At 45.1% G+C, this 115343-nt stretch carries 107 protein-coding genes, 4 tRNA genes, 1 pseudogene and 1 riboswitch (1 of these 113 running past the window's edge); of the genes and pseudogenes, 60 read left to right on the top strand and 52 right to left on the bottom strand.

Going from position 1 to position 115343, the window contains the following annotated elements; translation table 11 throughout:
- Both rho and trxA read right to left on the bottom strand, forming a co-directional pair.
- Nucleotides 1-474, bottom strand: partial view of a transcription termination factor Rho gene (gene rho, locus UXZ23_RS09635; RefSeq protein ID WP_025266528.1) — the start only. The gene continues 789 nt to the left of window position 1, outside the view; only the first 474 of its 1263 coding nucleotides appear in the window; the start codon lies at nt 472-474; the stop codon falls past the left edge of the window.
- Between the two features lie 213 nt (nt 475-687).
- Nucleotides 688-1014, bottom strand: coding sequence for a thioredoxin TrxA (gene trxA / locus UXZ23_RS09630; RefSeq protein ID WP_015488647.1), 327 nt, complete (start codon nt 1012-1014; stop codon nt 688-690).
- A 153-nt stretch (nt 1015-1167) separates the two neighbouring features.
- Between trxA and ppx the strand changes: the two genes are divergently transcribed.
- On the top strand, nt 1168-2676 hold the full coding sequence (ppx, locus tag UXZ23_RS09625) for an exopolyphosphatase (protein ID WP_320820370.1): 1509 nt from the start codon (nt 1168-1170) through the stop codon (nt 2674-2676).
- Nucleotides 2677-2750: 74 nt separating this feature from the next.
- Here the strand turns inward: ppx and ppk1 are convergent, their stop codons facing one another.
- From ppk1 to rpiA, 4 genes are all read right to left on the bottom strand, one after another.
- The gene (gene ppk1, locus UXZ23_RS09620; RefSeq protein WP_320820369.1) at nt 2751-4850 is read right to left on the bottom strand and encodes a polyphosphate kinase 1; all 2100 of its coding nucleotides are present in this window, start codon (nt 4848-4850) and stop codon (nt 2751-2753) included.
- A gap of 9 nt (nt 4851-4859) precedes the next feature.
- Nucleotides 4860-5870: a porphobilinogen synthase gene (gene hemB, locus UXZ23_RS09615; protein WP_025266526.1), complete on the bottom strand. Its 1011-nt coding sequence runs from the start codon at nt 5868-5870 to the stop codon at nt 4860-4862.
- 427 nt (nt 5871-6297) lie between these two features.
- Entirely contained in the window at nt 6298-9009 is a 2712-nt protein-coding gene (locus UXZ23_RS09610) for a YdbH domain-containing protein (RefSeq protein WP_320820368.1), read from the bottom strand.
- 9 nt (nt 9010-9018) lie between these two features.
- Nucleotides 9019-9693 carry a ribose-5-phosphate isomerase RpiA gene (rpiA, locus tag UXZ23_RS09605; protein ID WP_320820367.1) on the bottom strand — a complete coding sequence of 225 codons (675 nt, stop codon included), beginning with the start codon at nt 9691-9693 and terminating at the stop codon, nt 9019-9021.
- A gap of 56 nt (nt 9694-9749) precedes the next feature.
- On the opposite strand from rpiA, the gene ilvA reads away from it, so the two are divergent.
- Both ilvA and UXZ23_RS09595 read left to right on the top strand, forming a co-directional pair.
- On the top strand, nt 9750-11318 hold the full coding sequence (ilvA, locus tag UXZ23_RS09600) for a threonine ammonia-lyase, biosynthetic (RefSeq protein ID WP_320820366.1): 1569 nt from the start codon (nt 9750-9752) through the stop codon (nt 11316-11318).
- A 57-nt stretch (nt 11319-11375) separates the two neighbouring features.
- Complete coding sequence (locus UXZ23_RS09595) at nt 11376-12185, top strand: 1-acylglycerol-3-phosphate O-acyltransferase (protein WP_320820365.1); 810 nt, start codon at nt 11376-11378, stop codon at nt 12183-12185.
- 11 nt (nt 12186-12196) lie between these two features.
- On the opposite strand, the gene smrA is transcribed toward UXZ23_RS09595, so the two are convergent.
- Nucleotides 12197-12784, bottom strand: a complete 588-nt coding sequence (gene smrA, locus UXZ23_RS09590; protein WP_320820364.1) for a DNA endonuclease SmrA — start codon at nt 12782-12784, stop codon at nt 12197-12199.
- A gap of 134 nt (nt 12785-12918) precedes the next feature.
- Between smrA and UXZ23_RS09585 the strand changes: the two genes are divergently transcribed.
- Complete coding sequence (locus UXZ23_RS09585) at nt 12919-13551, top strand: Spy/CpxP family protein refolding chaperone (protein WP_320820363.1); 633 nt, start codon at nt 12919-12921, stop codon at nt 13549-13551.
- A gap of 117 nt (nt 13552-13668) precedes the next feature.
- Here UXZ23_RS09585 and UXZ23_RS09580 read toward each other — a convergent pair whose 3' ends face one another.
- Both UXZ23_RS09580 and UXZ23_RS09575 read right to left on the bottom strand, forming a co-directional pair.
- A complete protein-coding gene (locus tag UXZ23_RS09580; protein ID WP_320820362.1) occupies nt 13669-14382 on the bottom strand; it encodes a DUF481 domain-containing protein in 714 nt (237 codons plus the stop codon).
- A 150-nt stretch (nt 14383-14532) separates the two neighbouring features.
- On the bottom strand, nt 14533-15312 hold the full coding sequence (locus UXZ23_RS09575) for a substrate-binding periplasmic protein (protein ID WP_320820361.1): 780 nt from the start codon (nt 15310-15312) through the stop codon (nt 14533-14535).
- A gap of 260 nt (nt 15313-15572) precedes the next feature.
- Here UXZ23_RS09575 and UXZ23_RS09570 point away from each other — a divergent pair, with 260 nt between their 5' ends.
- Complete coding sequence (locus UXZ23_RS09570; protein WP_320820360.1) at nt 15573-16889, top strand: MATE family efflux transporter; 1317 nt, start codon at nt 15573-15575, stop codon at nt 16887-16889.
- A 66-nt stretch (nt 16890-16955) separates the two neighbouring features.
- Here the strand turns inward: UXZ23_RS09570 and UXZ23_RS09565 are convergent, their stop codons facing one another.
- A complete protein-coding gene (locus tag UXZ23_RS09565; protein WP_320820359.1) occupies nt 16956-17315 on the bottom strand; it encodes a DUF962 domain-containing protein in 360 nt (119 codons plus the stop codon).
- Nucleotides 17316-17595: 280 nt separating this feature from the next.
- Here UXZ23_RS09565 and UXZ23_RS09560 point away from each other — a divergent pair, with 280 nt between their 5' ends.
- Together UXZ23_RS09560 and UXZ23_RS09555 are read left to right on the top strand one after the other, a co-directional pair.
- Nucleotides 17596-18816 carry a polyhydroxyalkanoate depolymerase gene (locus tag UXZ23_RS09560; protein ID WP_320820358.1) on the top strand — a complete coding sequence of 407 codons (1221 nt, stop codon included), beginning with the start codon at nt 17596-17598 and terminating at the stop codon, nt 18814-18816.
- Nucleotides 18817-18923: 107 nt separating this feature from the next.
- Complete coding sequence (locus UXZ23_RS09555; RefSeq protein WP_320820357.1) at nt 18924-20234, top strand: MFS transporter; 1311 nt, start codon at nt 18924-18926, stop codon at nt 20232-20234.
- 31 nt (nt 20235-20265) lie between these two features.
- Here the strand turns inward: UXZ23_RS09555 and UXZ23_RS09550 are convergent, their stop codons facing one another.
- Together UXZ23_RS09550 and UXZ23_RS09545 are read right to left on the bottom strand one after the other, a co-directional pair.
- Complete coding sequence (locus tag UXZ23_RS09550) at nt 20266-21921, bottom strand: long-chain-fatty-acid--CoA ligase (RefSeq protein WP_320820356.1); 1656 nt, start codon at nt 21919-21921, stop codon at nt 20266-20268.
- Between the two features lie 158 nt (nt 21922-22079).
- On the bottom strand, nt 22080-23258 hold the full coding sequence (locus tag UXZ23_RS09545; protein WP_320820355.1) for an acetyl-CoA C-acetyltransferase: 1179 nt from the start codon (nt 23256-23258) through the stop codon (nt 22080-22082).
- A gap of 196 nt (nt 23259-23454) precedes the next feature.
- Between UXZ23_RS09545 and UXZ23_RS09540 the strand changes: the two genes are divergently transcribed.
- Complete coding sequence (locus UXZ23_RS09540) at nt 23455-25839, top strand: hypothetical protein (RefSeq protein ID WP_320820354.1); 2385 nt, start codon at nt 23455-23457, stop codon at nt 25837-25839.
- 51 nt (nt 25840-25890) lie between these two features.
- Here UXZ23_RS09540 and UXZ23_RS09535 read toward each other — a convergent pair whose 3' ends face one another.
- The gene (locus tag UXZ23_RS09535; protein ID WP_320820353.1) at nt 25891-26460 is read right to left on the bottom strand and encodes a MarR family transcriptional regulator; all 570 of its coding nucleotides are present in this window, start codon (nt 26458-26460) and stop codon (nt 25891-25893) included.
- 258 nt (nt 26461-26718) lie between these two features.
- Between UXZ23_RS09535 and ectA the strand changes: the two genes are divergently transcribed.
- The 6 genes from ectA (at nt 26719) to UXZ23_RS09505 (ending at nt 32598) form a co-directional block, all read left to right on the top strand.
- The gene (gene ectA / locus UXZ23_RS09530; protein ID WP_320820352.1) at nt 26719-27360 is read left to right on the top strand and encodes a diaminobutyrate acetyltransferase; all 642 of its coding nucleotides are present in this window, start codon (nt 26719-26721) and stop codon (nt 27358-27360) included.
- 5 nt (nt 27361-27365) lie between these two features.
- Nucleotides 27366-28631, top strand: a complete 1266-nt coding sequence (ectB, locus tag UXZ23_RS09525; protein WP_320820351.1) for a diaminobutyrate--2-oxoglutarate transaminase — start codon at nt 27366-27368, stop codon at nt 28629-28631.
- Nucleotides 28632-28650: 19 nt separating this feature from the next.
- Nucleotides 28651-29049 (top strand): ectoine synthase, encoded by a 399-nt coding sequence (locus UXZ23_RS09520; RefSeq protein WP_320820350.1) that lies wholly within the window; start codon nt 28651-28653, stop codon nt 29047-29049.
- Between the two features lie 69 nt (nt 29050-29118).
- Nucleotides 29119-30609, top strand: coding sequence for an aspartate kinase (locus UXZ23_RS09515; RefSeq protein WP_320820349.1), 1491 nt, complete (start codon nt 29119-29121; stop codon nt 30607-30609).
- On the top strand, nt 30585-31532 hold the full coding sequence (locus UXZ23_RS09510; RefSeq protein ID WP_320820348.1) for a tetratricopeptide repeat protein: 948 nt from the start codon (nt 30585-30587) through the stop codon (nt 31530-31532). The genes UXZ23_RS09515 and UXZ23_RS09510 overlap by 25 nt, the downstream gene beginning before the upstream one ends.
- A gap of 202 nt (nt 31533-31734) precedes the next feature.
- A complete protein-coding gene (locus tag UXZ23_RS09505; RefSeq protein ID WP_320820347.1) occupies nt 31735-32598 on the top strand; it encodes a patatin family protein in 864 nt (287 codons plus the stop codon).
- 15 nt (nt 32599-32613) lie between these two features.
- Here UXZ23_RS09505 and hemW read toward each other — a convergent pair whose 3' ends face one another.
- The 10 genes from hemW to UXZ23_RS09455 all read right to left on the bottom strand — a co-directional run bounded on the left by hemW (nt 32614) and on the right by UXZ23_RS09455 (nt 39927).
- Complete coding sequence (gene hemW / locus UXZ23_RS09500; RefSeq protein ID WP_320820374.1) at nt 32614-33714, bottom strand: radical SAM family heme chaperone HemW; 1101 nt, start codon at nt 33712-33714, stop codon at nt 32614-32616.
- A gap of 52 nt (nt 33715-33766) precedes the next feature.
- Entirely contained in the window at nt 33767-34093 is a 327-nt protein-coding gene (locus UXZ23_RS09495) for a hypothetical protein (protein WP_320820346.1), read from the bottom strand.
- Between the two features lie 78 nt (nt 34094-34171).
- Nucleotides 34172-34771: an RdgB/HAM1 family non-canonical purine NTP pyrophosphatase gene (gene rdgB / locus UXZ23_RS09490; RefSeq protein ID WP_320820345.1), complete on the bottom strand. Its 600-nt coding sequence runs from the start codon at nt 34769-34771 to the stop codon at nt 34172-34174.
- Nucleotides 34772-34808: 37 nt separating this feature from the next.
- A complete protein-coding gene (locus UXZ23_RS09485; RefSeq protein WP_320820344.1) occupies nt 34809-35276 on the bottom strand; it encodes a DUF4426 domain-containing protein in 468 nt (155 codons plus the stop codon).
- A 4-nt stretch (nt 35277-35280) separates the two neighbouring features.
- Entirely contained in the window at nt 35281-35883 is a 603-nt protein-coding gene (gene metW / locus UXZ23_RS09480) for a methionine biosynthesis protein MetW (protein ID WP_320820343.1), read from the bottom strand.
- Nucleotides 35880-37043, bottom strand: a complete 1164-nt coding sequence (gene metX, locus UXZ23_RS09475; protein ID WP_320820342.1) for a homoserine O-succinyltransferase MetX — start codon at nt 37041-37043, stop codon at nt 35880-35882. The genes metW and metX overlap by 4 nt, the downstream gene beginning before the upstream one ends.
- Nucleotides 37044-37376: 333 nt before the next feature.
- Nucleotides 37377-37670, bottom strand: coding sequence for a DUF167 family protein (locus tag UXZ23_RS09470; RefSeq protein ID WP_320820341.1), 294 nt, complete (start codon nt 37668-37670; stop codon nt 37377-37379).
- 3 nt (nt 37671-37673) lie between these two features.
- Nucleotides 37674-38261, bottom strand: a complete 588-nt coding sequence (locus UXZ23_RS09465; protein ID WP_320820340.1) for a YggT family protein — start codon at nt 38259-38261, stop codon at nt 37674-37676.
- A 96-nt stretch (nt 38262-38357) separates the two neighbouring features.
- A complete protein-coding gene (gene proC, locus UXZ23_RS09460; protein WP_320820339.1) occupies nt 38358-39176 on the bottom strand; it encodes a pyrroline-5-carboxylate reductase in 819 nt (272 codons plus the stop codon).
- Nucleotides 39177-39240: 64 nt separating this feature from the next.
- Nucleotides 39241-39927 carry a YggS family pyridoxal phosphate-dependent enzyme gene (locus UXZ23_RS09455; RefSeq protein WP_320820338.1) on the bottom strand — a complete coding sequence of 229 codons (687 nt, stop codon included), beginning with the start codon at nt 39925-39927 and terminating at the stop codon, nt 39241-39243.
- Nucleotides 39928-40086: 159 nt separating this feature from the next.
- On the opposite strand from UXZ23_RS09455, the gene UXZ23_RS09450 reads away from it, so the two are divergent.
- Both UXZ23_RS09450 and UXZ23_RS09445 read left to right on the top strand, forming a co-directional pair.
- Nucleotides 40087-41121, top strand: coding sequence for a type IV pilus twitching motility protein PilT (locus tag UXZ23_RS09450; protein ID WP_320820337.1), 1035 nt, complete (start codon nt 40087-40089; stop codon nt 41119-41121).
- Nucleotides 41122-41133: 12 nt separating this feature from the next.
- Entirely contained in the window at nt 41134-42249 is a 1116-nt protein-coding gene (locus tag UXZ23_RS09445; RefSeq protein ID WP_015488610.1) for a PilT/PilU family type 4a pilus ATPase, read from the top strand.
- A gap of 66 nt (nt 42250-42315) precedes the next feature.
- Here UXZ23_RS09445 and moaE read toward each other — a convergent pair whose 3' ends face one another.
- From moaE to UXZ23_RS09410, 7 genes are all read right to left on the bottom strand, one after another.
- Entirely contained in the window at nt 42316-42789 is a 474-nt protein-coding gene (gene moaE / locus UXZ23_RS09440) for a molybdopterin synthase catalytic subunit MoaE (RefSeq protein ID WP_320820336.1), read from the bottom strand.
- 1 nt (nt 42790) lies between these two features.
- Nucleotides 42791-43039: a MoaD/ThiS family protein gene (locus tag UXZ23_RS09435; RefSeq protein WP_320820335.1), complete on the bottom strand. Its 249-nt coding sequence runs from the start codon at nt 43037-43039 to the stop codon at nt 42791-42793.
- The gene (moaC, locus tag UXZ23_RS09430; RefSeq protein WP_320820334.1) at nt 43036-43524 is read right to left on the bottom strand and encodes a cyclic pyranopterin monophosphate synthase MoaC; all 489 of its coding nucleotides are present in this window, start codon (nt 43522-43524) and stop codon (nt 43036-43038) included. The genes UXZ23_RS09435 and moaC overlap by 4 nt, the downstream gene beginning before the upstream one ends.
- 6 nt (nt 43525-43530) lie before the next feature.
- Nucleotides 43531-44073 (bottom strand): molybdenum cofactor biosynthesis protein B, encoded by a 543-nt coding sequence (gene moaB, locus UXZ23_RS09425; RefSeq protein WP_320820333.1) that lies wholly within the window; start codon nt 44071-44073, stop codon nt 43531-43533.
- A gap of 1 nt (nt 44074) precedes the next feature.
- Nucleotides 44075-44668, bottom strand: coding sequence for a molybdenum cofactor guanylyltransferase (locus UXZ23_RS09420; protein ID WP_320820332.1), 594 nt, complete (start codon nt 44666-44668; stop codon nt 44075-44077).
- 1 nt (nt 44669) lies between these two features.
- The gene (gene moaA, locus UXZ23_RS09415; RefSeq protein WP_320820331.1) at nt 44670-45644 is read right to left on the bottom strand and encodes a GTP 3',8-cyclase MoaA; all 975 of its coding nucleotides are present in this window, start codon (nt 45642-45644) and stop codon (nt 44670-44672) included.
- Nucleotides 45633-45792: riboswitch (molybdenum cofactor riboswitch) on the bottom strand. It overlaps the preceding gene by 12 nt.
- Nucleotides 45793-45891: 99 nt before the next feature.
- Complete coding sequence (locus UXZ23_RS09410) at nt 45892-46050, bottom strand: hypothetical protein (RefSeq protein ID WP_320820330.1); 159 nt, start codon at nt 46048-46050, stop codon at nt 45892-45894.
- 86 nt (nt 46051-46136) lie between these two features.
- Between UXZ23_RS09410 and UXZ23_RS15640 the strand changes: the two are divergent.
- Nucleotides 46137-46421, top strand: a pseudogene (locus UXZ23_RS15640) (phage tail protein).
- A gap of 148 nt (nt 46422-46569) precedes the next feature.
- Here UXZ23_RS15640 and UXZ23_RS09400 read toward each other — a convergent pair.
- Genes UXZ23_RS09400 through UXZ23_RS09390 form a run of 3 tightly spaced genes read right to left on the bottom strand, consistent with a single transcriptional unit; the run spans nt 46570 to nt 48840 of the window.
- A complete protein-coding gene (locus UXZ23_RS09400; protein WP_320820329.1) occupies nt 46570-47349 on the bottom strand; it encodes a CLCA_X family protein in 780 nt (259 codons plus the stop codon).
- Nucleotides 47350-47380: 31 nt separating this feature from the next.
- Nucleotides 47381-48118: a hypothetical protein gene (locus UXZ23_RS09395; protein ID WP_320820328.1), complete on the bottom strand. Its 738-nt coding sequence runs from the start codon at nt 48116-48118 to the stop codon at nt 47381-47383.
- Nucleotides 48115-48840 (bottom strand): hypothetical protein, encoded by a 726-nt coding sequence (locus tag UXZ23_RS09390; protein WP_320820327.1) that lies wholly within the window; start codon nt 48838-48840, stop codon nt 48115-48117. Before UXZ23_RS09390 ends, UXZ23_RS09395 begins: the two co-directional genes overlap by 4 nt.
- A gap of 348 nt (nt 48841-49188) precedes the next feature.
- On the opposite strand from UXZ23_RS09390, the gene katG reads away from it, so the two are divergent.
- Nucleotides 49189-51372 carry a catalase/peroxidase HPI gene (gene katG / locus UXZ23_RS09385; RefSeq protein WP_320820326.1) on the top strand — a complete coding sequence of 728 codons (2184 nt, stop codon included), beginning with the start codon at nt 49189-49191 and terminating at the stop codon, nt 51370-51372.
- Between the two features lie 221 nt (nt 51373-51593).
- Nucleotides 51594-51749, top strand: a complete 156-nt coding sequence (locus UXZ23_RS09380) for a hypothetical protein (RefSeq protein ID WP_225666065.1) — start codon at nt 51594-51596, stop codon at nt 51747-51749.
- Nucleotides 51750-51942: 193 nt separating this feature from the next.
- Here UXZ23_RS09380 and UXZ23_RS09375 read toward each other — a convergent pair whose 3' ends face one another.
- Genes UXZ23_RS09375 through UXZ23_RS09360 form a run of 4 tightly spaced genes read right to left on the bottom strand, consistent with a single transcriptional unit; the run spans nt 51943 to nt 55552 of the window.
- On the bottom strand, nt 51943-52551 hold the full coding sequence (locus tag UXZ23_RS09375; RefSeq protein WP_075274445.1) for a glutathione S-transferase family protein: 609 nt from the start codon (nt 52549-52551) through the stop codon (nt 51943-51945).
- A 57-nt stretch (nt 52552-52608) separates the two neighbouring features.
- Complete coding sequence (locus UXZ23_RS09370; RefSeq protein ID WP_320820325.1) at nt 52609-53652, bottom strand: NADP-dependent oxidoreductase; 1044 nt, start codon at nt 53650-53652, stop codon at nt 52609-52611.
- 16 nt (nt 53653-53668) lie between these two features.
- Entirely contained in the window at nt 53669-54826 is a 1158-nt protein-coding gene (locus tag UXZ23_RS09365) for an iron-containing alcohol dehydrogenase (protein WP_075274443.1), read from the bottom strand.
- A 57-nt stretch (nt 54827-54883) separates the two neighbouring features.
- Nucleotides 54884-55552, bottom strand: coding sequence for a type 1 glutamine amidotransferase domain-containing protein (locus tag UXZ23_RS09360; protein WP_320820324.1), 669 nt, complete (start codon nt 55550-55552; stop codon nt 54884-54886).
- Here UXZ23_RS09360 and UXZ23_RS09355 point away from each other — a divergent pair.
- The 6 genes from UXZ23_RS09355 (at nt 55545) to UXZ23_RS09330 (ending at nt 60545) form a co-directional block, all read left to right on the top strand.
- Complete coding sequence (locus UXZ23_RS09355; RefSeq protein WP_320820323.1) at nt 55545-55709, top strand: hypothetical protein; 165 nt, start codon at nt 55545-55547, stop codon at nt 55707-55709. The two genes, UXZ23_RS09360 and UXZ23_RS09355, sit on opposite strands and share 8 nt — an antisense overlap.
- Before the next feature lie 18 nt (nt 55710-55727).
- Complete coding sequence (locus UXZ23_RS09350) at nt 55728-56639, top strand: LysR family transcriptional regulator (protein ID WP_075274441.1); 912 nt, start codon at nt 55728-55730, stop codon at nt 56637-56639.
- Nucleotides 56640-56855: 216 nt separating this feature from the next.
- Complete coding sequence (locus tag UXZ23_RS09345) at nt 56856-58076, top strand: succinylglutamate desuccinylase/aspartoacylase family protein (RefSeq protein ID WP_320820322.1); 1221 nt, start codon at nt 56856-56858, stop codon at nt 58074-58076.
- A gap of 234 nt (nt 58077-58310) precedes the next feature.
- Nucleotides 58311-59006, top strand: coding sequence for a DUF6933 domain-containing protein (locus UXZ23_RS09340; protein WP_320820321.1), 696 nt, complete (start codon nt 58311-58313; stop codon nt 59004-59006).
- 149 nt (nt 59007-59155) lie between these two features.
- Nucleotides 59156-59461: a hypothetical protein gene (locus tag UXZ23_RS09335; protein WP_320820320.1), complete on the top strand. Its 306-nt coding sequence runs from the start codon at nt 59156-59158 to the stop codon at nt 59459-59461.
- Nucleotides 59454-60545 carry a HigA family addiction module antitoxin gene (locus tag UXZ23_RS09330; RefSeq protein WP_320820319.1) on the top strand — a complete coding sequence of 364 codons (1092 nt, stop codon included), beginning with the start codon at nt 59454-59456 and terminating at the stop codon, nt 60543-60545. Before UXZ23_RS09335 ends, UXZ23_RS09330 begins: the two co-directional genes overlap by 8 nt.
- A 40-nt stretch (nt 60546-60585) precedes the next feature.
- Here the strand turns inward: UXZ23_RS09330 and UXZ23_RS09325 are convergent, their stop codons facing one another.
- Nucleotides 60586-61986, bottom strand: a complete 1401-nt coding sequence (locus tag UXZ23_RS09325; protein ID WP_320820318.1) for a PLP-dependent aminotransferase family protein — start codon at nt 61984-61986, stop codon at nt 60586-60588.
- 374 nt (nt 61987-62360) lie between these two features.
- Here UXZ23_RS09325 and UXZ23_RS09320 point away from each other — a divergent pair, with 374 nt between their 5' ends.
- From UXZ23_RS09320 to UXZ23_RS09285, 8 genes are all read left to right on the top strand, one after another.
- Complete coding sequence (locus tag UXZ23_RS09320; RefSeq protein ID WP_320820317.1) at nt 62361-62843, top strand: MSMEG_0572/Sll0783 family nitrogen starvation response protein; 483 nt, start codon at nt 62361-62363, stop codon at nt 62841-62843.
- 13 nt (nt 62844-62856) lie between these two features.
- Complete coding sequence (locus tag UXZ23_RS09315) at nt 62857-63906, top strand: Nit6803 family nitrilase (RefSeq protein WP_320820316.1); 1050 nt, start codon at nt 62857-62859, stop codon at nt 63904-63906.
- Entirely contained in the window at nt 63866-65047 is a 1182-nt protein-coding gene (locus UXZ23_RS09310; RefSeq protein WP_320820315.1) for an MSMEG_0568 family radical SAM protein, read from the top strand. The genes UXZ23_RS09315 and UXZ23_RS09310 overlap by 41 nt, the downstream gene beginning before the upstream one ends.
- 36 nt (nt 65048-65083) lie before the next feature.
- On the top strand, nt 65084-65695 hold the full coding sequence (locus tag UXZ23_RS09305; protein WP_320820314.1) for an MSMEG_0567/Sll0786 family nitrogen starvation N-acetyltransferase: 612 nt from the start codon (nt 65084-65086) through the stop codon (nt 65693-65695).
- Nucleotides 65692-66717, top strand: coding sequence for a sll0787 family AIR synthase-like protein (locus UXZ23_RS09300; RefSeq protein WP_320820313.1), 1026 nt, complete (start codon nt 65692-65694; stop codon nt 66715-66717). The genes UXZ23_RS09305 and UXZ23_RS09300 overlap by 4 nt, the downstream gene beginning before the upstream one ends.
- A gap of 88 nt (nt 66718-66805) precedes the next feature.
- The gene (locus tag UXZ23_RS09295; protein WP_320820312.1) at nt 66806-67099 is read left to right on the top strand and encodes an MSMEG_0570 family nitrogen starvation response protein; all 294 of its coding nucleotides are present in this window, start codon (nt 66806-66808) and stop codon (nt 67097-67099) included.
- Between the two features lie 81 nt (nt 67100-67180).
- Nucleotides 67181-68470, top strand: coding sequence for an MSMEG_0569 family flavin-dependent oxidoreductase (locus tag UXZ23_RS09290; protein WP_320820311.1), 1290 nt, complete (start codon nt 67181-67183; stop codon nt 68468-68470).
- A 141-nt stretch (nt 68471-68611) separates the two neighbouring features.
- Nucleotides 68612-69499, top strand: coding sequence for a DUF4382 domain-containing protein (locus UXZ23_RS09285; RefSeq protein WP_320820310.1), 888 nt, complete (start codon nt 68612-68614; stop codon nt 69497-69499).
- A 127-nt stretch (nt 69500-69626) separates the two neighbouring features.
- Here the strand turns inward: UXZ23_RS09285 and UXZ23_RS09280 are convergent, their stop codons facing one another.
- Together UXZ23_RS09280 and UXZ23_RS09275 are read right to left on the bottom strand one after the other, a co-directional pair.
- Nucleotides 69627-70325, bottom strand: a complete 699-nt coding sequence (locus UXZ23_RS09280) for an oleate hydratase (RefSeq protein ID WP_320820373.1) — start codon at nt 70323-70325, stop codon at nt 69627-69629.
- Between the two features lie 39 nt (nt 70326-70364).
- Nucleotides 70365-70505 (bottom strand): hypothetical protein, encoded by a 141-nt coding sequence (locus UXZ23_RS09275; RefSeq protein ID WP_320820309.1) that lies wholly within the window; start codon nt 70503-70505, stop codon nt 70365-70367.
- 641 nt (nt 70506-71146) lie between these two features.
- Here UXZ23_RS09275 and UXZ23_RS09270 point away from each other — a divergent pair.
- The 5 genes from UXZ23_RS09270 (at nt 71147) to UXZ23_RS09250 (ending at nt 77982) form a co-directional block, all read left to right on the top strand.
- The gene (locus UXZ23_RS09270) at nt 71147-71437 is read left to right on the top strand and encodes a helix-turn-helix domain-containing protein (RefSeq protein ID WP_320820308.1); all 291 of its coding nucleotides are present in this window, start codon (nt 71147-71149) and stop codon (nt 71435-71437) included.
- 466 nt (nt 71438-71903) lie between these two features.
- Entirely contained in the window at nt 71904-72407 is a 504-nt protein-coding gene (locus UXZ23_RS09265) for a hypothetical protein (RefSeq protein WP_320820307.1), read from the top strand.
- A gap of 4 nt (nt 72408-72411) precedes the next feature.
- Nucleotides 72412-73191, top strand: coding sequence for a hypothetical protein (locus UXZ23_RS09260; protein WP_320820306.1), 780 nt, complete (start codon nt 72412-72414; stop codon nt 73189-73191).
- Nucleotides 73188-74465 (top strand): radical SAM/SPASM domain-containing protein, encoded by a 1278-nt coding sequence (locus UXZ23_RS09255; protein ID WP_320820305.1) that lies wholly within the window; start codon nt 73188-73190, stop codon nt 74463-74465. The genes UXZ23_RS09260 and UXZ23_RS09255 overlap by 4 nt, the downstream gene beginning before the upstream one ends.
- On the top strand, nt 74440-77982 hold the full coding sequence (locus tag UXZ23_RS09250) for an ATP-binding cassette domain-containing protein (protein ID WP_320820304.1): 3543 nt from the start codon (nt 74440-74442) through the stop codon (nt 77980-77982). The genes UXZ23_RS09255 and UXZ23_RS09250 overlap by 26 nt, the downstream gene beginning before the upstream one ends.
- Nucleotides 77983-78050: 68 nt before the next feature.
- On the opposite strand, the gene UXZ23_RS09245 is transcribed toward UXZ23_RS09250, so the two are convergent.
- Nucleotides 78051-78413, bottom strand: coding sequence for a hypothetical protein (locus tag UXZ23_RS09245; RefSeq protein ID WP_320820303.1), 363 nt, complete (start codon nt 78411-78413; stop codon nt 78051-78053).
- 656 nt (nt 78414-79069) lie between these two features.
- Between UXZ23_RS09245 and UXZ23_RS09240 the strand changes: the two genes are divergently transcribed.
- Nucleotides 79070-81262 (top strand): hypothetical protein, encoded by a 2193-nt coding sequence (locus tag UXZ23_RS09240; protein WP_320820302.1) that lies wholly within the window; start codon nt 79070-79072, stop codon nt 81260-81262.
- Nucleotides 81252-83834, top strand: coding sequence for a site-specific integrase (locus tag UXZ23_RS09235; protein WP_320820301.1), 2583 nt, complete (start codon nt 81252-81254; stop codon nt 83832-83834). Before UXZ23_RS09240 ends, UXZ23_RS09235 begins: the two co-directional genes overlap by 11 nt.
- A 276-nt stretch (nt 83835-84110) precedes the next feature.
- Here the strand turns inward: UXZ23_RS09235 and UXZ23_RS09230 are convergent, their stop codons facing one another.
- Nucleotides 84111-84515 carry a hypothetical protein gene (locus UXZ23_RS09230; RefSeq protein WP_320820300.1) on the bottom strand — a complete coding sequence of 135 codons (405 nt, stop codon included), beginning with the start codon at nt 84513-84515 and terminating at the stop codon, nt 84111-84113.
- Nucleotides 84505-85014, bottom strand: coding sequence for a hypothetical protein (locus UXZ23_RS09225; protein WP_320820299.1), 510 nt, complete (start codon nt 85012-85014; stop codon nt 84505-84507). Before UXZ23_RS09225 ends, UXZ23_RS09230 begins: the two co-directional genes overlap by 11 nt.
- Nucleotides 85015-85197: 183 nt before the next feature.
- Here UXZ23_RS09225 and UXZ23_RS15635 point away from each other — a divergent pair, with 183 nt between their 5' ends.
- A complete protein-coding gene (locus UXZ23_RS15635; protein WP_414491466.1) occupies nt 85198-85428 on the top strand; it encodes a helix-turn-helix domain-containing protein in 231 nt (76 codons plus the stop codon).
- A 91-nt stretch (nt 85429-85519) separates the two neighbouring features.
- Here the strand turns inward: UXZ23_RS15635 and UXZ23_RS09220 are convergent, their stop codons facing one another.
- From UXZ23_RS09220 to UXZ23_RS09210, 3 genes are read right to left on the bottom strand one after another with little or no spacing between them, the layout of a single operon-like run.
- A complete protein-coding gene (locus UXZ23_RS09220) occupies nt 85520-85774 on the bottom strand; it encodes a hypothetical protein (RefSeq protein ID WP_320820298.1) in 255 nt (84 codons plus the stop codon).
- Nucleotides 85774-87003 (bottom strand): Arm DNA-binding domain-containing protein, encoded by a 1230-nt coding sequence (locus UXZ23_RS09215; RefSeq protein ID WP_320820297.1) that lies wholly within the window; start codon nt 87001-87003, stop codon nt 85774-85776. Before UXZ23_RS09215 ends, UXZ23_RS09220 begins: the two co-directional genes overlap by 1 nt.
- An 11-nt stretch (nt 87004-87014) precedes the next feature.
- Nucleotides 87015-87230, bottom strand: a complete 216-nt coding sequence (locus UXZ23_RS09210) for a hypothetical protein (RefSeq protein WP_320820296.1) — start codon at nt 87228-87230, stop codon at nt 87015-87017.
- Nucleotides 87231-87306: 76 nt separating this feature from the next.
- On the opposite strand from UXZ23_RS09210, the gene UXZ23_RS09205 reads away from it, so the two are divergent.
- The 8 genes from UXZ23_RS09205 to UXZ23_RS09170 all read left to right on the top strand — a co-directional run bounded on the left by UXZ23_RS09205 (nt 87307) and on the right by UXZ23_RS09170 (nt 102334).
- Complete coding sequence (locus tag UXZ23_RS09205; protein WP_414491465.1) at nt 87307-87561, top strand: helix-turn-helix domain-containing protein; 255 nt, start codon at nt 87307-87309, stop codon at nt 87559-87561.
- 12 nt (nt 87562-87573) lie between these two features.
- Entirely contained in the window at nt 87574-88020 is a 447-nt protein-coding gene (gene brxF / locus UXZ23_RS09200; RefSeq protein ID WP_320820294.1) for a BREX-3 system P-loop-containing protein BrxF, read from the top strand.
- Between the two features lie 33 nt (nt 88021-88053).
- The gene (locus tag UXZ23_RS09195; protein ID WP_320820293.1) at nt 88054-91797 is read left to right on the top strand and encodes a DUF6079 family protein; all 3744 of its coding nucleotides are present in this window, start codon (nt 88054-88056) and stop codon (nt 91795-91797) included.
- 8 nt (nt 91798-91805) lie between these two features.
- Nucleotides 91806-93680, top strand: coding sequence for an RNA-binding domain-containing protein (locus tag UXZ23_RS09190; protein WP_320820292.1), 1875 nt, complete (start codon nt 91806-91808; stop codon nt 93678-93680).
- A gap of 193 nt (nt 93681-93873) precedes the next feature.
- Nucleotides 93874-96684, top strand: a complete 2811-nt coding sequence (locus UXZ23_RS09185; protein WP_320820291.1) for a DNA methyltransferase — start codon at nt 93874-93876, stop codon at nt 96682-96684.
- Nucleotides 96684-99584, top strand: coding sequence for a DEAD/DEAH box helicase (locus UXZ23_RS09180; protein WP_320820290.1), 2901 nt, complete (start codon nt 96684-96686; stop codon nt 99582-99584). The genes UXZ23_RS09185 and UXZ23_RS09180 overlap by 1 nt, the downstream gene beginning before the upstream one ends.
- A gap of 7 nt (nt 99585-99591) precedes the next feature.
- Nucleotides 99592-101610 carry a BREX-3 system phosphatase PglZ gene (pglZ, locus tag UXZ23_RS09175; RefSeq protein ID WP_320820289.1) on the top strand — a complete coding sequence of 673 codons (2019 nt, stop codon included), beginning with the start codon at nt 99592-99594 and terminating at the stop codon, nt 101608-101610.
- Entirely contained in the window at nt 101600-102334 is a 735-nt protein-coding gene (locus UXZ23_RS09170) for a hypothetical protein (RefSeq protein WP_320820288.1), read from the top strand. Before pglZ ends, UXZ23_RS09170 begins: the two co-directional genes overlap by 11 nt.
- On the opposite strand, the gene UXZ23_RS09165 is transcribed toward UXZ23_RS09170, so the two are convergent.
- Nucleotides 102322-102624, bottom strand: a complete 303-nt coding sequence (locus UXZ23_RS09165; protein WP_320820287.1) for a hypothetical protein — start codon at nt 102622-102624, stop codon at nt 102322-102324. The genes UXZ23_RS09170 and UXZ23_RS09165 overlap by 13 nt on opposite strands.
- A gap of 175 nt (nt 102625-102799) precedes the next feature.
- A tRNA-Arg gene (locus UXZ23_RS09160) sits at nt 102800-102876 on the bottom strand.
- Between the two features lie 264 nt (nt 102877-103140).
- On the opposite strand from UXZ23_RS09160, the gene UXZ23_RS09155 reads away from it, so the two are divergent.
- Nucleotides 103141-103674, top strand: coding sequence for a methylated-DNA--[protein]-cysteine S-methyltransferase (locus UXZ23_RS09155; protein ID WP_320820286.1), 534 nt, complete (start codon nt 103141-103143; stop codon nt 103672-103674).
- Here the strand turns inward: UXZ23_RS09155 and UXZ23_RS09150 are convergent.
- The 3 genes from UXZ23_RS09150 to UXZ23_RS09140 all read right to left on the bottom strand — a co-directional run bounded on the left by UXZ23_RS09150 (nt 103671) and on the right by UXZ23_RS09140 (nt 107204).
- On the bottom strand, nt 103671-103925 hold the full coding sequence (locus tag UXZ23_RS09150; RefSeq protein ID WP_320820285.1) for a hypothetical protein: 255 nt from the start codon (nt 103923-103925) through the stop codon (nt 103671-103673). The two genes, UXZ23_RS09155 and UXZ23_RS09150, sit on opposite strands and share 4 nt — an antisense overlap.
- Entirely contained in the window at nt 103915-105771 is a 1857-nt protein-coding gene (locus tag UXZ23_RS09145; protein ID WP_320820284.1) for a Na/Pi symporter, read from the bottom strand. The genes UXZ23_RS09150 and UXZ23_RS09145 overlap by 11 nt, the downstream gene beginning before the upstream one ends.
- Nucleotides 105772-106211: 440 nt before the next feature.
- On the bottom strand, nt 106212-107204 hold the full coding sequence (locus UXZ23_RS09140; RefSeq protein WP_320820283.1) for an adenosine kinase: 993 nt from the start codon (nt 107202-107204) through the stop codon (nt 106212-106214).
- Between the two features lie 147 nt (nt 107205-107351).
- On the opposite strand from UXZ23_RS09140, the gene UXZ23_RS09135 reads away from it, so the two are divergent.
- From UXZ23_RS09135 to UXZ23_RS09125, 3 genes are all read left to right on the top strand, one after another.
- Nucleotides 107352-108482 carry a potassium channel family protein gene (locus UXZ23_RS09135; protein WP_320820282.1) on the top strand — a complete coding sequence of 377 codons (1131 nt, stop codon included), beginning with the start codon at nt 107352-107354 and terminating at the stop codon, nt 108480-108482.
- A 91-nt stretch (nt 108483-108573) separates the two neighbouring features.
- On the top strand, nt 108574-108858 hold the full coding sequence (locus UXZ23_RS09130; RefSeq protein ID WP_320820281.1) for a DUF2946 family protein: 285 nt from the start codon (nt 108574-108576) through the stop codon (nt 108856-108858).
- 52 nt (nt 108859-108910) lie between these two features.
- Nucleotides 108911-111061 carry a TonB-dependent receptor gene (locus UXZ23_RS09125; RefSeq protein WP_320820280.1) on the top strand — a complete coding sequence of 717 codons (2151 nt, stop codon included), beginning with the start codon at nt 108911-108913 and terminating at the stop codon, nt 111059-111061.
- A gap of 57 nt (nt 111062-111118) precedes the next feature.
- On the opposite strand, the gene UXZ23_RS09120 is transcribed toward UXZ23_RS09125, so the two are convergent.
- Nucleotides 111119-111904 (bottom strand): transporter substrate-binding domain-containing protein, encoded by a 786-nt coding sequence (locus UXZ23_RS09120; RefSeq protein WP_320820279.1) that lies wholly within the window; start codon nt 111902-111904, stop codon nt 111119-111121.
- A 362-nt stretch (nt 111905-112266) separates the two neighbouring features.
- Here UXZ23_RS09120 and birA point away from each other — a divergent pair, with 362 nt between their 5' ends.
- From birA to UXZ23_RS09085, 7 genes are all read left to right on the top strand, one after another.
- Nucleotides 112267-113223 (top strand): bifunctional biotin--[acetyl-CoA-carboxylase] ligase/biotin operon repressor BirA, encoded by a 957-nt coding sequence (gene birA / locus UXZ23_RS09115; protein WP_320820278.1) that lies wholly within the window; start codon nt 112267-112269, stop codon nt 113221-113223.
- Nucleotides 113204-113917, top strand: a complete 714-nt coding sequence (locus UXZ23_RS09110; RefSeq protein ID WP_320820277.1) for a type III pantothenate kinase — start codon at nt 113204-113206, stop codon at nt 113915-113917. Before birA ends, UXZ23_RS09110 begins: the two co-directional genes overlap by 20 nt.
- A complete protein-coding gene (locus tag UXZ23_RS09105; RefSeq protein ID WP_320820276.1) occupies nt 113893-114552 on the top strand; it encodes a hypothetical protein in 660 nt (219 codons plus the stop codon). The genes UXZ23_RS09110 and UXZ23_RS09105 overlap by 25 nt, the downstream gene beginning before the upstream one ends.
- A gap of 91 nt (nt 114553-114643) precedes the next feature.
- Nucleotides 114644-114727: transfer RNA gene (locus tag UXZ23_RS09100), tRNA-Tyr, on the top strand.
- An 83-nt stretch (nt 114728-114810) separates the two neighbouring features.
- Nucleotides 114811-114884: transfer RNA gene (locus UXZ23_RS09095), tRNA-Gly, on the top strand.
- Nucleotides 114885-114891: 7 nt separating this feature from the next.
- Nucleotides 114892-114967: transfer RNA gene (locus UXZ23_RS09090), tRNA-Thr, on the top strand.
- Between the two features lie 79 nt (nt 114968-115046).
- The coding region (locus tag UXZ23_RS09085; protein ID WP_320820275.1) for a GTP-binding protein at nt 115047-115343 on the top strand (297 nt) is incomplete at its 3' end.

The raw sequence follows: 115343 nt of genomic DNA, 5'->3' as shown, positions 1-115343 counted from the left end.
AGACAAATCTTCGGTGGAGCCACTACCGGTCTCTAGGATGAAGCGCTCGTTTGGAAATAACGGCGTTAAGTTCTCGAACAGAACTTTGTTTTTAGCGTTTTCTGGCTTGTCGTCGTTGATTTCAGCGACTTTAAGCATGGCAAAATAACGTTCACCTTCTTTTGGCGGACGTATCTTACCGGCAATTTTGTCACCCTTACGCAGGTTAAAGCGACGAATCTGGCTCGGTGATACATAAATATCATCCGGCCCTGCTAAGTAAGAGCTGTTAGCGCTACGTAGAAATCCGAAACCGTCTTGCAGGATTTCTAGGACGCCGTCGCCATAGATGTCTTCACCACTTTTAGCGTGATGTTTCAGTACGGCGAAAATGATGTCTTGTTTACGGGTACGGCTTACGTTCTCTAAATTCATTTCTCGCGCAATGTCGAGAAGTTCGGGAACGGATTTCAGTTTTAGATCAGAAAGATTCATAAGGGATTTTTATTGCAGTGTTATTGGAATTTGATAAGAAATCAAAAGAAGGAGGCACTGGCAGAACCGCCATGCAGACATCTTTGAACGAGATAATAAATGACGATGTCATTCTCAGATGCGTCATTCAATATAGACAGATTAAAATGGCATGTCCACACAAAAAGGCGAAGTATTTTGCCTTTTTGTGTGGTTAATCGACAATCGGCCTATTTAGATCGCTTGTTCGATGAAGGCAACTAGCTCAGATTTGCTCATTGCACCGATTTTAGTCGCTTCAGCAGCGCCGTTCTTAAATAGAATTAAGGTTGGGATGCTGCGAATACCAAACTTAGGCGCAGTCGCTTCGTTTTGATCGATGTTCAGCTTAGCAATCTTAAGTTTGCCAGCATATTCTTCAGCGATTTCTTCCAAAACAGGAGCAATCATTTTGCATGGGCCGCACCACTCTGCCCAGAAGTCCACCAGTACTGGCAAGTCAGAGCCTAGTACGTCGGCGTCAAAAGAATCGTCTGTTACGGTCAGAATGTTGTCGCTCATGAGTGTATTTCCCCTGTGGATATCAAAGATAGCAAACCCGCATTGTACGCCGCAGTGATATGGAATCAATTGGATTCTGTACTGGACGTAGCGCCGATTGGCCTGCATATTCTTCTATAGATATGGGTTATCACGAGAATTTCAAGTCAACGCATGAATATGACATCTTCACCCGATGCGCCACGGGAGTTAATGGCGGCAGTCGATCTCGGCTCTAATAGCTTTCATATGGTTGTTGCGGAGGAGTTTCAGGGAGAACTTCGCACGTTGGAAAAGCGCGGACAAAAAGTCCAGTTAGCAGCGGGTTTGGACAATCAAAGCATTCTTTCGGATGAGGCCATGGAACGTGGTCTTGTTTGCCTGCGTGAATTTGCCCAACGTTTACAGGGCATGGATCCGTCGCGGGTGAGTGTATTAGCTACTAACGCATTGCGTGCAGCTCGTAATCGCCAAGTGTTTATTGAGCAGGCGGAAGCGGTACTGGGTTACCCGATCGAGGTGATTGCTGGACGCGAAGAAGCGCGTCTCATCTACCTTGGGGTTGCGCATACCCTTGCTGATGATGGCGGTAAGCGCTTGGTGGTCGACATTGGTGGTGGCAGTACCGAGTTTATTATTGGCGAGCGTTTTGAGCCGCGTGCCCTAGAAAGTTTGCATATGGGCTGTGTGTCGTTCACGCAGCGCTACTTTCCGGATGGCAAAATCACTAAAAAAGGTTTTAAAGAAGCTGTCGCAGGCGCACGCCGTGAGCTGCTGAATATTGAAGCCAACTATAAAACAATTGGCTGGGAAAGCGCCGTTGGTTCTTCGGGTACTATTCGCGCGGCTGAGCAAGCCATGATTGAGAATGGTTGGAGTGAAGAAGGTATGACGGCTGACGGATTGGCCAAGCTGGTGGAATTCACATTACAGTTTGAGACCATAAATGACGTCAACATTAGCGGTGTTAAACCTGAGCGTCGGCAAGTGTTTATTGGTGGTTTGGCCATATTAACTGCGGTATTTGAAACCTTTGGTTTAAAGCGCATGGTCTATTCCGATGGAGCCTTACGTGAAGGCGCTCTTTGGGATCTGGTTGGGCGCTCTAGTCATGAAAATGTTCGTGAGCGTACGATTGATTCGCTGCAAGAACGCTTTTACGTCGATACCAATCAGGCGACACGCGTTAAGGTCATGGCGGCAGCGCTGTTTAGCCAAGTGAAAGCCGATTGGTCGTTGAATAAAGAGGCTTCTAATTCGTTGGCGTGGGCCGCAGAGTTGCACGAAGTTGGATTGAGCATTGCTCACAGTAGCTTCCATAAGCACGGTGCTTATTTACTGCAACATTCCGATTTATTGGGATTTACTCGCCAAGGGCAAACTATGCTGGCCGTGCTGGTGCGTAACCATCGCCGTAAAATTCAAAAAGAAGAAGTGGCTGTTCTTTCCAAACGTCAGCAAACCACAGCCTTGCAGTTAATTCGCTTACTTCGCATTGCCGTGGTGCTTAACCATAGCCGCGACGCGCATGAAGTCCCGACGCCTGTGTTAACGGTTAACGGTGATGATTTAACCTTAGCCATGCCTGAGGGGTGGCTGGAGGAGCATCCTTTAACCGCGACTGATCTAGCAGCTGAAGTTGACTATCAACACGCGGCAGGCATGAAGCTTAGCGTAGCTTAAATCGTATTTGTATCGGCATAAAAAACGGGCTAACCATGAAAATGGTTAGCCCGTTTTGTTTCAAGCTTGTGCTGTTAAGAAGCGCTAGCGGCGAGTTTTTCTAACAATACCGCCTGCGCTTTTATCATGGGTTCGTTAGCGCCCGGTTGCGCGCGGACATAGGTGCCATCAGGCTGTAAATCCCAAGCTTGGCAGTTATCCAACATATAGATTTCTAGTTCATCCTTCATGCGTTCTTTAAGTTTCGGAAACTCAATCGGGAAAGCTGTTTCTACGCGACGGAGTAAATTGCGCTCCATTAAGTCGGCGCTGGCCGCATATATTTCGTCGTTACCGTCGTTAAGAAAATAGAAAACACGGGTATGTTCTAAGAAACGACCAATAATAGAGCGCACGCGAATATTATCAGAGACGCCCATAACTCCCGGACGTAAACAGCACTGGCCGCGGATAATAAGATCGACTTTTGCCCCTGCTTGAGAAGCACGATATAGCGCACGAATAACTTTAGGTTCGGTTAATCCATTGGCTTTCAAACGAATCAGGGCAGGCTTACCTGCCTGAGCATGAGCGGCTTCACGATCAATCATCTGAATAAGGCGTTTATGCAGCGTAAATGGTGCATGGAATAATTTCTTAATGCGTAACGCTTCGCCCATTCCGGTCAATTGCTGGAATACTTTGTGTACGTCTTCACCAATTGAATCGTCGCAGGTTAGAAAGCTATAGTCGGTATAAGCGCGGGCGTTACCGGCATGGTAGTTGCCCGTGCCTAAATGCACATAACGTTTATATTTAGTGCCTTCTTTACGCACGATTAGCATCATTTTAGCGTGGGTTTTATAACCTACAACGCCATATACCACGACGGCTCCTGCTTCCTGTAGCCGGTTAGCAAGATAGAGGTTTTCCTCTTCGTCAAAACGTGCACGCAGCTCAATAACAACGGTCACTTCTTTACCATTACGAGCCGCATCCACTAACGCGTTAACGATCTCTGATTTGGCGCCGGTGCGGTAAAGTGTTTGCTTAATGGCGCGTACGTTAGCGTCTTTTGCTGCTTCACGCAGTAAATCGACCACTGGTGTAAACGACTCAAAAGGATGCAGTAACAAGGTATCGCGGAAGCGAATGCTCTCGAAAATACTCTTCTTAAAGTTAATATTCTTTGGCAAGCCCGGAGTGAATGGTGGGTATTGCAAATCAGGGCGAGAAATTTGCCCGATCACTTCAATTAAGCGGCCCAAATTAACAGGACCATTTACGCGGTATAAATCAGTCTGTTCTAGATTGAACTGATTTAGTAAGAAGTCGGTGAGTTCTTCTGGGCAGTTATCCGCTACCTCCAAACGCATTTCTTCGCCGAAATTACGTGAATGTAATTCGTCTTCCAGTGCCGTTGCTAAGTCGGCGGTGTCGTCGTGGTCGATATCCAAATCGGCATTACGCGTTACACGGAACTGGTAACAACCTTTAATGGTCATGCCGGGAAATAATTCATCAGCGTATTCGTGAATCATAGACGACAAGAAAATAAAGCAATCACCACCACTGGTCAGTTCATCGGGTAAGCGCACCGTGCGCGGAAGTGAACGTGGGGCAGGAATAATCGCTAAGCCGGTTTCGCGGCCAAAGGCGTCTTTGCCTTCGAGGGCGACAATAAAGTTAAGGCTTTTATTCACTAAGCGCGGGAATGGATGCGACGGATCTAATCCAATCGGGCTGATGAGCGGTTGGATATTGTCGTCGAAATACGAACGCACCCATACGCGTTGCTCATCGTTCCATTCCGCACGGCGTAAAAAATGAATGTCTTGTTCTTTTAATGCCGGTAGTAGCGTGTTGTTGAGAATTTCATACTGACGTTCAACAGTAACGCTACAAAGGTTATGCACTTCGCTTAATACTTGCTGCGGGTGCATACCATCGGCACCCGCTTGTTCGCGGGCAAAGGCTAATTGCTGAGTTAGGTTGGCGACCCGCACCTCATAAAACTCATCGAGGTTTTTGCTAAAAATACATAAAAAGAACAAGCGATCGAGAATCGGATGACTCTCGTCGAGGGCTTGTTCTAATACCCGAATATTGAACTGTAAATGGCTCAATTCGCGGTTGATGTAATATTCGCTGCTCTGTAAATCGATAACAGGTAGGTTGTTATCTTGGTCGCTCATTGCCTTTCCTTAACGGTTAATCCACTCCGCATATTGTTTAGCGTAGTAGGTCAAAATGCCATCGGCACCGGCGCGTTTGATGCAAAGTAACGATTCTTGCATCACCGCATTGTCATCTAACCAACCATTCAAAGCCGCAGCCTTGTGCATGGCGTACTCGCCACTAACTTGATAAACAAAGGTAGGGGCCTGAAATTCATCCTTAACACGACGCACGATATCCAAATACGGCATGCCAGGTTTAATCATCACCATATCGGCGCCTTCGGCCAGATCTAGCCCCACTTCATGCAATGCTTCATTGCTGTTGGCTGGATCCATTTGGTACGTCTTTTTATCCGCTTTGCCTAAGTTCGCCGCTGAGCCAACCGCATCGCGGAACGGGCCGTAATAGGCTGATGCGTACTTGGCGGAATACGCCATGATGCGCGTATTCACAAAACTTTCTTCTTCTAACGCTTCGCGGATATCGCCAATGCGACCATCCATCATATCGGACGGGGCGACGATATCAGCACCGGCTTCGGCATGTGACAGCGCTTGCTGTACTAGTGCTTCTACAGTGCGGTCATTCAACACATAACCGTTTTCATCAATGATGCCGTCTTGACCATGAGTGGTGAACGGATCAAGCGCTACATCGGTAATCACGCCCATTTCTGGTACAGCATCTTTAATCGCACGCACAGCACGTTGTGCTAAGCCGTTCGGGTTAAAGGCTTCTTCCGCCATCAGCGACTTGGCACTGGCGGGTGTTACCGGAAACAGCGCAATCGCTGGTACGCCAAGCTTGTATAAATGTTTAGCTTCTGCGACCAGTAAATCAATCGACACTCGTTCGATTCCAGGCATAGAAGGAATCGGCTCACGTTCTTGGTGGCCTTCGACAACAAACATCGGATAAATCAGGCTATCCACCGTCAGCTGAGTTTCGCGCATTAAACGACGTGAAAAATCATCGCGACGCATACGGCGCAAGCGCGTTTCTGGGAAGAAGCGTTGTGCATCGTTAAAAGCCATGGTGGATCTCCTAGCTGGGCGGGTCGAGTTAACGTAAAAACCCGATTGTAGCCTGCTTTCGACTATAGATTCTGCATAGAAGTGTCGATTGGGGCAGTTTGAAGTTGGAATGTTACGGATTTATGACAGACTGGTGGGTGTTGGCGAGGTTTTGCGGCTGATGCTGCGGTTCTTTTTGTTAATACGAAATGTATGTTTTCCGTAGGAGGTACTCAGGGAGCGCCAGCGAGCAGTGCCGAATTACGATACAAAGCTATCCTCGGGAGTACGAACAAAAAACGTTCGTTGACTCCCTCCTACAGCACGCTTCGAATCCATCCCATCTAAAGCAAAAGGAAAGGGGGCTCTTGGGGAAGCCCCCAGGAAAAGAAAACCCGCGGCTTCAGCCGCATAAAACCTAGCCAGCCTGCGCCAGCAGCTAAAGCCTTTACCGATATTTAGCTTCGACCTTCTCTACCACTTCGTTGGTAATCCGCAAGCTCTCCAATAAATCCAGTAAGTTATAGTCCAAATTAATATTCAGATGCGTTGCTTGGCCGCCGAAGAAGTCAGGATTTTTGCCTTGAAACTGCAGAGCGATATTGAGGCTGCCATCAGGTTGATACTGAATGCCAGATTCGAGCTGATTGTAGAGGAAGTTGTCGAGTAAGTTCATGGCCATGCCGACGGTTTGGTCGCTGCTTTTTAGGGCTTCGCCAGCGCTGCTGCGGTATTGAATAATGCCACCGGGATCACGAGCGAATAAGTTGCCGCCTGGCACCATGGGACCTTCGGGGGTAAGTACGATCGGTAGCATGCCGTCTAAAACACCGGAGGCATTGATGCCAGAGTCTGCTTCGAGTTTGGCCAGTTCACTCAGTTGAATATGATCTAAGCGTATACCGAATGCGTTGATTTCTTTACGACTGTCGTAGCGAATCAATGGGGTGTAAACGCGGCCACCGAGTATGTCGGTGTGCATTTCGTAGATGTCGACCAAGGCGTAGGAGAAGTCGGCAGGAATACGAGTTTGGCTACGAGCGAGTATGTTTTTAAGGGCGATACCGTTATCCAGTTTGCCCCCAGATACTTGAGCGTCCAGCAGGTAGTCGCCCCCCTGTGGTCTGCGCAGGGCGAGCATGGCATTCCATTCTTCAAGCGCCATGCTGTTATCGTACAGGGCATTAAAACCATCGGCGCGGAGCATGGTATCGGGTGTGATATTCCATTCGGCGTCTGGATTTTCGGCATTAGGCCCTTGCCAGTCGATCCAGCCCTGTCCGGACAGCAAACCACCGAGCAGTTGCACTTTGGTTAGATTGGCCATGTCATCTAGACCGAGCTTGCCCCAATCAAGCGGCGCATCGTTTAGGTGCCATTGCATACTGCCAGTACCTTGCAGTAAGTCATGTTCTACGTGAGTACGCAGGTTGAACTGCTTTTTCGCGGCGCTTAGTTTTAGGTCCGCTAGTATGCGTTGGCGAGTTGGATTGTAGGTGATCGCAATCGGTCCATTAATTTGCATATCGGGAATTGGCCATAGATCCCACTTGGATTTGCCTAAACGTAGTTTCATTTCGCAGTTACCTAACAGCTGATCGAGCAACATTAGGCTACTCAGGCGATCAGGTTCACAGCTAATTTCATTGCGTTTAATGTGTAGGACACGGTCTCCTTGGCTTACATCGAAGGCGGCAATTTCTACAATGAGCAGTTCTGCGTCGATCACAGGTAAGCCACGCTCATCGGTGAAACCATGGACGTTCAAATTCGGCAGTAGAGTTAGGCTCAATGGCTGTGTCTGCCAGCCGAGATAAGGCCCTAGAATAAGACGTGGCTGAATGCCGTCTGTGCTGGTGACTTGCCAGTGTCCGTCATTGCTTATGTTAAAATCGAGCCTGCCATCGGCTTGCAGCGCGGCGCTTGGAATGGGCGGTTCGGCGTTTAAATTCTCGGGTTGAGTGCCTTTAATTGATAACGGCAGTGTGCCGCTGATGCCTGTGGCTTGCTGCCATTTCAACTCGGGCAACAAGGATATCTGCATGCTGGCAGGGCCTTTAACGGCAGTGTTAATTTTGCTGTTGAGTTGGCATTCGTTGAGTGCTGCATTGCAGCGTGAGCTTATGTTGAGTGGGCCTGCTGTGAGTGTCCAATCATCATCGGCTACTTTCATTAAAAGACTCAGTTGCGCGGTATCTGCACCAATCAACCAGTCGTCGGCAGCACTTGCCTTATCAATACTGACCGTGAGTTTAGTAGCGGCCATTTTAGTGTCTTCGTTCAGTGCCAAGGCATCGCTTTGAATATCCGCTTTTAATTGAACAATGAGATCATCGGGAATGCGCACTGTGTTCGGGCTGCGAATATCGGCACTTATATGTAGATTGCTCAATGCCAAGGGTAAATCGGCGAGTGCGGGGAGACGCTTGCTTAGGGCGGAAGCATCAGTGCGCTGATCGAGTGTTAGATGACTTTCGCTGTCATTCTGCTCTAAGTGACCATAAAGCTGAGCTAGGAGAGTTTCGCTCTCGGACACCATCAGCAGTAAGTCACCGGATTGTTGGAGCTGCAATTCGATTTGCCAAGGTAAAGGCAGGTCGTTTAGCTGAGTATCACCATTAACTCGCCACAGTTCAGGTGTCAGTGTGGCAGATAATGTAGCGCTGACCTGCGGGTGCTGAATAATGATATTCGGTGCGTCGATGCGTTTAAGTGGTAATGCCATTAGGTCGGCGAGACGAGGCAGTTCAATCGTCTGCGCTTTCGCCAAGGCATCCGTGTTTACACTGGCTGCATCGGGTAGGTCTTTGCTGGATTGATCCGATAAATTAACAAGGATGCGCTCAATGAATAGGCTATCTAGCTGACCGAGTAACAGGTCTTTGGGGTCATAATTTAGCTGAAGATTACTGATATCAATTTGGGTGTTGGCGTCGGGCATTAAGCGCAAATGATCAATATTGATATTGCGCCAGCCAACGTGGTCGACGTGTAACTCGCTATTCGGCCCCACACTGTCGCGCAGCAATAGCGGCAGTATTTGGTTGAGCATGGGCTGTAATAGCGAGGGTAAAAAAAACAGCCCTGCGCCTGCGAGTGCTGCAAGTACCAGCAGGGCAAGAAGAAAACGCCAAAGCCATCCGTAGCATGTTTTCAACATAGAGTCGGGTTATGCGCCACGAATGGTTTTAACGCCATCTTGAGTTCCTAGAAGCAATACATCCGCTGGACGCAGAGCAAACAAACCATTAGTAACAACACCGGTGATTTGGTTAATGCGGGTTTCCAAGTCAGCGGGTGAGCTGATGTGCATGTTGTATACATCTAAAATGACGTTACCGTTGTCGGTAATTACGCCTTCACGCCAGGTTGGATCACCGCCTAGCTTCACCAATTCGCGCGCCACATATGAACGAGCCATTGGAATAACTTCGACCGGCAGTGGAAACGTGCCCATCAAACCAACCAGTTTTGTTTCATCGGCGACGCAGATAAATTGTTTTGCCACTGCGGCAACGATCTTTTCACGCGTCAGTGCTGCACCACCGCCTTTGATCATTTCAAGGCGATCATTGATCTCATCAGCGCCATCGACGTACACATCGAGTGTGTCTACCGCGTTCAAATCGTAGACATGAATACCATGGTCCCGTAGGCGCTGAGCCGAGGCTTCGGAGCTTGCAACCGCGCCATCAAACAGGTGTTTGATGCTGGCTAGCGCATCGATAAAACAGTTGGCCGTGGAGCCAGTACCAACTCCAACAATGCTGTTGTCATCGAGTTGCGGTTTGATCAGGTCGACCGCGGCTTGGCCAACGGCGCGTTTCAGTTCGTCTTGGGTCATGGTGGGTCACTGAGTTAAGTAAGGATACGGCGAATTATATGCATTGATGCGTTACAATGCGCGCCTTGCGTATTACATTTTTGGCTCTCTCCGCTTTGGATACCCGTATGTTGAACGATTACCTCAAAAAAATACTCGCAGCGCGCGTCTATGATGTCGCTATTGAGTCCCCCTTGCATGTCGCTAACTTCTTGAGTGAGCGATTGGGTAATCAAATTTGGGTCAAGCGTGAAGATAAGCAGCCAGTGTACTCGTTTAAGTTGCGCGGCGCTTACAACAAGGTAGTGCAATTGACCGATACAGAAAACGCCGCCGGTGTAATTGCTGCTAGTGCGGGTAACCATGCGCAAGGCTTAGCATTAGCAGCGAAAGAGCTTGGTATTAAGGCGATCATCGTTATGCCGCGTACGACACCCGAAATCAAAGTGATGTCGGTAAAAGCCCGTGGCGCAAAGGTTGTTCTTTTTGGTGATTCGTTCGATGAAGCGTTAGCGCACTCGCAAAAGCTGGTGGAAGAGAAAGGCTACACCTACATCCACCCGTACGATGATCCCGACATCATTGCTGGCCAAGGTACAGTAGGGATGGAGATTCTGCGTCAGTTAAGTACAGCCCCTGATGCCATTTTTATTCCGGTAGGCGGCGGTGGTTTGTGTGCCGGTATCGCCGCTTTTGTAAAAGCACTAGCACCGCAAGTTCGTATCGTTGCTGTAGAAAGCACAGAGTCCGCTTGTTTGGCTGCTGCTATGGCTGCCAATGATCGAGTGGTATTGCCACAAGTCGGTATTTTTGCCGATGGTGTCGCCGTTGCTCAAATTGGCAAGTACACGTGGGAAGTGTGCAAAGACCATGTTGATGAAGTCATCACCTGTACGCCGGATGAAATCTGTGCGGCGATTAAAGATATCTTTGATGATACACGCGCTATCTGCGAGCCTGCAGGCGCTTTGGCCTTGGCTGGATTGAAAAAATACGTTGAACGTGAACAGTGCCGCGATAAAAATTTAGTCACCATCATGAGTGGTGCCAATATGAACTTTGATCGCTTGCGCTATATCTCGGAAGTTGCCGAAATTGGTGAAGGTCGTGAAGTGATTTTAGCGGTCACTATTCCGGAAGAGCCGGGTAGCTTTCAGCGTTTTTGTAGTTTATTGGGCAAACGTCCAATCACAGAATTTAATTACCGTTTTGCCGATGAAGGCAAGGCGCAGATTTATGTTGGTGTGAAAGTCGGGGCTGAAGCTGGTGCTCGCGATGCCCTATTGGCTGAGCTGCATGGTGACGATTATCCAGTGCTTGATATTACCGATAACGAAATTGCTAAATATCATATTCGCCATATGGTCGGCGGTCATGCGCCAGCGGCGGTCACTGATGAGCGTGTCTATCGGTTTGAGTTTCCTGAGCGTCCGGGGGCTTTGCTGAATTTCTTACGCAAGTTAGGTAAGAAATTTAATATCTCGTTGTTCCATTATCGCAATCATGGCGCCGCGTTTGGTCGTGTGCTGGTGGGCTTGCAAGTCACTGATGACAAGCGCGATCAATTGCATGGCTATCTTGAAGAGCTAGGCTACGGTTATTGGGATGAAACCGAGAATACGGCGTATCAGCTTTTCCTGCGTTAGATCGTGTTAGCCATCGCCTAAATGCACGATGGCTATTTGCGTTTAACGCACTGAGCAATGACAGATCAGCAACTTGCTGATCTTGTTTATTATTCCAACAATGCAAATCCTATTGTTCTAGGTATAGAGAATCCTATGTTACCTGTGCTACGTGCCGCTTTATTAATTCCGTATTTTATTTTGGGTTGTACCGCGGGCTTGTTGCTGTGCATTGTGCGTCCTTTTCATCCCAATAATACCCGTGATTGCGCTAAGTTGTTTTCGTGGGGACGTTATATATTGGGCGTGCGGATGACCGGCTTGAATGAATCGCCGGTAGGCAATGGTCAAGCCGTGTATCTAGCAAATCATCAAGATAGTCTGGATGTATTTATCTACCCAGGGTTATTGCCCGGTAATATCGCTATTTTGGGTAAGAAGGATTTGATGTATATACCAGTGTTTGGGCTGCTGTTTTGGCTTGCGCGGAATATATTTATCGACCGTGGCAATAAAAGTAAGGCATGGGAAACCATGGCTACTGTCGCCAACCTAGTAAATAAACGTGCTTGTGCGCTGTATATTTTCCCGGAAGGAACTCGCAGCCGAGGTAAAGGTTTATTGCCATTTAAAAGTGGTGCCTTTGTACTAGCGATTGAAGCTGGCATCCCCGTTGTGCCTATTTGCTACAGCAGTACTCATAAGAATATAGATCTTGGTCGTTGGAAGTCTGGACATGCGTTAGCTAAGTATTTGGAGCCAATCAGTACTGAAGGCATGACCAAAGACGACGTGAAAGCCTTGGCTGAGCGTTGTCATGCGCTCATGCAAGAGGGTATAGCTGAACTTGATGCGCAGATCGCGCGCGAGAATGGTCGCGGAGGATAGCAAGCAAAGGGCTAGATTCGCCCTTTGCTAAACTGTTCTCGAGCCAACTGCTTCTTACGATCACTTTTACGTAGCAGCACATAAAAAGCGCCGCTACCGCCATGATGAGGCTGAGCGGTGTGATAGCCTTGAACATCGTCTAGGTCTTCTAGCCAATGCGCCAAATGGCTCTTAAGCACCGCAGGGTCACCGATGCTTCGGTCGCCTTTGCCAGGTAAAATTAACACGCTACGAATATCGGCAGCCAAACAATCGCGCACAAAACGAAACACCTCTTGGCGTGCTTGTTCTATGGTTCTGCGGTGCAAATCTAAGCGCGCCTCAATATCATACTTACCTAAACGCAGCTTACGAAAAACGCCGTCCTGAATGCCTGGGCGCTTGAAGCCGACCACATCATGTGGGCCAATACGGACCACATCTGTCGTACTCAGATGGTTTGGGTCGCGTTTCAGCGCATGAGTTTCGTCGAGGGCTGCTTGGCGGCGCGCCTCTGCATCGCCGACTAATGGTGTTTTGCGCAGAGTCACTTTCTCTTGAATTTGAATGCGCTCTACGCCCTGCATCTCTTGTAAAAATAACTCGTCGTCTTGATCCATAACCCTTTCCGCCACTAGTTAGTCTTCGAGCGCAGGCACGAGTGACAATTCTTTTCAAAGCCGGACACAACTTTGGCTCAATATCAGTAGTATAACCTCAGACAACACGAACTGGCTTGCCAGAGGAATGACCCATGAAAAATATGATGACACGTACAACACGTACCTTGAGTTTGTTTGCTTGTAGCGTATTGCTAACGACAACTCAAGCTTGGGGTTTTGAGGGTAAACATCGCGAAATGGATTGGCAAGAGTCACTCAATCTAACCGATGAGCAAGAACAGCGTATTGATGACATCGAAGACCGCTATCGCAATAAGTTCAGCGAGTTGCGTACTTCGGAAGAAAAGCGCAGCGAAACACGCGACGAGCGTCGCCAGTTGCAGCAAGCAATGCATGATGAAATGAACGCGGTACTGACGCCGAAACAAAAAGAACAAGCTCAGGCGCAGATTAAAGAGCGACATGCGCGTATGCAGGCAAGTATGTTGGACCGTTTGAGTCGTGATCTAAAGTTTAGCGATACGCAACGTCAGCAGTTAGCGGCGCAAATGGCGAGCAATCCATCGCCACAATGGCCTGGGGACAAAGCGCAGCACGATGCCCAGCGTGCCAAGTTTAATGAACAGATAAACGCTATATTAACCGATGAACAGAAAATTCAGTGGCAAGCACAGAAGGAAAAGCAGGAAAAGAAATGGCGACATCATGATGAAGAACGCTTCATGAATGAAGAGGATTGTGATGAGGACGAGAAAGCGGATTAATCGAACAGCAACAAAAAAGGCCGACATTGATGTCGGCCTTTTTGTGCTCAGTATCGGTGTAAACCCAATAACTGGGCTTTTGCTTAGAAGCTGTAAACCCAATAACTGGACTTTTGGCTAGAAGCTGTAAACCAGTGTCACACCGAATTCGCTGTCGGTGTTTTCTTTGTCGGCTGGTACTTCTTCAACGTACTTCACTTTGTAGGTCAGCTTAGTGGCAAGGCTGCCATTGATTTGGCTTTGTAAACCGGTTTCTGACTTGTAGATGGTGTTGCTGTCGCCAGATTCTACTGAAAATAACTCAACGAATTTAACGCCTTCACGAATAGTCCAGTTGTAGTTCAGTGCGAAACGACCGATGGCTTCTTCTAGGATTTCATCGCTAGCGGCTAATTTGTCACGACGGTAACCAGGACCGATTTCAGCATCCAGCTCCATATTATCTTCATTGATAATGCGATAACCGTAACCAGCTGAGATGGTCGATTGATAAGTATAACCACTAAAGCGCGCACGTTCTTGCTGAGCCACAATGGCCAAATAAGAGTGTTCTGTGTAGTTGCGGTCGAACTGCACTAGACCAATGTATCTTTCTTTGGATGTTGTACCATCTTCCTTACTGGTTAGGGCTTGCAGCTTAAGCTCAGAATCCCATACTTCACCGTCGTGTTTCACGCCGAAGTTACCATTGATACTTTGGGTTTCGGTGTTGCCTGAGGTGAAAATAGTTCCAAGTTCTGCAGCACCAGTCCAAGGTCCTTGTTCTTCAGCAGCCATGGCGGCGAACGGAGTTGCCAGTAGGGCGGCCAGTAGGGTTGTTTGCTTCAGCATAGCTTCCTCTTTGCGCGTAAAATATGTGGGCGCAGAATAACTATCCACTGTTACAAGTGCAACTGTAGGTATTTAGGGCGTTTTATAGCTTCTGCAGTCCAGAATGAGACCGCCGTTGGAATGCTATGAATACGAAAAATTCATGCGGATCTATTTGCTGACAATAGATACTTCCCAATCGTCGATATCATAGTGACTGAGGATCTTGCTCAGCTCACCATTCATTCTCAGCTCGTCTATGCCTGCCGATAATTGTTCAACGTATTCTTTAGAGTTTGGGTTTTGCGGCGAGCATGCTATGTACAGCGGCGTTGGATCGCCAATGGTTCCGACATCTTGAATATTTAGATGAAGCCCCATTTTCTTTAGCTTGGCTTTCATAACCATGGGTGATTCAACAATCGAATCTATGCGCCCAGATATGAGCTTTTTTATGTTTTGCTCAAGAGCGTTATTGCCCTTCATTATTTGTACACGGCTGCTGTTTTCGTACTTTTTAATATAGGCATCGAGATCGCCCTCATCGTAGGCATAGCCTCCTACAACCCCCAAGCGCACTTGCTTCAATGAATTGATTCCCTGGAACTTCCAATTGTTTTTACTAAGGCTATAGAAATGGCTTTCGTCCATACCCAGTGCCGAAGATGGGAATACGAAGTCAGGTGCATCCTCGACATAAGCGCCGACAATGCAGTCGACTTGCCCTGAGCGAGTTTGTTCAATAGCACGTTCCCATGGCATGATCTGGTAATTGACACTATGCCCATGGGACTCCCAGATTTTTGTAGCTATATCAATCATATAGCCGCGTTGTTCTGATTGTGGATCGCCATTGATAGGGAACCATTCATCGGCCCTTAGAGTAATGGTATCGGCGTGACATAGGCTATTAATACCGACTATGAACAGCAAGGGTGTGAACCACTTCATGAGTGTCTCCGGACGAGCTGATAAGAATAATAGTTAAACGATAGATCACATCTGATGGCCTGGGGGAAAGGGTTACATAAAAGGGACAAAGAATTACCTGTACCGATCTAATTGTGTCATTCGATCAGCCGGCAGATCGTATAAAATGTGGCCATTCAGTCGTTGTGTAAACGATTCAAAAATAACAAGGTAAGCCACATTTGAGAAACGCTATTCTTAGCGGGCCAATTGCGTCCACGCTGCACCAGCTTACTCGCCCAATGATCATTGGTATCTTGGCGATGATGTTCTTCAGTCTCGTCGATGCGTGGTTTGTTAGTTTGCTCGGTACGACAAGTCTGGCTGCCGTAAGCTTCGCCCTGCCAGTGACTATGGTAATCAGCAATATGGCGATTGGTTTAGGTATCGCACTATCGGCTTTGGTCGCCAGAGCGGTGGGCGCTGACGACGCGTTGAGTCTGCGGCGGGCACTAACTTCGGGCCTAATATTGAGCTTTGTACTAGGTGCGGTGCTTTGGCTGGCTGGGGTAATCAATCATGACGCTTTGTTTGAGGCGATGGGAGCCGATGCCGAGTTATTGCCAGAGATCTGGGCTTATATGGTGTATTGGTGGCCGGGGTCTATTTTATTGCTGGCGTTAATGATGCAGAACGCCACGTTACGAGCGATGGGCAACACTAAGTTGCCTTCATTGATGATGTTGGCCGCCGCTATGCTCAATGCCATGCTTGATCCCTTGCTTATCTTTGGCTGGGGGCCAATTCCTGCAATGGGAATTGGCGGCGCATCTTTGGCGAGCGGGATTTGCTGGGCCATTGTTTTAGGTGTCATCATGCAGCAACAAATTCGCCACGGTTATGTGTCTTTTGTGGAGTTAACACTGAAGCAAATGCTGGCCTTGTGGCGACGTCTGCTGGAGTTGGGGATACCAGCAATGATCACTAATCTATTAGTGCCCGTTGCTGGCGCCATCTTGCTATCTATGATCGCCAATTCAGGTGAGGCTGCGGTGGCCGGCTTTGGCGTGGGTATGCGTTTCGACTCTTTCTTACTGTCATTGGTTTTAGCGTTAACAGCTACCTTGCCTGCGTTTATCGCCCAGAATCATGCTGCTGGTAATGATGATCGTATTTGGCTGGTAATGAACTACAGCTTACGTTTGGTTGTTATCGCACAACTCAGTATTTGTGCAGTTTTATGGCTGGTGGCAGAACCGTTAGCTCAGCTTTTTTCTGATGATGCTGAGGTAGTGGATATCACGGTTATGTATTTGCATTGGCTGCCGTTAGGCTACATTGGCATGGGTATAGTGCTGTGTGTTAACGCAGCATTGAATTCTCTACAACGAACCGTGATGTCGATGGTGTTAAATACGGTAAGGCTATTCGCATTTTATGTTTTGGGCGCTGTGATAGGGCTACAGCTAGACGGTGTGCGTGGTTTACTTATTGGTGCTGCATTGGGAAATTTAATGGCGGGTGGCATCGTTTGGTGGTTGATGCGCCGCATGCAATCTCGTGGCGAATTAAGCTTCGGTTTCTTCCAGCTATCGCTCGATAGGATTTCTCGCCACTAGATTTCAGATTGGTGCTAATTGCACATTTGCTTGCAAACACTCGTTAGTAATTAAGTTTCCAGCCGCTTAATCGCGGGGCGGTGGTTTGTAGGCTGCTAATTTTTGTGGTAATTGGCCTGTCAGAAAGTCTTTTAACATGACCCAATCTCCAAGAAAGCTCCAGCGGGGATAAATAAACGTCGCGGGGCGATTGTGCTCAAAGAAAAAGTGGCCAATCCAAGCAAAGCCATATCCTGCTACTAATGCTATTGGCAGCATTATGTAATTACCGGTTACAAGGCAGAAGAGCAGTACCCCCAAGGCAATTGCTGATCCGACATAATGGAGTCCTCTACAGATTGGATTGCTATGCTCGGCCAAGTAGTAGGGGTAAAATTCTGCAAATGTACGAAAGCGGTGGTCGCTTTGCTTATCTGGGTGAGTCATAGTAGTTTCTTAATTATTGTTTAAACCACAGGATAGAAGAAATTGTCATCGAATGCATGGCGAATAATGCCATCAGCTTGGCAATACAGGTCATGATAACTATTGATGTGACCAATTTTGTCGCACTGTTACAAATCTATGAAACAAATCGTCAAGAACGTCGAACAGGATTCGTCGTCAAACCAGAGATTTGAACGCAAAGTGTGGTTAATGCGCTAAGCTCAGAATCATTACACGAATATCAGAGACCTTAGGTCTTTTCAGCAACAGGTGGTGCCCCATGCTTTATAAACTTAACGCACAGATAATGAATGTCATGCGTCCTATGCATGTAATGGCACGACAATCTCGGCAGATGTTTTACTTTCCTCTAAGCCCGTTAAATTCATCTTGGTTTCTCCGTACTTTCAGAGCATCAATGGAACTCGTTGAGCGTTTAACTGATTACTACGAAAAGCCAGAATGGTTTTTAGACACCACTGAAATAGATGGGCGAGAGGTCGGCATAGAATATATCAACGCGGTTGAGAAGCCGTATTGCAATTTAGTGCACTTCCGTCGCCGAGCGCGTGGTTTGAAACATCCAAAAGTATTGATCGTGGCACCTTTATCTGGGCACTTCGCAACCTTGTTGCGTGGTACGGTTAGAGAGTTTTTGCCGGATCATGAGGTGTACATTACCGATTGGAAAAATGCTCGCGATGTTCCGCGGATTGAAGGTGAATTTAGCTTCGACGACTATGTGCAGTACTTGATGGAGTTTATGGCTCATTTAGGCCCAGATACTCATGTATTGGCCGTTTGTCAGCCATGTGTTCCGGCATTGGTTGCAGCAAGCGTAATGGCCAAACGCGGCGATAAGAATTTACCTAAGAGCATGACCTTAATGGGTGGTCCTGTCGATGTTCGCATCAGCCCAACTGAGGTAAATGATTACGCTGGTGGTAAAGATTTAGAGTGGTTTGAAGATAATGTGATTTGCCGCGTTCCGCAGGAATTTGTTGGTAAAGGGCAAATGGTTTATCCAGGTTTTATTCAACTGTCGGGTTTTATGTCGATGAATATGGATAACCATGTCAATAAGCACTTTAAATTTTATAATGACTTAATTAAAGGTGATGGCGAGAGTGCAGAAGGGCATCGCGAATTTTATAACGAGTACTTGGCGGTGATGGATATGCCGGCTAAATATTATCTTGATACGATTCGCAAAGTGTTTATAGATCAGAAGTTGGCCAAAGGTACTATGGAATATCGTGGTGAGCTGATTGACTTGAAAGATATTAAAAACATGGCGCTGATGACGATTGAAGGTGAGTTGGATGACATTACTGGTCGAGGTCAAACGTCTTGCGCCCTTGATCTTTGCGGTTCAATTCCAAAAACTAAAAAAGTGCATTTAGAAGAACCGGGCGTCGGTCATTATGGTATTTTTAACGGTAGAAAATATCGTGAGAGCATTGCGCCACAAGTGAAAGCTTTTATGCAAAAGCATTCATAAAACGGTATGCGCTATAAATAACCACCTTCGGGTGGTTTTTTTATGGACGCAAAACCCTGTTGAAAACAGGTAAACTCAAACAATGGGTTAGCAACGAGTAGTAAACTATGGCGAATAAATCATTGTCTTCGCAGCTCTACAAAAAGCTCGTCAATGAAGAGGATGCACGCGCCTGCGAAACGATCGGAGAAGAAGCGTGCAAAGAAGCGCCGGGTAACTTTATTAAAATGTTACTCAGTTTATTCCTATCGAAACTGGGTGATGCGCTCATTAATCCAAAAATCACTTTACCTTGGGTGATGCAAACCATTGGTGCGCCGGCTTATTTATTGGGGTGGTTAGTACCTATTCGCGAATCGGGGTCTTTACTGCCGCAATTAGTAATCGCTAGCGTTATAAGAAGAATGCCGGTGAGAAAGTGGGTTTGGGTGGTCGGTAGTATATTGCAAGCGATGGCCGTCCTCGGTATTGCTTTGGTCGCTTGGCGACTGGAAGGCAGCTTGGCCGGTTGGCTGGTGATTGGCTTATTGGTGATCTTTAGTTTGGCTCGTGGATTAAATTCTGTTGCATCGAAAGATGTGCTAGGTAAAACCATTCCTAAGTCGCAGCGTGGCAGTTTGAATGGCTGGTCGGCAAGTGGTGCAGGCTTAATTACGCTAGCGATGGGCGCGATCTTGGCATTAGGCTTCAGTGAGAATTCCGACGTCGGTATGTATGTCTTAGGTTTTGTTGGTGCTGCAATTTTGTGGGCGCTAGCAGCCATGGTTTATGCGGGTGTTGAGGAGCAGACAGGTGAAGTTGATGGCGGACGCAATGGTCTTTTGCAAGCGTTTAAGCGCTTATCGCTTCTGCAAACAGATGCACGCTTTCGCCACTTTGTATTAACCCGCTCATTATTATTGTGCTCTGCACTAAGCGCGCCTTTTATCGTTGTAATGGCTCAAGACAATATCGGTTCTAGTATTGGCATCATGGCTCTGTTCTTAATGGCGAGTGGTGCGGCCAGTTTATTGTCAGGGCCGTTTTGGGGGCGTTTCGCCGATACTTCTAGTCGCCGTGTGATGATTTCCTCAGGTTTGATGGCGGCGCTTGTTGGCTTGCTCGTCGTAGTATGCGAGTCGCTAGCACAACCTTGGCTAGCAAGTTTGTGGCTATTGCCGGGCTTGTATTTTGTCTTAAGCGTTGCCCATCAAGGTGTTCGGTTGGGACGTAAAACCTACGTTGTGAATATGGCAGAGGGTAATCAACGCACCGATTATGTATCCATCAGTAATACCATTATTGGTGTGGTTTTATTACTTGTTGGGGGCGTTGGTAGCTTGACCCCCATTATTGGTTTAAGCGGCGTTATTTTGATTTTGTCGGTGATGGGCGTCGCAGGAAGCTGGATGGCAGTGCGGCTACCAGAGGTCGAATGATCTCTAGTAGCTTTTACTAAAACGATGGATGTTAATCTTTAATTAAATAGTCGATGTATTCATCTCGCAGGGTTCGCTTTTGCAGCTTGCCTGTTGCGGTATGCGGTAGTTCATCGACAAATAAAATATCATCCGGTAACCACCATTTCGCCACGTGCTGTTCTAGGAAAGTATAAATTTCTTCTTTGCTGACATCGCCATTGTCGGTTTTGATTAAAAATAGTAGTGGTCGTTCGTCCCATTTTTTATGCCGTACGCCAATGACGCAGGCTTCCTTCACACATGGATGACCAACGGCGGCATTTTCTAGATCAATACTAGAAATCCATTCTCCGCCAGATTTCACCACGTCTTTAGCGCGATCCACAATTTGCAAATAACTATTGGCATCAATCACGGCAATATCGCCAGTATCGAACCAAGACTTTCCATTCGCATCAATGAAAAAAGAGTCGGCCTTATCCACTTTGTAGTAGCTGCTCAATACCCAAGGGCCGCGTACGCGTAAATAGCCGCGACTCTTACCATCGTGTGGTTGTGGCTCATCGTCGTCGTTAAATATTTCCATTTCAAAACCAAACATCGGCTTACCGGCGGTGGTTTGCAAGCGATAGCGTTCATCATCGGTCATCGACTGCATGGCTTTTGTCGGTGCACCTAGTGTTGCCAGTGGTGAGGTTTCTGTCATGCCCCAAATAGGCAATAAATAGATTCCGAAATCTTTATCTAAGGTTTCTACCAGCGAGCGTGGTGAGGCAGAGCCACCAACACCGACGGTTTTAACTGACGGAATACTGAGCTTATTGGCCTTTAAATAATCGACCAAACGCAACCAAATTGTCGGCACGCCGAGCATTAAATCGACTTTAGCGTGGTTAATCAGCTCATATAAATCCGGCCCGTCCATGCCTTCGCCTGGCAGCACCAAGGTAGCGCCAGACATAGGCGCTATGTAAGGCATCCCCCATGCGCATACGTGGTACATGGGCACCACCGGCATGACGACACTGTCGGCACCTACGCATAATGCATCAGGGTTGCGACTCGCATACGCATGCAACACGGTAGAGCCTTGTGAGTATAAAACCCCTTTAGGGTTGCCAGTCGTGCCGGATGTGTAGCACAAGCAGGCGGCACTATCGTGTTCTAAGCGAGGCCAAACATACTCGCTACTGTGTGACGCTAGTAATGTTTCGTAGTTTTGCGCATTTGGGAGCGTTGTTGGCGGCATCTTGTCTTCATCAATCATTAAGATGAAGCCCTTCACTGATGTAAGCTTGTCAGCAATTGTTTCGAGTAATGGAGCAAAACAAGCATCTAAAAACACATAGCAGTCTTCAGCGTGTTGAATGATGTATTCAATTTGTTCGCTGTATAAACGTGGATTTACGGTATGGCAGATAGCACCAATACCGGATATCCCGTAGTAGCACTCAAAATGGCGATAGCCATTCCACGCCAGCGTAGCCACTCTGTCTCCGGGTTGAACGCCCATCGCGATTAATGCATTGGCTAATTGCTTGCTGCGGGCTAAGGCATCGCGATACGTATATTGATGAATATCGCCTTCTAAACGTCGGCTAACAATCCCGTGCGAACCGTGATGCATCGCTGCATATTCGAGTAAATCAGAAATAATTAAAGGCTGGGTCATCATCTGACCGGGCACGGTGTGAGCAGAAGTCATAAAGCTGTCCTTCGCGTAGAATTTTAATTCACTCAGCTTAAGAGGCATTGAAGAAAACTGCCACAGTAAACGTGAAGTTTGTTGAGCAGAATTAGGTTAATTGATGGCTAATAAAAACGGGGCATAACGCCCCGTTTTATAGTGATGCAATGAGCCGTTTAGCGCTCGATTGCTAACGACACACCCATACCACCACCGATGCATAAAGTGGCTAGGCCTTTGTGTGCATCGCGACGAATCATTTCGTGCAGTAAGGTTACGAGAATACGGCAGCCTGACGCACCAATTGGGTGGCCAAGCGCAATAGCGCCGCCGTTAACGTTAATTTTTTCAGCATCCCATTCCAAACCTTTGTTCACTGATAAAGCTTGTACCGCAAAGGCTTCGTTGGCTTCGATGAGGTCTAAATCGCTCACGCTCCAACCGGCTTTTTGTAAGCATTTTTTCGTGGCCGGAATTGGGCCTGTGCCCATGATTTTCGGGTCAACACCGGCGTTAGCGTAAGCCTTGATGGTCGCTAAAATCGGCAACCCTAGGGCTTCTGCTTTTTCTTTGCTTGCGAGCATTACCGCAGCTGCTCCGTCATTTAGAGATGATGCATTACCTGCGGTTACTGTACCGTCCTTTTTGAAGGCTGGACGCATACCGCCTAGCTTCTCTGCGGTTATGCCAGCGCGTGGGCCTTCGTCGGTGGCGAAAATGATAGGGTCGCCTTTACGCTGTGGAATCGAGACGGGGGTAATCTCATCAACAAAGCGACCGGCCTCAATGGCTGCCAACGCTTTGCTCTGCGAGGCCGCGGCAAAAGCGTCTTGTTCTTCACGGCTAATATCATATTCACAGGCAATATTTTCTGCGGTGATACCCATGTGGTAATCGTTGAATGCATCCCATAAGCCGTCAACAACCATAGTATCAACCATAGTCCAAGGGCCCATACGTTGACCGTCACGAGAGTTCGGTAGGGCATGAGGGGCGTTCGACATTGATTCTTGGCCGCCAGCGATAATCAGGTCGGCATCACCACAAGCAATGGCTTGTGCTGCGAGGTGCAATGCTTTTAAGCCCGAGCCGCATACCTTATTGATCGTCATTGCTGAGGTCGTTGCTGGCAATCCAGCCTTAATTGCCGCTTGGCGCGCGGGGTTTTGCCCTGCTCCAGCGGTGAGCACTTGGCCCATTAATACTTCATTGACCTCTTCACCAGCAATGCCGGTTTTTTCCATTAACGCTCGTATTACCAAAGCACCTAAATCGGTCGCCTGAATACCGGCGAGTGAGCCGCCGAAAGATCCAATAGCGGTGCGCGTAGCGGCAACAATAACGACGTCGGTCATAGAATTCTCCATTTAATCAAAGATAAAGAGTGTATCGGTTTTGAGACAGCTTCATTGATCTGACAGCAATTCAAAAATTGGTAGAGCTATTTATAGCCTGATAGCTCGGGAAGTGGTTATAGTTTATGCCAAATCTAATGCAAACTCGACAAATCAATATTGGTACCGAAGCATTGGAAACTGTGAAGGAAGAGTTATGAATAGGGGTTACCAAAGTTGTACGGTTGATGATCTTGCTGAAAGTATAAAGAAGGCAGGTGGCGAGTGTGTGTTCCTCATTGGTGCTGGGTGCTCTAAAAGTTCTGGTATTCCCTTGGCCAATGAACTGATTAATGAAATTAAGGAGCGACACCGTGAGGTTTACGATGGTTCAGTAAGCAAGAGTTATAATGATTTAATGGGGAAGTTGAACGTTGAAGATCGAGACAGACTTATAATTAATCATATTGATAAAGCGAGAATTAATTGGGCTTATCTTGCTTTAGCAAAATTGTTTCTAAAGAATCATATAAGCAGAATTCTAACGGTTAATTTTGACCCCTTGATTCTCCGCGCCTGCTCAATGGTTGGTTGCTTTCCTGCAGTATATGATTTAGCAGTTTCTAAAACTTTTAATGAAAAGCGTATTGTAGCTAAGTCAGTTTTCTATCTTAATGGCCAGCATACTGGATTTGTAATGCTAAATGGAGCTGATGAACTCAATGAGCACAAAAAAACATTAGAAGAAATTGTTAGAAATACTGGTAGTAAAATTATATGGGTTGTCATTGGGTATAGTGGTGAGGCTGATCCTTTATCCGAGGTCCTCGATGAAATGGCGAAAACATCGGGGTTTGATCGAGGTTTATACTGGGTTGACTATAGTAATAAGCCGTCAGCGTCTCAAGAAAAATTCCTAAAAAATAAGAGTACTTATTTTTTAGGTGGGCAGAGTGCGGATGATTTTATGACTAAGTTAGCACAGAAGCTTGACTGCTTTCCACCTTCGATATTGTTAAATCCATTTAATCATATGGAAAATTTACTTACTGAAAATATTGATTTTTCTACAGGTGGTTTGTATGCGGAATTTCTCTTGCGTGGCTGGAAGGCGATGCTCGATGAGGCTAAAAAAAGTACTCTTGAAATGCTTTCTGAAATTAGTTTTAAAACGTTGATTTTAAAAGGGGAGTATCAACAAGTAATCGACGATTGGATTGATAATGGAAGTTGTTTTTCAATAGAAAAGCGAATTGATGTTGCTTGGGCTTATTTGCTTAAAGGTAATTATATTCTTGAATCTTCGAAAAGTATTAAGATAGATAATTCTTCCGATCGTAGTCGATTATTTTCTGAATCTAAAATGGCATACTTGCAGGCTTTGAAAGTAAATCCAAATATGTACGAAGCATTCTATAATCTTGCCAATTTATTAGGAGATGAAGCTCAAAGTACCTTTCAATATGATCGAGAGAAGTCTATAAACTTTTGGTCCGAATCGAAAGAGAATTTTCGATGTGCTATTAAGTTTGGACCAGACGACTATGAAATCTATCATAATTTTGGAGTTGTTTTAACGCAGCAAGTAGTTTGTCTTATCTCTATTGGTTTGCATGAAGGTATTGAACAGCTATTATCCGAGGCGGAGGCTAATTTTTCAAATGCCAGTCAACGGATACGTAGTGATGAAATTTCTACATTAGCATTGTATGAGAATAGCAGGGATTTGGGTTATTTATATTATGTCAAGGCAGGTTTTATAGGAGCTTCTGATTTACAGGAATGTCGACATTTATTCGGTCAAGCAAGAAATGAATATCAGCGGGCTTTGTCTGTTAAAGTGAATGACGCAGAAGTTGTTTATTTATATGCGAAATCATTGGGAGGAGAGGCAGACCAGCTGCTTCCTAATAACCCTAAAGCGGCTCTTTTTTTATGGATGGCTGCAGAGGAGAAACTTCAATTAGCTATAAAAATTGAATCTGATAATTATGAGATGCACTTATATTTAGGATATTTGCTTGGGTGTATTGCTAAATCGTTGATCTTAGAGAATTTAGAACGATCTCGTCGTAACTGGCGGGCTGCGGAAAATGCTTATTATCAAGCCTTTCAAATTAATCCTGACAGGCTTGAAGCTCTATATAATTGGGGAAATTTATTGAGTGAAGAAGCTCAATTTTTAATTGATATTAATCCAGTAGATGCCTATCGTCTTTTTCTTGAAGCGGAAGAAAAATACCGGAGAGCGCTACAGATAGAACCAGGTAATAGTGATGTTCTTTACGATTATGGATATTCTCTGAGTATAAAGGCTATGTTTGTTAATTCAGAAAATCCTGATGAGGCTGACCGGCTAACTGCTACGGCTAGTGCTTATTTTAGTAGTTGTAGTGAAAAGATTGGACCAGTGATAGCCATAAATCTAGCCAAATTTTGGTCAATGAAAAAAGATGTAAGTAAGTGTGTTTTTTGGTTGAATTGCGCTCTAAAACATAATGGCCTCTCTAAAGCTCATATTGATAGTGATGAGGGCTTTGACGGGATAAGAGGGGCTACTGAATTTCAAGTTTGGTACGAGGAAGCCTTCGGAGTTGTGTAAGGTTGTGATAGGGCGCTCCTTAAAAAGCCCCCTTTTTTGCATAATCAGTGATTAATGACTCGGATCAATTCGATCTAGCTGGCCTAGATCAAGTACCGGTGATGCATCTATGTGTTGTGCATCCATCATATAGGCCACACGCTCAAGTGCGGCCAGTATCATGGTTTGCTCCCAGTCGTGCAGATCTTGGAATTGTTGCACGAAGCTCTCTTGTAGCGGCTTCGGCGCATTCAGCAACGCCGCATCAGCTTCGGGGGTGAGATACACGAAGACTTTGCGTTTATCGACGCTACCGCGTTCGCGTTTCACAAAATTACGCTTTTCTAAGCGATCAATAATGGTGGTCACGGTTGCCTGTGACAGGCTGATCTTGCGCGCTAATTCGCCCACCGTCAGTTCTGAATGTAAACGCAATGTCTGCAATATCAGTAGTTGCGGGGATGTTAGCCCAGAGATCTTACTTAACTTTTTCGAGTGCATGTCCGTTGCGCGGATAATTCGTCGCAGGGATACCAACACTTCATCGTATCGATTCATATCGTCTTTGTAGGCTTTAGAAATTGGCGGCGTGGGTATTTTAGCGGTTTTCTTATCTATAGAGTACGAAATATTTGCGGTCATGCTGACTCCTGATCCTCTTCGGATCACCATTGCGGCTAAATTGATGTGCCTAATTGAATAGACGTCTATGTATATTGTTTCGTTTTTTGTACGAAAAAAGTCTTATTTAATGTGATATTGCATCGTGATTGTGCGTTATTTTTGCCAATAAATGACACCTTCATGATTCTGGTGCGTTATTTTGCTGTGTTGAAAGCATACATGTTTAGTGTTGTAAATAAAATCAAACGGTGTTAAATTGTTTCGTGTACTAAGCAAATGACTGAGTACGTAATGGTGCGGGCGATCAAAAGCCACACCGGTACGCGGACTCTGATGAATGTTATGAACCAGTCTCTGGCTCAGAAAAACGCAACAACGAATACAGAACAAAGCATTATCACCATGCGTAAGCCCAATCCCGAGGACGGATCTACCGTTCACCAGCTGATTGGCCGCTGTAAGCCTCTTGATGAAAATTCTATGTATTGCAACTTGTTGCAGTGCTCTCATTTTCGCGACACGTGTGTGATCGCGGAGCAAGGCGGCTTAGTTGTTGGTTTTGTTTCGGGTTATTTCTTACCCGACCAGCCAGACACCTTGTTTGTTTGGCAGGTAGCAGTAGGTGAAGAAGCTCGCGGCCAAGGCTTGGCCAGCCGCATGCTTTCTAAATTATTGACTCGCCATTACGGTCGAGTTCGCCATCTTCACACGAGTATCACGACTGGCAATGATGCCTCGTGGAACACGTTCAAAAAGCTTTCTCGAGAAAATGATGCGCCTCTAAATACGCGTGTCATGTTCGATCGAGAGCAACATTTCGGTGGCCAGCATGATACAGAAATGCTGGTTCATATCGGTCCTTTTAAAGCGTTTGTCGGTAGTAAATCTACGACAAGCCGCGCACATCTTCAGGAGTAAAATTTATGGGTATTTATAAAGATATTGAATCGAACGTTCGTGGTTACTGTCGTTCATTTCCGGTGACATTTAAAACCGCCAAAAATGCACTTCTGACGGATGATCAGGGCACAGAATATATCGACTTTTTGGGTGGAGCTGGCACGTTAAACTACGGCCATAACAATCCAAAATTTAAAGAGGCGCTCATCGAATATATTGAGAGTGACGGTATTACTCATGGTTTGGATATGCATACCGAAGCCAAGGGTGCGTTTTTGGAAACCTTCCGTGACTTGATCCTTGAACCGCGTGATATGAACTACAAGGTTCAATTTACTGGTCCTACAGGTACTAACGCGGTTGAAGCTGCATTGAAAATTGTGCGCATGAATACTGGTCGCTCAACGGTTGTTTCGTTTACCAACGGTTTTCATGGCGTGACTCAAGGCGCTGCTGCGGTTACCGCCAATGGCTACTATAAAAAGTCGATTGGTATGGAATTACCTGGTGTGCAGTTTATGCCATTTGACGGTTACCTTGGCGACTTTAATACGCTGTCGTATTTTGAAAAAGCGTTAAAAGATAAGTCATCAGGTTTAGGTCATCCTGCCGCAGTCATTGTTGAGTGTATTCAAGGTGAGGGCGGGTTAAACGTCGCCAGTAAAGAGTGGATGCAAGGCTTGCAAGACCTATGTAAGCGCTATGAAATGTTATTAATCGTTGATGATATTCAAGCGGGCTGTGGCCGTAGTGGCACATTCTTTAGCTTTGAAGAATTTGGTATTCAGCCAGATGTCATTACTTTATCTAAATCACTCAGCGGTTACGGTTTGCCGTTTGCGTTAGTGTTATTAAAAGAAGAACTTGATACTTGGTCGCCAGGTGAGCACAACGGTACATTCCGCGGTAATAACCATGCATTCGTAACGGCACGTCGTGCGCTAGAGTGCTATTGGGCTGATGATACTTTTAGTAAATCAGTACAACATAAAGCCAGCATTATTCGTCGTCGCTTAAAAGAAATTCAAGCAGAGCACGGTGGTCAATTGAAGCACAAGGGTCGTGGCATTATGCAGGGCCTAGAATGTGCAAATGGTGAAGTTGCTGGAAAAATTACGGAACTGGCATTTACCCGTGGTTTGATTATTGAAACCAGTGGTTCGGATAGCCAAGTAGTTAAGATCTTAACACCACTGACGATTGAAGAAGATCAGTTGTTGAAGGGCCTCGAAATTTTGGAGTCATGTATTGGCGATGTCATGGCCGAGCAAATTTCAAAAGCATCTTAATTTAGAGGACTAAAGAAACATGATTGTACGTACATTAAAAGACTGTAAAAACTCTGAGCGCGCAATAAATGGTGGCACTTGGGAGAGTGTTCGTATGTTGTTGAAAAACGATAATATGGGTTTTTCATTTCATATCACCACCATCTTTGCCAATACCGAAACACCGATCTGGTATCAAAATCATTTGGAGTCGGTTTATTGCATGAGTGGGCGCGGTGAGGTTGAAACGGTAGCGGATGGTAAAATCTATCCGATTGAACCTGGCACATTGTACATTTTAGATAAAAACGATAATCACCTGTTACGCGCTACTGAAGATATGGAAATGGCGTGCGTGTTTAATCCACCGCTAAATGGTAAAGAAATTCACGATGAGAATGGCGTGTACGCGTTAGATGGTGAAGCCTTGGCAGATTGACGTCCTGAAATCATCTCCCTCAGCGGGCGATATAAACTTATTCAATAAGAAATTTCAGGAAATAAAATAATGACCAGTATGAAGAAAAATTCGAATCGCGGTTTCAATAATATCCATAGTGTGGAGAAAATTGGCGGCACTTCGATGAGCAGTTACAACGATGTTTTAAATAATATCTGGTTGCGTAAGCAAGTACCATATAGCCAAGATGCCACGTCTTATTATCAACGTATTTTCGTGGTTTCGGCATACTCGGGTTTAACCAACGCTCTGCTTGAACATAAAAAAACCGGTGAGCCTGGAGTGTATGCTCTGTTTGCTGAAATGGATGAAAATCGTCCTTGGCAAGATAAGCTAAACGAAGTCATGCAGATGATGTTGGATATCAACGCAGATATGTTTGCTGAGCATAAACTGGTGCGTAAACGTGCCGATCAATTTATTCAAGGACGTATGGCGGATGTTAAAGATTGCCTAGAAAATCTTGAGGTAGTTTGTTCTTTTGGCCACTTCCATTTAGATGATCACCTTCATCGTGTTCGCGAGATGCTTAGTGCAATGGGTGAAGCGCACAGTGCTTATAACTCAGTGCAGCTGTTGCGATTGCATGATGTGAATGCACGTTTTATTGATTTAACCAACTGGCGTTCAGATACACAAAAATCATTTGATGAACATATTACTTATGCATTTTCTGATGTTGATCTAGCGACGGAGATGCCGATTGTTACTGGTTATACCCAGTGCCGTGAAGGTTTAATGAGTACCTATGATCGCGGTTACAGCGAAATGACCTTCAGTAAAATCGCGACGGTAACTGGTGCGCGTGAAGCGGTGATTCATAAAGAATATCACTTGAGTACCGCCGACCCTATGCTGGTTGGTGCGAACAATGTGCAGCCTATCGGTTTAACAAATTACGATGTGGCCGATCAGCTAGCCAACTTGGGTATGGAGGCTATCCATCCTCGCGCTGCAGCAGGTTTACGTAAAAAGAATATTATTTTACGTGTAAAAAACACCTTTGAGCCTGAGCACAATGGTACGGAAATTCGTAATGACTACAGTAGCAAAAAGCCGAAGGTAGAAATCATTGCTGGTGCACGTAACGTCTGGGGTTTAGAGATTTTCGATCAAGATATGGTCGGCGACTCTAGCTACGGCCAGAAAATGAATGATCTCGTTCTGGAATCTGGCGTACGGGTATTAACTAAAGACTTTAATGCTAATACAGTTACTTTTTATCTGAAAGGCAATAAACGACGGATTAATTGGTTGATGGATCGTTTACAACAAGCGTATGTGGAAGCCGATATTCGTGTTGAAAAATTAGCCTTAGTTAGTGCAATTGGTAGTGATATGAAAGTGCCTGGCTTATTAAAGTCGGCTACTGCTGCATTGTCAGATGCGAACGTAAATATACTGTCGGTACACCAAGCAATGCGTCAGGTTGACATGATGTTTTTAGTTGCTGACCAAGACTATGGCACGGCTGTGAAAGCCTTGCATTCCCAACTAGTGGAGCATTGTGATTCATGGGTAGCAGAACAAACAGCGTAATAAAAGTTGCTCTGCATTTAATGCTTTCGATGTTGTTGTTTGTTTCTGCCTTGGTTCTTTTACCGACTCGTGCTCATGCTGAGCCGGTAAATGATCAAGCTGAAGCAATAACGCATGAGCAAAGCGTTGCCCAAGCAGAAGAAACAATTAATTCACTACAAGCACCTTTATATAGCGCTTTTACTGAGCGCTATTTATTAGATGAAGTAAAAAATTTACGGCAAATGATCGCCGATACCCATCTTGAGTTGACTGAAAAAGTGGTTGACCGTGAGTTGAGTGTTGCGGATAAAGCGCTGGCATATGCAACCGATACCGTAACCTATTTCTTTTATCTAATTGCGGGTGCTTCAACTCTACTGGTCTTAGTGGGTTGGAATTCTTTACGAGAAATTAAAGAGCGTGTGGGCACACTCGCTAATGAAGAAATAAAACGTATAACAGATTCCTACGAAGCTCGCTTAGATAAACTAGAGCGCGAGTTACACCATAAATCGCGTCATATTGCAGCGACCCAAGAAGAGATTGAATTAACCAATGAGGTTCATTCTCTGTGGCTTAAAGCTTCACAAGAAGCTAGCCCGCAAAGCAAAATTGCTATCTATGATCAAATTCTTGAAGTACGTCCTGATGATCTTGAGGCATTAACCTACAAGGCGGATGCCGCATTGGGTATGGGGCAAACGCAATGGGCTACTAGCCTAGCTAATCGTGCGTTATCTATTGATCCTGATAATAGCCATGCCTTGTATCAGCGGGCTTGTGCGCATGCTGAGAGTGGCTATGTAGACGAAGCGCTACGAGACTTGGAAAGCGCTATTGCGCAGTCAGAGACGCTACGCGAACAAGCAGGCATTGATGCAAGTTTTGAAAGTTTGCAAGATGTAGCTTTATTTAAGCAGTTGGTCGTTACTCGGGAGTAGTCACTGTTCGGTGTTTTCAGTCTTTGCGCTGATTGCACCGCGCTATATCCTTGTTATTGGCCTCTTTGTCTTACCTGTGCTGGTTTTATGCTGTATAAAAACTATCACCTCGATAAAATTTATTAAATATCGTAAACCGAGTCCTAGGTTTACTCTGCAGAACTACTCTGTGTAATGTTCTACTTTCCCATGGAGGTCCGCTATGACGTCTCCTCGTTCAGCTCTCGTCGTCGAGGGCGGCGCAATGCGTGGCATTTTTGCCAGTGGTGTGCTCGATACTCTTATGCTTGCAGGCCATGAAGACTTTGACTTTGCTATCGGCGTATCAGCCGGCGCAACCAATTTAACCGGTTATATCAGTCATCAACCTGAACGCAGCAAGCGTGCGATTTTGGAATATGCACGTCAGCGTGAATTCTTTAATCCTGTGCGTTTTTTTCGTGGTGGGCATCTCACTGATATTCATTGGTTGTGGAATTACGCAAACCAACAGTTACCGCTAGCGTCTGAGCAATTTAACGATGCTATTCCTATGTATGCCGCTATTACTCATGTGGAAACTGGTAGCGCACATTACATTCGTGTCACTGCAGAAAATGTTCACGACTTAATGGTGGCTACGTGTGCAATCCCATTTGCCTATCGAGATCAGCCACTCGTTAATGGAGAATACTATGTGGATGGTGGTGTAGCGGATTCAATTCCCGTACGCCAAGCCTATAACATGGGAGCGAGAGATATCACCGTGGTGTTATCGCGTCCGCGTGGATATCGGAAAAAGCCAGCGTCGTCACAGTGGATGATGGAACGATTAATTGGCTATAACTCCAGTAACTCTCAGTTGCTCAGCGCTATGCTGTTTCGTAGTGATGACTACAATGCCAGTTTGGATTTTATTGATAATCCGCCGGATGATTGTATCGTACATGTGATTGCACCGCCGCCAGAATTCAATGTGAGTCGTTTAACCATGAAGTTAGATAGATTAACGGCTGGATATGAGATGGGAAAAAACGGTGGATTAAATTATTTACGAGAAGTATCACAGCTACACCAAGTGGCGTAGCTGGTGAATACTGAGTTACTTATCTTCGGTTAAAAATAAGGATAATAAATTGTTGAGATATTGTTGTCCTTTGTCGCTAGCATAAATTCTATCATCGATATGCAATAAGCCAAGTTGCTGAGCTTTTCTTACAGGATCTTCGACAGCAGACAGCAATAATCCGGTACGCTCTTCAAAATCTTTAACCGAAATGCCTTCTTTTAGCCGTAGTGCGTTCATTAAACACTCTAAGCCAATATCTTGAGCGACAATGGATTCCATGGTTGTGGCGCGTAAGGTATCTGGGTTTAAGTAATCTTTCGGTAAGCGAGTTTTTTGTGTGCGGAAAATCTCACCGCTGTCGGCTAGCGTAATCTTTCCATGAGCACCGGCCCCAATCCCTAGATAATCCCCAAATTGCCAGTAATTCACGTTGTGGCGCGCTTGTTTGCCCGGTTTACTAAAGGCAGAGATTTCATAATGCTCGTAACCATTTTGCTGCAATAAAGCTAAACCAGCTTCTTGAATGTCCCAAAGGGTATCGTCTTCCGGCAGTGTTGGCGGGCGTTTATAAAACTCGGTGTTGGGTTCAATGGTGAGTTGATACCACGACAAATGGTTGGGCTTAAAACTCAACGCTTGGTTCAGATCATCTAATGCTTGCTCAATGGTTTGATTAGGCAAACCATGCATTAAATCTAAATTGAAATTATCGAAACCTGCCAGATTGGCCATCTCTATCGCGCGTAACGCTTGATCACGATCATGCACTCGCCCTAAGCCTTGCAAGTGCTCAGGATTAAAACTTTGAATACCGATTGATAAGCGATTAATACCGAGTTTGCGGTAGGCGGAAAATTTCTCAGCCTCGAATGTACCTGGATTTGCTTCCAAGGTAATTTCAATGTCGGCAGCAAAGGTTAAACGCTGCTGCAGACCTGCAAACAAGCGTTCATAAGCTGCTGCTGATAATAAGCTGGGCGTGCCACCGCCAAAAAATATGCTCTGGATTTCACGCCCTTGCACCCAAATAAGATCGCGATCTAAATCGGCGAGTAGGGCGTTGATGTATTCAGCTTCGGGTAGCTCGACATCTGCTTTGTGTGAGTTGAAGTCACAATAGGGGCATTTGCGTATTCACCACGGGACGTGAATGTCGAGACGGAGTGGTGGTAGGGTCATCAGACTTTCAGGCCGTAACTGACTGCTCGATGGCTTCAAGTAATCCAGCTATTTTTGCATCCTGTTGGTTTTTTTCATGGGTTAAGCGTACGTTGTCTTTTTTCGCTGATTCCAGTTGTTGCTGTAACGCTGATAGTGCGGTGTCGCGGTGCTCTAAACGCTCTGCTGCTTCAAAAAGTTGCGTGTCTGCATCGGCTAGCTTCATACGCAGTTGAGCAAGCTCTTCGCAGCCTTCTTCTAGTTCTTTTGTTAAGTTGTCACGTTCGCTGCGCAGTGTTTCTAATGCATAAATAGCGTCTAAAACTTTGCTTTCGAGTTGTTCTAAAATATCCAAGGAAATGTGCCTGTTGTGTCGCTGTTGTCGAGGAAGGTGCAGCCGACTATTGGGCTGCGATATAAATAACTGGCGTTGTTAAAGACGCCAGCGTTGCAATACTTCTTTAATCGCTTGGCCACGATGAGACAGCTGATTTTTACGCTCTTTGCTTAGGCTCGCGGCGGTACAGCCTTCGCTCGGCACATAAAACACAGGATCGTAGCCAAAGCCCTCAGTACCGGCGGCTTGGTTAACAATTCGGCCTTCCCAGCAGCCTTGAAACACTTGTGGTGTTGGATCTTCGGCGTGACGCATATAAACGAGTACACATTGAAAACGGGCTTTGCGTTGTTCTTCAGGAATGCCAGTTAAAGCGGTTAATAATTTTTCATTGTTGGCCATGTCACCTTGGCCAGAGTAGCGCGCACTGTATATACCCGGTGCGCCCTGCAATATATCCACTTCCAACCCCGAATCGTCAGCTAAGGCTGGTAAGCCGGTGATGGCGCAGGCGTGCCGTGCCTTTAGAATGGCGTTTTCTACAAAGCTAAGGCCAGTTTCTTCGGCATCATCGACACCTAAGGTTGTCTGCGGAATCAGCTCGACATTGGCATTGGCGAAGTGCTGCGTGAACATAGCTGAAAATTCACGCAGCTTTCCTACATTGCCACTGGCCAATACGATTTTGGTGGTCATATTTTTCGTTCGCTCAATCTATCGGAATTCGATAACACTATTCTTGATAAAATTGCTGACTAAAAGTGACATCAAAAGTACGTGGTTGGCCTTCTGGTGTCGCTTTTAGGTCAATTGTGTACATGTCTTTATCGTCAAAGCGGAAGGTCGAAATGTAATACACCGCATTAGTTTCTCGAATTTCACGAAATTCAAGTTCACGCAGCTGACCAATTAAATTACGGATAGTCCCCGTCAGTTTTGCTCCAACAGGCACAGCTAATTCACCGCCTTCGTCCTTAAGGACAGAGATGCTTAAATAACCTAACGAGCGAGAGCGCGGGATGTTGTATGCCGCAGCAGCGTCTTCAGGTAAAAAGCTCGAATTTAAACCAATGTAGTGAACTTCATATTTACCAAAAACCTTTTTCTGTTCACCGGTATCAGCGGCTTGTGCACTAGCGCTCAATAAAACAAGAACAGCAGCAATAAAGTGAGCAAATTGACGTAAGATTAGTGATTTCATCAGTCTATCTCCTTGTGATGTGGTAAACCGCAATCTCGCCCAACATAGCTGGCCATACTTGCATGCGCCAGTGTTCTTTATGCTGATCGTCGACAACGGTTTTATTTAAAATACGAATACCTTTTCCCCGGCATAACACTTCAAAGTCACGGAAGGTACACATATGAATATTCGGAGTATCGTACCAGTTGTATGGCAATGTTTCCGACATCGGCATACGGCCTTTGAGCATAAGGTAAAAACGCGTGCGCCAGTAGCCAAAGTTAGGAAAGGTGACAATAGCCTCTTTGCCAATGCGTAGCATTTCATCTAACAGTAGGTCAGGGCGTTGTACCGCTTGCAGTGCTTGGGTCATTATGACCGTATCAATGCTGCTATCGCGAAAATTACTGAGGCCATTATCAAGATTTTGTTCAATAACATTAACACCGTTGCGAATACAGGCGGTAATTTTATCGTCGTCAATCTCTAAGCCATAGCCGCGTACATTTTTACTATCTTGAAGGTAGCGTAACAACGTACCTTCACCACAACCTAAGTCGAGAACTTGGCTGTTCGGTTTCACCCATTGTTGAATAATAGCGAGATCTTCGCGTAGGCCGCTCATGCGCTTACCTCCGGTAGATTGCAGCTTGTCGCCACGCGTTCCATGTAGGCATGGAATAAATTGAGATAGCGTGGAATGGGCAGCAAGAAGGCGTCGTGGCCATTAGTTGATTCAATACAGGCATAACTGACGTTTTTATCAGCATGGGTTAATGCATTAACAATTTCTAACGAGCGCTCAGGTGCAAAGCGCCAATCGGTCGTGAACGAGATTACAAGAAAATCGCATTTAGACTGACTTAAACACTTTACTAAATCGTTGTCGTAGTCGCGGGCAGGGTCGAAGTAATCCAGCGCCTTAGTCATCAACATATAAGTGTTGGCGTCAAAGCGTGTGCTGAACTTTTCGCCCTGATAATGTAAGTAACTCTCGACCTCAAATTCAGGCGCAAAGCTGAAGTTCAATTTGCCTTCACGCAGTTCGCGGCCAAATTTTTCGCGCATGGCATCATCGGATAAATAGGTCAGGTGACCTAACATACGCGCCTGCATTAAGCCGGATTTAGGGATGGTACCGTGCTTGTGATACCAACCATCGTGGAAGTCCGGATCTTTAGCAATGGCCTGACGTGCGACTTCGTTGAACGCAATATTTTGCGCCGAAAGCTTAGGTGCAGAGGCAATGACGACGGCATGCTTAACACGATCAGGGTACTGTATAGACCAGCGCAATACCTGCATACCACCCAGAGAGCCACCGACCACTGCGGCCCATTGCTGGATGCCTAAAGCATCGGCTAAGCGTGCTTGGCTTTGTACCCAATCGCGTACCGCAACAATCGGAAACTCTGGGCCGTATACCTCCCCAGTCTCTGGGTTGATGCTGGTTGGTCCAGTGGAACCTGCGCAACCACCTAGATTATTCAACGCAACAACATAAAAACGGCGTGTATCAATGGGTTTGCCGGGGCCAATACACGAATCCCACCAACCGGGTTTTTTATCATCCATACTGTGATAGCCCGCCGCATGATGATCACCACTTAATGCATGACAAATCAAAATGGCATTAGAGCAATCGGCGTTCAGTTCACCGTAGGTTTCGTAGACAAGATCATACTGCGGCAACACACGGCCACTGCGTAACGTCAGAGGCTCATCGAAATGCTGTGTTCTCGGGCTGACCAGACCGACGGAATCATGAGGAATAACATCCGGCATCGAGGGTGGATATCCGTAACTAGGGGTTCAAATTTTAGCAGCGCAGTGTAGCAGGATTAAAGAGGGTTCTCATTCACTGTGTGAGGCGCTTTTCTCTGGGAGGGAAGCTGCTCGGGAATTCGAGTGGATTTGAAAAATTTTTGGGCGTATTCGGTGGGCTTGTAGGAGCGATTCAACGAACGCATTTTGTTCGTAGTCGCGATGAGCTCGAAAATATTATCACTGCTTTCTGCACTGCTCGCTGGCGCTCCCTGAGTACCTCCTACCAGGTCTCCGAGTAAATAAATCTTGAGAAATACATACCTTTTGTTTTATTGCGAAAAGAACCAGCAGCTACAACAAAACAGCCGCCAACGCCTCCGGTATCTTCTTTGGCTGCGATACTCGCACCCGCTTATGCTTATTCAACTCACCACTAATTAACTCAACATCACGCTTGCTGACACCAAACTGTTTGGCTAAGAAGGCAATCAGGGCAGCGTTGGCTTTACCTTCAATCGGGGCGGCTTTAATTCGGATTTTGATCGCTTCGCCGTATTCGCCGACAAACTCATCTTTACTGGCTTTCGGCTGGAGGTGGCAGGTGAGGATAAGATCCCCATCCTGCCATTGGTAGAAAAGATTCATGCTTTACAACATAAGGCCTGCGGGCATACCTACTGCTTGGGCTAGGGGGCCTAGTACGGCGATTTCAATCACTTGGATGCTTAGAAAGACAACAATCGGTGATAAATCTAATCCGCCCATGTCAGGTAGTATTTTACGGATTGGTCGAATGGCAGGTTCCAGTATTTGATTAATCAGTATTAGCGCTGGATTGTAGGAGTTAGGCGCAATCCAAGATGCAATAACTGTGATTAAAAGACCCCAAAAATAGATCTTTAAAATTAGCGAGAACAGGGCGACCGGTGCCCAAGGAATCATGGCGAGCCAGGGCAAGTTAATAGAACCTGTAGCGATAAAGACTAGTATGGCTAACAGCAGGTATTGAGTAATGAGTGCCAGCACGATAGAGGCTACATCTAAGCCGCCAAAACCCGGAATAACTTTACGCAGTGGAATCAGTGCTGGATTGGTGAAGCGCACAATAAACTGTGATAACGGGTTATAAAAGTCAGCGCGTACCAGCTGTAATAAAAACCGTAATACAACAATCAACAGAACCATGCTGCCTATTGTGTTGGCTAAAAGCATACCTACTTGAGACAAGGTGGACATGAAAACTCCATCAACTCTTAATTTATGCCAGTAGACTGGCGATGTTCTTAACATATGGGCACTGGCGGTAATTTACCAGTGCCTATCCTGCCTTATTCAGTCACCTAGCTGTTCGCTCAGTTCCGCGGCACGGTTGCAGGCGGATTTCATCGCGGCGCTAACGATGTCACGCAGGTGCGCGCCTTCGAAGGTGGCAATGGCTCGTTCGGTAGTGCCACCAGGTGATGTCACGCGACGGCGTAGTTCAGCGGGATTAACATCGGCATTCATGGCCATCTGTCCGGCTCCTAATGCCGTTTGCAATGTAAGCTTAGTCGCGGTTTCTTCACTTAAACCTAACTCTCGTCCTGCGGCGATCATTGCTTCCATGAGTAGGAAGTAATACGCCGGGCCACTACCGGATAGGGCGGTCACTGCGTCGATCTCTGCTTCGGTTTTCACCCACACGGTAATGCCGGTCGCTTGCAGTAGTGCATCGGCTTGGTTGCGTTGATCCAAGGTGACTTCACTACTGGCGAATAAGCCGGTAGCGCCAGTGCCTGTTAATGCCGGTGTGTTTGGCATTGAGCGCACAACGGATTTACAGCCACTCCATGCTTGCAGTGAGGGTAGGTTGATTCCCGCAGCAATGGATATGATCAGCGGCTGACGTGCCGACAAGGTCGCTTTTAGCGGCAGAAGAACGTCTTTCATCATTTGCGGTTTTACAGCCAATATGACAACACCGGCATTGGCGATGGCCTCTTGGTTGTCGGCGTGCGTGTTAACCGCAAATGTCTCGGCAAGCTTTTCTCGCTGTTCGGCACCTGGATCGCTGACGTGGATTAAGTCTGCGCTGATGTTACCTTGACGAATTAAGCCACCAATGATGCTGGTAGCCATGTTGCCGCCGCCAATGAATGCAATTTGAGTCATTTTTGTTCCTTGTATCTATTCGGCTGATAAGACAGGCCGTTGTTTTCTAGAGTAGCGGGTGTTGCTAATTACGTGCGCCAAAAATATCGGTGCCAATACGAACTTGGGTTGAGCCACAAGCGATGGCTAATTCTAGGTCTCCTGACATTCCCATCGACAAGGTGTCAGCTTCTGGAACGATTTGCTGAAGTTCCTGAAGAAGTTGCTGCATGCGTTCAAACTGATGGCGCAAGTGCTCTTCATTAGGAGTATCTTCAGGGATGCACATGAGACCACGCACCTTAAGCTTAGGCAACGATTGTAGCTGTTGAGCGAAGGTGGCAACGTCGTTTGTTGCGATGCCGGCTTTTTGTGGTTCGTCGCTGATATTGACCTGAATGAGGACATTCAGCGGTGGCAGGCTCTCTGGTCGTTGCTCATTGAGGCGCACGGCTATTTTTTCGCGATCAAGGGTTTCTAACCATTGGAAGTGATTAGCGACAGGGCGCGTTTTATTGGATTGCAGCGGACCGATGAAGTGCCACTCAATATCAGACAAGTGGCTTAGAGCGGTTATTTTGTCTAAGCCATCTTGGAGATAGTTTTCGCCAAAGCTCCGCTGTCCCATGCGATAGCATGCCTCGACCATCTCTGCAGGCTTGGTTTTGCTGACGGCTAAGAGGCACACATCACCGCGTGAGCGGCCACTGGCGTCACATGCGCTGTGTATTCGATTAACAACATGCTGGTATTGAGTTTCAATAGTAGACATTACAAAGGCTTTGTTTAGGATGTGTGGATTCAGTGAACCTGGTCAACGAATGCTAGTCTTGATCATGATACACCAGACATCAGCGAAACGGTCAGCGTAGGCTAGAGTCATCAAAGTTAGCGTTGCACCCGATAAGCATCTTTTTACATAGGAGTGGCTATGGATATTACCGAACTGTTGGCATTCAGCGCGAAGCAAGGCGCATCCGATTTACATCTTTCAGCTGATTTACCGCCGATGATTCGTGTAGACGGCGATGTGCGTCGAATTAATTTGCCGCCATTGGGCCATAAAGATGTACACGCCTTGGTGTACGACATCATGAACGATAAGCAGCGTAAGGATTTTGAAGAGTTCTTAGAAACCGACTTTTCGTTTGAAGTGCCAGGTGTTGCCCGTTTCCGTGTGAACGCCTTTAACCATAATCGCGGTGCGGGTGCTGTGTTTCGTACGATTCCGTCAAAGGTTTTGACGATGGACCAGCTAGGTATGGGGCAAGTCTTTAAAGACATGGCCAATATTTCACGCGGCATTGTGCTGGTGACTGGGCCTACAGGTTCAGGTAAGTCGACGACGTTAGCGGCTATGGTGGATTACATCAATGAAACCAAATACAACCATATTCTAACGGTTGAAGACCCGATTGAATTCGTACACGAATCCAAAAAAAGCCTGATCAACCAGCGTGAAGTACATCGCGATACTCTAGGTTTTAATGAAGCATTACGCTCGGCGTTACGTGAAGACCCTGACGTGATTCTCGTAGGTGAGATGCGCGACTTAGAGACCATTCGTTTGGCCTTAACCGCGGCAGAAACCGGTCACGTGGTATTTGGTACTTTGCATACCAGCTCGGCGGCAAAAACGATTGACCGTATTGTTGACGTGTTTCCGGCGGAAGAAAAATCAATGGTGCGCTCAATGTTATCCGAGTCGCTACAAGGCGTTGTGTCTCAGGGTTTGTTAAAGAAAAACGGCGGTGGTCGAATTGCGGCTCATGAAATCATGATTGGCACACCAGCGATTCGAAATTTGATTCGTGAAGACAAAGTGGCGCAAATGTACTCGTCGATACAGACTGGCGCGAGTTACGGTATGCAGACTATGGATCAGTGCTTGCAAAACATGGTCGGTAAAGGATTAATATCTCGTGAGACCGCACGAGAAAAAGCCAAAATGCCAGAAAATTTCTAGGAGTAGATCCGCGTGTCAATGGAAAAATTTTTACGGCTTATGGTCGAAAAGAGTGCCTCGGATTTGTTTATTACTGCAGGTGTGCCTCCTTCGATGAAGGTGCACGGTAAACTGGTGCCTTTAAATAAGACGGTATTGAGTGCTGAGCAAACCCGAGAAATTGTTGTTGGTATGATGAACGAACGTCAACAACACGAGTTCGAAGAAAAGAAAGAATTGAATTTTGCGGTTAATGCCTCTGGTATTGGACGTTTCCGTGCGAGTGCGTTTTTTCAGCGCAACACGGCAGGCATGGTGTTACGTCGAATCGAAACCCGTATTCCTAGCGTTGATCAATTGGGCTTACCCGACATTATTAAAGACTTATCAATGTCGAAGCGTGGTTTGATTCTATTTGTGGGGGCAACGGGTGCCGGTAAATCAACTTCGCTAGCCGCGATGATTGGTCATCGTAATCGTAATAGCAAAGGCCACATATTAAGTATCGAAGATCCGATTGAATTTATTCACCAGCATGACAATTGTATCGTTACCCAGCGCGAAGTGGGTTTGGATACTGAAACCTTTGCGGTTGCCTTAAAAAATTGTCTGCGTCAGGCGCCCGACGTCATCATGATTGGTGAGGTGCGTTCAGCAGAAACAATGGAGCATGCGATTACCTTCGCAGAAACCGGTCACTTGTGTTTGGCGACCCTGCACGGTAACAACGCTAACCAAGCACTGGATCGTGTTATTCACTTCTTTCCACAAGAACGTCATTCGCAAATTTGGATGGATTTGTCGCTTAACTTACGTGCAATCGTCGCTCAGCAATTAATTCCTACCCCTGACGGTCGTGGCCGTCGTGCCGTGGTGGAAGTGTTGCTGAACACACCTTTGGTGTCGGATTTGATTCGAAAAGGCGATGTACACGAATTGAAGGCTCTGATGGCGCGTTCAAACGAACTCGGCATGCAGACTTACGATCAAGCTCTTTATTCCTTGTACGAGCAAAGCGAAATCACTTACGAAGATGCAATTGCTCACGCTGATTCACCAAACGATTTACGTTTAATGATCAAGCTTGGTAATGAAACCAATGCGGATCGTTTTGATGGCTCTTCGAACAACTTGCGTTTGCAAGACTAAGTATCAATTAATGTAAGTTTGAAATAAAAAAACGCCGACTTTTCGGCGTTTTTTTATTTCATCAGGTTATTCAGGTTTGGCTTGGTGTCTCGTCCAAGCCTGTTTTGCTACTCGATCTTTTTGCTGGGTTTCAATCCAGTGAGCACCATCTGTTCGTGTTTCTTTCTTCCAAAATGGCGCGTCCGTTTTTAAATAATCCATAATAAATCGGCATGCATCAAAAGCAGCTTCGCGGTGAGCGCTGCTTACGCCGACAAAAACAATTTGCTCATTGATGCCGAGTTGACCTACGCGATGAATTAATCGCACATGGAAAATAGGCCAGCGCAGACGTGCTTGTTTAACGATGTCTTCTAGCGAACGTTCGGTCATGCCGGGATAGTGTTCAAGAAATAAACCGGTGACGTCACTGCCTTCGTTGCGATCACGTACGAGTCCGCTAAAAAATACAATCGCACCCGCTTGGGTATTTTGCTCGCATAGCGTCTGATATTCATTGGCGATATTGAAGTCGTCATTTTGCACTGCTATGAAATCCATTTTAGCCGCCAGTCATTGGTGGAAAAAGAGCGACTTCATCCGTACTGGTAATTAGCCATTGGTCATCGTGGCATAACACCTGATTAATAGCGGTTAATACTCGACCGGCCTCTATTTCATCGGCCAGTAGCGAGTGACGCTGTGAAATTACAGATTTTAGTGTTGCCAAATTAGACGGTTCAGGCAGCTCAATATCAATAAATGGTTGGCCAATATCGTCACGCAGGCGTGCAAACAACATTACCTTCATTGCGAAGCTCCGCTAACATGCCAGTGTCCAGATTTACCACCCACCTTTTCTAATACGCGGATGCCATCAATTTGCATGGCTGGATCTACTGCTTTGCACATATCAAATAATGTTAATGCAGCAACCGAAACGGCTGTTAATGCTTCCATCTCGACGCCAGTTTGGCCCGTTAATTTACACATGCTAACGATGCGTACACGGTTTTTATCTTGTTGGATTTCAAAATCAACTGCGACTTTCGACAACATTAACGGATGGCATAATGGAATTAAATTGGCACACTGTTTCGCTGCTTGAATGCCTGCAATGCGTGCCACACCAAACACGGCGCCTTTATGATGATTGCCACTAACGATTTTTTCTAGCGTAGCGGGCTGCATAGTAATAAAAGCCTCGGCTTGCGCCATGCGTACGGTTGGCGTTTTTTCGCTGACGTCGACCATACAGGCTTCGCCACGACTATCAATATGAGAGAACTCAGTCATAAATGATTACCCGCGTGTTTCACATTCGTTATCGACGTTCTTTAGACGTAGTGCGAAGTTACAAGGTTTATGTCGGCTGTCGATTTGGCTTTTAATAATCTTTTCCCAGCCCATTCGGCAGGCGCTGGTCGAGCCAGGAATGCAGAAAATTAAGGTGTCGTTTGCTAGTCCAGCCAATGCTCGGCTTTGAATGGTTGAAGTGCCAATGTCGTCGTATGACAACTGGCGAAATAGCTCACCGAAACCGTCGACGGTTTTATCAAATAAAGGTGCAGCTGCTTCTGGAGTTGAATCGCGCTCGGTAAAGCCAGTGCCGCCCGTAATAATAATAACTTGAGTTCGATCGTCTGCAATCCAGTGGCTCAATTGTGCGCGCATCTTATATACGTCATCGATCACAATTTTTTTATCACTAATATGATGTCCGCTAGCGGTAATGGCTTCTACTAAATATTGACCACTGGTATCTGTTTCTTCGGTACGACTGTCAGATACGGTTAAAACGGAAATTTGTAATGGTATAAATTCGTCGTTATAGGTTTTAGCCATATTAAATTCCTTTAAAACTGTGTGATGAATAGTGGCGGAATACGCGCTGCCATTCTTCGGGTGTATTGGCGTTTGCTAATAAGTTGCTATCGACGGGCAGCGCTAGTGCGTTAGCATTTTTTAATAGCCCAAGTACTGACCGTCGAGCGTCGGGATTTTCAAGTTGCTGCGCGATATATGAAGTGGTCGTATTATTAATGGGTAAATAACACGGTAAATAATGTTCTGAAAAATAGCTGGCGCACTGATGGTTTCGCCCGTGCTCTAATAATTCTGCTAGAAGGTCATTGGTTAAAAAGGGCAGGTCGACAGGAATAATCAGCAATGCGTTGGCTTCTGGGCGAGCATTGATAACCGCGGCTATACCACTTAGCGGGCCGAGATTGGATGTTTGGTCGGCAATGCAGCTGATATCTTGATTTATTTCATCTGGGCGAGTTGCACGGCTAATAACAACCTCATTTAATCCCAGATGATTTAATAGTTCGATACTGTGTTCTAGCAAGGTCTTACCATTCGGTAGAGACAGTAATGCCTTGTCTTGTCCCATGCGGCTGGATTGACCACCCGCGAGTACAACTCCAATGACATCCATATTAGCCACCAATCATGGCAAAGTGCTGGATTGCGCCAGTTTCGCCATCGTGTAAAAAGTGGTTGGCTTTCTTCTCTTGTAGAAGCTCCTGTAAAGCCAGCTCCAGCTCAGCCTCTTTATCGGCAATCATTAATGGTCGGAGATCGTAGCCATGCTCACCAAATAAGCACAGGTGTAATTTGCCAACAGAGGAAATACGTAAGCGATTGCAGGTGGAACAGAAATCGTTGCTGTACGGCATTATTAAACCGATGCGGCCTTCGTAGTCGGGATGGCAAAACTCCAGCGCAGGACCTGCATGGGCCCGACGCAATACAGGCTGCCAGCCGTTTGCCTCTAAGCGTTGTTTAATGCCCTCACCGGATACGTGATTGGCAGCGAAGTAGTCTTGGTTATCGCCCGTTTGCATTAATTCAATAAACCTTAGAGTAATAGGCGTTGTTTTTATCCACTCTAAGAAATGATCGAATTCAGCAAGATTGTAATCACGCAGTAATACGGCGTTAACCTTAATGTTTTTGAATCCTAGGGTTTGCGCTAGCGCAATGCCATCGAGTAATTCTTGCAAGCGATCGTGACCGGTAATGGCTTTAAATTGGCGCGGATCTAGGCTGTCGATACTGACATTAAGCTGCGTTAGACCGGCGGCATGCCAGGCTGGGAGATGCTTCGTTAGCTTATAACCATTAGTCGTTATGGCGACTTGCTCAATACCGGGCGTGTTTGCCACAGCCTGAATGATTTCTGGTAAGTCGTGGCGCAGGCTAGGTTCTCCGCCAGTAATGCGGATTTTACGGGTTCCTTGAGCCGCAAAGGCGCGAGCCAAGTGAGTGATTTCTTCAACCGTTAGTGACGTTGTGTCATCGCTGCATTGGTAACCGTCAGGCAGACAGTAGTTGCAACGAAAATTACAGACGTCAGTAACCGACAGACGCAAATAGCTAAAGCGCCGCCCGTAGGAGTCTTGCAGAGTCATGTTACACCTTTCCAAATGTGGGAGGCTCAACCGTTTCCGGTGGAACCCTGGTGGTACATCAAGTGAGTACCACGGCGAGGACACCATGTTGCTGTGTTCAAAATGAAGACGGCCATTTAGGTGCCAACGCTCGGCGTTGTAAAAGATTGAGTGTACGGTTCTAAGGTAGTGCGGCCAAGGGTTTATTTGTGACGATATGAAGGATTTTTTGCTGAAAATGATATTTGTGGGTGGCTAGAGTCGACTATCAAGGACGGTTGACTCTCGTGGTCATATCCGTCTGATGGTGTGCCATTGCTAATTCAGTGGCACGACCTGCGGCATGCAGTTGTTCCATAAAAGTAAGGTCTTGTTCGGTGAATCGACGTAATTTAACGCAGTTTTTCCAGCAACTGCTGTCAGTCATTGTCTTTTCTCTGCAAGGATAGTGTCAGGCATCTACGGCAAATTGGGGGGGGATACCTGCACCTAAAGTAAACGGGAGGATAGAAAATGGCTGAACCTTTTTTAAGCGAAATCCGTATGTTTGGATTTGGTTGGGCGCCGCAAGGTTGGGCTCAATGTGATGGGTAAATCTTGCCGATTAACCAAAACCAATCTTTGTATTCACTGCTGGGAACAACGTACGGGGGTGATGGTCGCAAATTATTTGCGTTACCAGATATACGTGGCCGCAATCTTACTGGTGGCACTGCGTCAACGTCATTTTTAGGCAACGGTAATAGCTGCATTACTTGCAACTTTGTTGTCAGCGCAAACGGGTGCATGGAGTGTTGAAGGTGGCGTTGGTGTTTCTCAGTTGGATCCAAACTTAAATAATAATTTAACGTTGAGTGATGACAGTGACATGATCTGCAGGTGTCTACGGCCTATCACTTCAATCGTGAATGGACATTAGGCTTTAGACATCATTTCTAGTTGATTTTTATTGGCTTTTATTTAAGATTAACGCTCGTCCGAGCTGCGCAAAGTAATTCTGAAAAGCTTGATTGATTAAAATTCGCTGCTCATCTTGGGGGTAGAGGCCCAGCCTTGCTTCTTCTGATTGTTTAGTGCCTTTTACCAAATAGTTATTTTTAATATGAGCATCTTGAACAAATGCCTCGAAAGCGCGAGCGCACATTTCTTCTGGCAGGCTGTAATAAACTGTACCGGCGGCTTTGTCCATTTCGGCGGAGCTTAAAAATAATTCACTAGGCTGTTCGCCAGATTCATCCAACAGCACGGCTCGATAGCAATTAAATAACAAAGCGTTAAGGGGATGCTCAATCGGTGCATATTGTGCCAGCCAAGCAGTCGAGGCAAATAATCTCGGTTTGTTAATATTAAATGCTTTATTGCAAATATAATGATCGAATGCGTGAAACCATTCGTGGGCAATGCTGCCTGGCCCTGCGTTTTTTGCCAGTGCAAAGGCTCGTTGATCGGGTGCGTAGTGGGCCGCCACACCAGGGCGACCACCTTTACCGTATTGCAGAGCCAAAGTGCCCCGCAGAGAAATAACTTCGTCGGGTACTGCGAGGATTTTAGTTAAATCACACAGCGCATCGTAAAAATAGATGGCGGCTTTTTCTTGTTCTTTTTGCGTAACCCAAGCGCCAATTTCTACCCCGCGAAAATCAAAACGGTCACGTACTTCGCGAAACGAAATATATTCATCGTCAGAGCGATGACGTGGGCCACGGCGGTAAAGTTCAAATTCCAAATCTGATCCTTAATACAAAGCTATTAAGTGGTTAAGGCTCTGCTCTCGAGATGGGAGTATGCTCTACAGTCGACAGCTTAGGGTAGGAGTATTTAATATCTTCCAACGGAATATCCACCAGAACATTATCAAACGTGATTGGTATACTGGCTTCTTGGGCATGCATGGAGCCATGAAATGTATTGGTGATCGGTGCTGAAATCAGTTGATCTAAGTGCATGCTGGTAGTAATTGTTTGCTGAATATTCGGCGTTATTGTTTTCTTAATATAAAATGAAATCGGCCCATGATAGCTCAGCGGCAAACTTGTATTCACAGGTACAGTAAACGCGACGGGTAATTCAAAGCGGATAGGTATTGTTCCGCGTACAGACAAATTGGGCAGCCAAGCACTCACCAACTCGGTTCCTGCAGCTACCTCTAAATCGGTTTCAACTAAAATAGTGTCAGAAAACTCTGCCGTTAAATTCAGCGGGATTTTCGTATCAATATCCAACTGCACTTGGTAGTGCCCATCAATATGAAATGGAAGGCGTAGATTATTTAACGGCACACTGATGGGTATATCGCCTAACAAGCGAAAGCTAATGTTACTGTTAATGTCGGTATTAAAGGTCAGCGGTGAATCAAAGCGAATTAAACTCGCTTGCTGCTTTAGTGATATGCCCATAACAACATTGGAATACACGACAAAGCCGAGGACCGAGCTGATTATCGCGAGCACAACCAGAATCCAGCCGCCAATAATAATGCGCGCCAAAGCGATCAAGGTTTGTCTCCATGCGAATCGCTCGGGCTAAAGGTAATGGTTTCAAGCGGTACATCGATATTCAGTTCACGAATGGTGATGTCGGTTGCTTTATCTAAGGTGACATTGGCGCGCAGCGGCTCTAGTACAGGAATAGATAAGGATTTCTTTACCGGAATGTCAGCGATGATGTTGGTATCTAAGCGCACTTTTATCTTGTCAGAAATTGAAACCTGAGCCGGTGCGCTAAAGACTAGATCGATATTTCGGTCGATGGGGATGCTTAAATCAACCGGAATGTCCGCCTTTACAGGAACAGAGCCTTTTAGTGGCAATTTAATCCATGCGCCCAGCAACTTAACGCTTACTTTACCGTCAATAGGTATCACTTGATCGACATGAATTGTTTGCTGTACCGGCAGCGTCATTTTAATCGGAACTTGTCCGTTAAAGTCCACCGTGACATCGAATGTTTCTTGCAGAGGTATGGTTAATGTTTGTTTAATTGGGACATTAGCAGGAATTACAGTGTCTATGTTTACCCTCAATGGATCGAGAATATCGACTGTTGCAGGGAAGGCATCGGCGATTTCAATGCGGGCCTTTTGGTCATACAAGGGGATGTTGGCCGTGACGTTATTCCAGATCCAATACGCTACAAATACGCCTCCAGCAATGGATGCTAATAGGCTGAGACCAGCGATTGTGAGGAGGATAGCAATAATGATCTTGCGAAGGCTCATAGGGCGCTCCGTAAGCAAGAAAACCAATCGGTAGCAAAAGACATCACATCGGGTATCCGTTTGGGCGATACAAAAACTGATCATACCACTTCTAGGCTTTCGCTAGGGGAGGTCTTGCTGGCGGAGTGGGTAAGTAAGGCTCGCAACTGAGTGCGGATAGGCTATGTTGTATAGCGGTAACGTGACAGCCATATCGGCCTATGTAAACGCGTGGTTAGTGTGGTATATAAAATTACTATCGAATCTATAAATATAATTAATTTTTTTAATAGATCGAGACGCCTATTATGGAGTCACAAGAACGTAATGACGTAAACCGCAATATGTAACCCCCGAAGGAGTCATACCATGGACAACAATCAATCTTCAGCCGGTAAGTGCCCGGTCATGCACGGCGCGAACACAGCCAACGGTAACTCCAACACCGCTTGGTGGCCGAATGCACTCAACCTCGACATCTTGCATCAGCACGACACCAAGACGAATCCGCTTGGCGAAGACTTCAACTACGCCGAAGAATTCAAAAAAATCGATCTCGAAGCGCTTAAAAATGACGTCAAAGCGCTAATGACGGATAGCCAAGAGTGGTGGCCGGCAGACTGGGGACATTACGGTGGTTTGATGATCCGTATGGCATGGCACTCAGCCGGTAGCTATCGTATTGCCGATGGTCGTGGTGGTGCCGGTACTGGTAACCAGCGTTTCGCGCCGCTCAATAGCTGGCCAGACAACGTGAACTTGGATAAAGCACGTCGTTTGCTGTGGCCGATCAAAAAGAAATACGGCAATAAGCTGTCTTGGGCTGACCTAATGATTTTGGCTGGCACCATGGCGTATGAATCCATGGGCCTGAAAGTCTTTGGTTTTGCTGGTGGTCGTGAAGATATTTGGCACCCAGAAAAAGACACCTACTGGGGTTCTGAGAAAGAATGGCTCGCGCCTAGCGGTAGCGAAGGTACCCGATACTCAGGCGAGCGAGATCTCGAAAACCCATTAGCCGCTGTAATGATGGGCTTGATCTATGTGAATCCAGAAGGCCCAGATGGTAAATCTGATCCATTAACAAGCGCACGCGATATTCGCGAAACCTTTAAGCGCATGGCGATGAACGACGAAGAAACCGTAGCATTAACAGCCGGTGGTCATACCGTGGGTAAATCTCATGGTAACGGTAAAGCCGAAAACTTAGGTGCGGAGCCAGAAGCGGCGGACGTCGAAGAGCAAGGCATGGGCTGGAACAACCACAAGACTCGTGGCATAGGTCGCGATACCGTGACCAGTGGCATTGAAGGCGCGTGGACGACCAACCCAACACAATGGGATAACGGCTACTTCGATTTATTATTGGGCTACGACTGGGAGCTAACGCACAGCCCAGCCGGTGCGAGCCAATGGCAGCCCATTGGTATTAAAGAAGAGCACATGCCGGTTGACGTAGAAGACCCGTCAATCCGCTGCATGCCAATGATGACCGACGCCGATATAGCGATGAAAATGGACCCAGAGTATCGCAAGATTTCTGAGCGTTTTCATAAAGACCCAGCCTACTTCTCCGACGTGTTTGCGCGCGCTTGGTTTAAGTTAACGCACCGTGACTTGGGGCCAAAAAGTCGTTATTTAGGCAGCGACGTACCTGCGGAAGACTTGATCTGGCAAGATCCAGTGTCTGCGGTGGATTACACCCTAAGCGACGCTGAAGTAGCGGATCTTAAATCGAAGATTTTGGCTGCCGGTGTGAGTGGTGCGGATTTGATTGCCACGGCATGGGACAGCGCACGTACCTTCCGCGCTTCCGATTATCGTGGAGGTGCCAACGGTGCCCGTATTCGCTTAGCGCCGCAGAAAGACTGGGAAGGCAATGAACCAGCCCGTCTGCAAAGCGTATTAAGCATGCTGGAAGGCATTCAAGCAGGCTTAAGCAAACCAGTTAGCATGGCTGATTTGATTGTCTTGGGCGGCACGGCAGCGGTAGAAGCAGCAGCCAAAGCCGGTGGTGTCGATATTACTGTACCGTTTATCGCGGGCCGTGGTGATGCAACAGATGAAATGACCGATGTTGAGTCTTTCGAGCCACTGGAACCAGTGCATGATGGCTTCCGTAACTGGGCGAAGAAAGACTACGTCGTACAGCCGGAAGAAATGCTATTAGATCGCACCCAATTGATGGGCTTAACCGCTCCAGAAATGACGGTGTTGATTGGTGGTATGCGCGTGCTAGGCACCAACTACGGTGGCACAAAGCACGGGGTATTTACCGATAACGTCGGCGTACTAAGCAACGATTTTTTCGTAACGCTTACCGACATGAGCTACGACTGGAAGCCAGCGGGTAAAAACTCGTACAACATCGTTGATCGTAAGACCGGCGACGTGAAACATACGGCAACCCGCGTTGACCTAGTGTTTGGTTCTAACTCGATCCTGCGCTCATACGCCGAAGTGTATGCCCAAGACGATAACCGCGAGAAATTTGTGCGCGATTTCGTGAAAGCTTGGGTGAAAGTGATGAACGCTGACCGTTTTGATGTGTAATTAAAACGGTGTGATCTAAAGCCATAACGAAGCCTTGAAATAGAAATATTGAAAGGAGAAAAGAAAGCCAGCAAGAGAGGAACCTCTTGCTGGCTTTTTTAATACTTTGAGGCCTGATGCCCAATTTATGTGTCGTCAGGCTTTCTCATCGGTTTCAGGCATTCTATGATGAGTGCATACTGATGATTTGGCGTTCAATATCCTTCTTTGGAGACACCATTATGGGTGATGTAGTAGTTGATCAAAACAAAACGGACGAGACTACCGATTGGGATGATGTGTCGTTCCTTGATGAGATGGAGTTAGGTGAAGTAGACCCTGAGTCCTATCAAGAGCAAGACGACGATGGCTGTGAAGGCGGTGCTTGTAAGATTTGATTCTGTAAGCTGTGGTCGCATTTGTTAATGCAAAGCACTACATCGCCCTTGGTTTTTTAAATACTTATTAAATTTTGAAGAAAAGGCCGACATTAAGTCGGCCTCTCGTTATGGTTGCACTGACGCCTGCTATCAATGCTGATGTTATCTGATCAGACTGCATTTGACGGCAAGCTAGCAATCGTCTGAGTGATCAACCAAAGCTCGCTGCTTTTTGATAGGCTGGTCGCTGCTGCATTTTGGCGAGATAAGCCAGAGTGCTGTTCTTGCCCTCCAGTAATCCACCGCTAGCCGCAATCTCTAAAATAACCGTCATCATGATATCCGCAGCGGTAAAATGATTCCCTGCGAAGTATGCACGCTGACTCAAGGTTGTTTCGATGTAGGCAAAGTCAGTCGCAATTTCTTTTGCGATATAGCCATCCATTGGTTGCTGCCCCGCGCGCGTCTCCATTTTCATCAATAGATTGGTGACTACGGGCAAGCCTAAAGATCCTTCGGCAAAGTGAGACCACTCAAGGTACTGATAATACTCAGCACTCCCTAGCGTCGGTCTTAGTCGTTGTTGCTCATCTAGATTAATGATGTATTCCATCACCGCGCTGGATTCGCATAAGGTTATATCCCCATCAACCACAACCGGTGCTTTACCTAAAGGATGAACCTTTTTTAAGCTTTCTGGTGCGAGGTGCGTGGTGGCATCACGTTGATGATCTATACGTTCGTACGGCATTGTCAGCTCTTCTAACAGCCATAATACTCGCTTAGAACGGGATTGATTTAAGTGGTGTACGGTTAACATAGTCAGTCGCTCCAACAGGGCAGTTGTAAAAAATAAACTCGTAGAAAAACGCGTATATTAGCGTTCGTCAGAACCCACTCTTACCACTAATTTCCCAAAATTTTTACCTTCTAATAATCCCATGAAGGCCTCTACCGCATGCTCTAAACCATCCACTAAATCTTCACGGTATTTAATTTTTCCGGCTTGTAACCATTGCATCATATTTTCGCTAAATTCATTGTAACGATGACCATAATCATCAAATACAATGAACCCTTGCATTTTGATGCGTTTGACTAGCAGGGTCCCCATGAGCATTGATAAACGATCAGGGCCTCCCGGTAAGTCAGTTGCGTTGTATTGTGAAATCATTCCGCACAAGGGAATTCGGGCGCATGCGTTTAATAGCGGTAATACTGCATCAAATACCTTACCGCCCACATTTTCAAAATACACATCAATGCCGGCATCACAGGCTTTGGCTAATTGCTCGGCAAAATCCAGTGTTGTGTGATCAACACACTCATCAAAGCCTAACTCATCGATTGCCGAACGGCACTTCTTCACGCTACCGGCGATACCAACCACTTTGCAGCCTTTTAATTTGGCAATTTGACCCACGAGGCTACCAACAGCTCCGGTTGCAGCAGCCACAACAACGGTTTCACCGGCTTTCGGTTGGCCGATATCTAACAGACCCATGTACGCGGTTAATCCCGGCATGCCCATAACCCCTAGTGCGTAGGACGGTTGTGTCGGATGCCTGCCCAATTTTAATAAATCAACACCATCTGAAATCGAGTAGTCTTGCCAGCCGGTGAATGAAACTACCCAATCACCCACCTCAAAGTCTGGGTGATTGGAGACGTCTATCCGACACACGGCACCACCGACCATCACGTCATTAATTGCGACGGGTTCGGCGTATGATTTAGTATCATTCATGCGCCCGCGCATATAAGGGTCGAGTGATAAGTAAACCGTGCGTAACAATACTTCGCCTTGCTTAGGGCTAGGTTTTTTCGTCTCTACCAAATTAAAATCGCTAAATTTGGGCGCGCCTACCGGGCGCGACGCCAATAGCCATTGGCGGTTATTTTGCTGATTGGAAATAGCCACAATAGGATTCCGCTAATTACAGTGCAGTGATTAAAATTTTACGGCTTACTTCGGGCGTGATTGCGCCATGCTCCCCGAGTTTGACCATCCCATGCTGGGTTAATTTTTCAATCAAGCCATCAATGTCAGCTTCACCCAAATCAACATGTGATAAACGAGTCGGTACTTGCATTGCGTGGAAGAAGGCTTCGGTTTGCTCTATGGCGCGATGAATACGTGACTCTTCGCTACCGTCGGTTAGGTTCCAAATGCGTTCAGCGTATTGTAATAATTTCTCGCGCTTCGCTTCAGTACACACCTTCATCACGGCAGGCAATACAATCGACAAGGTGCGAGCGTGATCAATTTTATAGGCACCGGTTAGCTCATGACCAATCATGTGAGTGGACCAATCTTGCGGAACACCCGCACCGATCAGGCCATTCAATGCCATCGTTGCGGCCCACATAATGTTACCGCGAACGTCTAAGTCTTTCGCTGTTTCGGCGACTAAGGCTTTTGGCCCTTCTTCTATTAAAGTGAGCAATAAACCCTCGGCGAAACGGTCTTGAACCTTACCATTTACGCTATAGGTTAGGTATTGCTCCATTGTGTGAACAAACGCATCGACAACCCCGTTACTGATTTGACGATCCGATAACGATAGCGTTACGACGGGATCAAGGACGGCAAATAATGGGCGTACAAAGGAGCTCTGGAATGGTAGTTTGTTACCATCACGAGTAACCACTGCGCCGGTATTTGATTCCGAGCCCGTTGCTGGCAGCGTCAATACACAACCAATTGGTAAGGCTTGCTTGATCGGTTGCCCCTTTGCGACGAAGTCCCATGGATCATCGCCTTCGAACAAGGCGGCGGCTGCAATAAATTTGGTACCATCAACTACAGATCCGCCACCAACCGCTAATAAAAAGTCGATATTGTGCTCACGGATTAAATTTTGGGCCTTCATTAATGTGTCGTAACTTGGATTTGGTTCAATACCCGAAAATTCATACCAAGTATGTTCGCTCAAAGCGTTGACTACTTGATCATAAACGCCATTTGTTTTGATCGAACCGCCACCATACGTAACTAATACTTTTGCATTCGTAGGAATAGCCTTGCTTAGCGCTTTAATTTGACCTTCGCCAAAGTGAATTTTGGTCGTGTTTTGAAAACTGAAATTTAACATGCTGGTTTTCCTATATATTCAATAAAATGGTTAATTAAAGAGGCGCAGAGGGTGTGTCTATACTGAAAGAGCGGCTAACAATTTTTTTGCAGCCAGTTCTGAGCTAGCGGGGTTTTGGCCAGTGATTAGCAAACCATCTTGGACCGCGAATGCACTCCAGTCCGCGACTTTCTGAAATTCTCCGCCACGTTTAACCAATTCATCTTCTAACAAGAAAGGTACAACATCGGTCAACTGCACGGCCTCTTCTTCACTATTGGTAAAGCCGGTGATGACTTTGCCTTTGACAACATACTCACCGTCACTGTCTTTAATATTTAAGAATGCGGCCGTTGCATGGCAGACCGCAGCAGCCGGTTTATTCGCCGTTAAGAAATCTTCAATTAGCGCGATAGAATCCGTGTTCTCTGGCAAGTCCCATAATGGACCATGTCCACCTGGGTAAAATACGGCGTCATAGTCGGCGGCATTCATATCGGCCAGCTTTGCAGTATTGGCTACTAAAGCCTTTGCTGCAGAATCGGCATCAAAGCGATGCGTGGATGGGGTTTGGAAGTCAGCCAATTCGCTTTTGGGATCCACCGGGGGCTGGCCGCCTGCGGGGGATGCAAGTGTTACCTGAACACCGGCATCGACAAACGCGTAGTAAGGGGCGGCGAACTCTTCTACCCAGAATCCGGTCTTCTCGCCCGTGTTGCCTAGGTCTGCATGAGAGGTAATGACCATTAATACTCGTTTAGTGCTTGAATCAACCATGCTGTCGTCTCGTCTATTTAGTGGGTTAGCACCGCACCACGTGTATTGCGATGCTGAATCGTTAGAACCAGTGTATGCCTATGTTTTGGATCGAACAATACGGATAAAATTGAACACATTGGTTTAAAATTTGATACAATTGGGTATGAATTTATCGATTGAACAACTCAAAAGCATGGTGATTTTTGCTCAGGTCGTTGAGCAGGGTAACCTGACCGAAGCCGCCAAGCATGTCGGTCTATCACGTGCTGTCGTCAGCTATCACATTAAAAAGCTAGAATCTCAGTTAGGAGTGAAGTTACTCAATCGCTCGACGCGTTCTGTCGCGCTAACCGAAGCAGGTGCTGAGTATTACCAGTCATGCCGAATCATTGCGGAACAAGCCTCGATCGCAAATCAGAAAATGGAAAATCTCAAAAATGAACCGGAAGGACTTTTAAAAATAACGTGTCCGGTGAATTTCGGTTTACAAATGGTGGTGCCAGCGTTGAATGATTTTCGCCGCCTGTACCCTAAGATTGAATTAGATGTGATGCTGACCGATGAGGTGGTTAACATCATGCAAGAAGGCATTGACCTAGCGATTAGGGGTGCGCCTCTGCCTGATTCTGGATTACAAGCAAGCAAGCTATCAAGGTTACCTACCTGTCTATGCGGCTCGCCCGAGTACTTTAAAAAACACGGTCGCCCGACCACCCCAGCAGAGCTAGAACGACATGCTTGGGTTATTTATAAGTTAACGTCCGGCGTTATAGAATTAAATAAAGGTAGCAGTTCCTACAGCGTTGCCGTCAAAGGCTGCATTAGCACGAACAACGCAGCAGCGCGCACCGCCTTTATCGTTGGCGGCCATGGCTTGGGGAAGATTCCGCTTTATGATGCATGGCCAAAAATTCAAGCCGGTTTGTTAGAGTCAGTGTTAGACGACTATCAACTAAGCAGTATTGATATCTATGGTATTTTTCCTCCGGGCAGTGCCAGCTCGAAAAAGCTACGGCTCTTGCTGGATTACCTCAAGGTTTACTTCGCAAAGTCACTCGCCCTGATAAATCCCTAGCGTCTTACCGTGTGCTGATATGTCGCACAAAATGCAAAATAGCTGATCATTTGAAAAACTAATTAATGAAGATGATTTCACGACTACTTATCGAACAAAATTACTACTAGAATGTATACAGCCTTAAGTGAATTTTCTAAAATTTTGTTCCGAACCCTAATCCCATCAAGCAGTCATATGGCGTCTATCATATTTGCCATACAAGGATTTCCGTACATGCCGTTTTTTTGCCGTATCGTGTTTTTATGGACTTTGTTTTTGGGTGTTTCTGTCAATAATGTATACGCCACCGAACTTGCTGATGACGAAGACATTGTTATCAGCGAGGTAGACGAAAAATCCATTATTGCAGAAGAGCCTGTGTTGGATATGCAGGCTTTAGAAACCTCCGTGGAGATTCAAGCTGTAGCCTTGCAGTTATTAGGTGAAGAGGTTTTGCCTGGAAAGTTTATGCCTCTGAACTGGAGCCCAGAACAATCCTTTCAGAGTCTTAATACACCGGTTCCTGTGCTTGTGGTGCATGGTGCAAATTCTGGCCCAGTGATGTGTTTAACGGCAGCGATTCACGGTGATGAATTGAATGGCATAGAGATGATTCGCCGTCTTATTTATCAGCTTGATCCAGAAAAAATGAACGGTACAGTCATTGGTATCCCTATCGTTAATTTGGATGGTTTTCGCCGTGGTAGTCGCTATTTAGCTGACCGTCGTGATTTGAATCGACACTTTCCCGGCAGCCCGAAAGGCAGCGCCGCTGATCGCATGGCGTATTCGCTATTTCATAATGTTATTCGCCACTGCGAGTACCTTGTTGATCTGCATACCGGTTCGTTAAAGCGTACCAACTTGCCACAAATTCGCGGTGATTTAGGCAACGAAACAGTGTTCGATTTTAGTCGCCATTTTGGTGGTATTACCGTGCTACACGGCGTCGGAGCAAAGGGCACATTAAGGCGCGCCGCTGAAGACATTGGTATTCCAGCAATAACGCTAGAAGCGGGGGGGCCAAATCAACTGGACAAGCGCTCGGTGGAAGCTGGTGTCACCGCGATTGAAACGCTACTGCAAAATCTGGGTATTCAGCCAACGCTGCGTTTTTGGGGCTCACCACAACCGGTTTTTTATCAGTCGCATTGGATTCGCGCCGATCAAAGCGGAATATTAATATCCTCCGTTGAGTTGGGCGATAAGGTTAAAAAAGGCGATGTACTCGGCATTGTGACCGATCCAATGACCAATACCGGCAGCAAAATCATCGCCACTTTTAATGGCCGTATTTTAGGAATGGCATTCAATCAGGTCGTGCAAACGGGTTTTGCTGCGTATCACGTCGGTGTAGAAAAAGAACCTGAAGCGGTGAAAGAAGAAGTGCTCATTGAAAGCGAAAAAATCGACAAGCCAGAGGCGCTAATAGAAAGCAAAATAGAGCAGGAATAGCGACTCCGCTCTACCACTGCCGACGGCGGGATAGCTCTGGTCTACTTCCTGCAAAGTGCTCAATCCAGTGACAGAAATGCGAAGTCGCTAATTGCTCACTAGAACGCTTTGATGGAATAGAAATTTTAATAAGAGAATATAAGCGGTTAGAATCCCTCTTCGATATGCTGCCCGCCAAATGCATTGCTGGCGAATCGTGCATTCTTACTGAAGCCGACTAATCTAGAGGTCTTTATGATTCGCATCCACAGTACGAAAAAATTATTCGCCAAACTGCCTGTGGATGAGCTTGGGCTGCTGCTAGCACCCAAACAATCGGCCGCTTTATTCAATACCAGTATTTCCGAGCACACCAATCCCTTGGGTAGCTGGCACGCTAATCTCCTTACGTTACAGCGGCGCAATTGTATTTTATTGGTGCATGATGAAACCCTGTTTCCCTTGTTTATTCCTTGCCTAACGAAACCTGATTTCAATGCCTTGCAGTGGCACTTTGAGGATGTGTTGATGAACACCTTACTCAAAGCGGGAGCCAGTCACGAACACATGGAAACGGCATCGCGTTTATTGCAGCCCTTGGTATTTGATACCCAATGCAATCGCTCGGTGCAGGGCACCATGAATCGCATGGCCGGTGATATTGAACATACGCTGTATTTTAATGAAATCGATGTGCAAGACCTCTCGTCATACCGTACCGGCGCTTGGCTAGCGGAACGCCCGTGTAATGTGAAACGGAAAGAAGACTGCATTATTCCTTATTTGGATATGCTGGAGTTGCTCAGTAAGCCTATCGCAAAGGCTCAAGATCACCATGAGCCTGCCAGCCAATTGGATGTGTCAGAGTACATCAACCAAAGCGAACTGCCTGATAATGTTGTGTCACTGGCGGGGTTTAAGCGAAAGTCAGATAGTAATTCAGGGAGTTAGTCCTTTACAGGCTACTCGAATTTGAGTCTTAGAAGGCGTTCTGTTGGTATTCGGCTAGAGTTGTTACAAAACACGATAGGAAATCATTAACCTAATAGGTTATGTTTTCCATGGATATTTAATTCTAAAGTAAAAAACTCAAGAAGCAAATGGAGCTGACTAAAGAAATGGTCAAGGTTCATGGTTCTTTGCGAGCGAAGAAATTAAGGCTGATATTGACTGCCTTGCGTGCAGCACCGAGTTTGGCTGCATTTGCGCCGCCGTATAGTCCCCCTCACAGATGTCATGAGCTGACTGGCAATCTGAAAGAAAAATTAAGTTTAGATTTAGATCATCCGTATCGGTTGCTGTTTGTACCTGACCATGAGCCTTTACCGAGAAGAGAAGAAGGCGGGTTAGATTGGAGCAAGATGACAGCCGTTACAATCACAGGAGTGGAGAATACTCATGGTTAATAAAGTAGAGGGCGTCTATACCCCTGACTATGCTGTGACCCCAGGTGAAATGCTGGAATACGAAATGGAAGCTCGCGGTATGACCCAGCAGGAGTTAGTGCGTCGTACAGGTGTATCAGCCAAACACATCAATGAACTGTTAAGTAGAAAATCTCCCATTAGTCCGACGATGGCTATTAAACTGGAGCGTGCTATTGGTATGCCTGCTCAATATTGGTTAAATCTTGAAGCAAATTACCAAGAAGTGGTCGCGAGGCTAGAAGAAGAAAAACTGCTTGAGGCTGATTTGGGCTGGTTGGCCAATATACCTTATCGCAAGATGGTTAGCTTTGGTTGGGTAGCGGATATTAAAGATACGAAAGGGCGGTTGAGCGAAGTCTTGCGCTTTTTTGGTATTGCCAGTGTGAGGCAATGGCAACAAATGTGGCCAAATCTGAGTGTTGCATACCGTCAAACTCAAAAATATGACGTGTCCCCAGAAGCGGTTTCCGCTTGGTTACGTCAAGGAGAGATACAAGCTGGTCAATTGAATTGCCGGCCGTTCGATAAGAAAGCATTTCGAGCGGCGCTGGATGATATTCGGTCTTTGTCTACCAAGTCTCCAGATGTGTTTTTGCCTGAGCTTAAACAGCTATGTGCGGGTGCAGGTGTGGCCGTAGTATTTGTGCCTTGCTTGCCAAAAACCGGTGTAAGTGGTGCGACACGCTGGATTAATAAAGATAAAGCTATTATTCAATTAAGCTTGCATTACAAAAGCGATGATCATTTGTGGTTTACCTTTTTCCATGAAGCAGGCCACATTTTATTGCACGGTAAAAAAGAAATGTTCTTAGAAGGTACTAACGGACTAGACAACGAAAAAGAAGAAGAAGCCAACAGGTTTGCCAGTAATGAATTGATATCAGGCAAAGCGCTTAAAGCATTTATTGATCAACATAAGCCCACAAAAGATAACATTACTTGTTTTGCAGATGAGGTTGGTATTTCTGCTGGCATTGTTGTTGGCCAGTTGCAGCATAGAGGCATACTGCCTAGAGCGCATTGCAACGATTTGAAGCAATTTTATACGTGGGATCACGAGTAAATAAAGTAGTGTTCAGAATTCTGAACGCTACTTATAAAAATCAATGCATCCCCGTTGCCATAAAGCTCGGCTGCTGAATTAAATCCATCACTTGATGCAGATTTTCTTCCCATTGCTCACGACTAATTGGCCCGCCAAAGCAGAGTCGCAGTGCATTGGGTGGATTATTGTCGGTTGAGAAGGCGGCGCTAGACACGGCACTAACGCCAATATGACGCAGTTGCACCGCCAGTTCTGAACAGCTCCAGTCGGAGGTTTTGGGGATGGTCAGCCAAAGATGGAAGGCGCCATCGGCGGAGCGAATATTGCGTTTGCCCAGTCTTTCTTCGGCGATACGCAGGCGTGCAATCGCTTCTCTGCGAATACTTTTCAGCATTTGTTCGGCACTGCCATCCAGTATCCATTGGCTGACTAAGGCATCGGTCAATGGGCTCGACATCACGTGTAATGCCCGCATGGCGCCAGAAATTCGCTGACTATGGCGTTTGCCTGGGGTGTATAAAAAGGCCGAGCGTACGCCGGGGCCAAAGCATTTTGAAGTGCCGGTGATATACCAGGTTAATTCGGGTGCTAATTCGGCGAAGCTAACCGGCGCTTCCTCGGCGAGCATGGTGTAGGCCTCGTCTTCAATAATGGGAATGCTGTAGCGCAAACAAACATCGGCAATGGCTTGGCGGCGGTTAAGGCTCATGGTTGTGGTGGTTGGGTTCTGAATGGTCGGGTTCAGATAAATAGCACCGACATTGCCGTGTTTACATATTTCTTCAAATGGCCGCACCAACGGGCCATCCGAATCTCGCTCTAACGAATGCAGCTGAATACCAAGGTGCGCGGCGATGGCTTTAATGCCTGGGTAGGCCAAGCTTTCGACACACATGACTTGGTGCTTTTCAATCAGCGTTGTCATTAAGCCGACTAGCGCCGAGTGAATGCCCGGGCAAATAAGCACCTGATCCAGAACGGGGTTGGGTAAGCGTCGATCCAACCAAATCAGCGCGGCTTCCTTGTTCTCGCGAGTGCCGCCAAAGGCTTGATAACGCAACATAGGGTAAATATCACGTTGTGCCAGCACGCTAATGGCGCTGTTACGCAGCTGCTCGACTAAGGTTGGAATGCTCGGTTCAACGGCTAAGTTCATGGTCATTTCGTAGCTGCCGAGGCTAGGGCGAACCGTTGCCGTTTTGCCTTTGACGAAGGTACCAGAGCCGGGGTGGGAGTCGATCAAGCCGCGAGTCTTGGCTTCGGCATAGGCGCGAGCTGCGGTGGTGTAGTTAATGCCCGTGGCTTTGGCGAGATCCCGTAGTGCCGGCAGGCGATCTCGCGCTTGTAAGCGGCCACTATCAATATCTTCGCCAATAAGGTCGGCAATCAGTCGATACGCCGGAATCCCCGCACTGCCTTTCATACGTCGCGCCCAGCGCGTTAACTCGGTGTTTTTCATGTCTGTTCGATCCGTATTCACATTCTTTGGCTTAGTGTAATGCAATCAATTTAATAATGATCGCATCAAATTGATCGTGTTGTATCTATATAACTGCATTCTTATTTAGGTGGCGTTTTGATGAGGCATTATCGCAATAAATGCGCTGATCTTGTGCATAAAACTTGAGTTCATTGATCGGGTATTGATTGCATTTTGTACAGTTGAAAATTTTTTTTCGTTTTTTAAAAGTTCATCTGTTGTGATTGATTGGGTTTTTATTGCAATCACTTGGTAAGTGTTTGGCCCCTTCATTGCTAAGTATAGATTGCATCGATTGATTGCATATCGTGTATGCGACGCAATCGAACTCAAAATCAATTAGGAGCAAAACCATGCCACAAGTAACCCAACCAATGCACAAGTCAGGTGATTTTTTCGTCGATTACGAAGAAAAAGTATTTGAGGATGTGAAGGCCCGCGAAGGCGAAAAAGCCTTAGTGACCTTTCACACGGTAGCCTTCGAAGGTTCTATTGGTCTGGTCAATATGCTGCAAGCAACGCGCTTATTGCGTAAGGGCTATGAGACTTCCATTTTATTGTATGGCCCGGGCGTTACCCTTGGCTTGCAACGCGGCTTTCCAACCTTAGGTGATGAAGCGTTTCCGGGTCATCTGAACTACGCCAATCAATTAACCAAATTCATGTCAGAAGGCGGCAAAGTGTATTGCTGTCGTTTTGCCCTACAAGCCCTTTATGGCCACGGTGAGCCGAGCCTAATTGAAGGCATTCGTCCGATTAATCCGCTCGATGTGATGGATCTGAAACTGCTTCACATGCGTGATGATGCGGTGATTATCGACACTTGGACATTATAAAAGGGCTGATGTCATGACCAGAATGGTTAGGGCAGCGGCTGTTCAAATCGCTCCGGATCTTCGGAGCGTTAACGGAACGCTGACCAAAGTGTTGAATGCGATGGAAGACGCAGCCGCCCAAGGGGTTGAGCTGATTGTCTTTCCAGAAACATTTGTTCCCTACTATCCGTATTTCTCGTTTGTGTACCCCGCGGTTGCTTGCGGGCCTGAGCACCTGCGCCTGTATGAAGAAGCCGTCGTGGTGCCCGGCCCAATTACCGATGCTGTGGCCAAGCAGGCTGCTCAATACGGCATGACCGTGGTGTTGGGTGTTAATGAGCGCGACCACGGCACGCTCTACAACACTCAGCTCATTTTTGATGCCGATGGCCGGTTGGTATTAAAGCGTCGCAAAATCACACCGACCTACCACGAGCGCATGATCTGGGGGCAAGGTGATGCCTCGGGTTTAAAAGTGGCGAATACGGCGGTTGGGCGCGTGGGAGCGCTCGCCTGTTGGGAGCATTACAACCCGCTGGCACGCTACGCCTTAATGACTCAGCACGAACAAATTCACTGCAGCCAATTTCCCGGTTCATTGGTTGGGCCGGTCTTTGCCGATCAAATTGAAGCCACGATTCGTCACCACGCACTGGAGTCTGGCTGCTTTGTGGTGAATTCCACCGGCTGGCTGACGGATGAACAGATTGAGTCGATTACCCCTGACGAGAAGTTACAAACAGCGCTCAGAGGCGGCTGTAATACCGCGATTATTTCGCCGGAAGGTAAGCACTTAGCGCCAGCCATTACGGAAGGTGAAGGCATGGTGGTCGCGGATCTCAATTTTAATTTGATTACCAAGCGTAAACGCATGATGGATTCGGTCGGTCATTACGCCCGCCCTGAGTTATTGCGGCTGGCGATTAACGATCAAGCGTCTCGCTATAGCGAACCGTTTGGCCAATCTATGTCTTCAGCGGGGTCTTCTACAGACATGGCGACCGCAGCAACCGGCGCAGAGCCCAATTTAGAAGGAGAGCAGTATGAATCAAGCAAACGCAACACAGCACCGTTTGATTACTGAGCTACAGACACGCGGCTTGCGCCTGACGCACCCAGAGCAACGCCATGTCGCTCGACGCGGTGGTGCTGGGCCATCTGATCATCAGGCGGTCACCATTGATGGCACGACGGTGATGGTGCCTATTTTTACTGAGTCTGCTTGGCTGTCGCCATTTTCTGTCGATAGCGCAGGCCCAGGTGAGCAGGTGATTAGCTATGCGGGCGACGCCGGTGAGCTTATTCCGCTGAAAAATATCAGCTTCGCCAGTACACCGCGTTTTTACGAGGGTCAGACTGCGGATGGTGTGCCGTATTCGCATATCGCCACCCTGCATAGCCGCGATGTACTGGCCACCACCATTTTGCAAACCTGCATTCGTTACGAAAGCCGCAAAAAAGCCTGCAAATTTTGCTCAATTGGTCAGTCACTGCGCGCCGGTCGAACAATCGCGCAGAAAACACCAGAGCAGCTCGCTGAGGTAGCTAAAGCCGCGGTGGAATTGGATGGCATTAGCCAAATGATTATGACCACAGGCACGCCAGCAACGCCGGATCGTGGTGCCAAAGTCTTGGTTGAAAGTGCGCGTGCTATCAAGGCAGTGGTGGATATTCCGATTCAAGGGCAGTGTGAGCCTCCGGCCGACCCCCGTTGGTATCAACAAATGAAAGATGCCGGCATTGATAGCTTGGGCATGCACTTGGAAGTATTGGGGCAACAGCTGCGTGAAGAAATACTGCCCGGCAAAGCAGAAGACACATTGGAAGACTATTTTCAGGCATTTAAACAGGCCGTTGCCGTGTTTGGACGCGGACAAGTGAGTACCTACATTTTGGCGGGATTAGGTGACAGCGCCGACTATATTTTGGCCGTAAGTCAGGAGCTCATTGAGATTGGCGTGTACCCCTTTGTGGTGCCGTTTGTGCCGATTAGAGGAACGCCGTTAGAGGACCATCCATCACCATCAGCGGAATTTATGGAAGCCATTCTTAAGCCTTTGGGCAAACGTCTTTACGACGCGGGAATGACAGCCGAAACGGCCAAGGCCGGGTGTGGTAAATGCGGTGCTTGTTCGACGCTGTCTCACTATGAAAAAGCGGCCGCGCATGAACCTGATAATAGCGCCCAAACCACGGAAAAAATGCCGACGTTAGCGTACGGCTAATGATTAACAATGTGAACGTGAAATAAGGAGCAGGCCATGAGTTATCTCGACTATTCCGATTACACCATTAAATGGGCAACTCTGCCGTGGGAAGTTGATCAGGCAATGGCGTTGCGCCGCCGAGTATTTTGCGACGAACAGGGTATTTTTGCCGCGGATGATCGCGACAGCATCGACGACCGTGCGCGCATATTAGTCGCACTGGGCAATAGCGGCGGCTGGCATGATCAAGTGCTCGGTACGGTGCGCATTCACCAAGAGGGTGAGCATCTTTGGTATGGCTCGCGACTGGCGGTTGAACCAGAATTTCGTAGCCATGATCAACTCGGAAAAATGCTTATTAAACTCGCGGTCAGCAGCGCCCATGCGCTTGGTTGCGAGTGTTTTATGGCCTTAGTGCAACAGCAGAATGAAATCTTATTTCAGCGTTTAAATTGGCAAACCCGAGGCTATCGCGAGATGTTTGGTCTTTCTCACGCACTCATGGAAGCTGACCTTAACGCCTATCCCCCTTGCTACACACCAAATAGCGGTTTTGTTTTAAAAGCACGCAAGCAAAACAAACACGAGACCTTCTGGCCGGGATTATTCGAGATGGCTGTGACAGCGACAAATGAGTCTGCCGCCAAGCAGGAACTACTGGGATGAACAGTAAAATGCCTACATCCATCACATCAAGACTTGCGGGAATAACCGCGAGCGTAACGACATTAGATTCCTTGCTGCAAACCGTTGCACAACGAAGTGGAATTAGTTTGAAGCAAGATATTGCCGCGGTCAGTAAACGTCTGGCCGCGCTGCCAGACGGCTGGCACGCCAATGGCGACGATACCGCCGCGATACCGTTAGGCGTCAACGCCGAACACGGTTATCAGCTATTGGCCATTGAAGGCATGCAGGGCAGCTTAGTAACAGAGCAACCTTGGTTCGCTGGCTGGTGCGCTGTGATGGTTAATTGCAGCGATATTGCGGCCATGGGCGGACGGCCAACGGCGGTCGTTGATGCCTTATGGTGTAACGGCGATAGCCCTATGCTGGCTGAACTGTTGCGGGGCATGCGCGATGCATCGGAGCATCTCGGTGTCCCCATTGTTGGCGGCCACACAAATTTGCGCTCGGGTGACGCCAACTTGGCCGTCTCTATTCTTGGGCACGCCAATAAATTACTCAGTAGTTTTGCTGCGCGCCCTGGGCACTTATTAGTTGCCGCGATTGATCAACGCGGTGCCTTTCAAGGCAAAAGTCTTAATTGGAATGCAGCGACTAGCGCTCCGGCGGAACGCTTGCGCGGCGATCTGGAATTATTGCCAAGCATTGCCGAGCAGCAGTTGGCGCTGGCGTGCAAAGATATTAGCCAAGCAGGCTTGCTCGGCACCACGATTATGCTGCTCGAAAGTTCGGGCTGTGGTGCCGACATCGATCTCGCGGCTATTCCAAAACCAGAAGGTGTTGCCATGGAGGATTGGTTATGTGCCTTTCCTAGTTTTGGCTATTTATTAACGACAACACCAGAGCAATTACCGCAATTATTAGCCACTTTTAAAAATCGCGATATTAACGCTGCTGTAATTGGTGAAATAAATGCGAGTCGAGAACTATGGGTGTCGCAAGACACTCGAAGGAGCCTATTTTATGACCTCAATACAACCGAATTAACCGGCTTTAGCTAACCGTTTCTTTAAGCGGTTTTAGCTGCTTTTAATTATTCAATTTATTTAAAAAATATAGCAGCCAAAGTGGCTCGCTAGGGAGACCTATATGCCCGCAGTTAATTTTCACGTGCGTTGGCCGGATGGTAAAGAAGAAAAATGCTATTCGCCATCGACGGTTATATATGACTACTTCAAACCTGGCGATGCCATGCCAATGAGCGAATTTATACGCCGAGCAGACGAAGCATTAACGCTTGCCAGTGAGCGCGTCGCCAGTCGTTATGGTTATCGCTGCTCCAGTGCAGCTGACCAGTTAAGTCAATTAAAACGGCGCGTAACAGAATTTAAAGATCAAGGGCGGGAAGTTGTCGTGATGTCGATGAGTGAAATTTCTCATTGATATTGATGCCCATTAAATAACGCTTTATAGCGACTTAATATTTATTGCCAAAAATAAAGGCAAAACAGAAGAGACAGAATTATGAGCACAAATAAAAAACAACATTTTCAAGTTATCATCGTTGGCGGTGGCCAAGCGGGCTTGAGCATGAGCTACTTTCTGCAACAGGCTAACATGAGTCATGTTGTACTTGAAAAAAATACCATCATGCATGGCTGGAAACATGAGCGTTGGGACTCCTTCACCTTAGTGACGCCAAATTGGCAGTGCGACTTACCGGGTTTACCTTACGATGGTGACGACCCCAAAGGCTTTATGACGTGGAAGCAAACCGTCGCTTGGTTAGAACGCTTTGCTGCAAAATTAAATGCCCCAGTACGTGAAGGCGTGACAGTAAAAATGGTAACGACAGATGACAGTGGCCTTTACCATCTGAGCACCAGCGACGGCGAATATACCGCCGATCAAGTTGTGGTCTCGTCCGGTGGTTATCATGTACCCATAGTGCCGCGCATGGCTGAGCGTATTCCCAGTTCAATCAGACAAGTGCACTCGGTAGAGTATAAAAATGCCGCGCAATTGCCCGAAGGCGCTGTGCTGGTGGTGGGTTCAGGGCAATCCGGTGCGCAAATCGCAGAAGACCTACACCTTGAAGGACGCAAAGTATTTTTAGCCACGGGCGATGCGCCACGGGTTGCGCGCTTCTATCGCGGTAAAGACGTGGTCGAATGGCTAGACGACATGGGCTATTACCAGATGTCGGTGAATGAACACTCGCTCGGTAAAAACGTGCGCAATAATACCAATCATTATGTGACAGGGCGTGACGGTGGTCGCGATATTGACCTGCGTAAATTCGCGTTAGAAGGCATGGAGCTTTATGGCTTAATGACAGACTACGATGGCGATAATTTGATTTTTCAGCCAAATTTAAACACCAACCTTAAAACCGCCGACGACACCTACAACAACATCAATGCTCGTATTGACCAGTGGATAGAAAAGCAAGGGATAGAAACCGCAGAAGGCCCTTCTGTTTATTCTCCTTTATGGGAATTACCAGAAGAACGTACCTCGTTAAATCTGGCTGCGTCAGGCATTACCAGTATTATTTGGTGTATTGGTTTCAGGCCCGATTTCGGTTGGTTAGATGCCCCGGTATTTAATGGTCAAGGTCATCCTAAACACGAACGCGGTGTGACTGCCCAGCCGGGCTTGTATTTTATTGGCTTACCTTGGTTGCATACTTGGGGGTCAGGCCGTTTTTCTGGCGTAAAGCAAGATGCGGAATACCTATGTGGATATATGCAAAAATATCAGACTAAACCTGTGAAGCTATTTGATCGTATTAAAGAAACGCTGAGTGCCTAAAAGCACCGTACTACTCGATTTAGGCAAAAATAAAAGAGGCCAGTAGGGTGAATTTACTTACTGGCCGCTATCTTTAGAACCTTTCTATTATACTGTTGTCTACTTAACAAGATTTCAGTTAGGTCAATTAAGGATATAAATATGTTTTTTCCTAAAGTTTTTACACCTGCCGTTATGACAGTTGCTGTTTCTGCTGCATTTTTAACCGGTTGTGGCGGTGATAATAGCGCTAGCAATACAGGTAAAGTCTCCATGCAAATAACGGATGCTCCTGTGGATGGCGCTGTTGCTGTGTATGTGAAATTTTCAGGTGTGGTATTCGTTGCTGAAAATGAAGATAATAAGGAAGTCATTTTTGATGAGCCAAAACGAATCAATCTGCTCGATTTTCAGAATGGTGAAGTGTACAGCTTCTTAAATGAAGTTGAGTTACCTGCCGGACGTTATAATCAAATTCGGTTATTGGTCGATACCGATGAAAATAACGACACTGTTATTGAACTCGCCGATGGTACTTATGAGTTAACTATCCCTAGTGGTGATCAGACTGGTCTTAAATTAGTGAGTGGTTTTACGGTGAATACCGATGAAACGGTATCCTTCACTCTAGACTTTGACTTGCGTAAATCGATTACGGTTACCGGTAATGGTGAGTATAAATTACGTCCAACCATTCGCATCGTTGATACAACGGAAGCGGCCTTTATATCAGGAACAATAGCGTCAGGACTTTGTGCAGCGGACGATCAGCTTGCTGTTTACGTGTACGAGGGGGATGTCTCTCAGCCAGAAGATCTAGGCGCAGAAGCTGAGCCTTTGGCGACTGCCTCTGTAGCAACAGATTTAACCTACACAGCATCATTCTTAGCGCCTGGAGAATATACACTGGCATTAACATGCGATGCGGATTTGGATGATCCTGAAGTTGATGATGAAGAATTTGGCTCGGGTACTGGTTTTGTCTTTGTCAGTGAACCGATTACCGTCGTTGCAGAACAGACTGCCACTTTAAATATGAATCCGTTATAACGATGGATGTAGCTTATATTTTGGCGTATCAACTTCGAAATTTAATCTAAGCTCGTTAACTTTAGTGTGATAAAAAGCCCAGTTTTAACTGGGCTCTTTATTTTCTATCGTTGTTTTTACTAAAAAATTATTTCTTAATATTGTTAGAAAAGCTCTCGCGCAGATTAGTGATCCAATCTCCTAATGTCTGTAACGCCGCGTTGCCTTTACCTAACAGTTCATGCATTTCTTCTTCAAACCGAGTTTGTTTAGAATCTTCGGCTTCCGGTAACGGCGGTAGAACATGCGAAAAATAGGTTTTATCGAGTAGGCGGTGCAATAAGCGTTCACCGATAAAGGGCTTGCCGCTGTTAAGTGCTCGTGCGCCTTTTAGCATGTGACGAATATCGTACTGGGTGGGGTTAATATCTGGAACTTGCTTAGGAATATTCAGCAATTTATACACACCAATGCGAGCGGTGCGGATAGATGCTTCCATGGTGAAAATAATGTCGTTACGTATTTCCACAAACTGGCCAATCAAACCTAAATTGGTGCATCCTTCTGGCACAGCGTGAGGGCGATCACCTGCAGCGCGAGTCATAAATTGCGCAGTAATATAAGGCATCAGCGCGAGACGTATTTTGGTGTTAGCAACCACGGCTTCTAGCTGATCGCTTATGCCTAGGTGATACCAAAGCTCCGCAAGTATTTCTTTACCAGTCCCATCCATAGAGCCGCCTTCGATATCCATTTCTTCTAAAATGGTAATGTTCGCAGCAGGCATCTGAGCATCACGAATAAGATAAAACGCCGCCGCTAGGCCACCAATCCCACAACCTATAATCCATGCTTTACGCTCTCGATGCCAGGCGTCGGCAAGGTCTTATGGCGCAATGTAATCGTAAGGCGGCAAGGTATTCAGTGGTTGATGATGCCAATAATCCTTCGATGCATCGGGTTCATGCTCGAATCCTTCTGGCGCGGTTGCTGCAATAGTAAACTTCGAAATGTTTTTAATACTCATCACACCGCTTCCTTTCATGGGTGGCGTTGCTTTGAGTTAGGGTGGCACAAGTGGAAAAGGTTTGGGGTGAGCTAGATCAAGGGAAAGGCGGGCGGATTAGATTTGAACGGTCTCAATAATCGTTGAGGTCGCATATATTGCAATAAAAGGATTTAATCGGTATTTCGTGAGTGTTCGCTTACTGGATACGTCTTGCAGTTATGGCCCGCCCGGCAGAATTCGAATCTGCGACCTCTGCCTCCGGAGGGCGAATCGATTTTCGACCTTAAACTACATGGTATTGATTTATAAGCACTTTTTTGGTGTTTTATCACCGCCCACCAGGTAACTTAAAGTAAGCTTACACAATACTGGGTCACAAAAGTTGGATCGAATTTTCAGATTTTTTGACTTCTGCCGACATTTACGATCATTTGGGCGACAGAAAAGCATAGTCAATTAACAGCATAGTAATTGAGCAGCAAAGCCGGAGCAATCAGAGTAGTGACTATTGGTTGCTGTTCTAGCCCTATTCAAGGGTGTTCAATAATAATGAATGTTCCTTGAGCGTCTATGACACTATGTTGAATTTTAAAGAGATATAGCGTTTGAATACGTAGGTCGCTTTGTAGATATTTTATCCCTAGTAGAGGATAAGCCACATGAAAATCACGTCAACTGAACTCCTCGCTAAAGCGATGAGGCAAGCCAGAAAAGATCAACGGCTCTCGAAGGCAGCAATAGCTGATAGAATAGGCATTAAGCAAGCAACCGTATCAGTATTTGAGAATCATCCAGACGGAAGCCATTTAGATATCTTATTCAAATGGCTGTCTGCTTTGGAGCTTGATTTGCAGATAACGAGACGCAATGCCCCACTAGACAAAACTCAGTGGGATCAGGAGTGGCAATTAGGCTGCCCTCAATGGAATACCTGTTTGTGTTCTGGATAAGCGTGCGTCAGGTGCGCTGAGTTTTCGGTATCTAGCTGATAGGTGCAAAGACATTATTCTCGCCCTGTTTCGCTGCCTTTGGCAAGAGGCGCATTACCATGTTCTTATCAAGATCAAAACTTAAAAGCTGATAGAACCTCTGTCGTTATTGTAAGAAAAAAAGATGAATATTAACCACTATTTGATGGGTTTTATCCAGTATTACGAACAGTTCTATCTGAGTCGTATTGTTTAATTTAAAGCTAATGGGGTTAAATAATCATTACTATAGCACATCAGCCCGACGATTCGCATATACTGAACAGTAGTTTATTTTTAGTATAGCTCTGGCAGATTAGAAAGAACTCGTACCGGAGTTTCATGATACTGAGCTCTCAAAATGAGGTGAATCGCTACCAGTTTGAACACAATAGTAGTAATGTTAGTATCAGATATTTGATAGTTGTATAAGGAGGCACAGGCTAATATGAAACATAAGATTGATAAGGCAGTTCTGCAGGAATATCTGGACATAACAAATCAATGGAATTTTGATTTGGCAGTCGAAAAACTGATAGAGAAAGATTCTGGCAAGTGGAATTTAGGGCGAGCGGAAAGTGCACTACTGGGCTACAAGCGTTATATGGCTTTAACAAAAGCTCTTGGTGGGTTGCAGTTAGTACCAAATGCTGACATTGATGAAATCTGGCACATGCACATTCTGGATACTCGTGCATACATGGCTGATTGTGATGAGTTGTTTGGAGAATATCTACATCACTATCCATATTTTGGCATGCTCGGTGAGGAAAATAAAAAAGAGTGGATTCAGGTGCAAAATGAGTCTGATGCATTATGGCAAGACTTATTTGGTGAGCAATTGTATCAGACCGATAGAGAACCCCAAAAGTGTCCTCAAGTATGCCCATGTCATATTGGGGACACCGTAATGACTACTTCAGGGTTAACATCTATTCAAAAGAGCGCTTGATTCAGTGGCTAAAGGTAAGTCATGTAACGACAGAAAACTGTTAAATTTTAATAGCAGGGAAGCCTTTGGTCACAATCAGATATCCTTAGATATTCCATTGATTAACGAGCATGGCTATCAAGTCATACGTCGATATGGGACAGATATAGTTCGTTTTGAGCAAGATCTTAGTGACCTTTCGAAAGGCAAGTTATTCTATTCAGAGCGAATTGGTAGTATATGCCACCGATATAGAGTATTGCCGGGAAGTAAAAATTTTTCAGAGCAACTAAATTGTGGTGGTTATCATACAGACTTTATGTTTCAGCCCAATCCTCCAGCGTTTATAGCCATGCTTTGCTTAGAACCTGACCCCAAATACCCTTTTTATGGACGCAATCAAGTTGTCAGTCTAGGAAAGTTTATAGAAAAAGTTCAAGATTTGTCTGGCATATCGGAAGAAGATCTTAGAAAACAAAAGCTACATTACAGTTTGCCAGGGCATGGAGAATATAGCCAATCTTTGTTAGATAGCTTAGGTGGGAAAATTATCTTTCGCTTTCATGAGCTACTGATAGACCAGCGTTTCTGCGAAAGTGAATTACTTCCAAAAGAGAACTTCATCAAATTTCTACACTCTGTATTTATGGATGTGTCTGAAGATATTTGCTTAGATCGTGGAGATATTCTCATTGTTTCAAATCACCACGCATTACACCGAAGATCAGAGTGTAGTATTTCTTATATGGGGAGTACTTCTCAAATTAAGTCACGGGAAATGGCGAGTATTCGATTTAACTTATGAAATATATATTTAATGAGAATTTTGACGTCAAGCAAAAAGAGGTTCCATATCATGGGATTGTTGATTTCGTCTTGGGATCCTGTCGAGACGATATCATAGTAATCAATAATGAAGCGAAATCGATAATTGCAAGCGCACAAAAAAATGGCGTGATTGAAGATTCAAACTTCTCTGAAGTAGAAGTTAGCCGGCTGATTAGTGAGGAAATATTAGTTCCTTATGATAAGTCAGAAGACTACCAATCGCCTTTCTTTACTGAGGTTCTGAATTTTTGGTTGCAGGTGACTGATAAGTGTAATTTGGATTGTAGTTATTGTTACATCCCTTCATTAAATAGTAAAAACACTATTAGATCTGACTTATTCGAACTGCTGAATAAGAAAATAATAGAGGTGCCTGGGTTAAAAACAGTAAATCTCAAGATTGCAGGAGGAGAGCCACTTCTTTCATTCTCTAAATGGAAGAAGGGCGTTGTTGAACTCCGCGAAAATCTTCTGAAGGAGAAGATTGAGCTTAACATGAGACTAATATCAAACTTAACGGTGCTAACTGACGAAATGATTGAGTTCTTCAATCATTATCAGGTTTCAGTTTCTATCTCGTTGGATGGTCTCGGTACATTTAATGATAAAAATAGGATATATATTGGCAGTAGGAAAGGAACATATGCAACTATCAAAAAAAATCTCGATAGACTACTTATCAATGATATAAAGCCGAGTGTGATGGTAACAGCAACCTCTGAGAATCGAGAAGGTATACGCGATTTAATAAGTTTCTTAGTAGATCGTGATATTACTTTCAGAATTGCTGATGCTAAAGGTGGGGGGATATCTAGTGATGAGTTTGAATCTCTGATGGATAGTTCAATGAGTGTTCTTAAAGAAGGTGTTAAAGCTAGTTACCCAATAAGTAGAAGAGTCGTATTCTCAGATTTGCGGACTCATTATCCTAGTTCCACTCCATGCTCTATGGGTAAAAATGGTGCTGCAATATATTTAGATGGATCCGTTTATTTTTGCCATACTGAATTTGAGAAAGGAAGCCCCGTTGGTCATCTTGAAGAAAACGAAAATCTTTTGGGCATAATTCGACGAGGAAAAGAAAAGCACTATGGGTTAAGTGATGATTGCCGAAGTTGTGAATATAGGCTCATCTGTGCAGGAGGTTGTCCGTTATATCGGGTGAATGGCAAAAGTCCGATGTGTGGAGCATACAAGAAAATTCTTAAGAGTGTACTCGATTTGTATGATCAGGAAGAATCTGAAGTATAAAATATCAGGGATTAAAGAAAATAATCTCAAAAATCTAGATTTCGAGGGCGAAACTGGTGAAGTGATTGTTATATCTGGCGTGAGTGGTTCGGGAAAATCAACGTTAGTTAATCAAGTCATCGCTGCTGAAGCTAGACGTCAGAGTATTATTCGAAAAAAAACTGACGATATATACTACTATAGTGTGCGCCCATTATTTAGGACGGCGACGAAAATACCAGATCCGGTAATTGTATCGCAAAGGGCAATTACTCCGAGTGTTAGCTCTACTTTTGGAACTAGAACAGGTATCAATAATTTAATAATCAACCTTTTTGTGAAAAAGGGTGAGATTCATCATCTGAAAAAGCTTATTGGTAAGCCCGATATCTCAACAATTATAGAGTTTAGAATTAAATACCATCCAAATGCAACCTTGCTTGGGAGGATATCGAATTATGAGAATGTTAGCCATAGTAAGCTCCTTGCCCTTCTTACGAGCTTGAGTATTGAACATTTATTTATTCGTAATGAAGGTGGTAAGGCAGTTAAAAAGGTAGCTCTAAATAAGCTGCCTAATATCCGACTAGATCGTCATGAAATCTTTATTGATTTAGATCAGAGTCAAAATATAGAATTATTAATTTCTAAGACCCGTGCCACCCCCTTTATAATTAATGATTCGGTGGAATTAGACTGTAGTGAATATGGTTTGTCATTAGACGATGGGAAAAGCTTTAAGTTACCATCAAAACTGCTATTTTCACGCTCCACGATGTCTTCCTTATCTGGTTGCTGCTCCAAATGTGATGGGAGTGGAAGCTATATAACTTATGATTGCTCAAGCGTTATAGATACTAAAGCAATTATTGAAGAGGGATTTTTAAAAGTACCCCTCACTGCATCTGGAAGATATAAGGGTTTTAAGTACCTGCCATCAGGACTTGTCAGGCTCCTAAAAAAGCAGGGTATAAATACTAAAACAAGCTTCTTTGGGCTTTCAAAAATTCAAAAAGATACAGTCATCGATATATTAAATGATAAGTTGTCAAAAAACAGAAATGATCCGTATACAGATAACTTTTATGATGGAGTCCAATGCGAGGAATGTCTTGGGACCGGACTAAACTCTAGCGCCAGAGCTGTCACTATTAATGGTAAAAGTATCGATTTCTTTTTTACTCTTTGTTCTTCAGATTTGCATGAAGAGCTCTTTCAAATCCAATATGAAGATGACTATCTTAAGAAAGCTATGACTGTGCTTTCATATATTTCTAAGCTATCTATTGGTCATATCTCTTTGAATCGATCAACAGCTACATTAAGTTCTGGTGAGCTTCAAAGGTTGAAGCTTTTATCTGTTTTATTAAATAAATATTCGGGGAGGGTTGTCGTTATAGATGAGCCATCTTCAAACCTTCAGTACAAAGATAATCTAAAAATAGTGGGACTGATTAAAGAGCTGAAAGCACGAAATAATAGCGTGATTATTGTTGATCACAATCCTATATACGCTGCTATTGCTGATAGAGAATTGAAAATTGGACCGGGATCAGGTGACTTAGGAGGCAGGTATTGTGAGGTTGCTGATCTCTCTGACAGGATTAATTCATTTAAGGAATTTGAAAATTTAGATTTTCTCAATAAGAAATTTCCGCTTAGAATAATTTCATTTGAAGATCTTAGGAATATAAATTTAAAGAAAGTTAGGATTTTAGAAAAGTCTATTACTGCTGTTATAGGAGCTAGTGGCTCTGGCAAATCTACTCTTTGTAGAGATTTAATCTATCCAGCATTATCGGCTACTGACGAAGTCATGTTTTTTGATAGTAAGCCTGCCCAAGGATCTTTTAATTCGATTGTTGCTACTTATTTAAATGTTTCCGATAGGATGAGGAAATTTTATTCATCTAACATGAAAAGTGATCTGAAAGCGGCTGACTTTAGTTTTAACTCATCTGGTGCTTGTTATCGTTGTGGTGGCCGAGGACTCATTGATGGGCATGTATGTGGTGTTTGTATGGGGAGTCGATTTAAGCCAGATTCAGCATTATTCCAAGTTGAAGGCATGAGTATAATAGATCTGTTATGTTCAGATCTAAAAGAGATACCATTGAATGGTGGGTTCTCATTTCTATATGATGTAGTTCAAGTTTTATATAAATTGTCTCTTTCACATATAAGCCTTGGTCGAGAGACGTCAAGCTTGAGTGGAGGTGAGCTTCAGAGGCTAAAACTAGCAAAATTTATACTCTCTAATAAGAATCGTATAGAGAGTAAGAAATTCTATATGATTTTGGATGAGCCTTGTAGAGGGCTTGATCCAGAGTCTGTTGATTGTTTGTATCAAGCTTTAAATTTTTATCTAAAAGATACGACTGTTATTGTAATTGAGCACAACCCTCAATTCATATACAAGTGTCAATATATTATTGATTTAGGTGAAGGTTCTGGTGTTAAAAACCAGAAAACTGTCGTTCAGGGTTTTGTTGGAGAAAAAGATTTCCCGAGTCTTAATCATTACAATATAATGTCTAAATTAATAAGTGATTATAAAATCAATATTGATACTGAAAATGACCAAGATTTGAATATCGAAGATGATTTTGAAACTAGGAATATCGCAGGTAAAAAAATTGAATTGATTCCACCTTTATTAATTAGTCAGAAAAATTTCGCGCTAGAAGATAAGTATTCAAGAAAATTCATAGCTTACGGCGATGATGATTCATTGTTTTATAGAAATAAAGAATCCCTTCAGGCTGGATTGTCCCATTATACCGAGTTCTTTTATAATCCATTCGTTGTATTTTTAGAAAAATATCCAATTGTACCAGATTCTCTGATTAAAAAGACTGTCAAAAAATTTGATAAAAGCTTAGTTGTATGTTCGACAAACGTTTGGGACTACAAGGTTTGCGCACTATCTTTCGAAGAGGCTTATGTGAAAGGGGGGGGGGTTGTAATTATTTCTACCCAAGATTATAAATACCAATATCATGGTGTTAGATTGTTTAGTGTTCGTGATCGTATAGCCGACAAAGTGTTTCCAGAGAATTTTGCTTTCAACCTTTATAAAAATTCATGTGACTATTGCGAAGGTTATGGATACATTAAATCTTACCCATTCAAACAGTGGATTAAACGTTCTCTTTCTATTCTGGACTCATCATTCATTCCTTATCAAGTTCAGAAGTATATACCAAAGACTGCAATAAATAGATTTTTTAAAGAAGGCCTGTTTGATTTTTCGTTACCATTTAATAAGCTTACGAAACAGGAAATGAATATTCTATTGTATGGTTTTAAGGAATATAAATTTAAAAAGGCTGGTAAACTTGATGATAGTGAATCTAGCTTTATTGAGTGGCGAGGACTGAACTCATACGTTTATCGTAATTCCGTAAAGTTAAGCCCGAAGAAAGATATTAATACATTGCTTCAATTTGTAGAATGTCCTTTTTGCTCTAATGGAATTTCTAATAAATCTGATTATTATAATGTTGATGGCGTACCATTTTCTGATTTTCTAAAGTGAATTATTTGTATTATGCGAAACCGCCAATAATTATTTAGCATGATAAAATCGCTTTCGAATAGTATCATTTAGACTAATATACCCATAAGCCAGTTAAAAATTATTTTATAGCTTTCAATATTTGGGTTTTTAATTAAAAACTCTCTGATGCTCATACCCGATAGAGGGCTGTCCGGGTAGGGGTGATTAAGGAAGTGATCAAATGCACCATCTGGACTTACTCTGGAAAGCGCTTCGTTAATCTGGTAAATCAAATTCATACAATTATAAAGGGGCGAATCAATTGATAACTCAGGAATATTCTGTATTTCTATGAACTCAAATTTGCTAATGCCTAATAATATAGAGGTTTCATTCGGTGTTAATCTCCAATTTTTTATCGAGGCGTTAAATTTCGCCAAAGCATCACTCATTTTCATTAAGTCAGACATGTTTTATCCTTCTTAGTTGTAAAATTCAGTATGGCATCTTTATGTGCGTATTATAATAAATGACTGTTACCGAGAATAAGTAATATCTGGTTGTTTATTATCCTTCAGTGAAGCTTAGAAAAAATAGCACTTTAAAGCTAGTCGTTTAACAGCGCGTGACCTATAAGGTCATCGCTCACAATTCAACTCAGGTAAGTTACTGTTTTAAAAGTAAAATAATATTTAAAATTTTTAAACGACGCGGAGATTGTGATGTCATCATTGCTGCCTGCCTTATAATCTACCACTCCGGTAAACCACGCCTTAGGGGATCTACAGTCATGCTCATCGCATGCTTTTGGGTATCCGTAAGAAAGTATTCCGACCCCATATGAGCTCTGTCCCACCGTTGCTATAGGTGAAGTAGACCATAGCAAGTCCAGCATGATCACATTTCCTTCGAGAAATCTTTGAATGATCCTCCATCGCTATAGCTAATCCCCCCGGCGTACTGGGCATGATGAGCATTTTTTATTAGGAATCTGCCTCTGATTCAACTGTGTGAATGCAGATATACGCCGTCACATGGTGGGTGGAATTACGCTCCAGCCTACTAGGAAACGTATCTGTCCCTCCGCTGCTATAGGTCTGATAACAACTCAGATTGGAGCGAACAGATGACGGAATTAGCAGAAAAAATAATGAATCCACCACCTAAAAAAAATGGAATTCAGCAGATTTACGAAAACCTCGAGAGGATAAAAACTGAACACACAACTGATTTTCTACAAAAAATAATTGATTACACTGAGAAATTAAAAAAATCATGTACGAATCTGGACGACTGGCAGAGCGATTATCAAACGTTAGCGGATAGGCGTATGCGAGGGTTGATTCTCCTGCATCCGGTATGGGCAGCAATGTATGTCGATAATCGTAATCGACCTGATATTCAAAAATTGCAGTTTGAATTTCTAATGGGATTGAAATCTGAACATTCAAAAAATCTAAAAAATCACGATATAGACGGTTTTGGTCTGATAATCAGGAAATGTCAGATGATGCCCCCTGTAGATGTTGATGGTGTTAATGCAACTGATATTTTAGATTTATTGAGATTGAGCCCATCACAATTAAAAAACTCAAAAAGATTTTTGTTCGTTTGTAATGGAGAAAATGTTCATCGGCGGAGATTCAGTAAAAAATCATTTATTGATGGTTTAAATATTAGCAAAAAAATATCTAAAAACGGTGTTCAGATCGATCGTGATGGACATTTAGAGGTCATTATTCCGTCTGATCCTGATGATGCCGAATCTCTACCAGGGATTGCTGAGTATTTTGAGAAGAATTCTAATCAAAATAATGGGTTAGAAAAAAATGAAAACTTTGAAATCGAACGTCAATACTTACAAATCGGAGAGATTCGGTCAACAACAGTTGAGGTTAGACTAGCTGGACGCGATAGCACGAACATCATGAATCGATTGCGTCGGGAGAATGCTGCTATTGCAATCGATAATCGACAATTATCAGACCATGAGCTCGGGGAGATTTGGGGGTTGATCCGACATGGCGAGGGTTGGTATGACAGTGATGAAATCGAATGGTTGGTGATCAGAATATTAAAATTAAGCCTAAACTACGGTTTCAACGTGACTAAAATTTTAGGCATAACTAGAAAATCAACGAATGCGAACTCACAATTATCGATGGATAGAATTTATTATGATGCCGAGAATAACTCAATTCATATACCTAGAATTAATCCAGAATATAAAAAAATTGAAAAGCCAGTGTTCACAGAAAATAGGAGTAATGCATTATATCACGCTACGCATGTTGAATTGCCTAATTATGCAATGACTGTTCGTGATATGACATGTTTGATTAATAAAATAAATAAATTTGATGAGGCTGTCATCAAAAAAGAAATTCGTAATATTCTATCGACGTTGAATATTGACACATCGAGATTCACAGTATCTAGGATATCAAACTCGATAATCAACATTGCGAGAACAAGTTTTGATCCAATGATTGTTCAGACTACATTTGGTCATAATATCTCGTCCACGAGCGCACCACGTTTTTATTCGGTAATCACCTCAGAGGAGATTTATCGGTGCTATAGGTTCTCACTAAAAACTCTCATTTCACGCTGTGGTGGATATTTGCCAATAGATGATCGTACCTCTCAGGTAGGCGTTTTTAGTGCTAGATATGTTCCGGGAACTCAGGATGTCTCGCTGCTATTAAAAAAATTGGCAAAATCTTGTCAGGAAACTGAGGTTTTAACCAATGATTGGCACAATAATATCACGCTGCTATGCATTGTAACTCAGTCAATTTTCACAGCAGTACGAGGTATAAATGATCCGTTGATAGAGATCGATTCTGGGTGTGATATTTTATATTTTAGGGATAAAGATAATTTTAAATTTTCTCATGCGAGGTTTCAGCCTGTTCATCCAATGGCCATTAAAATATCGAAATTTTACAGATTTGTTAGGGAGTTATCGATTCAACGAGTTTTTGCTGATAACAAAAATGACAATTTTTGTTTTTTTATTGATGACAATAATTACATCGTCGATAGCAGGGTTTGCAATATTGAAAAATATCTTTCTGATTTTTCAAATCTACCAATCAATTCAATGAGGAAATATTTAAAAAATAAATTACGCGAATTGGGTGTCAGCTACGAGGCATCGGGTATGGTCATGAATCATCATTCGATGGGTGAGGCAATTTGGGACGATTTTTCAGTTCATTGCCCCGTTATTGCAAGAAAGTCCATTTTAGATGCCTATGAAAAAATTATCATTGAATTAGAAATTAACGAGGGATGGTTTCAATATGCCAACTGAAATTTTTGAATTTACCAGATTCGCATTATCACAATTAAATATTGAATTAGATTCTGATGATCCTATTACAGGTACTCAATTGAGAGAATTGCTCGATGTTATGGAGCGGTTAGCTGGCGGAGACGATGTTCAGAGTCAATTCAATTATTTGGTAGAACGGTGGCGCGAGGAGGGTCGAATTGGTCTTCGAGAAATTTACAGAACATCTGTTATTCAGACGCCACCGGCTCCGATCAATCCTGATAATGAGATTGTTTATCGATCAATTATAAAATTTGATAACGTATTTTATAAAAAAATTCATGATATTGATCCCAAATATCACTCGTCGGTAATCATCTATAGTCTCATTCGGAATTCAGTTTTATTGAATCCACGACAAATAAAATACATATATGAACATGGTTTTATTGAGGGGTTAGTACGACATAATGACGTTTATTGGTATCGATTATTAAATGATACCGTTTGGATTCCCGATGATTTAACGCTGAGTTTGATTTTTTATTTCAGGGAGAGTCTGGTTCCGGAAAAATCACAATCGTGGTTTTCCTGTCTCAGGGGATTTTTGGAAAATCACGATAAGAATTTTTCGACTGTTAAGCAAAAGCAATTTCTCTCAGCAATGGTCGGATTCCACAAAACACAAATACCATCAGCTATTGTTAATGTTCAGACGGATCGATCAAAAAACCGTTTTTTCACAGAAAAGATCATGTTGAGATCATTGTCTGAAAAAATCGATAATCAGAAATTTCTCAATGAATCGGATTTTAAATCAAATATTTCAAGAAAACAGGCGCGTTCCGATATTTTCTCAGAGGTATCTAAAATAATTGCGAATCTCAATGAACATGAGGATTTGTTGGTTGAGCTATCAAAATTAAATGATTCATTGAGCTATGTAGATCTCTCTGTAACGCGTTGCGTTTATTATTATGCAAAAAACAGTACTAGATTCGGTAAAAAAATCAAAATTTCGGGCCTGCTGCGACTTTATAATGATCTAATAGGTCGTTTTCAATTGCAATTTTTTAATGATAACCCTGAGGAGTTATCTGATGAGGGTTTGATTTGTGATTTGCTCGATATGATCAGTTCAGCTCCAGTCGAGTCACAATCTAATTTACGAGAATCAATCGAAAAATATTTGTGGTATCTACACCGGTGTCAGAATAGAAAACTACTAAAAATAAATTCCAAATCAAATTCATTGGTCCGTGCAGTGAGTCCAACAATATTGTTACCGCATGAATACTTCAGATTATACGATGAATTATCTAAAAATATCGTCAGTGAGATTTCGTTAGAGCGACGTAATTTTGTTAGACATATGTTATTGCTACTGGTCATTGGCTATCGTCTAGGGCTGAGACGAGGAGAAATTGAAAATTTATTGTTTAGTGATTTTCATATGACACGTTTTATGGTGGTTATCATTCAGCCTCATCAAAATCATCAATTGAAAACAGCTCATAGTCCTCGTCAGGTAGCGATTACTGGGAGGTTCAGTGATGATGAAGTGAATTTTTTAAAAAATCATATTGGTTGTAGATCAAAAAATACTGCGATTTCTAACCATAAATTAATATTTTCAGGTGATGATCGTGCGGAGTCGACTTATTATGATAATTTATTTCATGTACTCACACGTATGCTCCAGGGTATTACTAATGATAGCAATATGAGATTTCATTCATTACGTCACTCGTTTGCGTCTAGAAATTTTTATATGATGATGTTTATGAATAATTTAAATCGTAATATTAATAATGATTATTTGAGTATTGATTTGGATGAATTCGATCGATTCAATCAATATCTCAGCCGGGTTAGGCCTAGTGGTATTGGAACACGTCAATTCAATGTTTTGCATCAATTAGCCTCTGAAATGGGTCATAGCTCGCCAGAAACAACGCTTAAAACCTACATTCATACGCTGGATATTATATCCAATGAATATCGTGATAGAAATTTACCACGATTTACAGCCAAAACATTTTCGTTATTATTGGATCGTAATGTAGAGGCTATTTATAAACACTGTAGATCACGAAATATTTCATATGATGATGGACTAATTGCGGTCTCGTCTGTTAGGAGGATTATGCATAATCGTATGAAAAATCTTGTGGAAAATATCTCAGTTGACCATTGGCTCGATGTCTCGGAATATTCGCCAGAGAAATTATATTCCAAAGATGATAATTATTTTAACGATTTAGTCAAATGTTTTAAGTCTCTGAAAAATAATGAGATTACGTCCAAACAGTTCTATTATCTGTATCCTATTTTTAAAATTATTCCTAAATCTCTTAAGCGGGATAAAAATATTTTGAATATAATTATTAATCAATGGTCTCGAAACGATAAGGAAAAAATTAAATTAATGATCGAGAGTTTTCTAAACCTGCCTAATATGGCGCGGGAGAAATTCGCATATCGTTGGAGTCTGATATCTCGTCAGGCACCAAATGATATTTTTGTAAAAAAACCGGATTTTTATAATCACCGTCAGAATAGTGCGTGGGATTTTATTATGAAACTCCATATCCGCGCTGATGTCGAGTAGCTAAATATATTCTGAGATTCGTTTCATGGGTGTAACGTCTGATGGGGTTGGAAAAATGGAATTTGTACAACCACATCTGATTTTAAATTCGTTATCAATCAAACTCGGAGCCTAACGGGTTTTTATCGGGATTTTCTTTATAATATTTCTCCAAGCGCCTATTTCTGATATAGGATATTATCATATAGGTTGATAGTCCGATTATGGTTAATACCCCAAAAATAACAACAGCATTCAACATTTCACCAAGCATATACTATACCTCTAAAATACCTGTTATTTACAATCTAATTTTAATGCAGTTCCAGACATATTGGCGACGCCTGAAATTAAAACATTGCGTTGAGCCGTGCCATACTCACTATATTCTAATCCTCCGGAGCCTCCAAGCCAATCTATCCTATAGTCTACCAGCGCGTTGAATCCAGTCTTTTGGATATCAAGAACAAATTGATCTGTATGGTCTATTACTTTTTTCGAAAGAGCCACTGGTAGCAAATTGGTGACATAGAATTGGTAATACATAGACCTAAACGCCAATATTGTACAATTTACCTGTAAAATGCTGTGGTCTGAGGTGTAGATACCGAACCAAACAGGTTGAGTGGTTTTATCAGCCACGGATGATTGGCTTAAGCCAATCATCATAAGCCCTAGTAAGGCTTTTATCTTAAATTTCACTTGTGTATACCTCATGTTGCATAAGTTTTAATTCACATGAGTGTTTATTCAATATGCGGGTTGTTTGTCCTAAAAAGCTTTTCTCAGTGTAATACCATTGTGTAGAAGGCAAATTATGAATCTGTCCTACCAGCTTGTAATGTACGCCCGGAGCAACATCGATCGTTGCTGTAGCATGCCCGACTTTTGGATCTTTATCTCCACCCATGACATTGGGATTTAGATCGCATTCGTAATCGATCTCGTGCTTGCCTGGTAAGATCGCGTGTTTTGATTGAGGTAAGAAGGCTAGTTTTTTCCCATCAATGGAATTGATTATCACGCCAGCTCCCATTCCCCAGCCAGAATTTCCGTTGTTTTCAATGATGGAAACTTCTGTGATCGAGCGTTTTTCGCCATCGTAAAAATCCGTGACGCCATGGCCAACCAAACTTTTCATGGTGCTACAGCCAGTTAAAACTGTCGTCAGAATCAATAAAGCTGGAGAAATCGATTTCATTAAATGCATCCTTTATTTGCTATGTTTTTAATCGAAGAAAATAAAACTATAAATTAATTTTTCTAGCAGACAATTAATGACAGTTACCCCGTTAATACTCAGAATCATTCCGTTTTTTATTTTTTTTGGTCTGTTAGTTCTTCTTCATTTTGGTGAATAATTTCATATTCTCATGATGATGATTTGATAAAGACCATCGCTTCCCCTAGATACGGCAAACTTATTGGCTGGTTAATCGCAGCTAGGCAAGCTCGTGGGTTGAGTTTGAGAGAGTTGTCTACTTCCCTAAACATCACGCTGACAGCGGTTCACAGGATAGAATCGCTAGAACGTCGGCTGGATGTGTTTGAGTATGTGCAGTATTGCCATGCCTTGGGTGTTGATCCCATTGATGGCATCAAAATGCTCAGATGATCATGGTTGTTATGTGCTTCTAACAAACCGAATACACCTTCTTAGTTCAATGAATCAATAAAGTAAGAAGGTGCGTTACGGTGTATTTTCCTTAGTTTGTCGCGTCGGGTAGAAGTCGTGCAAAGCTTGTTCGTAAGTCTCCGAGTGTCTGAAACTCTTTTGGTCGGGTGTGCATCTTTTGATGCACCCAAAGTCTCACCGCGTCGTGATTACCTACCCCCGAACGAATGCCAAGATACGAAGACAATCCCCGCCCGTCTTGAATCTCATAAAGAAATATCAGCCAATCAGCGATGCTATGAGCTTTTGGGGTTACCCACAAAGGTTCGAAGTGCGCTTTATTCATTACAATTCACCTCCCTTAGATAATATGTCCTTTATGCTTTTGGGCGATTCCTTCTCAAAGCGTTGCTCCAGTAACCGATCGAACGCCGAGCCATCTTGGCGGGTGAGGTTGGGTACATAGCGTGAGTACACACGAAACAGCATCTCGGTGGTGGTATGGCCCATCTGTCGCGCAATCCACTCCGGGCTTTCCCCAGCAGCCAACCACAAAGTCGCAGCCGTATGGCGCGTCTGATAAGGACGTCTTTGTTTGATCCCTAAATAGCGCAGCAATGGATACCATACGCGCTTAGTCACATTGTTATGTGATAAAGGCGTGTCATTACGGGTTGAGAATACAAGCTCTTGACGGCGAGTCAGATTGCGCTGCTTCATCAGCGCGTCATACACGGGCTGCGACATATGAATCTCGCGTTGCGATCCATCCGTTTTGGTGTAGGTCATCTTGCCATCGACCACCGTTTCACGAATTAAAATCTGGCGACGCTCAAAATCCACGTACTTCCACTTCAAGCCATCAATTTCACCGGTACGCATGCCCGTAAAGAAACGCACCGTGTAATAGGTTTTAAAATCATCACGAACATTCGCCAGAATGAGCTGAACTTCTTCAATGGAAAACGGCTCGACATCCACTCTTAGGATCTTAAGAGATTTGATCCCTTTATAAGGTGAGGTAAACTCATATCGGTCAGCGGCTTCATTCATAATCATCCTCAACGGGGTCATAACCTTGTTGATGGTGGCAGGCTTCAGTTCACTGTTTTTCCGCTTTGGATCTTTGGCGAGAGTGGAGCGGAAATTCAGGATGTCTGCTTTGGTGATGTCGTTGACTCTTTTACTACCCAACCTAGGAATCACGTACGCATTAATATTCGTGATCACCGTCATCAAATGGCTGTCACGCCATTCGATCTTCTTCTCGGCAAGCCACAACTCAGTAAACTCCTCCAAGGTTGGAAGGCTAGCATCCACAGAGTAGGGCGAGAGCTTGGCCGCCAGTACTTTTTTGTCCAGTTCGTCAAAGAAATCCGCCTTCGCACTTTTAGGAAAGTAATCGCGATAAACGAATGTACCGAGGGTTATTTCTGCCTCGATACGCTCAACAATTTTTTTCAACCGCTGACGATGTTGAGGCGTGTCTTCGAACTTGGTTTGCTCTCGGCAGCGTTGTCCTTTGTATTGAAAGTTAATTCTCAATTTACCACTTCGGGCAATAATAGAAGCCATGAGGATTCTCCTTATTGCAGAGCAATGTATTGAGTGTTTATAGCCGGAGCCCTAAACATGTCGGCTTCGATTTTCTCCCAAACATAAAGGATCTTGCGCCCACCGAAAGGACGGAAGTAATGCACTCCTTCAAGTAGGACAGAATCCTTTAATTGGTTACGAATGGTACGAGCATCATATTTGATGCGCTCAGAAAGTTCTTCGGTGGTTAAGTAAGTCTGTGACATAGCAATCATCCTCAAGTAAAGTAAAACCTTCTTAGAGAAATCAAATTGATCTCCTGTAGATCATAATAACTTCAAAATGATCCTTTGCAAGCTTTTTTGCTCTGCTAAAGATCAAAAAGGTCTTTTAGAGATGATTAAGTGTCATTTATCTCGCATTATGGGCGAGAAAAAACTCAAGATTTCGGACGTTGCGAAAGATACGGGAATAAACCGTGGGACGATTACACGTCTTTATCATGAGACTGCTGTAAGAGTGGAGTTCGACGTGCTCGATAAGTTATGTGTTTATTTGGGGTGTGATGTAAGTGATTTACTAGATCACTTAGAATAAGGGTAGGTATCTATGTATTTGACTAGCAATATAGATGACGCAATTAATTATTCAACCTCAAAAGGGTTGAAGTTAATCTTTGTTCTAGGCGAGAAAAATAAAGTATTAAATAATAAAGCTTCAATACAGAGCGTATCTTTAAATAAATTATTGTCAAAAGAGTTAGTTACAGTTACTAAAAAAAACAGGTCGAGAAAAGTTTTAGAGATTACTTCAAGAATTATAGAGAGTAAATCAAAAGAAATAGTGTTTGTTACTGACCTAGAAATTTTATTTGATCGTAGTCTGGAAGTCGAACCTGTTCGACTACTTGAAACCTGTGCCAAGCACAAAACCATAATGGTCTTATGGCCTGGAGATAAGACAAGTTCCGGATTAAGTTATGCTACACCTAGTCATCCGGAGTATCGAAATTATAAAGCATCGGATTTACGCGATGTCATATTTTTAACTATTTAAGCAAATTTTAATGAAAAGGATTTAGGAATATTAATGAAATACGGTGATTTAATTCAGTTTGAGCCTCTAGAGTCTGTATTGCAGTTGCGCGATGCCAATAATGAGCAGGCCGCCGCAAATATGGTAAAGACCTATGTGGTCTCTGATGAAATGGCAGAGCGTCTTATAGAATTAGTATTTCCACAACTGCAATTTGAAAAGCCTATGGATAATAAGGGTATTCTGATTGTCGGTAACTACGGCACAGGTAAATCACACCTCATGTCTGTTGTTTCAAGTATTGCCGAGCATCAAAACTTGGCAGCTGAATTGAACAATACAAGAGTAGCTGAATCTGCTGCCAGTATTGCTGGTAAGTTTAAGGTTATCCGTACAGAGGTAAGTGCTGCTTCGGAAATGTCATTGCGGGATATAGTTACCAGTTTGTTGACTGAGGAGTTAGCAAAGATGGGGGTAACCTATTTATTTCCTCCTGCGGATCAAATTAAAAATCATAAGTCTAGCTTTGAAGATATGATGGCGGCCTTTCAGGCTGTATACCCAGACCAAGGCCTACTATTTGTGGTGGATGAGCTGCTGGATTACCTGGACTCCCGCAAAGATCAGCAGGTAGTGCAAGATCTTGGTTTTATGCGGGAAATTGGCGAGGCAAGTAAGCATTTACGTTTTCGTTATATTGCCGGTATTCAGGAAGCCATCTTCGATAGCCACCGCTTTCAGTTTATTTCAGATCGTATCCGCCGAGTGAAAGACCGCTTTGAGCAGGTCTTTATTGCCCGCAACGATATTAAGTTTGTAGTTTCTGAGCGTCTACTAAAAAAGACGGCTGACCAGCAAGCTAATATCCGTGACTACCTAATGCCATTTACCAAATTCTACGGCAGTATGAATGAACGTCTGGATGAGTTCGTAAACCTGTTTCCGGTCCACCCGGATTATATCGATACCTTTGAGCAAGTCAGCGCCGTTGAAAAACGCCAGATTCTAAAGAGCCTGTCGATCAGTATGAACAAGCTCATGGGACAGACAGTGCCACAGGATTATCCAGCACTAGTGGCCTACGATAGCTATTGGAAGGAGCTGAGCTCTGATGCAGGTTATCGAACCGTGCCCGATATTCGTGAAGTGATAAATGTCAGCAATGTATTACATGAGCGTATTGGCCGCAGCTTTACTCGCCCGGCATACCAAGACATGGCGTTACGAATTATTGATGCGCTGTCTCTGCATCGTTTGACCGTTAATGATATTCATGCACCGGTTGGCGCAACGGCTAAAGAGCTACGCGATACCTTGTGCTTATATCAACCGGGTATCGAAGAGTTAGGCGGTGACCCTGCCGATGATTTGTTGTCTCAGGTTGAAACGGTATTACGTGAAATACACAAAACTGTCAGTGGTCAGTTTATTTCCAGTAACCCGGATAACCACCAGTTCTATATTGATTTGAAAAAGACCGATGACTTCGATGCCATTATTGAGCAGCGAGCAGAAACTCTGAGTAATGAGGCTAAAAATCGAGCCTACCACAAGGCGCTAAACAATATTCTTGAATGCTCAGATCTACCTAGAACAGAGTTTAGAAACCTTTGGGGTGATGAGATTATCTGGACCGCGCGCAACAGTGGCCGAATGGGCTGGCTGTTCTTCGGCACACCTAATGAACGCAGCACGGCATATCCCCCACGTGATTTCTATTTGTATTTTATACAGCCATTTGAATACCCGAAGATCAAAGATGAAAAGCGAACTGATGAACTGCAGTTTTTCCTGTCTAACTTTGACGACAAGTTTAAATCTGCCTTGGAAAATTATGCGGCAGCAAGAGACCTTTCAGGCACAGCCTCTGGTCATGCCAAGCAAACTTATGACGCAAAAGCGAATAACTTCCAAAGGGATATGAACAAATGGCTGCAAGAGAATATATCCAAAGCTTTTGATGTCGTTTACCAAGGTAAGAAAAAGCCCATGATGGATTGGGTTAAAGGTCAGAACTTTCGTGACAGAGCAGGATTGGGGGCTAATGAACGGATAAATTTCCGGGATATGATCAACACTATTTCTGGTATTTGTCTCTCGCAGCACTTTGAAGAAATTGCACCGCAGTATCCACAGTTTTCTGTGTTAGTAACCAACCGTAATCGTGAGCAGTATGCCAAAGATGCTTTGCGGGTGATCAGTGGTGGTAATCCCACCAAACAGGCTACAGCCGTATTAGATGCACTTAAACTTTTAGACGGTGATCGTATCACCCCTAGTGGCTCTCCTTATGCCCAATACATCGTTACCAAATTGAAGGAGAAGGCACAGGGTCAAGTGGTAAACCATACCGAATTGCTGGAAGAAGTTAACGGTGCTGAGTATTTGGCACCCGATACCTACCGTCTCGAAAATGAATGGACCGCTGTATTGCTGGCATCGCTGGTTTATTCCGGCGATATCGTATTGGCCATACCGGGTAATAAATTTGATGCCTCTAAATTATCCGAGCTGGCATCGACACCTGTTGATGATATTGCGGCCTTTAAGCACATCGAACAGCCTAAAGACTGGAATATGCCAGGGCTGCAGGCACTTTATGAATTGCTGGGCTTAGCCCCAGGCTTAGCTATAGAAGTCTCACAAAACAAAGAGGGCAGTATTGCCTCGCTGCAGGACCGTATTGCCGACAAAGTGAGAAGGTTGGTGACCACCACTCACAGCCTGCGAGAGCAACTACCGTTCTGGAATGGCCATGTTTTAACCGAGGCTGAAGCAGACCAATACAAGCAGCAATTGGCCGAGACTAAAAACTTTCTTGAAAGCCTGCAGGCCTATAACAGTGCCGGTAAACTTAAAAACTTCCGCTACAGCGCCGATGAGGTGCGTAACCACAAGGCTGGCCTCGATCAGCTGGAGGCCATAGAGCAATTACAGCAAGTGGTTGAAGAGCTAACTGGGCTGGGTATGTACCTGTCAAAGGCCGAAGCGGTATTACCTATCGCGCATGCCGATGTTGAAGGTTGGCAAGGGCGCTTAAAAGCAATTCGATCAGATCTTCTTGATGCATTGGGCGATGCGAATAAGCGTGTGAAGTCTGATTTTCAATCTAAGGCGATTAATCAGCTGGCAGATTTAAAGAACGAGTATATCCGTATTTATTCAGGCTTATTTGCCAAAGCCCGTTTGACAATTAATGAAGACAAGCGCAAACGCGAACTGTTGAATGATAAACGTATCGCACAGCTGCAGGCACTGAGCACCGTCGACATTTTACCCAGTAATCAACTGAATGAATTCCGTAATTCACTGGCTAGTCTTAAGACTGCTAGCGCACTGTCGGAGCGAGACTTGCAAGCAGACCCTCTCCCAAGTAATTCAGACTTCCGGCCTAACCATGAAGACCTGTCTATATCTGCATCTGAAAAGCTAGAGCAGCTGCAGAATAAGCTGGATAACCTAGTGCAAGAATGGACTCGAAACTTACTGGATAACCTTGAAGACCCAGTCACCCACGATAGCCTTAATCTCTTAGCTGATGATGAAAGAAGTCAAGTCGATGGCTTTATAGATAGTAAAGCTTTGCCTCAGCCTATTGATGACAGTTTTGTTAAAGCGTTGCGGCAGGTGCTGCAGGGTTTGGTGCCAGTTGAACTTACCGCCGCTCAAATTGAGAAGGCTTTGTTTGGCCAAGGTTCTGCGGCAACAGTGGAGCAACTTAAGGCGCGGCTAGATCAATTCTTAACAGAGCAGTGTCGCGGCCAAGATATTAGTAAAGTACGAATTGTGCTGAAGTAGGAATCGACATGGATGTAATTGAACTGAAGCAATTGCTATGTCAGCCAGAGTGGGCTGATGTGGAGATAAAAACATCGGCCAGGGCTTTTCCTAAAGATGCAGCCAGCACTATGTGTGCCTTTGCTAATTGCGGTGGTGGTTATTTGATACTGGGCGTTGATGAAAAACAGCTGCCCATAATTTCAGGCATTGACTTAGATAAAATAGATGAAGTCCAAGATCAGTGTCTTGGCCTGCTAAAAAATATTCAGAAGTTCAGCAGTCCTCTGGTCTATGACGAACCAAGTCTAATTAATATTGATGGCAAATTTGTTCTTGTCCTACAAATACAGGACAGCAAACGTCATAACAAACCGGTAAAGCTTAAAGAGAATGGCCATTGGATTGCCTACGTACGAAACGGTGCCAGAGATGAAGAGGCGAGTGACGAAGAGCTTTCTCAAATGCTTATTGAAGCAAGCTGCATTAGTATTACCGAGCAGCTTTTGGAGTTGGATGTTGAGCACTGTTTCAATCGCAATACCATTAAATGGTATCGCAAAGTTTTTGAAAGCCGCCACAACCAGAAGTTCTATGAACTGAGTGATCTGGAGTTTCTAGATGATCTGGGACTAATACGGGAGGATGGCGATGAATTAAGGCCGACCAAAGCGGCCATTCTCATGTTTGGTACTGAAAAATCCTTGAACCGTATCCTCGCCAGAAATGTAGTAGATGCTTTCTGGTTTTCATCTGATAGTGACAATAGCTCAGATATAGGGCGGTGGCAGGATCGCCGTCCGGCCGAGCGTGAATCATTAAACCTATTTGAGGCTTGGCGAGTTTTGTCAGATCGCTATACGTACTGGGCTGAGCACCCCTTTGATATTGATGAAACCAACCTGCTTAGAAGTAGTGAAACCCCAGACTATATTGGCTTTCGCGAGGCTACAGTAAACCTTTTGGTGCATCAGGATTTTGCCGATCATAGTCGGGTACCCAAGATTGAATTTTATAAAGATATCAGTCGGTACTGGAATCCTGGTGACTCACTGGTGGAGCAAGAGAAACTTGCATCAGGTCAGAGTAAAAGTCGCAATCCGCTGGTGATGCAAACCTTCCACCGTATTGGTCTAAGTGAACGAGCGGGCTCTGGGATTAAAGAGATTTACAGAAGTTGGCTTCATTTAGATCGGCCCGAACCGGTGATTGCGAATAGCCGTAGAGATAAAACTTTCCAAATTACGCTCGGCAAAAAAGCTGAAATCACTCAGCTTCAAGAGACTATCAAGCAGCGTATTGGTGTGCAGCTGACGGATGTCCAGGCCCGAGTGTTCGTTCATTGTTTGGCTCAGTCGATGTCTGTGGAGCAGCTATCTATGGCAACCAATATGTCTATAGCCGATATCTACCCGGTTATTGATCATATAACACGACAGGGAATGCTACAGGCATCACCCAACGGATACAGCGCCTTAGAGCATTTTGTGGCTGGTCTACAAGATTTAGCCGTGGTTTTGCCACTGCAGGCTGGAGCTACTGACCAAGCTAACCAAAAAGTGACTAAGCTTCAGTCCGAAAGTGACCAAGCTCATCATAAAGTGACTAACCTTCCGCCAGTTGATGCGGGTGATAGTGACCAAGCTAAACAATTGCTAGATGGGTTAAAAAAACAGCAGGTAGATCTAATTAAAGCACTTAAACAGCCAATGGCGCTTGCTGAATTGATTGAAAGACTGGGTGTAGGTCATAGAAGCCACTTTAGAAACAAACACTTACAACCGTTGATGCGGCAAGGCATGGTAGCTCAGACCCACCCGGAAACACCTCATCATCAAGATCAGGCTTATTACCTGACGGATATGGGGCAAGCGATAAAAAAAGTTTTAGAAAATGAAGGTTAGTCAGAAAAATTGACCAACCTCTTTTAAAAGTGACTAAGCTGGCTTAAATCTGTTCAGGCCAGCCAGAGCCGAGCAGCAAAAGTGAACAAGTTGAAGAAGCACTGTAAAAGTTACGCCTGATACAGGCCGACTTGTACAGTGGACAAGTTAAATAAGGCTACCAGCCAACATAAAAAGACAAGAGAGTCGTGCGATGACTACCAATATGATGACACCAGGCAAGGGTTTAGATCTCGATAACCCGAATCAACAAGACAAGCAAGATGGTCCCGTTGAATGCTTGGGTAAAACCTTTTCAAATGATGCTGAGCGCAGAGAATATTATCTGGGGATATTAGCTGAGAAACTGAAAGATCCTGAATTTCGAAAAATCGAAGGCTTTCCGATCGGAGAGGATGAAGCGATTCTGGAGTTGTCTGATCCGCCGTATTATACCGCTTGTCCTAACCCGTTTATTGAAGATTTTATTGCTCATTATGGTCGTCCCTATAATCCTGCGGAGAGCTATAAACGTGAACCGTATGCAGCGGATGTGAGTGAGGGTAAAAATGATCCTATTTATAACGCTCACAGTTATCACACGAAAGTACCGCATAAGGCGATAATGCGGTACATTCTGCATTACACGAATCCTGGGGATATAGTTTTTGACGGGTTCTGTGGTACAGGAATGACTGGAGTGGCTGCACAGATGTGTGGCGATCGTGTTGAAGTTGAATCTTTGGGGTATCGTGTTTTATCAAATGGCGATATTTTAGAAAATGTCGACGAAGGGTTGTCGTCGAGCGAATGGAAGAAAATAGCCAAGCTAGGTGAAAGGCGAGTAGTACTAAATGATCTTTCTATAAATGCTGGCTTTATTGCTAAGGGATATAATTCTCTTGATAAAATTAAGGCCAAATTGGATCGTATTGAAATTTTAGTGAATGATGCAAAAGAGATTTTTTTAAACCGCTATAAAACTGAAAACCCTTTTACGGGTGAAACTACAGAGGCCGATTTTTATGTGTGGTCTGAGGTGTTCAGTTGCCCTGAGTGCACACATCAAAGTTCACTTTTTGAACTTGCTGTAGATAAAAATACTTATAAGTTGTCAACAACGTTTCTTTGCCCTTCATGTAAATCTGAATTATCGAAAGATAAACTTGATCGCGTATGGGTTTCAAGTCTAATGCCTGATGGGAAAGTAGTTAAGGAGCTTAAATCCGAGTTAGTTGAGGTGTGTGGTAATTTTTCTGACGGGAAGTTGAGATATAAGCCTCTAAAAGACGACCTTAAAAATTCTGAGAAGGTTATATCTGATGTTATTTATTGGGTTCCTGAAGTTGAGTTTCCACATGGTCGCCAAACAAGGAAGGTAAAAACAGGATCGGGAATCTCATATGTGTGCCAGATTTTTACAGGCCGATCCCTAGAATTGTTTTCGTATCTTTGGAGTGTGGCTGGCCAGGATAAAGATATTAATTCAGAAATGAAATTTCTACTTTCTTCGATATTAAATTTGGTTTCAAAGAGAGAGAGATTCAGGGATGGAACTGGAAAAGGTGCACAGTCTGGCACGTTATACGTCCCTTCCTTGCAAATCGAAAAAAACTTTTTTGATGTGTTTTTAAGAAAAATAAAAGCGATGAGAAAGCTTAAGGGGATTACAAGTAGTAGTAATATTTCGCTCGGATCAGGATCCTCGTCTCAATTATTAATTCCTGATGAATCATTAGATTATTTGTTTTTTGATCCACCTTTTGGTGAGTCACTTCAGTATGCAGAGCTTAATTATGTGAATGAGGCGTGGCATAGAGTCTATACACGGATTGAGGATGATTGCGTCTTAAACTATGTTCACGGAAAGGATTTAGAATTCTATTTTGACCTCATGAAGTCAGCGTTTAAGGAGGCCTATCGAGTAATTAAGCCAGGGCGGTGGATTACGGTTGAGTTTTCAAATAGCCAGGCATCAGTTTGGAATAGTATCCAAACAGCACTGCAAGATTCAGGCTTCGTTGTGGCTAATGTGAGCGCATTGGATAAAAAGCAAATGAGCTTCAATTCAGTGACGACAACCACCTCTGTTAAACAGGATTTAGTTATTTCTGCTTATAAACCTAATGGTGGATTTGAAGAGCGTTTTATCAGGGAGGGCGATGAGGAAGGAGTTTGGGATTTTGTCAGAACGCATTTGAGTTATTTGCCCATTGTCAAAAAACAGTTGGCTGAGTTAGTTAAAATACCGGAAAGAGATCCCCGTATAATATTTGATCAGCTGGTGGTTTATTTCGTTAGAAATCTACGAGATGTTCCGATCTCCAGTAAGGCCTTCCAAGAAGGTTTGCTAGAACGATTTGCAGAACGAGATGGAATGATTTTTTTGCCAGAACAGGTTGCTGAATATGACAAGGCTCGGATTAGCAGCAAGCAGCTGAAACAGCTTTCAATTTTCGTTGACGATGAGGCGTCTGCAATTGAATGGCTTCGGCAGCTATTGAACGAAAAACCTCAGTCCTATCAGGATATTCATCCAAAATTTATTAATGAGTTGTCAGGTTGGAAAAAAGCTGAAGAGCAACTGGAATTATCTAAGTTACTTGAGCAAAACTTTTTAAATTATGGGGGTGTTGGACAATTGCCTCCACAAATTCATAGCTATTTATCTACCAACTTCAAAGAGATGCGTAATCTTGCCAAGGATGATCAGCAGCTAATTAAAAAGGCTAAGGATCGCTGGTATGCTCCTAATCCTGAGCGTGAAGAGGATTTACAGAAAATACGTGATCGTGATTTACTCAAGCAGTTTTCAGAATACAAAGCGCACTCTGGTCGTAAGTTAAAAACTGTCAGGCTGGAAGCTGTGCGTTGTGGCTTTAAAAAAGCATGGCAAGAGCGTGACTATACAACCATTATTAATGTTGCAGAGAAAATTCCTCAGGATTTATTACAGGAAGATCAAAAGTTACTAATGTGGTATGACCAGGCTCAGACCCGTGCCAGTGATGAGAGTCTGTTCTAGTGAGCCAGACTATTGATGAGGTGCTATTTCAAATAGGTGACTGGGTATGGCTACAAAGCGCCGATCTAAAAGGAAAGGGGAAGGCTGGTAGAGTCATCGAGGTTAGCTGCCTTTGGGGCGCTGTCAGCTACAGAGTTTGGTTGGTGCAGAGTTCTGCTTCTGAAGGCGACACCGTTATTAAAGTCGATGCTGATCAGGTATCGCCTTATACCGCTGCAATTACAGTAACCCCCGAATCGATTGCCTACCTTGCCGCTGCTGCCCGTGTGGCAGCCAGTCAGCAAGAGGAAGTATTACTGGCTCCTATGGGCAGTAATGTTATTCCCTTGCCTCATCAGTTAAAGGCGTTAAATAAAGCCGTCAGCAAATCACAGGTTCGTTATCTGCTCGCTGATGAAGTGGGCTTAGGTAAAACCATTGAAGCTGGCTTGGTAATGCGCGAGCTAAAGCTACGAGGCTTGGTGCGCAGAATATTGGTGGTGGCTCCTAAAGGTTTGGCGACACAGTGGGTCAGCGAAATGCAGGTCCACTTTAATGAACCGTTTGAGTTAGTTATACCCGGTGATTTGATCGGGAATGGTCAGAATGTTACTGAGAATATCTGGCAGCGATATGACCAGGTGATCTGCCCGATGGATTCCATCAAGCCGATTGAAAAGCGGCGTGGTTGGAGTCTGGATAAGATTAACCAGTACAACAAACAGCGCTTTGATGATGTGATCAGTGCTGGTTGGGATCTGATTGTGGTGGATGAGTCTCACCGCCTACAAGGCAGCACCGATACGGTTGCCCGCTTTAAACTGGGGCAAGGCTTAGCCGATGCTGCCCCTTATTTTCTTCTGCTATCGGCAACACCGCACCAGGGGAAGTCAGATGGGTTTCAGCGCTTACTGTCATTGCTGGATAGAGAGCGCTTTCCCGATGAAGCTTCTGTTACGCAGGAGCGAGTACAACCTTATGTGATTCGTACTGAAAAGCGTCAGGCTATTGATGCTGAAGGTAAGCCGTTGTTCCGTCCTCGCAAGACTCAGTTGATCAGTGTGGCTTGGCAAAGCGCTCATGCTACTCAGCGTGACCTCTACGATGCGGTAACGGATTATGTGCGCGAAGGTTATAACCAGTCATTAGAGACTAAGCAGAATGCCATTGGCTTCTTGATGATACTGATGCAGCGTTTGGTGGTCTCCAGCCCTGCAGCTATTCGCGCCACACTGCAAAGGCGACTGGACGTATTGAATAAACCGTCACTGGCTGAGCAGGCATCGTTGCTTAGCAGTGAGGATTGGGAAGACTTGGATGGTCAGCAGCAGACTGATGAGTTATCTAACACTAAGATTAAGGCGTTAAAAAATGAGAAGGCAGAAGTGCAACACCTGTTGGATTTGGCCGAGCGGTGTGTGCAACAAGGTATTGATGCCAAGGCCGATGCTCTGTTGGAGTGGATTACTCAGCTGCAGCGCGAAGAGGATGACCCTAATCTAAAAATTCTGATTTTCACTGAGTTTGTACCAACGCAGATGATGATGGCAGAGTTTCTGAGAGATCGTGGCATGTCAGTGGTAACGCTGAATGGCTCTCTGAGTATGGAGGAGCGTAAGCAGGTGCAGAAATCTTTTGCTGAAGAGTCACGTGTGCTGATTTCTACTGATGCTGGTGGTGAAGGTCTTAACCTACAGTTCTGCCATGTGATTATCAATTATGATATCCCCTGGAATCCTATGCGCCTGGAGCAGCGAATAGGTCGTGTAGATCGTATAGGTCAGAAGAAAGTGGTGCGTGCTCTTAACCTGGTATTTGAAGGTACTGTTGAACATAGAGTACGAGAAGTATTGGAAGAAAAACTCAACATTATTCTCGAAGAGTTCGGCGTGGATAAAACCAGTGATGTTCTGGATTCAGCCCAGGCTGGCAAGCTATTCGATGAGTTGTATACGGGGGCAATTAATAACCCTGATGCCATTGATGCCGAAATTGAAAAAGCACTGCAGCAACTGAAAGAGCAGGCAGCAGCCAGTAAGGGCAGTAAAGAGCTGTTTGCCGATGATAGCCCGGTGGATACAGCGGAGGCCTACAAGATCAGTCAACACCCGCTACCTTATTGGGTAGAGCGCATGACGTTGAACTATCTAAAAGATCAGCAAGAAATTGGCGGTGAGGTTATTCGCAATGATGATCAGACCTGGCAGTTACAATGGCCTGATGGTGAGCGGTGGGAGAGCAGCTTATTTGACAATAAGCTGGCCGAAGATTTCCCAGCTGCAGATCATATCACCTTGGATAGCCCCAAGATTCGTGACCTACTACAAAATTTACCTCACTGGGTGCCAGAGCAGCATGTGCCTACGGTGAGCATTCCGAGTATACCGGATTCAGTCGATGGCTTGTGGTCGCTATGGCAGATCACGCTAGATACTTCTGGCTTGGCGCGATCTAAAAGCCTTAAGCAAACCGCTTATTTTCCTGTTTATCAAACGATGGAGGGCAAGGCCTTTCCTGCTACAGCAAAGCGGGTGTGGGAGGCCCTTTTAAGTAACGATGCAAGGATGAGCAATGATGCCGTTCTTAAGAAAGACGGGCTAGATACTGATGACTTTCTTCAGCCTGATCACGCTACTGTTTATAAGTTTGCCAAGCAGCAAGCTGAAGATATTGGTGTCACGACTTTTGAAGAATTGAAAAGTAAGTATACTGAAAATTTGGCGCAGGAAGAAGAAAAGGCCGAGTATGGATTTAAAGCCAGAGAGCGGTCGATAGAGCGTATTGGTTTGCCAGAAGTGAAAGCTCATCGCTTATCTAAGTTACAACATGAACAAAAGCAGTGGCAGGATGACTTTGCCAAGCGAAAAAAGATAAAGCCTGAGCTGAGCGCGTTGCTGATACTGCGAATAAAACCAAGGTGACCGAGTAATGATCGACAAGGATATATTGCCGGTCTGGCAACAGAAAATATTAAAGCAACTGGATGGGTGTTTGGCAATGCACTTTATTGCTGATGACCCTGACTGTTTGCTGTCTGAGGAGTCATTACAAAAGGCTCTGTTAGTAAATGATTTTCAGTTCTACTTTTTTGAGGGTTCAATAGAACTTCGTCATTTTTTATCAGTGCAGCTAGCGGCTGACTCAGCTCGTTGTGTCATCAGTGTTGATTCAGATACGTATGATGTCAATGCATTGCCTTATGATCTATTGAGTAATGCTCAGCGACTGTCGGTATCTTTGGGAGATTGCTTTCCTGATTTGGCCTATACAGTACTTAAATCTCTGCAAGCAGAAGAACTTAATGCACTGGATGCTGCAGTGGAAGAATATATGCCGGGGCAGATGAATGAATCTGCCAGCTGTGACTTTGTATTGCGTCACGTTTTCAAGATGGCCCCTGAAGTTATACAGACATCCTCGGATTTATTGCAGAGTCTCTTGAGGCTGCATTACCGTGATGTCGAACTGCCGGACTTACTCAAAAGACGTTTGATCGTTTTGCTGGTTCGCCGTAAACCATTTGCGCAGTGGCCCCTAGATGAAATTGTATCAAGCAAAAAGGATTTTTTTGCATTCCTCCAACGACACTGGCCTGCTTATGTTGATGAAGTCTTTGAGTCGTTGGAGCAGAGCATTAGAGAGCCCAAGGCTGTCTATCAGATTTCAGGTAAGGCTGAAGAGAAGGTAGTTCTTCCTTTCGGTCATGATGATGTCAGGATCTATATTGAAAACCTGTTTCTTGATGGACACCTAATCTCCATAGAAGTGAAGGCTCCAGATCGTCTAGTGGGTCACTGGTGCCTAGCAGGTGTACTGCAAGACCCCGAAAAAGAATTAAAAAAACGAATTTACGGTTTGCTCAAACTTTGTGAAGAGACACTGCCAGCAGAGGATGATCGGCACCAACAATGGCAGCAGTATGCTTACCGTTGGGCAGAGTTATCTGCTTTCTATCATTCAAATGCTCGTCAGTTGAGTGCTGATGAGGGGATAGCAATTGACTATGCTGAGCTGCAACAGAAAGTCGATGACCGTTTTTCCGGTTGGATGCTTGATAAATACACAGGTCTCCATAACCATCCACCAATGCCTCCTGCAATGTTACACCACATACCTAGGGCTATGGCGCGGGATATGGATAATAGCAAACGTGCTAAAACTGCTTTAATTCTGGTGGATGGGTTGGCTATTGACCAGTGGATTACGACCAGGGGCGAAATCAACATTGGTGAGCATTTGGTCGAGTCTGCTGTGTTTGCTTGGGTGCCGACAGTCACTTCTGTTTCTCGTCAGGCATTGTTTTCGGCAAAGGCTCCCTATCAATTCGCCAATACTATTGCGACGACAAGCAGCGAGCCAAAAGCGTGGGAGCAGTTTTGGCTCGATCATGGGCTGGAAAAAAATCAGATTTATTATAAGAAGAGTTTAGGTGCGGGTAATCTCGATGCCTTGATCGATGAACTTACCGACAGGCGTTTGCGTGCTGTTGGCTTGGTGATTAATACCGTGGATGACATGATGCATGGTATGCAGCTAGGTGCTGCCGGGATGCACAATCAGATTAAGCTATGGGCACAAGGTGGTTACTTGCAGCGATTGATTAAAGCGCTATTAGATTGTGGGTTTTCAATTCATTTAACTTCTGACCACGGTAATATTGAGGCCGAAGGGTCTGGTAAAATTAGAGAGGGCGCTGTTGCTGAAAGCCGAGGCGAGCGAGCCAGAGTCTATAAAACAGAAGCGCTCATGGATAGTGTCGATTTCGGTGCTGCAGATGCATTGGTTTGGCCTCGTACAGGCTTGCCCAATGACTATTGGCCAGTGGTTATGAAAGGGCGTGAAGCCTTTGTCGCAAAAGGCGAAAAAATTGTAGGGCATGGTGGTATCGCTATCGAGGAGGTGATTGTGCCATATATAACCGTTAGTAGAGATGTGAATGAACAATAAGAAACCTTTGGTTGGTTTTGATCGTTATGTTGAAAAGACTTGGTTGGACCAAGTTGCTGGACTGGTCGTGGATGGGGACAATCTGTATGAGGTAAATGAAAAGCTTGATGAGTATTTATTACCATTGATTACTGGGGAAACCAGTCGTCGGAAAACCAAGAATATCCTGACAGCTACTTGGGCTAAGTCTATGGCGGGTGAGGCGCCTTATAAACAAGAAGGTGCCGCACTATTCGCAAATGCAAATAAGGAGGAACGATTGGCTATTCACTACGGAATGAGCGTAGCTACATATCCATTCTTTATGTCCCTGAGCAAGATATTAGGCCGCTTGTTCAAGTTGCAAGATGAAGTAAGTAATACGGAATTCTACCGTCGTGTTATCGAGATAGTAGGTGATCGGGATAGCATTAAGCGTGCTGCAGCTAGGTATTTACAAAGTCTAATAGAGTGGGGTGTGTTAGAGCCGTCTGGTAAGGCTACTGTAAAGCTGGGGGCTAAGATACGACTTGCTGGCTCTAGTATAATAACTTGGATGTACGCGTCAGTATTATTTTCAACAGACAGGGATAGGCTTACAACTGATGACATAACCTCTGATCCTTGTTGGTTTCCATTTGAGATATCTCATGGATATTTCAATGTCAGCGAATCAAAGATAATTGAGGTGGTTCACCAAGGGGTTGGTAATACATTAATCGCTTTAAAGACTCAAAGCCAATGATCTGGGATTTTAATCTCAAATTGGTTTGCTACGTATCGCAGCATTGAAAGAATTTCTTGGTGTTTGGCTTGATCAAATGCTTGGCCAGTTTCTCGGCGGTCGAGTATCTGTTGGAGTAAACGTAAATTAAACATACCTAGACGGTAGAAGTTACCCCAAGTGGGTTCGCCAAATAAATTGTAAATCACTTCGGTAGAGTCGCGCTCACTAGCCAGGCGTTTTTTGCCTGTTATTTTTCCTAATGCAGCTTCTCCTTCCGATACACTTTCATATGTATTTAGCAGTTTCATTTAACAGGATGCCCAGTGAAAGATACTTCAAATATACCAAAAGTTGATTCCAGGGTAGAGGTCATTTACTTGTTATCTGCAAAGAGATTAAAAACTGTTTGGTCACTAAATGGTCACTGTTTGGTCACCATTTGAATTTTGTAAGTGGTCACTTACTTGGTAGGCCTTGCAGATATGGCCCGCCCGGCAGAATTCGAATCTGCGACCTCTGCCTCCGGAGGGCAGCGCTCTATCCTGCTGAGCTACGGGCGGTTAGGACGCTAATGGTATGTGTTTCTGGGTTTGGCGTCCAGTCGGTTGTTTTTACTGTGATTTCTAGCAATTTTATAGCTTAGGGTTGCGGTCGAGGTTAGCGTAACTATCTTGTCATTCCTCTTTGCTAGACTCCCGCCACTCCTGAAAATGTCGGCTTCTGTCGGTTGTTTCTCCAGTGGAATAGGATGTTCTCTGGCCGCGGTCGCTTGTCGTCGTTGAAAGGAGTAACGTGTGCCCACGTCATTGAAGGGAGGACAAATCATGAATACACCACACATCGAACTACTGGATTATGGTTGGGGTTTGTCCTCGTTGGGTTTAATTCTAGTGGCGGGTTCTGATGCCGCTATTTGCGCAATTTTGGTGGGGGATGATCGCAGTTCGCTATTAAAGGAATTACAGCAGTCGTTTCCAGCAGCGCGTATTCGCCAAGATGATGGCCGTTTAGCTAAGCGTATTAGTACAGTGATTCGTTGCCTAGAGCAGCCCCAAGCATTGTCTGAGTTGCCGGTATTAGAAATGCGTGGCACTGAGTTTCAACGTCGTGTATGGAATGCTTTACAGCATATTCCTGTCGGTTCAACCGTAAGTTATTCGGCGTTGGCTGAACAAATCGGTGCGCCAGCGGCAGTCCGTGCGGTGGCTGGTGCTTGCGCGGCGAATAAGTTGGCGGTGTTGGTTCCGTGTCATCGTGTGGTGCGCTCAAATGGTGAGCTATCGGGTTATCGGTGGGGTGTTCAGCGTAAGCAGTTTTTATTGCAGCGTGAGCGTCAGTGGGTAAAAGAAGCGGGCTAATCTGTACTGTTGTTGTTCTTATTGCTGAGAAGCTGTACTGCTTTTTCTTGTTGTACTTTAACGATGGCTAATTTTTCTCGCGCGTTCTGACGTTCTTCTTCGCTTAACTCTAGATCGATGCTGTGTGCTTCGAGCTTAAGTTGTTTTTCTTCTAGCCCTTTTATGACTTGTTTGATGGCTCGTCGAGATACTCCGCGCGCATCATCACTCATAAAATTCGCGATTTTTTGTACTATTTTTTCAAGCTTCACGATTTGGCTCCTCGCTCGCATCCGTGGCGAGAGTTTGGCGAACTTGGGTGACATCTTCGTCACTGAGCTGAATCATGGTTTGCGCTTTGGACGTCTGCGGTAGCTGGGCCAAAATAAGTGCCTGCCCTGCGTTAATCAAGCTTAAGGCTATTTGGCGCGCATAGCCTTGGTCGTTCATGAGTGAGGTTGCTTGCGCTGGTGTCACTATATGCTCACGAATCATATGTTCGGTTTCACTATCTGCCCGCTCGTGTGCATCATCAAGACGTAATTTCTGATGTTCTAGTTCCAGTAAATTGTCATTGAAGGCAGTGGCGGCCATGATTGGGTCGTTGTTACTTTTGGCAATAATACCTTCGATTAATGTCACGACCTCACGAATATCTTGGCGTAAGGCATCATATGCTGAGTGTAGAGCGTGATGATGGCTGTGTAACGCTGGGTATAAATTGCTATGCAGTAAGCGCGAAGTTTTGACTGCTTCGACCATGTGGTACGTCGCTGACCGGAACTGTCTTAGAGGTTCAAGCTCTGTTGTGCCAGGGGTTTTATGAGCAAGGCTAATAAAACGTACTATGGCGTTGTAGAGCGTTTTGATACGGCTGTGATAAGCATCTTCAATCTGCTTCTCAGTGAATTCTTTTGCGGGCGGCAGGAGCAACCCCGTATGAGAGCTACGCGGTTCCCAATCTAACGCTCGCAATACGATATCCAGCGCATGGCGCGTAAGGCGCTGACTTTCTTGGCGTGTAACGCTGGTTGCGGCCAGCGTGGACTCTAATGCTGCGTCGTTTAAGTAGCGTGGTATTTTTATTGAAATCGTGTCCGCAGGAATACGTTTTTCTAGCCACTTCGTCAGTCGTTCTAACTGCGGCAGCATGATGGCGACACCTAATATATTAAATACCGTATGGAACAAGGCGAGGCGCAAGGTGTAGTTGTCTGCTGCTATCCCTAAGCCGTTCCCCAGCAGTTCGACCACGGGTATCAGAACAGGGAGCGCGAGCAGCGCAACAAGGCCCGTGACGAGATTAAAAACAACATGCCCCAACGCTAAGCGCTTACCTGCGGCATTGGCGCTAATACTGCCGAGAATGGCCGTGACCGTAGTACCAATATTAGCGCCGATGGCGACAGCAAGTGCATCCTCATAATGAATTTGTTGATGGGCTAGAGCGGTGAGTATCAATATTAATGTTGCATGACTTGACTGCATAACAACGGTGGCAATGATACCTAAGCCGGTAAATAACAGAAGAGCGGTAAAGCCTTGAAAAGGCATTGCCGTTAATTGCATTTGGCTTTGCAAATTGCTGAAGCCATCTTTCATGAACTGAATACCAAGAAAAAGAAAGCCAATCCCGGTTAATAAGTGCCCAAGGCTACGCCATGAGGGGCGGCTTTGCAGTTGTAGCACGATGCCGAATACCAGCATGGGCAAAGCAAGATCCGATAAATTAACTTTCAGGCCGAATCCAGCAATCAGCCATGCGCCAGACGTGGTGCCTAAGTTGGCCCCAAATATGATTGCGAGCCCACTGCTGAGTGAAATTAATCCAGCGGACAAGAAAGAAATGCTTAATAGGGATACGAGGGAACTGGATTGCATTAGAGTGGTGCTCACCACGCCTAACGAAACAGATCTCCCAGTGCTATTGGTTACGAGTTGGAGCCAGTGTTCCATCCAGCCGCCACTAAGACTCTGAAATCCACGCTCCAGCGACATCATTCCAAATAGAAAAACAGCCACACCGGCTGCAACGGTTAAAAAGGCCTCGCTACGCCAAAATCCTAAACTTAGCCCTAGCAGAAGCACAGGCAGTGCTATCCGCTGAAATTTCGTCATTTATAACCCTTTTCTGAATGTCTATTCAGTAAAGCTAATTGTCGCCGTACAGCAAGTTATAAGCAGTGATCAAGATCACGTTTTTGTTATCCACATGTATCCACAGGAAGCTGTGCATAAACTGTGGGCGCTATGGGGTTATCTTGTGTGTAATCAAAATGGATGAATTTTTACAGCTTGCCTGAGTGGATAAGACAACGATGTGGCGACAAGATTCCGTCAGTCTATATTGATGATTTTGTTAATATTTTGACGATTTATACGATAATAGACAGTTCTCTAAAAGATCGGTTCTTGATAGCAAAGATGTCCACAGATTCTGTGGATAACCACTCGGATAAGTGGCAAATAAACATTAAGCGGGGGGCTGAAATCGGAACGTGCGTTTGAATTGTTCAAAAAACAACCAGCGGAAAATGGCTCGCCGCTGGTTGTTTTCATTAGGCCAAGTGCTGTTTTAGCGGTTCGTGCTGTTCAGCATTTAGACGTGGTCCAAATTGGCTTACCACTTGTGCAGATGCGGCACTGGCTAAGCGGCCTGCAGCCGCAAAATCATGGCCGTGAGTAATGGCATACAAGAAGGCGCCTGCGAACATATCGCCAGCACCATTACTATCGACAGCAGTAACACTATGCGGCGCAATGGTGTGTAATTGCTCGCCATCAAAGGCGACAGCGCCTTTTGATCCAAGCGTAATGGCGAAGGTTTTCGCGACTTTTTTCAAGCCTTCGATCGCGGCGTCGATATGATCAGTGTTAGTGAATAACTTGGCTTCTTGTTCGTTGCAAAACAATAAATCGACACCTGTACCTATCATGTCGGTAATGCCTTCTTTAAAAAACTGCACCATGGCAGGATCAGAGAAAGTCATCGCCACTTTGACGTTATTTTTACGGGCTAATTCGCGCACACGAATAGCGGCTTCGCGTGATAGTTCGGATGTGACTAAGTAGCCTTCGATGTATACATATTCAGACTGCGCTAAAGCATCTTCATTAATGTGCTTTTGATGCAGTTCGCTGGTAATGCCTAAATAGGTATTCATGGTGCGTTCGGCATCTGGAGTGACCATCACAAGGCACTTTCCGGTCACGCCATGGTCGCGTGTGCCATTCATATTGGTGTCGACGCCGGCCGCTTGCATATCGGCTACGTAAAACTCGCCTGCTTCATCATTGGCGACATTGCAGGTGTAGTAAGCCTTAGCACCAAAGTAGCTGGCACCGATAATGGTATTGGCAGCACTGCCGCCACAGGCGCGTTTCTTTAAGCCATACTCGGCTTGCAACGTCGCCAACATGCTGGCCAATTGATCTTCTTCGATCAATGTCATCATGCCTTTTTCAATACCAGCCTTGGCAAAGAAGGCATCGTCAACTTCAAACTCTTTATCGACCAGCGCGTTGCCGATGCCGTAAATGTGGTAACCCATGTGGACTCTCTAATTTGGAAATGTAAAACCGAAGGCAGTTTAACTTACTTTGCCTCAGATATCTGACATTGGCATGAATTCGCGCTGTTGTTACAACTTTTTCTTTGCACGTTGGCCGTGTGGCTCGCGGCAGTTTATGATGGCCGCATGAATAAATTCACCCGTTTTGTGCGCCAACGTAAGCGCGTACGCCAAGCGGTCTATCAAACCGACCGCAATATTATGCGCAGTCTCGTTCGCACTATGCTCACCTTGTTTGGTTTCGTGTTGCTGCATTCTGCCGCTATGGTGGTGTTTGAGGGGATGTCGCCTTGGGAAGGCTTTTGGCTAACGATGGCAACGCTCTCCACGGTTGGTTATGGTGATGTATCGGCGTCGAGCGTCGCTGGTCAGGCGTCGACAATTTTTTTGATGTTTCTTTGTGGCATAACGCTGATGACCTTGCTCATTAGTGATTATGTCGATTATCGAATCGCACGCCGCGAACGCATTCGCAGCGGTCACTGGGACTGGAACATGGCTGATCACATCCTCATTATCAATGCACCGAAATACAATCGAGAGTCGTATTTTCATCGTATGATTTCGCAAATTCGTGAAAGCGGTGAGTTTAATGACACGCCGATTATGTTGCTAAATGAAGACTTTACCGATGGCTTACCCGATAGCTTGCGCCAATTAGGCGTTGTCCATGTGACAGGGCTTGCTAGTCGTCCCGAGGACTTGGATAGGGCCGGTGCTAAGCGCGCTGCGCATATCGTTGTCTTAGCGCGCGATGAGTATTCCTCAGAAAGCGATAGTTACACCTTTGATGTTTCGCACCGCTTGTTTGAATTGCATTTAGGGCATAAAGCCATCGTTGAATGTGTTGATGATCTAAATCGTCCACGTTTAAAAGCACTCGATATCCGTGCTTTGTTGCGACCAATTCGTTCGTATCCCGAAATCATTGTGCGTGCCATGGTTGCTCCGGGATCTGAGCTGTTGATTGAGGATATGTTTACTCACGCTAACGATCATACGGTACGTTATCCTGTGTGGTTGGAAGGTGAGCGTTGGGCTGATGTGGTAACGGCTATTGTGCAAGCGAGTTTAGGTACTCCGCTGGCCTACGTTACGAAAGACGGCCATGTTGAAACGCACCCTGATGGTGAATCCCACATCCATGCGCAGTCGCTGCTGATTTTGGTACACACCGAACGGACTCCGACTACCAAAGAAGTCCATCGAGCAATCGAGCATCACTTCAATACGCGTTTAAAAGACGTCGAAAATTAAGAAAAAGCGCCTGACTTTACCGCATGGCGCTTTACCCTTTGGCATAAATTGGGCAAACTATAGCCAAATTGTAACTATATAACAGTTTCTTATGCCGCCACGTCAATCCGGTTCCACTCTTGCGCTGATGCTTTGCATGCTGGTCATCATGATGGCCAGTCTGCAAACGCTGCACGAGCAATTGGTAGGGCATGCGATTGGCGAGCACTGTGAGTTGTGCTCAACCGCTGCTGACGCGGGTGGTTTAATTCCGCTAGCTATCTCACTGCCCACTTTAATTCTTGATCATACGCCTGAACCTCTAGCACCATTGCTGCCATCCCATGGTGAGCTACGCGCTATTCCTCAAAATCGCGGACCTCCTACCGCGAACTAACGTCACGCCAGTTATACCATTCAATTTTGACTTAGTTTTTAGAGGAAGACGCATGCGTCATTTTTTTCGTGCTCCTGTTATTCATACCGTAGGCCTGTCATTGTTATTAGCAAATTCTGTGTTTGCTTATGCCGATACCAATTCTCCAGATAGCGACAACGCCATCGAATTAGAAACCATTACAGTCACCGCCTTGCCTAATAATGCTTCAGCCACCGATTCTGCGCAGCCGGTGTTTGTTTTATCTGACGATGATTTGGAGCGAGCTCGCGCAACGTCCTTGGGTGAAACCCTGAGCCAGCAGCCGGGCATCCATAACAGCAGTTTTGGTAGTGCGGTCGGCCGACCTGTTATTCGTGGGCTAGGTGGTGGCCGTGTCAGCATATTGCAGGATGGTCTTAAGGCTGTGGATGCCTCAACGGTAAGTCCTGATCATGCTGTCGGTGTGCAAACCAACACAGCACAACAGATTGAAGTAATACGTGGGCCTGCAACCTTGCTGTATGGCAGCGGGGCTTTTGGTGGCGTCGTCAATGTGGTTGCTGCTGAGCCGCAGGAAGAGGGGGTCGAATCCGAGGTTAACTTGGGCTACAACACGGTTAATCGCGGTAAAGATATTCGTCTCAATCAACAAGGTCGGCAAGGCGACTGGGGTTGGAGCTTCGGCGCAGGCCAATTACGCAGTGACGATTATCGCGTGCCGAGAAAAGCCGGTGAAATTCATAATGATGATGGTGTGTTGGAATACCACGATGCTGAGTCGAGTCGTTTAGATAACAGCGATATTGAATACAACCGTCAGTTGAGTGCCGGTACGCGTTATTTTTTTGATACTGGTTCGACCGGTTTGAATATCAGTCGTCTTACTAGTCGTTTTGGTTTACCCGGGCATGATCATGGCGACGAGGAGGCGGTGCTTGATCCTTCGGAGGCAGAAGAAGAAGAAGGTGTTGCTCGAGTGGATCTGAAGCAGCTTCGAATTGCCTTTGATGCTAAAGCTAGTGATCCATTTCCGGGTGTCACTAACCTCAATTTCGATTTAGCTTGGACCGATTATGAGCACAGCGAAGGCCATGTAGAAGCGCATGATGATGCAGCAGTTGCTGAGCCTGATCACGAAGAGCAAGGGCCAACCACCTTTGCGAAAGAAGCAATAGAGTCGAGGATTGCACTGTCTCTAACGCCTATTAGAAATATCGAGCAGACGCTGGGGCTGCAAGGTTCGCAAACTGACTTCTCGGCTATTGGTGAGGAGGCACTCGTGCCATCCACTCAAACCAACGAGATTGGCGTTTTCTGGTTAGCCGAACGTGACTTTGGTGCGGTCACTTTGAGTGCCGGAGCGCGCTGGGACCGAGTTCAGCACTCACCGCAAACCCCGGATGACGTTAACAGTGTTTGCGGCTTTGGCTTAGGCGCGTATCAAAATAAAACTTTTGGTAATACCAGCGCCTCCCTTGGTGCTCTGTACGATATTGATGCCAGCTGGCAGTTAGCGATTTCGGCAACATCGGCTTTGCGTGCGCCGGATGCAGAAGAGTTGTTTTCGTGCGGTGCGCATGAATCGACTCTGACCTACGAAATTGGTAATCCTGATTTAGATTCAGAGCACTCATATAATTTGGATGTTTCTGTGCGCCGCAATGTCGGGCGCTGGACCGGAAGTGTCAGCCTATATCAAAATCGGGTAGACCAATTCATCTACCAGCAGGCTTTGCTAACAGGTACTGATACCGTGCTGGTGGATGATTTGCCAGCCTATCAATTTACTCAAGGAAATGCCGTTTTGCGCGGTGGCGAAGTGAATGTCGGCTATGCCATTACGCCGCAGTGGCAGCTTACGGCAATGGCCGATCGGGTGCGGGGTGAGTTAGTTGGCGGTGGCAACTTACCGCGTATGCCTAGTGATCGAATCGGCACTGGTATCAATTATCAAGCCTTACATTGGCAGGGTTTTATTAGTTGGATGCATAATGACGAGCAAACTCGGCTGGCCGATAAAGGTGAAACCCCAACGCCTAGCTATCAGCTGTTAGAGGCAGGTATTGGTTATCGTTGGTATTTGCCCAAGGTGGAGTATCAACTCGATTTAAAAGGTACGAATTTATTGGATGAAGCGGTGCGCTATCACACCTCGTTTGTTAAAAACATCGTGCCGCAACCGGGACGTGGCTTTCAGCTAGCGTTTGCTGCGAAGTTTTAATAACGATTGATGAACCATTAGGGCGACATGGATGTTGCCGACGTTAAGCAAATTGGATTATTTAAAGGGAATCCATAAGTCTGGATTGTTAACAGGTGTTTTACTAGGTAGAGAAACATTCGGTAAATCGAAGATGAGCGAATTGTCGAAGCGAGTTAATGGAAAAGCATCTTTGGTTGTGGGATGGGTCTGTAAAAAATTGCGTAATTCGCCGCTATTCACCATCTTTTCTAAGCCATATGTGAGTCGCTCTGTCAGTGTTGCGTTGTCTTTAGCGACAAAAAAGTACATAGGAAACGGATAAGAAATAATAATGTGATCGAAGACAACTAAATCCTCTCCACCATACCCCTCAATTTCGGCATAAACTTCGGTTATCGCGCGCGGAAAATAGTCACAACGCCCAGCTCTAAGCATGTTGTACATCAATTCAAACTTATGCACGCGTTCTAGTATGTAACCCGCATTTTCCAAAATATCAGAATCCGGCCATTGATCGCCTTGACATGCTTTAAGGGCTTTTAGTGATCCCTCTTTATTAATAGCCTCAAACTTCGCTAGATCGCCACGACGAATAACGGGAACTCGCCGTCCTAGTAAGCCTGCGTAAAGTGGAATGCGAATGGCTTGGCTATTTTTCTCGCGCTCAGCGGTGGAGCCGGCCCAGAAGATGTCAATCCAACCATCTTCAAGCCCAAGGAATCCGCGGTTTTGGCTAAAATTATTTGGGCTTTCGATAATTGTAGCAGCCCCGTACTTGTCGGCGCTTGCCTCCATCACTTTGTTTAACAAGTCGATGTAGTAACGGTGACTGCCGTCAAAATTCGTACGCGTTGACTGCACGAGATACTCTGTCGCGTGTGTTATTGGCACGAGAGTTATTAGGCAGAAGAATAGAGAGAGTAATCTCATAAATGGGGCGATAACCATTGCGACAGATGAATAAGCATAGCGTAAGGCGCAATAAGTTTGTGTAATAAACCTGAAAGCGGCGCAAAGTTACATATAGTCATCATGGTCGTGCGGAACCTTCATGATGTCGATGTGATGTATGAACAGGGCAGCTTGGACCTAATCGAAATCGAACTGCAATAAATATGGCTCTAGCGTCGCGACGTTGAGTATCAGTAGTTAGTCTCAATTCCTTGCGCTTTTGATATAGTCGCTGTTCATACAGATGGCAGCCAACAACTATGGGGATCGGCATGCTGAATAAATTATTGGCTTTACTGGCAGATGGCCAATTTCATTCGGGTGAAGAGTTAGGCGACGCGCTAGGTGTTAGCCGTGCCGCCGTATGGAAGCAATTAAAAAAGTTGGATGATCTGGATATTCCTTATTCGTCGGTAAAAGGTAAGGGCTATCGTTTGCACGATGCCATTGAATTACTAGAGCCAGAGCGAATTCGAGGCAGTATTAGTCAGCGTTTGGATATTCTCGACGTTTTGCTGGATGTGAACTCAACCAACTCTTATTTGTTTGAACGCGCTAGCGATCATATGGGTAAGCGCTATGCCGTGCTGGCTGAGAAGCAAACGGGTGGGCGCGGGCGGCGTGGTCGTCAGTGGGTTAGCCCATTCGGTAAGAACATTTATTTATCGTTGTTGGTGTCATTTTCTGGCGGCATGTCATCGTTAGAAGGCCTTAGTTTGCTAACCGCGATTGCGGTTGAACGTGCTTTGGGGCGCTTAGGTATTGAAGGTATTGGCCTAAAGTGGCCGAACGATATTTATGCTGATGGGCGTAAGCTAGCAGGCATACTTTTAGAAGTGACGGGCGAATACAACAGTCATTGCCAAGTGGTGATTGGTATTGGTTTAAATCTATCGCTGAGCGAAGCCGATGCTGCCGCTATCGATCAGCCTTGGGCTGAATTGCGTAGCCTTAATCCCAATTTATCGCGCAATGATGTTGCGGCTACTTTATTGGATGAATTGCTAAAACTGGTGGATGAATTTCAACGTACAGGTTTTGCTCCGTGGCAAACGTACTGGTCGGAGAGAGATATTTATCACGATAAAGAGGTCAATATTATTTCGCCATCAAATACCATTGCCGGTGTTGTTAAAGGCGTAAACCGTAAGGGCGAATTAATGTTGAAAACCGAGCGTGGTATGGAAGTGATCAGTGCAGGAGAGCTCAGTGTCCGTCCTGCTTCTTGATGTGGGTAATAGTCGCGTTAAGTGGCGGCTGACGACGTTAAGCGGCGAACGCCATTACGGTGACTGCGATGCTACCGATGTTGTATTGCAAACTTGGGTGGAGCAACCGCAGCGGGTAATGGTATCGAGCGTACGTGCACAGGCTGATTTACACACTCAGCTGGAGTTGATATTCGGTCAGCGTTTGCAGTGGCTGAAAGAGCCAGTACCATCATCGCCACAATTTAAACATTGCTACCCCGAGCCAAGCCGTTTAGGTGTTGATCGTTGGTTGGCTATGCTCGGTGGGCGCGTCCTGCAGTCAGGCGATTTGCTGGTAGTGGACGCTGGAACCGCCCTAACGATCGATTTGTTTTCGGGCGATAATCAGCATCAAGGTGGCTATATCGTACCGGGCTTACGTATGGCGCAAAATGCTTTGTTTACTGGTACTGATCGCGTGCGTCCATACCAAGATGAGCAAAATGAGCAAGAAATTGCCCCTGGTAAGAACACTTTAAACTGCGTCGCTGCAGGGGTTTTGCGACAAAATCTGGCTCTGGTGCAATCCTTATTGGACGAGTACCCTGAGCACCAACCTCTTATTACAGGAGGTGATGGACAATTATTGGCCGGTCGTTTGGGGCTTAGCTACAGCCCAGACTTGATATTTGATGGTATGGATTCCTTATGCGCTGGATCTTCTATAGTTTAGTTATCGCTAATATCGTGGTGGCTGGGTATTTCTTGGCTCAACCGAAAAGCGAATCAGTCGCCAATACCGTCGCTGCAGCGCCTATTGCCGGCAAGACATTGCGTTTAGTTTGGGAGGCCGAGCAACCGCTGGCACCAGCCCCTAAATCTGAATTTAGCTCAGCACCGCGTCAACTGTGCTATGTGCTTGGCCCTTATAAAGATGATCTTGATGCGCGCCATGTACAAGCTCGTGCTGCGGCATTGTCATTAACCGGCATGATCAATAGCATTGGCGTTGGCGAGCAAACCGATATCGAATATTGGGTTCATGTACCGCCACGTATTGATCGTGCCGCTGCAATGGCAACGCTAAAAGAACTTCAGCGCCGTTCTATTGATAGCTACATAATTACCCAAGGCGACCTTGCTGAAGGTATCTCACTAGGGCTATTCCACAGCCTAGATTCTGCCAAGAAACTTAAAGCCGAAGTCGAAACCTATGAATTTTCCGTGGATATTGTGGAGATTGGGAAGCGTCAGCTTGAATACTGGGTAGAAATTCGAGAAGTTGCCCAACTTACTGAGCGCATGCGCGAACGTGTTCAAGCTGGTGATCATGGGGTTGAGTGGAAGTTGGTGGAGTGTCTTAACTGAAGTCGACTTAGACTTATCAGCTAAGTTGATAATAAATAAGCCAAAAAGAGTTGACAGCTTGTCGTCTCATCCTGATAATGCGCGTCACTTTGGTGGGGTTCCCGAGCGGCCAAAGGGATCAGACTGTAAATCTGACGCGAAAGCTTCGCTGGTTCGAATCCAGCTCCCACCACCAGTTTTAAAATGATAAGCGCCTCGGCGATTATCGGAGTAGGCCGGAAAGCTATATAGCCGTTAGCAGGCCAGCCTGCTAGATAGGCGGGTATGGTACAATGGTAGAACCTCAGCCTTCCAAGCTGATGATGCGGGTTCGATTCCCGCTACCCGCTCCAAATATTCGCTGATATAGCTCAGTCGGTAGAGCGCATCCTTGGTAAGGATGAGGTCCCCAGTTCGACTCTGGGTATCAGCACCAATATTGATACGACAAGGTAGGCCATGAGCCTGCCTTTTTGTGCATCTAAATTTTACACCACTGACAGAGAGATAAGGTCATGGCAAAGGCAGCGTTTGAACGCACAAAACCCCACGTAAACGTGGGTACTATCGGTCACGTTGACCACGGTAAAACAACTCTAACTGCAGCGTTAACTCGCGTATGTTCAGAAGTATGGGGCGGTGCTGCCGTTGCAATCGACGGTATCGACAATGCTCCAGAAGAGCGTGAGCGCGGTATCACTATTTCAACGTCACACGTTGAATACGAATCACCAAACCGTCACTACGCACACGTTGATTGCCCAGGACACGCGGATTATGTCAAAAACATGATCACGGGTGCTGCGCAGATG

Source organism: Thalassolituus sp., from assembly GCF_034111725.1.
GTDB lineage: Bacteria > Pseudomonadota > Gammaproteobacteria > Pseudomonadales > Oceanobacteraceae > Thalassolituus.
The sequence above is the reverse complement of the archived record's forward strand: the minus strand, read 5'-3'. Positions and strand labels throughout refer to the sequence as shown.

Bases quoted from the DNA above. Each gene is read 5' to 3' on its own strand.
- trxA (WP_015488647.1), bottom strand. From the start codon at position 1,014: ATGAGCGACAACATTCTGACCGTAACAGACGATTCTTTTGACGCCGAC.
- ppx (WP_320820370.1), top strand. From the start codon at position 1,168: ATGAATATGACATCTTCACCCGATGCGCCACGGGAGTTAATGGCGGCA.
- ppk1 (WP_320820369.1), bottom strand. From the start codon at position 4,850: ATGAGCGACCAAGATAACAACCTACCTGTTATCGATTTACAGAGCAGC.
- hemB (WP_025266526.1), bottom strand. From the start codon at position 5,870: ATGGCTTTTAACGATGCACAACGCTTCTTCCCAGAAACGCGCTTGCGC.
- UXZ23_RS09610 (WP_320820368.1), bottom strand. From the start codon at position 9,009: ATGTTGAAAACATGCTACGGATGGCTTTGGCGTTTTCTTCTTGCCCTG.
- rpiA (WP_320820367.1), bottom strand. From the start codon at position 9,693: ATGACCCAAGACGAACTGAAACGCGCCGTTGGCCAAGCCGCGGTCGAC.
- ilvA (WP_320820366.1), top strand. From the start codon at position 9,750: ATGCGCGCCTTGCGTATTACATTTTTGGCTCTCTCCGCTTTGGATACC.
- UXZ23_RS09595 (WP_320820365.1), top strand. From the start codon at position 11,376: ATGACAGATCAGCAACTTGCTGATCTTGTTTATTATTCCAACAATGCA.
- smrA (WP_320820364.1), bottom strand. From the start codon at position 12,784: ATGGATCAAGACGACGAGTTATTTTTACAAGAGATGCAGGGCGTAGAG.
- UXZ23_RS09585 (WP_320820363.1), top strand. From the start codon at position 12,919: ATGAAAAATATGATGACACGTACAACACGTACCTTGAGTTTGTTTGCT.
- UXZ23_RS09580 (WP_320820362.1), bottom strand. From the start codon at position 14,382: ATGCTGAAGCAAACAACCCTACTGGCCGCCCTACTGGCAACTCCGTTC.
- UXZ23_RS09575 (WP_320820361.1), bottom strand. From the start codon at position 15,312: ATGAAGTGGTTCACACCCTTGCTGTTCATAGTCGGTATTAATAGCCTA.
- UXZ23_RS09570 (WP_320820360.1), top strand. From the start codon at position 15,573: ATGATCATTGGTATCTTGGCGATGATGTTCTTCAGTCTCGTCGATGCG.
- UXZ23_RS09565 (WP_320820359.1), bottom strand. From the start codon at position 17,315: ATGACTCACCCAGATAAGCAAAGCGACCACCGCTTTCGTACATTTGCA.
- UXZ23_RS09560 (WP_320820358.1), top strand. From the start codon at position 17,596: ATGCTTTATAAACTTAACGCACAGATAATGAATGTCATGCGTCCTATG.
- UXZ23_RS09555 (WP_320820357.1), top strand. From the start codon at position 18,924: ATGGCGAATAAATCATTGTCTTCGCAGCTCTACAAAAAGCTCGTCAAT.
- UXZ23_RS09550 (WP_320820356.1), bottom strand. From the start codon at position 21,921: ATGACTTCTGCTCACACCGTGCCCGGTCAGATGATGACCCAGCCTTTA.
- UXZ23_RS09545 (WP_320820355.1), bottom strand. From the start codon at position 23,258: ATGACCGACGTCGTTATTGTTGCCGCTACGCGCACCGCTATTGGATCT.
- UXZ23_RS09540 (WP_320820354.1), top strand. From the start codon at position 23,455: ATGAATAGGGGTTACCAAAGTTGTACGGTTGATGATCTTGCTGAAAGT.
- UXZ23_RS09535 (WP_320820353.1), bottom strand. From the start codon at position 26,460: ATGACCGCAAATATTTCGTACTCTATAGATAAGAAAACCGCTAAAATA.
- ectA (WP_320820352.1), top strand. From the start codon at position 26,719: ATGACTGAGTACGTAATGGTGCGGGCGATCAAAAGCCACACCGGTACG.
- ectB (WP_320820351.1), top strand. From the start codon at position 27,366: ATGGGTATTTATAAAGATATTGAATCGAACGTTCGTGGTTACTGTCGT.
- UXZ23_RS09520 (WP_320820350.1), top strand. From the start codon at position 28,651: ATGATTGTACGTACATTAAAAGACTGTAAAAACTCTGAGCGCGCAATA.
- UXZ23_RS09515 (WP_320820349.1), top strand. From the start codon at position 29,119: ATGACCAGTATGAAGAAAAATTCGAATCGCGGTTTCAATAATATCCAT.
- UXZ23_RS09510 (WP_320820348.1), top strand. From the start codon at position 30,585: ATGGGTAGCAGAACAAACAGCGTAATAAAAGTTGCTCTGCATTTAATG.
- UXZ23_RS09505 (WP_320820347.1), top strand. From the start codon at position 31,735: ATGACGTCTCCTCGTTCAGCTCTCGTCGTCGAGGGCGGCGCAATGCGT.
- rdgB (WP_320820345.1), bottom strand. From the start codon at position 34,771: ATGACCACCAAAATCGTATTGGCCAGTGGCAATGTAGGAAAGCTGCGT.
- UXZ23_RS09485 (WP_320820344.1), bottom strand. From the start codon at position 35,276: ATGAAATCACTAATCTTACGTCAATTTGCTCACTTTATTGCTGCTGTT.
- metW (WP_320820343.1), bottom strand. From the start codon at position 35,883: ATGAGCGGCCTACGCGAAGATCTCGCTATTATTCAACAATGGGTGAAA.
- metX (WP_320820342.1), bottom strand. From the start codon at position 37,043: ATGCCGGATGTTATTCCTCATGATTCCGTCGGTCTGGTCAGCCCGAGA.
- UXZ23_RS09470 (WP_320820341.1), bottom strand. From the start codon at position 37,670: ATGAATCTTTTCTACCAATGGCAGGATGGGGATCTTATCCTCACCTGC.
- UXZ23_RS09465 (WP_320820340.1), bottom strand. From the start codon at position 38,261: ATGTCCACCTTGTCTCAAGTAGGTATGCTTTTAGCCAACACAATAGGC.
- proC (WP_320820339.1), bottom strand. From the start codon at position 39,176: ATGACTCAAATTGCATTCATTGGCGGCGGCAACATGGCTACCAGCATC.
- UXZ23_RS09455 (WP_320820338.1), bottom strand. From the start codon at position 39,927: ATGTCTACTATTGAAACTCAATACCAGCATGTTGTTAATCGAATACAC.
- UXZ23_RS09450 (WP_320820337.1), top strand. From the start codon at position 40,087: ATGGATATTACCGAACTGTTGGCATTCAGCGCGAAGCAAGGCGCATCC.
- moaE (WP_320820336.1), bottom strand. From the start codon at position 42,789: ATGGATTTCATAGCAGTGCAAAATGACGACTTCAATATCGCCAATGAA.
- UXZ23_RS09435 (WP_320820335.1), bottom strand. From the start codon at position 43,039: ATGAAGGTAATGTTGTTTGCACGCCTGCGTGACGATATTGGCCAACCA.
- moaC (WP_320820334.1), bottom strand. From the start codon at position 43,524: ATGACTGAGTTCTCTCATATTGATAGTCGTGGCGAAGCCTGTATGGTC.
- moaB (WP_320820333.1), bottom strand. From the start codon at position 44,073: ATGGCTAAAACCTATAACGACGAATTTATACCATTACAAATTTCCGTT.
- UXZ23_RS09420 (WP_320820332.1), bottom strand. From the start codon at position 44,668: ATGGATGTCATTGGAGTTGTACTCGCGGGTGGTCAATCCAGCCGCATG.
- moaA (WP_320820331.1), bottom strand. From the start codon at position 45,644: ATGACTCTGCAAGACTCCTACGGGCGGCGCTTTAGCTATTTGCGTCTG.
- UXZ23_RS09410 (WP_320820330.1), bottom strand. From the start codon at position 46,050: ATGACTGACAGCAGTTGCTGGAAAAACTGCGTTAAATTACGTCGATTC.
- UXZ23_RS09390 (WP_320820327.1), bottom strand. From the start codon at position 48,840: ATGAGCCTTCGCAAGATCATTATTGCTATCCTCCTCACAATCGCTGGT.
- katG (WP_320820326.1), top strand. From the start codon at position 49,189: ATGGACAACAATCAATCTTCAGCCGGTAAGTGCCCGGTCATGCACGGC.
- UXZ23_RS09380 (WP_225666065.1), top strand. From the start codon at position 51,594: ATGGGTGATGTAGTAGTTGATCAAAACAAAACGGACGAGACTACCGAT.
- UXZ23_RS09375 (WP_075274445.1), bottom strand. From the start codon at position 52,551: ATGTTAACCGTACACCACTTAAATCAATCCCGTTCTAAGCGAGTATTA.
- UXZ23_RS09365 (WP_075274443.1), bottom strand. From the start codon at position 54,826: ATGTTAAATTTCAGTTTTCAAAACACGACCAAAATTCACTTTGGCGAA.
- UXZ23_RS09355 (WP_320820323.1), top strand. From the start codon at position 55,545: ATGACCATTAATACTCGTTTAGTGCTTGAATCAACCATGCTGTCGTCT.
- UXZ23_RS09360 (WP_320820324.1), bottom strand. From the start codon at position 55,552: ATGGTCATTACCTCTCATGCAGACCTAGGCAACACGGGCGAGAAGACC.
- UXZ23_RS09350 (WP_075274441.1), top strand. From the start codon at position 55,728: ATGAATTTATCGATTGAACAACTCAAAAGCATGGTGATTTTTGCTCAG.
- UXZ23_RS09345 (WP_320820322.1), top strand. From the start codon at position 56,856: ATGCCGTTTTTTTGCCGTATCGTGTTTTTATGGACTTTGTTTTTGGGT.
- UXZ23_RS09340 (WP_320820321.1), top strand. From the start codon at position 58,311: ATGATTCGCATCCACAGTACGAAAAAATTATTCGCCAAACTGCCTGTG.
- UXZ23_RS09335 (WP_320820320.1), top strand. From the start codon at position 59,156: ATGGAGCTGACTAAAGAAATGGTCAAGGTTCATGGTTCTTTGCGAGCG.
- UXZ23_RS09330 (WP_320820319.1), top strand. From the start codon at position 59,454: ATGGTTAATAAAGTAGAGGGCGTCTATACCCCTGACTATGCTGTGACC.
- UXZ23_RS09325 (WP_320820318.1), bottom strand. From the start codon at position 61,986: ATGAAAAACACCGAGTTAACGCGCTGGGCGCGACGTATGAAAGGCAGT.
- UXZ23_RS09320 (WP_320820317.1), top strand. From the start codon at position 62,361: ATGCCACAAGTAACCCAACCAATGCACAAGTCAGGTGATTTTTTCGTC.
- UXZ23_RS09315 (WP_320820316.1), top strand. From the start codon at position 62,857: ATGACCAGAATGGTTAGGGCAGCGGCTGTTCAAATCGCTCCGGATCTT.
- UXZ23_RS09310 (WP_320820315.1), top strand. From the start codon at position 63,866: ATGAATCAAGCAAACGCAACACAGCACCGTTTGATTACTGAGCTACAG.
- UXZ23_RS09305 (WP_320820314.1), top strand. From the start codon at position 65,084: ATGAGTTATCTCGACTATTCCGATTACACCATTAAATGGGCAACTCTG.
- UXZ23_RS09300 (WP_320820313.1), top strand. From the start codon at position 65,692: ATGAACAGTAAAATGCCTACATCCATCACATCAAGACTTGCGGGAATA.
- UXZ23_RS09295 (WP_320820312.1), top strand. From the start codon at position 66,806: ATGCCCGCAGTTAATTTTCACGTGCGTTGGCCGGATGGTAAAGAAGAA.
- UXZ23_RS09290 (WP_320820311.1), top strand. From the start codon at position 67,181: ATGAGCACAAATAAAAAACAACATTTTCAAGTTATCATCGTTGGCGGT.
- UXZ23_RS09285 (WP_320820310.1), top strand. From the start codon at position 68,612: ATGTTTTTTCCTAAAGTTTTTACACCTGCCGTTATGACAGTTGCTGTT.
- UXZ23_RS09275 (WP_320820309.1), bottom strand. From the start codon at position 70,505: ATGAGTATTAAAAACATTTCGAAGTTTACTATTGCAGCAACCGCGCCA.
- UXZ23_RS09270 (WP_320820308.1), top strand. From the start codon at position 71,147: ATGAAAATCACGTCAACTGAACTCCTCGCTAAAGCGATGAGGCAAGCC.
- UXZ23_RS09265 (WP_320820307.1), top strand. From the start codon at position 71,904: ATGAAACATAAGATTGATAAGGCAGTTCTGCAGGAATATCTGGACATA.
- UXZ23_RS09255 (WP_320820305.1), top strand. From the start codon at position 73,188: ATGAAATATATATTTAATGAGAATTTTGACGTCAAGCAAAAAGAGGTT.
- UXZ23_RS09250 (WP_320820304.1), top strand. From the start codon at position 74,440: ATGATCAGGAAGAATCTGAAGTATAAAATATCAGGGATTAAAGAAAAT.
- UXZ23_RS09245 (WP_320820303.1), bottom strand. From the start codon at position 78,413: ATGTCTGACTTAATGAAAATGAGTGATGCTTTGGCGAAATTTAACGCC.
- UXZ23_RS09240 (WP_320820302.1), top strand. From the start codon at position 79,070: ATGACGGAATTAGCAGAAAAAATAATGAATCCACCACCTAAAAAAAAT.
- UXZ23_RS09235 (WP_320820301.1), top strand. From the start codon at position 81,252: ATGCCAACTGAAATTTTTGAATTTACCAGATTCGCATTATCACAATTA.
- UXZ23_RS09225 (WP_320820299.1), bottom strand. From the start codon at position 85,014: ATGAAATCGATTTCTCCAGCTTTATTGATTCTGACGACAGTTTTAACT.
- UXZ23_RS09220 (WP_320820298.1), bottom strand. From the start codon at position 85,774: ATGAATAAAGCGCACTTCGAACCTTTGTGGGTAACCCCAAAAGCTCAT.
- UXZ23_RS09215 (WP_320820297.1), bottom strand. From the start codon at position 87,003: ATGGCTTCTATTATTGCCCGAAGTGGTAAATTGAGAATTAACTTTCAA.
- UXZ23_RS09210 (WP_320820296.1), bottom strand. From the start codon at position 87,230: ATGTCACAGACTTACTTAACCACCGAAGAACTTTCTGAGCGCATCAAA.
- UXZ23_RS09205 (WP_414491465.1), top strand. From the start codon at position 87,307: ATGATCCTTTGCAAGCTTTTTTGCTCTGCTAAAGATCAAAAAGGTCTT.
- brxF (WP_320820294.1), top strand. From the start codon at position 87,574: ATGTATTTGACTAGCAATATAGATGACGCAATTAATTATTCAACCTCA.
- UXZ23_RS09195 (WP_320820293.1), top strand. From the start codon at position 88,054: ATGAAATACGGTGATTTAATTCAGTTTGAGCCTCTAGAGTCTGTATTG.
- UXZ23_RS09190 (WP_320820292.1), top strand. From the start codon at position 91,806: ATGGATGTAATTGAACTGAAGCAATTGCTATGTCAGCCAGAGTGGGCT.
- UXZ23_RS09185 (WP_320820291.1), top strand. From the start codon at position 93,874: ATGACTACCAATATGATGACACCAGGCAAGGGTTTAGATCTCGATAAC.
- pglZ (WP_320820289.1), top strand. From the start codon at position 99,592: ATGATCGACAAGGATATATTGCCGGTCTGGCAACAGAAAATATTAAAG.
- UXZ23_RS09170 (WP_320820288.1), top strand. From the start codon at position 101,600: ATGAACAATAAGAAACCTTTGGTTGGTTTTGATCGTTATGTTGAAAAG.
- UXZ23_RS09165 (WP_320820287.1), bottom strand. From the start codon at position 102,624: ATGAAACTGCTAAATACATATGAAAGTGTATCGGAAGGAGAAGCTGCA.
- UXZ23_RS09155 (WP_320820286.1), top strand. From the start codon at position 103,141: ATGAATACACCACACATCGAACTACTGGATTATGGTTGGGGTTTGTCC.
- UXZ23_RS09145 (WP_320820284.1), bottom strand. From the start codon at position 105,771: ATGACGAAATTTCAGCGGATAGCACTGCCTGTGCTTCTGCTAGGGCTA.
- UXZ23_RS09140 (WP_320820283.1), bottom strand. From the start codon at position 107,204: ATGGGTTACCACATTTACGGCATCGGCAACGCGCTGGTCGATAAAGAG.
- UXZ23_RS09135 (WP_320820282.1), top strand. From the start codon at position 107,352: ATGAATAAATTCACCCGTTTTGTGCGCCAACGTAAGCGCGTACGCCAA.
- UXZ23_RS09130 (WP_320820281.1), top strand. From the start codon at position 108,574: ATGCCGCCACGTCAATCCGGTTCCACTCTTGCGCTGATGCTTTGCATG.
- UXZ23_RS09125 (WP_320820280.1), top strand. From the start codon at position 108,911: ATGCGTCATTTTTTTCGTGCTCCTGTTATTCATACCGTAGGCCTGTCA.
- birA (WP_320820278.1), top strand. From the start codon at position 112,267: ATGCTGAATAAATTATTGGCTTTACTGGCAGATGGCCAATTTCATTCG.
- UXZ23_RS09105 (WP_320820276.1), top strand. From the start codon at position 113,893: ATGCGCTGGATCTTCTATAGTTTAGTTATCGCTAATATCGTGGTGGCT.